88 protein-coding genes (1 of these 88 running past the window's edge) are annotated in these 115,343 nt (G+C 44.7%); 39 read left to right on the plus strand and 49 right to left on the minus strand.

Annotation, left to right across the window (positions count from 1 at the left end; genetic code table 11):
* The first annotated feature begins 277 nt into the window (after positions 1 to 277).
* Positions 278 to 832 carry an arylesterase gene (locus tag WBG78_RS28550; RefSeq protein ID WP_337329949.1) on the plus strand — a complete coding sequence of 185 codons (555 nt, stop codon included), beginning with the start codon at positions 278 to 280 and terminating at the stop codon, positions 830 to 832.
* 17 nt (positions 833 to 849) lie between these two features.
* On the opposite strand, the gene WBG78_RS28555 is transcribed toward WBG78_RS28550, so the two are convergent.
* From WBG78_RS28555 to WBG78_RS28570, 4 genes are all read right to left on the minus strand, one after another.
* On the minus strand, positions 850 to 1,242 hold the full coding sequence (locus tag WBG78_RS28555) for a hypothetical protein (RefSeq protein ID WP_337329950.1): 393 nt from the start codon (positions 1,240 to 1,242) through the stop codon (positions 850 to 852).
* A gap of 238 nt (positions 1,243 to 1,480) precedes the next feature.
* Positions 1,481 to 3,643, minus strand: a complete 2,163-nt coding sequence (locus WBG78_RS28560; protein WP_337329951.1) for an ATP-dependent helicase — start codon at positions 3,641 to 3,643, stop codon at positions 1,481 to 1,483.
* A gap of 138 nt (positions 3,644 to 3,781) precedes the next feature.
* Positions 3,782 to 4,645 (minus strand): hypothetical protein, encoded by an 864-nt coding sequence (locus tag WBG78_RS28565; RefSeq protein ID WP_337329952.1) that lies wholly within the window; start codon positions 4,643 to 4,645, stop codon positions 3,782 to 3,784.
* 5 nt (positions 4,646 to 4,650) lie between these two features.
* Positions 4,651 to 6,066, minus strand: coding sequence for an RtcB family protein (locus tag WBG78_RS28570; protein WP_337329953.1), 1,416 nt, complete (start codon positions 6,064 to 6,066; stop codon positions 4,651 to 4,653).
* 597 nt (positions 6,067 to 6,663) lie between these two features.
* Between WBG78_RS28570 and WBG78_RS28575 the strand changes: the two genes are divergently transcribed.
* A complete protein-coding gene (locus tag WBG78_RS28575; RefSeq protein WP_337329954.1) occupies positions 6,664 to 7,611 on the plus strand; it encodes a hypothetical protein in 948 nt (315 codons plus the stop codon).
* A gap of 175 nt (positions 7,612 to 7,786) precedes the next feature.
* Positions 7,787 to 8,320 carry a cytochrome P460 family protein gene (locus WBG78_RS28580; protein WP_337329955.1) on the plus strand — a complete coding sequence of 178 codons (534 nt, stop codon included), beginning with the start codon at positions 7,787 to 7,789 and terminating at the stop codon, positions 8,318 to 8,320.
* Positions 8,321 to 8,349: 29 nt separating this feature from the next.
* Here WBG78_RS28580 and msrA read toward each other — a convergent pair whose 3' ends face one another.
* Positions 8,350 to 8,838, minus strand: a complete 489-nt coding sequence (gene msrA, locus WBG78_RS28585) for a peptide-methionine (S)-S-oxide reductase MsrA (protein ID WP_337329956.1) — start codon at positions 8,836 to 8,838, stop codon at positions 8,350 to 8,352.
* Positions 8,839 to 9,060: 222 nt separating this feature from the next.
* On the opposite strand from msrA, the gene WBG78_RS28590 reads away from it, so the two are divergent.
* Complete coding sequence (locus WBG78_RS28590; protein ID WP_337329957.1) at positions 9,061 to 9,528, plus strand: DUF6934 family protein; 468 nt, start codon at positions 9,061 to 9,063, stop codon at positions 9,526 to 9,528.
* A 21-nt stretch (positions 9,529 to 9,549) separates the two neighbouring features.
* Positions 9,550 to 9,723, plus strand: coding sequence for a hypothetical protein (locus tag WBG78_RS28595; RefSeq protein WP_337329958.1), 174 nt, complete (start codon positions 9,550 to 9,552; stop codon positions 9,721 to 9,723).
* 26 nt (positions 9,724 to 9,749) lie between these two features.
* On the opposite strand, the gene WBG78_RS28600 is transcribed toward WBG78_RS28595, so the two are convergent.
* From WBG78_RS28600 to WBG78_RS28610, 3 genes are all read right to left on the minus strand, one after another.
* Positions 9,750 to 11,459: an SWIM zinc finger family protein gene (locus tag WBG78_RS28600; RefSeq protein ID WP_337329959.1), complete on the minus strand. Its 1,710-nt coding sequence runs from the start codon at positions 11,457 to 11,459 to the stop codon at positions 9,750 to 9,752.
* Positions 11,460 to 11,671: 212 nt separating this feature from the next.
* Complete coding sequence (rsgA, locus tag WBG78_RS28605; RefSeq protein ID WP_337329960.1) at positions 11,672 to 12,730, minus strand: ribosome small subunit-dependent GTPase A; 1,059 nt, start codon at positions 12,728 to 12,730, stop codon at positions 11,672 to 11,674.
* 247 nt (positions 12,731 to 12,977) lie between these two features.
* Positions 12,978 to 13,280 (minus strand): helix-turn-helix domain-containing protein, encoded by a 303-nt coding sequence (locus WBG78_RS28610; RefSeq protein WP_337329961.1) that lies wholly within the window; start codon positions 13,278 to 13,280, stop codon positions 12,978 to 12,980.
* 114 nt (positions 13,281 to 13,394) lie between these two features.
* Here WBG78_RS28610 and WBG78_RS28615 point away from each other — a divergent pair, with 114 nt between their 5' ends.
* From WBG78_RS28615 to WBG78_RS28625, 3 genes are all read left to right on the plus strand, one after another.
* On the plus strand, positions 13,395 to 15,041 hold the full coding sequence (locus tag WBG78_RS28615) for a hypothetical protein (protein WP_337329962.1): 1,647 nt from the start codon (positions 13,395 to 13,397) through the stop codon (positions 15,039 to 15,041).
* A 430-nt stretch (positions 15,042 to 15,471) separates the two neighbouring features.
* Positions 15,472 to 16,026, plus strand: coding sequence for an RNA polymerase sigma factor (locus tag WBG78_RS28620; protein ID WP_337329963.1), 555 nt, complete (start codon positions 15,472 to 15,474; stop codon positions 16,024 to 16,026).
* A complete protein-coding gene (locus WBG78_RS28625) occupies positions 16,010 to 17,410 on the plus strand; it encodes a hypothetical protein (RefSeq protein WP_337329964.1) in 1,401 nt (466 codons plus the stop codon). The genes WBG78_RS28620 and WBG78_RS28625 overlap by 17 nt, the downstream gene beginning before the upstream one ends.
* A 363-nt stretch (positions 17,411 to 17,773) precedes the next feature.
* On the opposite strand, the gene WBG78_RS28630 is transcribed toward WBG78_RS28625, so the two are convergent.
* A complete protein-coding gene (locus WBG78_RS28630; protein ID WP_337329965.1) occupies positions 17,774 to 18,937 on the minus strand; it encodes an alpha/beta hydrolase family protein in 1,164 nt (387 codons plus the stop codon).
* Positions 18,938 to 19,344: 407 nt separating this feature from the next.
* Between WBG78_RS28630 and WBG78_RS28635 the strand changes: the two genes are divergently transcribed.
* The 3 genes from WBG78_RS28635 (at position 19,345) to soxC (ending at position 25,810) form a co-directional block, all read left to right on the plus strand.
* The gene (locus WBG78_RS28635; protein WP_337329966.1) at positions 19,345 to 23,253 is read left to right on the plus strand and encodes a gliding motility-associated C-terminal domain-containing protein; all 3,909 of its coding nucleotides are present in this window, start codon (positions 19,345 to 19,347) and stop codon (positions 23,251 to 23,253) included.
* 719 nt (positions 23,254 to 23,972) lie between these two features.
* Positions 23,973 to 24,584: a c-type cytochrome gene (locus WBG78_RS28640; protein WP_337329967.1), complete on the plus strand. Its 612-nt coding sequence runs from the start codon at positions 23,973 to 23,975 to the stop codon at positions 24,582 to 24,584.
* The gene (gene soxC, locus WBG78_RS28645; protein ID WP_337329968.1) at positions 24,581 to 25,810 is read left to right on the plus strand and encodes a sulfite dehydrogenase; all 1,230 of its coding nucleotides are present in this window, start codon (positions 24,581 to 24,583) and stop codon (positions 25,808 to 25,810) included. Before WBG78_RS28640 ends, soxC begins: the two co-directional genes overlap by 4 nt.
* Positions 25,811 to 25,943: 133 nt before the next feature.
* Here soxC and WBG78_RS28650 read toward each other — a convergent pair whose 3' ends face one another.
* Entirely contained in the window at positions 25,944 to 28,400 is a 2,457-nt protein-coding gene (locus tag WBG78_RS28650) for a T9SS type A sorting domain-containing protein (RefSeq protein ID WP_337329969.1), read from the minus strand.
* A 309-nt stretch (positions 28,401 to 28,709) separates the two neighbouring features.
* On the opposite strand from WBG78_RS28650, the gene WBG78_RS28655 reads away from it, so the two are divergent.
* Complete coding sequence (locus tag WBG78_RS28655) at positions 28,710 to 29,510, plus strand: response regulator transcription factor (RefSeq protein WP_337329970.1); 801 nt, start codon at positions 28,710 to 28,712, stop codon at positions 29,508 to 29,510.
* Here WBG78_RS28655 and WBG78_RS28660 read toward each other — a convergent pair.
* Complete coding sequence (locus WBG78_RS28660; RefSeq protein WP_337329971.1) at positions 29,500 to 30,324, minus strand: alpha/beta fold hydrolase; 825 nt, start codon at positions 30,322 to 30,324, stop codon at positions 29,500 to 29,502. The two genes, WBG78_RS28655 and WBG78_RS28660, sit on opposite strands and share 11 nt — an antisense overlap.
* A 599-nt stretch (positions 30,325 to 30,923) precedes the next feature.
* Between WBG78_RS28660 and WBG78_RS28665 the strand changes: the two genes are divergently transcribed.
* Positions 30,924 to 31,955, plus strand: coding sequence for a WG repeat-containing protein (locus WBG78_RS28665; protein WP_337329972.1), 1,032 nt, complete (start codon positions 30,924 to 30,926; stop codon positions 31,953 to 31,955).
* Positions 31,956 to 32,411: 456 nt separating this feature from the next.
* Positions 32,412 to 33,977 (plus strand): tail fiber domain-containing protein, encoded by a 1,566-nt coding sequence (locus WBG78_RS28670; protein ID WP_337329973.1) that lies wholly within the window; start codon positions 32,412 to 32,414, stop codon positions 33,975 to 33,977.
* A 142-nt stretch (positions 33,978 to 34,119) separates the two neighbouring features.
* On the opposite strand, the gene WBG78_RS28675 is transcribed toward WBG78_RS28670, so the two are convergent.
* Positions 34,120 to 37,206 carry a hybrid sensor histidine kinase/response regulator transcription factor gene (locus WBG78_RS28675; RefSeq protein WP_337329974.1) on the minus strand — a complete coding sequence of 1,029 codons (3,087 nt, stop codon included), beginning with the start codon at positions 37,204 to 37,206 and terminating at the stop codon, positions 34,120 to 34,122.
* Between the two features lie 119 nt (positions 37,207 to 37,325).
* Here WBG78_RS28675 and WBG78_RS28680 point away from each other — a divergent pair, with 119 nt between their 5' ends.
* The 3 genes from WBG78_RS28680 to WBG78_RS28690 are packed head-to-tail and all read left to right on the plus strand — an operon-like array spanning position 37,326 to position 38,916.
* Positions 37,326 to 37,520, plus strand: a complete 195-nt coding sequence (locus WBG78_RS28680; protein WP_337330044.1) for a hypothetical protein — start codon at positions 37,326 to 37,328, stop codon at positions 37,518 to 37,520.
* Complete coding sequence (locus WBG78_RS28685) at positions 37,484 to 37,726, plus strand: CDGSH iron-sulfur domain-containing protein (protein ID WP_337329975.1); 243 nt, start codon at positions 37,484 to 37,486, stop codon at positions 37,724 to 37,726. The genes WBG78_RS28680 and WBG78_RS28685 overlap by 37 nt, the downstream gene beginning before the upstream one ends.
* A gap of 44 nt (positions 37,727 to 37,770) precedes the next feature.
* Positions 37,771 to 38,916: a hypothetical protein gene (locus tag WBG78_RS28690; RefSeq protein ID WP_337329976.1), complete on the plus strand. Its 1,146-nt coding sequence runs from the start codon at positions 37,771 to 37,773 to the stop codon at positions 38,914 to 38,916.
* Positions 38,917 to 39,240: 324 nt separating this feature from the next.
* Here the strand turns inward: WBG78_RS28690 and WBG78_RS28695 are convergent, their stop codons facing one another.
* Positions 39,241 to 44,031: a RecQ family ATP-dependent DNA helicase gene (locus tag WBG78_RS28695; RefSeq protein ID WP_337329977.1), complete on the minus strand. Its 4,791-nt coding sequence runs from the start codon at positions 44,029 to 44,031 to the stop codon at positions 39,241 to 39,243.
* Between the two features lie 175 nt (positions 44,032 to 44,206).
* Here WBG78_RS28695 and WBG78_RS28700 point away from each other — a divergent pair, with 175 nt between their 5' ends.
* A complete protein-coding gene (locus WBG78_RS28700) occupies positions 44,207 to 44,647 on the plus strand; it encodes a DUF3276 family protein (RefSeq protein ID WP_337329978.1) in 441 nt (146 codons plus the stop codon).
* 194 nt (positions 44,648 to 44,841) lie between these two features.
* Here WBG78_RS28700 and WBG78_RS28705 read toward each other — a convergent pair whose 3' ends face one another.
* The 3 genes from WBG78_RS28705 to WBG78_RS28715 form a co-directional block, all read right to left on the minus strand.
* Positions 44,842 to 45,855, minus strand: a complete 1,014-nt coding sequence (locus WBG78_RS28705; protein WP_337329979.1) for an NERD domain-containing protein — start codon at positions 45,853 to 45,855, stop codon at positions 44,842 to 44,844.
* A gap of 203 nt (positions 45,856 to 46,058) precedes the next feature.
* A complete protein-coding gene (locus tag WBG78_RS28710; protein ID WP_337329980.1) occupies positions 46,059 to 46,355 on the minus strand; it encodes a hypothetical protein in 297 nt (98 codons plus the stop codon).
* Positions 46,356 to 46,408: 53 nt separating this feature from the next.
* A complete protein-coding gene (locus WBG78_RS28715) occupies positions 46,409 to 47,761 on the minus strand; it encodes a DUF4041 domain-containing protein (protein WP_337329981.1) in 1,353 nt (450 codons plus the stop codon).
* A 1,199-nt stretch (positions 47,762 to 48,960) separates the two neighbouring features.
* Here WBG78_RS28715 and WBG78_RS28720 point away from each other — a divergent pair.
* Together WBG78_RS28720 and WBG78_RS28725 are read left to right on the plus strand one after the other, a co-directional pair.
* Positions 48,961 to 49,209, plus strand: a complete 249-nt coding sequence (locus WBG78_RS28720) for a hypothetical protein (RefSeq protein ID WP_337329982.1) — start codon at positions 48,961 to 48,963, stop codon at positions 49,207 to 49,209.
* A 70-nt stretch (positions 49,210 to 49,279) separates the two neighbouring features.
* Positions 49,280 to 49,720: a hypothetical protein gene (locus tag WBG78_RS28725; RefSeq protein WP_337329983.1), complete on the plus strand. Its 441-nt coding sequence runs from the start codon at positions 49,280 to 49,282 to the stop codon at positions 49,718 to 49,720.
* 151 nt (positions 49,721 to 49,871) lie between these two features.
* On the opposite strand, the gene WBG78_RS28730 is transcribed toward WBG78_RS28725, so the two are convergent.
* The 4 genes from WBG78_RS28730 to WBG78_RS28745 are packed head-to-tail and all read right to left on the minus strand — an operon-like array spanning position 49,872 to position 58,298.
* Positions 49,872 to 51,839: a DUF2075 domain-containing protein gene (locus tag WBG78_RS28730; RefSeq protein WP_337329984.1), complete on the minus strand. Its 1,968-nt coding sequence runs from the start codon at positions 51,837 to 51,839 to the stop codon at positions 49,872 to 49,874.
* Between the two features lie 24 nt (positions 51,840 to 51,863).
* Positions 51,864 to 55,229: a helicase-related protein gene (locus WBG78_RS28735; protein WP_337329985.1), complete on the minus strand. Its 3,366-nt coding sequence runs from the start codon at positions 55,227 to 55,229 to the stop codon at positions 51,864 to 51,866.
* Positions 55,229 to 57,067: a phospholipase D family protein gene (locus WBG78_RS28740; protein WP_337329986.1), complete on the minus strand. Its 1,839-nt coding sequence runs from the start codon at positions 57,065 to 57,067 to the stop codon at positions 55,229 to 55,231. The genes WBG78_RS28735 and WBG78_RS28740 overlap by 1 nt, the downstream gene beginning before the upstream one ends.
* Positions 57,068 to 57,071: 4 nt before the next feature.
* Entirely contained in the window at positions 57,072 to 58,298 is a 1,227-nt protein-coding gene (locus WBG78_RS28745) for a DUF6361 family protein (RefSeq protein WP_337329987.1), read from the minus strand.
* Between the two features lie 413 nt (positions 58,299 to 58,711).
* Between WBG78_RS28745 and WBG78_RS28750 the strand changes: the two genes are divergently transcribed.
* From WBG78_RS28750 to WBG78_RS28785, 8 genes are all read left to right on the plus strand, one after another.
* Positions 58,712 to 60,214 carry a type I restriction-modification system subunit M gene (locus WBG78_RS28750; RefSeq protein WP_337329988.1) on the plus strand — a complete coding sequence of 501 codons (1,503 nt, stop codon included), beginning with the start codon at positions 58,712 to 58,714 and terminating at the stop codon, positions 60,212 to 60,214.
* Complete coding sequence (locus tag WBG78_RS28755; RefSeq protein ID WP_337329989.1) at positions 60,211 to 60,963, plus strand: DUF4145 domain-containing protein; 753 nt, start codon at positions 60,211 to 60,213, stop codon at positions 60,961 to 60,963. Before WBG78_RS28750 ends, WBG78_RS28755 begins: the two co-directional genes overlap by 4 nt.
* A complete protein-coding gene (locus tag WBG78_RS28760) occupies positions 60,960 to 62,429 on the plus strand; it encodes a type I restriction-modification system subunit M (RefSeq protein WP_337329990.1) in 1,470 nt (489 codons plus the stop codon). Before WBG78_RS28755 ends, WBG78_RS28760 begins: the two co-directional genes overlap by 4 nt.
* Positions 62,426 to 63,616: a restriction endonuclease subunit S gene (locus tag WBG78_RS28765; RefSeq protein ID WP_337329991.1), complete on the plus strand. Its 1,191-nt coding sequence runs from the start codon at positions 62,426 to 62,428 to the stop codon at positions 63,614 to 63,616. Before WBG78_RS28760 ends, WBG78_RS28765 begins: the two co-directional genes overlap by 4 nt.
* Before the next feature lie 3 nt (positions 63,617 to 63,619).
* A complete protein-coding gene (locus tag WBG78_RS28770; protein ID WP_337329992.1) occupies positions 63,620 to 65,329 on the plus strand; it encodes an AAA family ATPase in 1,710 nt (569 codons plus the stop codon).
* Positions 65,326 to 66,240 carry a hypothetical protein gene (locus WBG78_RS28775; protein WP_337329993.1) on the plus strand — a complete coding sequence of 305 codons (915 nt, stop codon included), beginning with the start codon at positions 65,326 to 65,328 and terminating at the stop codon, positions 66,238 to 66,240. The genes WBG78_RS28770 and WBG78_RS28775 overlap by 4 nt, the downstream gene beginning before the upstream one ends.
* Before the next feature lie 8 nt (positions 66,241 to 66,248).
* Positions 66,249 to 69,218, plus strand: a complete 2,970-nt coding sequence (locus WBG78_RS28780; protein ID WP_337329994.1) for a type I restriction endonuclease subunit R — start codon at positions 66,249 to 66,251, stop codon at positions 69,216 to 69,218.
* Positions 69,219 to 69,377: 159 nt separating this feature from the next.
* On the plus strand, positions 69,378 to 71,192 hold the full coding sequence (locus tag WBG78_RS28785) for an NACHT domain-containing protein (RefSeq protein WP_337329995.1): 1,815 nt from the start codon (positions 69,378 to 69,380) through the stop codon (positions 71,190 to 71,192).
* Positions 71,193 to 71,428: 236 nt separating this feature from the next.
* Here WBG78_RS28785 and WBG78_RS28790 read toward each other — a convergent pair whose 3' ends face one another.
* On the minus strand, positions 71,429 to 72,574 hold the full coding sequence (locus WBG78_RS28790) for a hypothetical protein (RefSeq protein ID WP_337329996.1): 1,146 nt from the start codon (positions 72,572 to 72,574) through the stop codon (positions 71,429 to 71,431).
* The gene (locus WBG78_RS28795; RefSeq protein ID WP_337329997.1) at positions 72,571 to 73,113 is read right to left on the minus strand and encodes a DUF4365 domain-containing protein; all 543 of its coding nucleotides are present in this window, start codon (positions 73,111 to 73,113) and stop codon (positions 72,571 to 72,573) included. The genes WBG78_RS28790 and WBG78_RS28795 overlap by 4 nt, the downstream gene beginning before the upstream one ends.
* A 526-nt stretch (positions 73,114 to 73,639) precedes the next feature.
* Between WBG78_RS28795 and WBG78_RS28800 the strand changes: the two genes are divergently transcribed.
* A complete protein-coding gene (locus WBG78_RS28800; protein WP_337329998.1) occupies positions 73,640 to 73,888 on the plus strand; it encodes a hypothetical protein in 249 nt (82 codons plus the stop codon).
* A 31-nt stretch (positions 73,889 to 73,919) separates the two neighbouring features.
* On the opposite strand, the gene WBG78_RS28805 is transcribed toward WBG78_RS28800, so the two are convergent.
* The 3 genes from WBG78_RS28805 to WBG78_RS28815 all read right to left on the minus strand — a co-directional run bounded on the left by WBG78_RS28805 (position 73,920) and on the right by WBG78_RS28815 (position 75,565).
* Positions 73,920 to 74,102: a hypothetical protein gene (locus tag WBG78_RS28805; RefSeq protein WP_337329999.1), complete on the minus strand. Its 183-nt coding sequence runs from the start codon at positions 74,100 to 74,102 to the stop codon at positions 73,920 to 73,922.
* Complete coding sequence (locus WBG78_RS28810) at positions 74,080 to 74,439, minus strand: hypothetical protein (RefSeq protein WP_337330000.1); 360 nt, start codon at positions 74,437 to 74,439, stop codon at positions 74,080 to 74,082. The genes WBG78_RS28805 and WBG78_RS28810 overlap by 23 nt, the downstream gene beginning before the upstream one ends.
* Positions 74,440 to 74,686: 247 nt before the next feature.
* On the minus strand, positions 74,687 to 75,565 hold the full coding sequence (locus WBG78_RS28815) for a DUF6929 family protein (protein ID WP_337330001.1): 879 nt from the start codon (positions 75,563 to 75,565) through the stop codon (positions 74,687 to 74,689).
* A gap of 286 nt (positions 75,566 to 75,851) precedes the next feature.
* On the opposite strand from WBG78_RS28815, the gene WBG78_RS28820 reads away from it, so the two are divergent.
* Both WBG78_RS28820 and WBG78_RS28825 read left to right on the plus strand, forming a co-directional pair.
* Complete coding sequence (locus WBG78_RS28820; protein WP_337330002.1) at positions 75,852 to 77,231, plus strand: vanadium-dependent haloperoxidase; 1,380 nt, start codon at positions 75,852 to 75,854, stop codon at positions 77,229 to 77,231.
* A gap of 420 nt (positions 77,232 to 77,651) precedes the next feature.
* On the plus strand, positions 77,652 to 80,066 hold the full coding sequence (locus WBG78_RS28825; RefSeq protein WP_337330003.1) for a TonB-dependent receptor: 2,415 nt from the start codon (positions 77,652 to 77,654) through the stop codon (positions 80,064 to 80,066).
* A gap of 66 nt (positions 80,067 to 80,132) precedes the next feature.
* On the opposite strand, the gene WBG78_RS28830 is transcribed toward WBG78_RS28825, so the two are convergent.
* From WBG78_RS28830 to WBG78_RS28845, 4 genes are all read right to left on the minus strand, one after another.
* Positions 80,133 to 80,867 (minus strand): LytR/AlgR family response regulator transcription factor, encoded by a 735-nt coding sequence (locus WBG78_RS28830; RefSeq protein ID WP_337330004.1) that lies wholly within the window; start codon positions 80,865 to 80,867, stop codon positions 80,133 to 80,135.
* Positions 80,868 to 80,997: 130 nt separating this feature from the next.
* Positions 80,998 to 82,092, minus strand: coding sequence for a sensor histidine kinase (locus WBG78_RS28835; RefSeq protein ID WP_337330005.1), 1,095 nt, complete (start codon positions 82,090 to 82,092; stop codon positions 80,998 to 81,000).
* A 298-nt stretch (positions 82,093 to 82,390) separates the two neighbouring features.
* On the minus strand, positions 82,391 to 84,550 hold the full coding sequence (locus tag WBG78_RS28840; RefSeq protein ID WP_337330006.1) for a hypothetical protein: 2,160 nt from the start codon (positions 84,548 to 84,550) through the stop codon (positions 82,391 to 82,393).
* A 69-nt stretch (positions 84,551 to 84,619) separates the two neighbouring features.
* Positions 84,620 to 85,351, minus strand: coding sequence for a hypothetical protein (locus tag WBG78_RS28845; protein ID WP_337330007.1), 732 nt, complete (start codon positions 85,349 to 85,351; stop codon positions 84,620 to 84,622).
* Between the two features lie 291 nt (positions 85,352 to 85,642).
* On the opposite strand from WBG78_RS28845, the gene WBG78_RS28850 reads away from it, so the two are divergent.
* The 4 genes from WBG78_RS28850 (at position 85,643) to WBG78_RS28865 (ending at position 89,728) form a co-directional block, all read left to right on the plus strand.
* Entirely contained in the window at positions 85,643 to 86,329 is a 687-nt protein-coding gene (locus WBG78_RS28850; RefSeq protein ID WP_337330008.1) for a hypothetical protein, read from the plus strand.
* On the plus strand, positions 86,329 to 88,185 hold the full coding sequence (locus tag WBG78_RS28855) for a sensor histidine kinase (RefSeq protein ID WP_337330009.1): 1,857 nt from the start codon (positions 86,329 to 86,331) through the stop codon (positions 88,183 to 88,185). The genes WBG78_RS28850 and WBG78_RS28855 overlap by 1 nt, the downstream gene beginning before the upstream one ends.
* A complete protein-coding gene (locus WBG78_RS28860) occupies positions 88,182 to 88,796 on the plus strand; it encodes a response regulator transcription factor (protein ID WP_337330010.1) in 615 nt (204 codons plus the stop codon). Before WBG78_RS28855 ends, WBG78_RS28860 begins: the two co-directional genes overlap by 4 nt.
* A gap of 143 nt (positions 88,797 to 88,939) precedes the next feature.
* A complete protein-coding gene (locus WBG78_RS28865; protein WP_337330011.1) occupies positions 88,940 to 89,728 on the plus strand; it encodes a matrixin family metalloprotease in 789 nt (262 codons plus the stop codon).
* Between the two features lie 509 nt (positions 89,729 to 90,237).
* On the opposite strand, the gene WBG78_RS28870 is transcribed toward WBG78_RS28865, so the two are convergent.
* Complete coding sequence (locus WBG78_RS28870) at positions 90,238 to 90,903, minus strand: hypothetical protein (protein WP_337330012.1); 666 nt, start codon at positions 90,901 to 90,903, stop codon at positions 90,238 to 90,240.
* A gap of 240 nt (positions 90,904 to 91,143) precedes the next feature.
* Between WBG78_RS28870 and WBG78_RS28875 the strand changes: the two genes are divergently transcribed.
* From WBG78_RS28875 to WBG78_RS28885, 3 genes are all read left to right on the plus strand, one after another.
* The gene (locus tag WBG78_RS28875) at positions 91,144 to 92,046 is read left to right on the plus strand and encodes a hypothetical protein (RefSeq protein WP_337330013.1); all 903 of its coding nucleotides are present in this window, start codon (positions 91,144 to 91,146) and stop codon (positions 92,044 to 92,046) included.
* Positions 92,047 to 92,353: 307 nt separating this feature from the next.
* Positions 92,354 to 93,613 carry a paraquat-inducible protein A gene (locus WBG78_RS28880; RefSeq protein ID WP_337330014.1) on the plus strand — a complete coding sequence of 420 codons (1,260 nt, stop codon included), beginning with the start codon at positions 92,354 to 92,356 and terminating at the stop codon, positions 93,611 to 93,613.
* Between the two features lie 566 nt (positions 93,614 to 94,179).
* On the plus strand, positions 94,180 to 95,115 hold the full coding sequence (locus WBG78_RS28885) for a hypothetical protein (RefSeq protein WP_337330015.1): 936 nt from the start codon (positions 94,180 to 94,182) through the stop codon (positions 95,113 to 95,115).
* A 102-nt stretch (positions 95,116 to 95,217) separates the two neighbouring features.
* Here the strand turns inward: WBG78_RS28885 and WBG78_RS28890 are convergent, their stop codons facing one another.
* The 9 genes from WBG78_RS28890 to WBG78_RS28930 all read right to left on the minus strand — a co-directional run bounded on the left by WBG78_RS28890 (position 95,218) and on the right by WBG78_RS28930 (position 105,244).
* Positions 95,218 to 98,190, minus strand: a complete 2,973-nt coding sequence (locus tag WBG78_RS28890) for a T9SS type A sorting domain-containing protein (RefSeq protein WP_337330016.1) — start codon at positions 98,188 to 98,190, stop codon at positions 95,218 to 95,220.
* A gap of 41 nt (positions 98,191 to 98,231) precedes the next feature.
* Positions 98,232 to 99,158, minus strand: coding sequence for a hypothetical protein (locus WBG78_RS28895; protein ID WP_337330017.1), 927 nt, complete (start codon positions 99,156 to 99,158; stop codon positions 98,232 to 98,234).
* 133 nt (positions 99,159 to 99,291) lie between these two features.
* Positions 99,292 to 100,263, minus strand: coding sequence for a hypothetical protein (locus WBG78_RS28900; RefSeq protein WP_337330018.1), 972 nt, complete (start codon positions 100,261 to 100,263; stop codon positions 99,292 to 99,294).
* Between the two features lie 514 nt (positions 100,264 to 100,777).
* On the minus strand, positions 100,778 to 101,647 hold the full coding sequence (locus tag WBG78_RS28905) for a hypothetical protein (RefSeq protein WP_337330019.1): 870 nt from the start codon (positions 101,645 to 101,647) through the stop codon (positions 100,778 to 100,780).
* 49 nt (positions 101,648 to 101,696) lie between these two features.
* A complete protein-coding gene (locus WBG78_RS28910) occupies positions 101,697 to 102,224 on the minus strand; it encodes a heavy-metal-associated domain-containing protein (RefSeq protein WP_337330020.1) in 528 nt (175 codons plus the stop codon).
* Positions 102,217 to 102,624 carry a DUF4625 domain-containing protein gene (locus tag WBG78_RS28915; RefSeq protein WP_337330021.1) on the minus strand — a complete coding sequence of 136 codons (408 nt, stop codon included), beginning with the start codon at positions 102,622 to 102,624 and terminating at the stop codon, positions 102,217 to 102,219. Before WBG78_RS28915 ends, WBG78_RS28910 begins: the two co-directional genes overlap by 8 nt.
* Positions 102,621 to 103,229 (minus strand): hypothetical protein, encoded by a 609-nt coding sequence (locus WBG78_RS28920; protein ID WP_337330022.1) that lies wholly within the window; start codon positions 103,227 to 103,229, stop codon positions 102,621 to 102,623. The genes WBG78_RS28915 and WBG78_RS28920 overlap by 4 nt, the downstream gene beginning before the upstream one ends.
* Positions 103,226 to 103,864, minus strand: coding sequence for a hypothetical protein (locus tag WBG78_RS28925; RefSeq protein WP_337330023.1), 639 nt, complete (start codon positions 103,862 to 103,864; stop codon positions 103,226 to 103,228). Before WBG78_RS28925 ends, WBG78_RS28920 begins: the two co-directional genes overlap by 4 nt.
* Positions 103,865 to 105,244: a tyrosinase family protein gene (locus WBG78_RS28930; protein ID WP_337330024.1), complete on the minus strand. Its 1,380-nt coding sequence runs from the start codon at positions 105,242 to 105,244 to the stop codon at positions 103,865 to 103,867.
* Positions 105,245 to 105,956: 712 nt separating this feature from the next.
* Here WBG78_RS28930 and WBG78_RS28935 point away from each other — a divergent pair.
* Positions 105,957 to 106,811, plus strand: a complete 855-nt coding sequence (locus tag WBG78_RS28935) for a hypothetical protein (RefSeq protein WP_337330025.1) — start codon at positions 105,957 to 105,959, stop codon at positions 106,809 to 106,811.
* A gap of 243 nt (positions 106,812 to 107,054) precedes the next feature.
* Here WBG78_RS28935 and WBG78_RS28940 read toward each other — a convergent pair whose 3' ends face one another.
* From WBG78_RS28940 to WBG78_RS28985, 10 genes are all read right to left on the minus strand, one after another.
* The gene (locus WBG78_RS28940) at positions 107,055 to 107,453 is read right to left on the minus strand and encodes a hypothetical protein (protein ID WP_337330026.1); all 399 of its coding nucleotides are present in this window, start codon (positions 107,451 to 107,453) and stop codon (positions 107,055 to 107,057) included.
* A complete protein-coding gene (locus tag WBG78_RS28945) occupies positions 107,437 to 108,207 on the minus strand; it encodes a class I SAM-dependent methyltransferase (protein ID WP_337330027.1) in 771 nt (256 codons plus the stop codon). Before WBG78_RS28945 ends, WBG78_RS28940 begins: the two co-directional genes overlap by 17 nt.
* Positions 108,192 to 108,935, minus strand: a complete 744-nt coding sequence (locus tag WBG78_RS28950; protein ID WP_337330028.1) for a DUF2071 domain-containing protein — start codon at positions 108,933 to 108,935, stop codon at positions 108,192 to 108,194. The genes WBG78_RS28945 and WBG78_RS28950 overlap by 16 nt, the downstream gene beginning before the upstream one ends.
* Complete coding sequence (locus WBG78_RS28955) at positions 108,935 to 109,327, minus strand: DoxX-like family protein (RefSeq protein ID WP_337330029.1); 393 nt, start codon at positions 109,325 to 109,327, stop codon at positions 108,935 to 108,937. Before WBG78_RS28955 ends, WBG78_RS28950 begins: the two co-directional genes overlap by 1 nt.
* A 985-nt stretch (positions 109,328 to 110,312) precedes the next feature.
* Positions 110,313 to 111,740: a TlpA family protein disulfide reductase gene (locus WBG78_RS28960; protein ID WP_337330030.1), complete on the minus strand. Its 1,428-nt coding sequence runs from the start codon at positions 111,738 to 111,740 to the stop codon at positions 110,313 to 110,315.
* A gap of 76 nt (positions 111,741 to 111,816) precedes the next feature.
* On the minus strand, positions 111,817 to 112,326 hold the full coding sequence (locus tag WBG78_RS28965; protein ID WP_337330031.1) for a hypothetical protein: 510 nt from the start codon (positions 112,324 to 112,326) through the stop codon (positions 111,817 to 111,819).
* 732 nt (positions 112,327 to 113,058) lie between these two features.
* Complete coding sequence (locus WBG78_RS28970) at positions 113,059 to 113,613, minus strand: hypothetical protein (RefSeq protein WP_337330032.1); 555 nt, start codon at positions 113,611 to 113,613, stop codon at positions 113,059 to 113,061.
* Between the two features lie 254 nt (positions 113,614 to 113,867).
* The gene (locus WBG78_RS28975) at positions 113,868 to 114,254 is read right to left on the minus strand and encodes a hypothetical protein (RefSeq protein WP_337330033.1); all 387 of its coding nucleotides are present in this window, start codon (positions 114,252 to 114,254) and stop codon (positions 113,868 to 113,870) included.
* Positions 114,255 to 114,307: 53 nt separating this feature from the next.
* The gene (locus WBG78_RS28980; RefSeq protein WP_337330034.1) at positions 114,308 to 114,910 is read right to left on the minus strand and encodes a tetratricopeptide repeat protein; all 603 of its coding nucleotides are present in this window, start codon (positions 114,908 to 114,910) and stop codon (positions 114,308 to 114,310) included.
* Positions 114,911 to 114,922: 12 nt separating this feature from the next.
* Positions 114,923 to 115,343, minus strand: partial view of a tetratricopeptide repeat protein gene (locus WBG78_RS28985; RefSeq protein ID WP_337330035.1) — the 3' portion only. The gene runs 110 nt beyond the window's last position; only the last 421 of its 531 coding nucleotides appear in the window; its start codon lies off the right edge, out of view; the stop codon is at positions 114,923 to 114,925.

Here is a 115,343-nt window from a genome sequence, read left to right on the forward strand (position 1 = left end):
ACTTAAAGTTGCAACCCTTTAAACTGCCAAAAAAGAAAATATACTCTCTAAGGAAGTTGTTTTTTAACATAGAAGGGATCATCTGTCTGTAGCACCGGGATGGCATCGATATTCCGCGCGCCGCCCTATCATTAAAAAAATTGACGCGCTCCTTCGGCGCGCAACGCACGCATTCCGATCGATCGACATCCGTGCGTTCTGCGCAACGGCCCGCTTTTTTTCAACCCCCCCCGCGCCTTCGGGAATTTTATACAGCTACAATATCGTTTAGAGGCTAATGAAAAGAATTGTCTTTTTTGGCGATAGCCTCACTGCCGGATATGGCCTTCCAAAACCCGATGTTCAATCGCTGCCTGGCCTCATTCAGAAAAAAATAGACGACGCAGGCTTTAAGTATCAGGTTGTCAATGCCGGAATGAGTGGCGACACCTCCTCAGGAGGACTAAGCCGACTTGACTATTGGATTCATCAGCATGTCGACATTTTCGTGCTGGAGCTCGGCATCAACGACCTGTTCAGAGGTGCCCCTTACTCAGCTACAAAGCGCAATCTCGATCTGATACTGACGAAGGTCAAAGAACGACATCCCAACTGTAAGCTGGTTATTATGGGGATGGAGATTCCAGCTGCGATAAACTTGGCTGCGCTGAGCGGATTTAAAAACATTTATCGGGAACTCGCCGAAGCACATGCGACGGCATTTGTGCCATTTTATCTCGAGGGTGTTGCAGGAGTTAAACACCTCAATCTGCCAGATGGTTTGCATCCGTCAGCGAAGGGGTATGAAGTCATAGCTGAGAAGGTTTGGCCGACGATCAGGGCTCTGCTTTAGATAGCACGATCTGCTACTTAGCTCACAATCCCCTTCAATCCCTCGTAGATCTTCTTCATGCGTTGATATGATGCTTGATTGTTAATTGACTTATCGAAGATCAACTGCAACTCTCCACGATGGGACTTGATACGGAAGTTCGTGCCATCATCGAGTGACGCGCCGGTTTCAAGATCCCCATCTTCAAAATCAAACTGCGCTTCGGGCGACACTGTATTATTTATGTATTGATAAAATTGACTCGCCTTGTCACGCGAAAAACTCGCATTAAGGGTATAGGTTGTTTTAGTTTCGGTTACCTCAACCGTTGTGTTTCCGTTACTTACTGTAGTTGATTGAGTTCTTCCGGAATCGCATTGGGTTAACGCTACAGCTAACAGGCAGAGGAAAATCGTCGCTACTTTTTTCATCGGGTTTGGTTTGTGCCCGACTAGGGCAATAATGCTGCCATGCCGAAAAACGCCTATTCTGTGCGGATTTGTGATGATGAGTGTTCGCTTTTGTTTTGATACGTGTATCATTCTGAACAGTTCTGACAAAAGGTATCGCCAGATCCCTGCGTTTAAATGATAAGGGTAGGTAGAAGCCAGAAAAGCTCTGTATCTTCCACTACTCACACATCTGCCAATTCATCAATGAATTCACGTCCTAAACCTTAGCCCCACAATAAGGACAAAAGGAAAACAACTTGCTATCCAACTGGCTAAAGCAACTGGGACACAACGAAACCTTATCAACAACTGGCGGTAGAACCGACGTAGTCCTTACTGTGAACGACTCGGGTATTTCTTTAATGAAGCTCGACTCGCCACCTTTCTCTGTAATCAAAAACAACTTGTCCTTTGCACGCGTTATTCCGACGTAAAAGAGCCTGCGCTCTTCCTCAAGCAACTGATCATGATTGGCCTTCTTGATAACCTGAAAAATTCTATCCTCAAGCCATATGTCCGGGAAACCACCATACCCCTCAGTCAATCCAATGATGAACACAACTTTCGCCTCAAGTCCCTTTGCAGCATGAATTGTTCTGGCCCTGACGAATAGTTGCTCTTCGCGGAAGCGCTCCAGATATGGACTATACATCTTCGTTCTACGGTAGAGAAAAAGTATGTCATCTGAAGTAAATCCTTGGTCGTGCAATTCGCGTACTCGGTCCACACAGAAATTCAGGTTCGCTTCTTGATCATCACCCGCGAAGACAACTATTTTATGCTCCGATTGTTTCGATGCAAAAATTTCCTTGTCAACTTTGAATTTGTTGTTCTTGATGACTTCATTGCTGGCACCCACAATGTGCTGACTACTCCGATAATTTAGATTCAACTTTATTACCGACGCATTGATGAAATGCTTCTCGAATTCAATAATATACCCCACATTCGAACCCCTGAATCCATATATACTTTGCCAATCATCACCGACGCAAAACAACTGCGCGCTGTCCGTCAACAACATTTTAATCAACTCAACCTGTAGGTTGTTAACATCTTGAAACTCATCAACCAGGAGGTAACCGAACCTCGATCTGAATTTATCACGTATGTCCTCATGATTTCGAAAAAGCGATATAGTCCGAGAAATCAAGTCATTGAAGTCCAGATATGACTTGTCAATGCAATACGAAATGTATCTTTCTGCAAGTGGCATAGCTAGAGCATAAAATCCACGGACACGTTCGTGCTGATCACCTAACCCGCGCTCATTGATTTCAGTCACGTCAAGGTTCTCGACTTTGATCATGTCAGTGACCCGCATGACCTGTTGAACGAAGTCTTTAACTTGTTCATGATAGCGGTTAAACTGTTCTCGATAGCTAGTGGCTCTCGCAGAATGTTTTCCAGGAGCCACCCTACCCCTGACGATCATATCGAGGGCATGATTGAAAAGTGCTGTGTCCTTCGTCATGTACTCGTTCGTCTTCACCAGCAATAACTTTCCCCTCTCGAACCTTTCCTCCTTGTCGCGCATGGGATAGCTCTTGTTACTGACATGCTCGATATAAAGATTCGCGGCGGGTATGTAAAAATCAGGAGTGAAGGAAAAGTCGCTGATGTTCAGCAATGGCTCATATTCGAATTCGAGGTTGTGTCTATACAGCCAGTCCGCTATATACTGTTCCGATTTTGAGCGCACCTTGATCCCATTAAGTGTCGTGAAGAACTTGCCGTCTTTAGCTACGCGCTGGGAGTGCTTTTCGATGTGAATCTTGTCAACAACGTAGTCTAGAATGTATCTTTTAAGATTTAACAAATAGCCGGTATCGGCACAGCATTCGATCAGAAGCTTCTGAAACACCTCGAAGGCTGTCTCTGGAGCGATGTGCCTGGCAAGTTCCTCGTCATCGCTTTTCTCATCGCCGATAATGCGAAATTTGTTGTCGAATTCATTGACACCATAATTTCGCAGTACATAGTAGCAGAAACTATGGAATGTTCTAACAGTAAGATTGTCTATCCACTTATAGCGCTTCTTATATGCTTGACGCTCTCGGTCCCGTTCGGCCAATTTCAGCGCCTTATTAGAAATAGTCTCCTTGTACGATCCGGACTGATCAGCCATTTCGATCAAACGATCGAGCATTTCGTTGGCAGCATTCTTTGTAAAGGTAATTGCAAGAATATTTGAAGGACTAACGGACTGCTCTTCTATCAGATAAACAAGCTTTTGGAGCAATGTCTTTGTCTTTCCGGAGCCAGCGCCAGCGAGGACGAGTAACCGCTTGTCTGCGCTTATTACAGCCTCTCGCTGCCGTTCGTTTAATGAACTCAGGTCCGTCCGGGACGAATTAGTTTCTGAGGTGTCACTGGTCATGCCGAATAAAGATCGGGAGTTTTTCTGATAATTAGTACGCATTAACCACCGGCTCATGTACAACCACTGACGACCCCACACCTCCTGCAGGTTCGTCGAATACTTGCGTACGAACCGGCGCAAAATGCAAAGACGGAACTACTTCAAGTGCCACAGGATCGGGCGCATGTTCAGGGCACGGCGGCGTAAGTAGCTGGATTTGTCGATGAAAGAAAAACCCTCGTCATCCGAGGGTTTCTCAATTTTCATTTCTGCTCTTGCGTCTGGCCAATACTCATCAAGTATCTCCGCGAACGTCCTGTTCCTGAAAGGATCATAACTATACTTCGGCAACTCTCCCACCCGCGCATACCGACCGCGATATTTATAACCTCCCCTGACAAGTCTCAATATCGTTGGCCATAGGTGATTGCCATCAATGTACCGATCGATCTCCCCGATCCTCCGCTCCAGATCAAAGTCCTTCACCATCGTCCATCGAATGATGTTCGGCTCGATCTTCAACTGAAACCTCCACGGCTCTCTGAATACATACATCCACCTGAAGTAACTCTCCGGACGCTCATCCGTCATCACCAGATCAAAATACGACGCCTCCTGCTCCGTGAACTTCCTCTTCCTAAACGCGTCCGTCCATAGCTTCTCCACCTCCTGCGACCGAACCTCATACATCTTCCTCCCCCCACGACGACGCTTCTTCTTAAAGTCCCGCCGCGACGAATACTCCGTCGTATTGATCCGATCCAGGATACCCTGAAAAAACTTTGCCTCCTTACTCTTTGCAACATCAGCACGAAGCACAAAGTACCTCTTGTACCCACGCATCACCGGCTCATCCAAACGCTCCCATCCAAGGTCGCGACGCTGCTTCCGAAGCGCATCGATTTCGCGATACAACCGCAGCAGCGTCTTTTCACGATCCCTGCGCTTCCATCGCTCTCTGCGCCGCGACGACTTCAACCGAAAATACTCCGGCGATAATATGTCGATATCGTAATCCATAGCGATCAGTCTTTAGCCATCCTCACAACACGCGGAATGAACTTCCCCTCTACATTTACAAGCGTCGACTGGCTTCCCATCACGAGCTCGATGTCCTTGTACGCCATCGGGGACTCTTCAGCACTGCCACCGATGAGGGTGACCTTCTCGCTGTCAAGGATCTTCTTCATAGCACTCATCGTGACAGAGTTCTTCGCTTTGAGGCGCGACATCTTCCTGCCCGCACCATGCGCGGCAGAGTTTATCGACGACTCATTACCCAACCCACGAACGACATACCCCGGCGCCGTCATGCTCCCTGGGATGATTCCCAAAACATCCTTACCCGCCGGGGTAGCGCCCTTTCGATGAACGATATATTCATTCCCGTCCGACATCCGCTCCTTCCATGCGAAGTTGTGATGGTTCTCAACCTTCGACACAACGGTAGCGCCAAGCGCAGAGCACAGATTCGCATGAATGCGATCATGACACGCCTTTGCATATTCACCGGCAAGATTCATCGACAACCAGTACTCTTGTCCTTCATCACTATCAAGGTCCAACCATGCCAGATGTTTTGCTTCACGAGGAAGCTTGCATTTGTTCATGGCAATGTTCGTATAGTGCTGAGCAATGTTCGCACCCAGACTACGCGACCCAGAGTGCGACAGGATCGCCGCATAACTTCCTACGCCTAGCCCATCCGGGAGAAGACCACTGCCCTCTCCTATCTCGATGATGCCAAACTCTACGAAGTGATTGCCCGACCCCGAGCTTCCCAGCTGACGCACCGCCTTACCGTGCAGACGACGCAGCAGTTCCGTAAGTTGAAAATCCGCATGATCAAGCAATTCATGATCCTGCCTTCGTTCGAGGCCACCATCATTACCGAAGTGCGTGTGATCTTTCAATGCACGCTTTAATTCATATGCGTGATGGTCAACATAACTCCCAGGCATCTCCAGGATGCTGAGTGCCATGCGACATCCGATATCCATGCCAACACCATAAGGAATGACAGCATTCTTAGTTGCCAGCACACCTCCGATGGGTAGTCCATACCCTTGGTGAGCGTCAGGCATAAGTGCACCCCGCTCCGCGATCGGAAGACGCATCACGAGCTCCATCTGTTTGATGGCATTGAGCTCAATGTGTTTGCTTCCGAAGACGTCGAAGTGCTTGGGTTCGTCATCCAGCTCGTAAGCCTTAAAGCTTTCCGTTATAGATTTCGAAACCAGTTTGTGTGCGAGCAATCCGAGGGTATCGTGATTGAGATAGTCGTCGGGATGCGTCAGCACGTTGTTTATCAGCGATAGCTTCTCTGTGTTTGGCGTATGACCGAAGTGTCGGTTCATGATATTGAGCGACAGACTTCTGGCCACATCCGAAGGGAAGTTGATCGTCGACAGGTCTTTAATATTTAGCTTTTGTTTGCCCATAGTTATAGCACCCCTGACTTTCGATGAAAGCCGGTAAAGAGCAATGCAACGCCTATGCTATACGTTAGTTGAAAAGCATAGACGACAGCAGCTCAAAGCCTGTGCAGGGCTTTTGATTTGTTCTTAAATAAATGATTTAGAAAAAGACAAAGCAGTAGTAGCATGAAAGTATGAACGCACTATGGCGTTTTACCGGCTTACGCTGCGATTTCGCAGGACTGCTTCAGGGCGATATGGTTGATGAGGACCAACATAGTTTCCAATGTTTTAGTACATGGAATAAAATGGTGATGCAAAGATAAGATGATTTTCACCTGTAGCAATGGTCATCTATGAAATTTAAAATGACACTAAGGCAGAAGTATCATAAACTGTCTAGTTGATGTATCCAAAGAGCAATTTGATTCAACGGATTATTCTGCTCCGACTTTGGTAGTTGCACGAACTTTCCATAGCCGCCCCAAAATTTGGATAACCACACCAAACCAAGTCGTCCACATACAGCCAGTCGCGATCTCCATTGTTTAAGGTCTCTCAGCCCATGTTAAGCTGCAGTTTTATTTATATATTGAGATACGTTAGCCTTCATTCCTTCCTATGAATATTCCTCGACTTAGCTGCTCGCTCCTGTCAGCATTCATATTGTTCTCCTCCTGCGACGAAGACGCCGCCAAATACAAGGAGCCGCAACTATCCGGCTATGTCGACCGCTTCATCGAACAGGCATCACTTCATGGTCAGGATGTGTCTGCCGACAAGTGGACAGTAGAATTTGGAGAGGTGGAGGGGAATTTCTGTGGAGTAGCGGAGGATCTAAAAGTCATCATCTCTGAAGACTGCTGGAACAAAATGCCGGAAAGTGGACGTGAAGCCCTTATGTTCCATGAACTCGGCCATGCATTGCTCGGACGCTCACATAAAAATGAACGATTGCCTAACGGAGACTTCGCCAGCCTGATGACCGAAGATCCAACCATGCTCTATAGTGCTTACACGCCCCTTAAACGATTGTACTATTTCGAAGAGTTGTTCAATGAAAGCACCTCTCCGCCGGTCTGGTCGCTTCCAAAAACAAATGCCACCGTCATTTTCAAAGACACCATTAAGCTGGACAATGGATGGCAATTCAAATTGTCAGGCTCCCCCAATCATTCCCAGTCAATCAACAGTTCGGTATTCGTCTCGCCTTCATCGAGTTTGCAGATTACTTCGGCAGGCACGGGAAGTGGATATTCCTATTGGACATATTTTATCATTCCCGAAAACATCCCTGAAGGAACTCCTGTCGATGTGAGAGTGAAAATCAAGACCGAACATCTCAACGGCGATGGAGCAAATATTATCGTTCGCGGTGATGTCGCTGGCGACAACTTGCCGGCCTTTGTTTATTCGACACACGAAACAACTTCAATGGTGGGTACTGATGACTTTGTTGAATACGGTGTGAAATACCCTACTTCCCGAACAAGCTCGATAGACTCAGTTTCTTCCTCATATTATCCGGCAATAGTGAGGGGACGGTTTACTTCGATGATGTCGAAGTGATCAAATATAATTAACCAGGGCTACTTCGGGCGACAAGGACTAATAAACATCGTCTGCAGCAAACACTTCTTCGAGGGTGAAAATTGCTTATTAGTCCGTTTGAGCCGACTGAAAACTCACATATTCCGTTGCTACAGGTGCGTTAGGTTGTAAACTCACCTACGGCAGCCTGCCTATGAAATCATTTCCACTTAGTACCAAGGTATCCCTGGTATCGTTCGTGGTGCTGATGTACATTTCCATTAGCAGTTTTACTTCCGGCATTTTCACCGCGCAATCAGAATTCGATGACGTTCAGGATGTGACCGTCGCCTACCCCGAGGGTTACAGGCACTGGACGCACGTAAAGACTTATATCGTCAAACCGAAAAGTCCCTCGTTTCCTACTATCGGAGGATTTAACCATGTCTACGCAAATGACAAAGCCATGATTGGCTACAAAACCGGAAACTTTCCAAACGGTTCTATTATTGTTTCCGATGTCATCGTTGCTCTCGATGACAGCCTCAATACGCGTGAAGGTACCAGATCCAATCTTAGCGTAATGATCAAAGACACGATCAATATCCAGGACCCCGGCGGATGGCGATTTGAAACTTTTGAAAAAGACAGTAAAACAACGAGGATGCTTACACCAACGACGAGGCTAAAGTGCAACAATTGTCACAAGCGCAACCAGGATATGGTCTTTAGCGACTATCGTCAGTGAAAGCGTTGCAAATCAGGTATCACACAAACCTATAGCTTCCAGTCCGGCCTTTCAAAGTGACACGTATAGCCACCCGGATGTTTCTGCAGATAGTCCTGGTGTTCTGCTTCGGCATTCCAGAAATCCGTCTCCGGAACGACTTCCGTGACGATCTTTCCGGGCCACTTTTTGGAAGCTTCCATTTCGGCAATTAATTCGTTGGCCGTATCGCGCTGCTCATCGTTTGCATAAAAGATGGCAGATCGGTATGAGGTGCCAATATCGTTGCCCTGGCGATTGCGTGTGGTCGGATCGTGAATCTGGAAAAAATACTCCAATAGCTCCCGGTACGATATCACAGCGGGATCGAATTGTATTTCGATGCCCTCAGCATGTGTGCCGTGATTTCGATAGGTAGCATTTTTTACGTTGCCGCCTGTGTATCCTACAACCGTGGAGACGACTCCGGGCTGATGTCTGAACAGTTCTTCGACGCCCCAGAAACAGCCACCGGCCAGTATCGCTTTTTCAATGCTCATATGATCGTATAAAATTAGAACTTGGTTGACATCAGATAAACATGCATTTCAAACGAATAATTCACGGCGTATAGGACAAACAGTTGCGCCAGGAAATGGAACACATTATTAACATAGAATTGAGGTTACGGCTCCTCAGATTGCTCAAAGAAATTGTCAGGAAAGCCTAATTAAGGCAGCAACAGCCGGTTCACGCGGCAGCGCCTATTTTAGAGCTTTCATGTGAGCGCAGTGAATCATAAGCGGTACCGTTTCCAGTCAAACGAAGTTAACCTGAACTTTGAGTTCGTAAGTACCGGCCCCAAAGGACATATACTAAAGGTTGTTCGATACTCGCCACAAAATGCAAACGGCCGAACCTATTTCAATTTAGCATTTGGCGATTGGAATGAGTCTGAGAATACCATCGACGATCATTCAACAAGTAACAATCAGGACACCAGAAAAATACTTGCTACAGTCGCGGCAACGGTTTTAAAGTTCACCGAAACCTATCCAGATATGCCTGTGTTCGCTAGAGGCAGTACCGCAACCCGAACCAGACTATATCAAATGGCGATTGCTGCAAATCTCCAAGACATTCAGCCTGTTGTTGAAATCTACGGCCTCACCAGGTACGGTGAATGGAAACCCTTTCAAACGGGCACTAATTACGATGCTTTTCTGGCCTGGCGGAAAAAAGTTCGTTAAATTTGTTCATCAGAGAAAAGCATGTCTGTGCAAAAAAAACATCATCGAAAGAAAAGTCTTAAAGACGTCGTGAGTTCATCCGTAAGGGATTACGGTAATGATCCTTTTGTCTTAAAGAAGGCCAGGGAATCGAAGATGACACTTGAAAAACACGGATTTCCGAAAGCGCTGGAGAAGCGTTGGCCTAAAGCCTAAACCTGAACTATCCTACAATAGCCCAACTATGCTGCCCCAATCTTAGATAGCTCCTCGACCAGAGCGGGTCGATGCGCATACTTTTTCTTTGCCTCACGGACAAAATTCCCAATGGACTCCCCGTCAAAGGTCTTCGTCATTTTCTTGAGGATACCCGCTACATCCCGGTAATTATCTCTGGTTACGCTCCATTCAAGTTGCTTAATTAATAAGTTGAAGTACAACTCTTGCAGCGTTGTTTTGTCTTCTTCTGGGAGATGCCTTCCGAATTCCTGAAGATGAGAGATGTGCCGGGTCGCTTTTAGTGCGTCCAATAGCCTGACCGTGTCGGCCTCCTCTACACATATGGTCGCGAGCAAATGGGCGTCTGAAGTTTTTTCCAGATGCCGCAACAGCGCTGATTTTTCCTTGGGCCATTCCACATCGATCGTCGTTTTTTTAAGAATACGGTACAACCTGATATCAGCGTGCGATTTGTAAAAAAGATAGGTCGCGCACTCTTTTACACCGCGCTGGTCACCTTGAGATTTGCATATCTCCATCAACTTCTCATACCATTGCACGACAAGACCAGGCAGCTTCTTTTCCACTGCCAGTTTGATTCCTTCCCGGCACAGCTTTATCGCACTTGCAAAATTCTTATTCGACAGATAGTGCTTGAGCGCCATGTTTCGGATGCCATCGTGATGCACGTTCTGCAGAATAAAGGCTTCTGTCTCCTCTTTCGTTTTATTTTTTTCAATAAAGGCGAGCAGTACTTTGCTGGCCTTTTCTGCTGCGTAGTCAGCAAGCCACGTCTCTTTCTCTTTCTCCTGCTTCATAGCCGTTGCCATGGCTACAACTTTTCGTTCTTCGTTAGGGGTTGCGACCAGCGCTGCGAGCGTGGCGAAGTCCCAGCTGCAATCCCATCCCTGGTAATCTTTGTGCTGCGCAGACTTCACCAACCATTCAAACCATTCGGCTCGGAGCGGTTCTTCCTGTGCTGTTTCCGACACGAGGTACATAAGATGTACTGCTTGCTCAATACCTCCTCCGAGGTCGCCGTTTGAATCGTCCACATACTGGAGCGCAGGAACCAATTTCTCTAACACAGCCTGAGTAATCTGAAGCGTTCGTGCCGGATGCGTTGTGATCCCTTCTTCCGCCTGCGTCAGTAATTTCCAAACGACCTGCATGCTGCGGACTACGGCACCTCTGTCTCTGAAGCTCCTGGCACCTTTCAGGCCTTGTAAAGCTGCTGTAATAATTTCTTTGTAATCTTTCTTTGATGCGGCCGTCTTTGCTGAGAACGTGGCAACGAACTCCTTTCTTAGTTGTGGATCACGCTCAAAAGCGTGTTTCATGAATCCGGAAAGTTCTTCTTTACTGAGTTTATCAAACAGGACCTCAGCGGCAGCTAGCTTACCATTTTTCTTCGTTGTGACCGATCCATCCAACGGTTCGTCTACAGACGAGTCTGCTTCTTTATTGGCAATCACCAGGAGAAGGGCAGCCTGGTGTTTGCATAGATCTCCGTCGAAAGGGCAATCGCATTCATGGTTAATCACCTCACTGTCATCAGTTATCTCTACGGCGACGCGGTAATGATCACCTTTGCCTGCCACGGACGCTGAATATTTCGTTGACTTATTTCCCGGGACTACCCGAAGCAAAGTAATGGAACCGTTCTTAGCGTATGGACGAGCACGATCCATGATTTTCGTTGGAATGTGTTCGGTCAGGTTGTGCAAGGTCATGTGGATCCGTTGTGATCTTTCAGAAATTTTCGTACGGCAATTACTAAAAGATGGATATAGATCGCAAGTGCCTCTATGTCCAATTGAGACGGGTGAATGAGCAATCAGCAATGGCCCGCATTTTTTCTGCCTCTTTAGTAACGTTTACATTGGCTTAAGCCGTCATCACTGCCGAAGACCCCGCACCCTCGGTCTTCGGCAGACCACACTCATCAATATTTATACTTCTTACGGTGGTTGCTGGCTTCCCGCGTCATCTTGCCAAACTGCTTCTCCATTCGCTTCTTGTTTATTGCATTTACATGGAAGCGACGTTGCTCCTTTAACAATTTGATGTAGCTGTCGTACACTACAGACTCCAATGATCCATCGTCGAGAGCCTGAAGCACCGCGCAACCTTCCTCGCCCTGATGCAGGCAATCGCTATAGCGACACTTTTGCGATAGTTCGGCGATGACAGGAAAGACGTTTTCATCGGTACCCGCTTCCATCGTCACGCCAAACTCGCGCATCCCAGGTGTGTCGATGACAAGACTTCCGTTGGAGAGCATAAACAGATCACGCGTAGTGGTCGTGTGCTTACCCTTCTGCGTGCCAACGCCAAGACTACCTGTCGCCTGTACAACCGTACTATTCCAGGCGTTTAACAATGAACTTTTACCGACACCCGATGAACCAATCAATGCGTAAGTTTTTGCCTGGCCCAGCAGGTCAAAAAGTTCCGAGACACCCCGCTGGTCAAACGTGCTGCAGAAATGAACAGCCACGTTTCGATGAAGCTTTTGAATATCATTCAAATAGGGTGAAGTGTCATCAACGAGGTCGGCCTTGTTAAGTACAACTATTGTAGGAATGCTGCACGCAGCGAGTTGCACAAGGTAACGATCGAGCCGCATAAGGTTAAAATCTCGGTCAAGACCCTGGACGACCAGCGCAGCGTCGAGATTTACGGCCAGAACCTGACGTTCCGACTTTGCGCCAGGGGCTTTGCGTGAAAGTTCGGTTCGTCGGGGAAGCACATCAACGATGTAGCCTTGCACGTCGTAGGGCAAGTACCAAACCCAGTCGCCAACTTTAGGTAGTTCCTCCGGCGAGGCACCGAATAAAAGTTTCCCGGCGAGCTCGCATTCATGAAAACCTTCGCTCGTAACGAGTTCATATTTGAAACCTTTGATCGAGATGACGCGACCGATTAATGTATTGTGATCAGGACGTGAGTCCTTATAGGATTGGAAAAACGAATTCCACCCGTATTGTTCCAGTAACTGCATTTGTAAATAAATGTTTTAAAGATCGCGGTAACACGCACAGGTGCCGCGATCAAGGTGATACCATGAAATTTAATTTGTAATCAATTGTCAGGCGGAGCAAGGAAGTGCCCGCCTACGCTACAATTCCCTTGGAGGGATTCTGACAATATGGTATAACCGACATTTTCATATGACGTGCCGAAGGTAGGAAAAAAGACAGGATAGTTAATCGTAACCAACCTGGTTTGTGCGCATCTACAGAGCCGAACTATTGCATTTCGCTCTCTACGCCTACCGTTCTGGACTGCCCCGGCGACAAACTAAATTTGTCCTTGAATACTCTATTGAAATGAGATGGATTTTTAAACCCGCTCTCATAGCACACATCATTCACATTCATATCCGTGCTAACGAGTAGTGACCGCGCATAGTCCAAACGTTTATCATTTATCCAACGCGCTGGCGACTCCTGGTACGCTGATTTGAAATCGCGTTTAAAGGCCGACAGACTGCGCCCGCAAAGTCGGGCAAACTCTTCCAGTTGAAGATCATATTGAAAGTTTTTCAACATGACGTCATCAAGTGCCGCTTTTCCAGTTTGGTTCCCAACTGGTCCATCCTAAAAGCTTTTTTTGATCATGCAGCGATTCCATTGGCCCTCCTGTCTTACCTTTCAAAACCGCCTATGGAAACTGCCCAAAACCTGACCAATGCAAAAGCATACGTTTTCAAGTGGCAAACACTCCTCCCCCTGCTATTGTTCATGTCGTGTGATTCGTTCAAAGAAGATCAACTTATCGAAGGAGGAATTCAAACGGTGAACGATTATTACACGGTGCCCACCTTAGCCGTGGTAATTGATTTGAGGGGGCTCATATCAACCACTTTTGAGACTACCACAGTTTCGATTGCGCAACGACCACTGAAGGGGCAGATTTCGCAATTGGATTTCAAGACTTTCACTTATAGACCGTTTGACAGTTTCACAGAGGGCGTAGATCAATTTATTGTCACACAGGTTGCCGCCGGGCGTGAGATTGCAAAGCATATCGTAAAGGTCCATGTTGTTTCCCCGGAAAACCTGCCGTGCACAACAATCGCTGTGGAGGACAGGCGCGAGATTGAGAAGGGTAAGCAAGTTATTATTCCAGTAATGGACAACGACAAGTTTTGCAATGAACCTTCCAACTATACTGTTTCAATTGATTTACAACCGCAGAAGGGAACAGCAACACTTGTGGATAACACCATTGTTTATATGGCTGGACCTGACTTTTCCGCCTATGATCGCCTCACCTACAGATTAGCGTCGACATCCGGCGAGACGCTCGGTCTCGTTACCCTGGTATTACCTGGCGCAAGTGCTCCAGACGAATTGCCCATTGATGCCGTTCCAATCGACAACAACGACCAGAATCTTTATGCCATAGAATTTCTTACTGAGATGACTGGTTTTAAAGCCGGCCCGGGAATTTTTAAAACCACCGATGGCGGTCAAAGCTGGCGACAAGTCTTAAGGGAAGTTGCCGGAGCTAATCGATCTTTTGTTGATGTTCAATTCATCAATGATATGGAAGGATTTGCAATCTATACCGGGAAGGCGTGTTATGACGGTGGTTGTGCCAATGGCCTGGCTTATACGCAGGATGGTGGTGAAACATGGACGGGACTGCCTATGAAAAATCAAATTCATCTCACAGACATGCATTTTTTTACGCGTACATCCGGCGTCATTGCCGGTTCTACTGATGAATGGTGGGGAGACAACCAAATTTTCAACACTACTGACGGTGGTAAGACGTGGAATAGCGTACTCCTGCAGGACCAGGATTGGTTTTATTGGATGGATATGAAGCTTGGTTTTGCTGATGGCCAGTCCGGCTATGCGGTACAGCAGGATATCATTTTTGAAACCAATGATTCGGGCCATACCTGGACGAACCGGATCGACTACGGCGGAGCGGCATTCATGGGATACACCACGTTTAACCGTGATACGTTAATTGCTTCCACCCGAATCGACACAGGATCGGAACTGCATCGCTACGTGAACGAACAGCGTGAAAGACGCGTCGCCACCTTGCCAGGTTATATTACACGACTGGCATTTTCCCCGAGCAAAAGGACAGGTCTTGGCATTGGGGTAGAATACTCCGAAGGGGTTGAAGGCCACCTGATGTTCTATCGCTCGCAGGACCGTGGCAACACCTGGAAGGTTACCCAACGGAGCTGGGTGCCGGTAGATGTGTATTGTGGTATCGACATAGCCGCACCAACCGACCATGTTGCTTATATGCTGTACAACAATGTTATCTATAAACAGACATTCTGAACATCACACCGGGATGAATTCTCAGCATATGGTCGGCCCCACCCCAGTCCTATCGGACAAAAAGGTTTAACAAATTTCTCATAGATATCCACTGAAAGGCACCAAACAATTATCTTATGTTATATGGTGGTGACACAACCGTAAGATTCAGGCTGGTGAATGACCAAATAACCAATTGCAAGCTTGCTTTGACAGGAAAGCCCGGATAAATCCAACATTGAATGCAGCGTTCCTGGGTCAAATCAGGTCATACAAAAAGGAGAGACGCGAGGGCCGTTTCATCTTCAGCGTGCTGTTGTCAGCGTCCCTCCTCAAACGACAATTTGAAGACAGTCAGAAGGTGAGGCGTGTGCGACGGAGAATTAGAGACTCCTTCAAGGTATTATATCAAAACGCTTAATCACTCTTCCATTGCAATAATCTCCGTTGAATGTCAGAAACCGATGAATTGATTATTCGATGCATGTGCAAGGATGTTCGGGCACAGCGGCAGTTATACGATCTATATAAGGCTCGGGTGATGGGACTATGCCGCCGCTATACTAACAGCATTGAGGAGGCGGAAGACGTATACCAGGAGACATTTGTGAAAGTGTTTCAGTCCCTGCAGCAGCTTCACGACAATAAACAGCTGGAGCAATGGATTAAGCGTATTGCAATCAATACGGCTGTGAACTACTATCATCGACACAAGCGCAATGTGCACGCCGACGAAAACATGGGTCGGAACCATTGCAATAATGACTACACGCTGATCCTATCTCAGTTTTCGGATGAACTGTTGATAAGTCTTATTATGGAATTGCCAGATGGCTATCGAATTATATTCAACCTCCACGAGATAGAAGGATTCAACCATAAAGAGATCGGTGAAATGCTGGGTATTTCAGAAAGCACTTGCAGATCGCAATTGAACAGGGCCAGACAGGTTTTACAACACAAACTGAAAGGACTGGGGATTTTGAAGTATGAAGATTATGGATGACATGATGAACGATGATTTGAAAAGGTTACAAAACTACTCAGTGACTCCGGATGAACGCTTATGGGCATCCATATTGGCCAATGTGGAGCTAGAGAATAGGAATGCACGGCTCAAACGCAGAGTGAGGAAGGGATGGATGCTGTTGGCAGTGATCGCGCTTTTGGGAGGGTTTTATCATCTTATCGATTCCGACCTGACCACAACGACACTGTCGCATAAAGGCGCTGAAGAAGGAAGCGTCGCATCCACTCCACAGGATAAAAACCAGAAAAAAGGCAAGGAGGTAATTACGGGTGGCCATGCAGAAAATGAAATGGATGCTCCATCTCAACAAGCCATTTCCAACGCTGACGCGGCGCAATATGAAGAGGTCACCTCGGCCAATGAAAGACGTAAAGATCTCACCCAAAACACTGACGCCAGGAACTTGACAGCGTCCCAAATACGTAACGCAACAAGAGATCAACAAATACCGGTGAACCCTGGTAAGGAAATCTCCTATGTTACCGGGCATCACCAGGCGTCGCCGCTAACCTTACCAGAAAAGTCGTCGGAACCTTTAAGCGAAAACGAGTCGCCAGGCGTGGCTACGATTGGTGATGTCTCAGGCCAAATGAGTGTGCATCGGGATTCATTAGCAGTAGAAAAGATCAACGATGTTACTACCACTTTAAGAGGCAAGTCTGTGGATAATAGCAGAGATCAATCTGGCGTCATCATACAACAAAGTAAAAGTCGCTCTTTCCGCTTGTACTTCACCGTCATGCCCACTCTCGGGTATCAGCGGATCGAGGCCAACCAGCACGACAATCTGATTGTGGAGAGCATTCACAAAGTGGCGGCATTTTCTTCGGAGCGTCTGGGTGTTCGGGCGGAGGCAGGACTCGAAATTCCCGTGCATCCGAAGTTTAATGTTTTTGGCGGATTGGTCTATTATCAACGCGAGCAAACCGTAGACTATGTGCAGAAGCAGGTGGAGTACGTGCAAGTGACGACAGGCACTAATGGCGAGATCATCACGCAACCGAAATTCGTCTATCTGGAAAAGTCGTTCGAATACCAGGTAAAGAATCTCGGTTTTCAGCTCGGCATAAACTATCAGCTTAGAAGCAATCGCCTTCTCCACACGATGGGCACGGGACTGGAGTTCCACGTGGCGCTCAACAGGAAGCATCAACCAACACCTGACTTCACAAACAACCCCTCAGTATACGTGTTCTATAATCTATACTATCGCCTGCAATATCCAGCCGACACAAAATTACGCGCCGTTTTCCAACCAACGCTCAACTACTCCTTCTATATCAATAAGGTGATGAATACTCCTTTCTATGTCAAACCCTATGGATTGGGGCTGAATTTGGGCGCCACGTATCACTTTTAAAGGCAATTGCGAACGGGCAGGTCGCGTTCGCGAAAATTTGATCCATGGACTTTGATGCTGTTGACCAGTTGGCCGACCTTCGGTTACTACTGCGCACGCCGGTCATTATCAGCAACCCTGGACACTCATTGGTTTTACATCAACGAGCGCATATTCGCCATCAGCCGCTGGTAGTCCGGGATCTCGTCACAAGCCAGGGAGTTTGTGCGTAGCACGTCCCATACGTCACTCCACCACAAGCACTTTTCCGAAAGTGAAAAATGTTGATTAATCCGCTTGAGCCCGCTGACTGCTCACATATCCGTTTCTTTAGGTGCGCCCTTTAGTTTGGCAGATCACCTATCGCAGGCGATTGGTGCGGCTCTACAGCCCCAGATATTTTATAACGGCGTCGTCCCCCTGAAGTGCATTCGCCGGCATTTTTACCTCGTTGTCAAAAACATAAAGCTCAGGTTTCGTCAGTATGGTAACGAAATCCTCCTGGTATCCATTTTTCGAAGCAACAGACTTATCATCCAGTTGCAGATACCGGTTAAAGAATTTGTAGACTGCCGTTCGTTTTGAATATCCATAGTCGTGGCCTTCGTTTGCGAAATGCGCATTGGAAACATGATCATTTGCCTGATATGCGGCATACACTTTCTGAATATAAGGATACTCCACATCCGGTGTGTTCTTCGTCCAATCGGCGCCGTCTGAAACAATCAGTAACGGCTTCGGTGCAAACAGTGCGGCGATCTCGACGTTGTTGGTCTGAAACCCCGACCGCTTATGAATCGGCATTCCACTTTCGCAGACACATCCTCCAAAGAAATGTGCTGATACCTGAACAACCGGAGCAGCTGCTTTAATGCGATTGTCTACGGCAGACAAAATAAAAGTCTGTGTCCCACCTCCTGAGTATCCTGTCATCCCGATTCTGTCCGGATCTACGTCTGACAACGACAGTAAGTATTCCAATACACGTCCGCTGTTAAATGTCTGAAGCACCAGGGCGATCGGCATCTTATGAGTTACCTGCATACATTCTCCTGTGCCGACCATATCATAAGTAAAGACGATGGCGCCCATGCGAGCGAACATGGCGCATCGTTTTTGGGTTTCTTCCGAAAAACGTTTATCAACTCCATGGCCGTGCGGCGTTAGGATGGCTGCATATTTCTTTTGCTTCTTAGCCGGGCGATAAATGTTTCCTGTGATGTAAAACCCGGGGAAGCTTTCGATAGCGATGTTTTCAACGCTATAACCATCCATCTCACGGCGGTGTGTAATAATTGGATTGAAGTCACCGGATACTTTTGGCATTGAAGTCAGCTTCATGCCTTCGATAATACCGCTACGTATTTGAGCGGCGCGTGTCTCCCATGAATTCTTATCGTTCCATTGACGCGCGAAACGGCTCATCATTACTTTAGCTTCGTCTTCGGACCAGTATTTACCCATGCACAACGTGGTATCCTGTGCATAACTCTGGGGCAGCATGACAAGCAATAACACAGCAGTAGTTAAAATCATTTTGCATTTCATAGCTGCAGTTTTTTGGATGATAGAAGTGATCAAATTAAAAGAATAAACAGACTATAGACCGATGATATCTTAAATATTTATGAAGGCGAACCTGCATTTGATCCGATCGGGATCACATATCAATAGCAACAGAGATCGGATCCGATATTCGCGCGCCGCGTGCTCATCATTGTTGAAATGCGTACGATTTCGGCGCGCAACGCACGCAATCAATTCGATCGACGTTCGTGAATTATATGTTAAGACCGTGATTCCGCATTCACAGCTTCATGGACACACGTGATAGACTCCAAACTCCCGTCCGGACCCATTAAAGCGCCTAAAATGAGACGTAAGAAACTCCGAAATCAAACAGAATTCCGTTCGAATTTTAATGCTATTATGCATCCTGGTTTCATAGAACTGTTATGCGTATTCTCTTCTGGTTGTCCCTCCTGGCCTCCCTCGCGGCCCACGGACAATGTCTCACCGATTTCTCAAAACTCACTCCGGAATCCGCACCCGACTATTCCCTTGACTTCGGCCGCTCCATCTCGATGTATGGCGACTACCTGGCTGTTGGCGTGCCCAATAGCGACAGCGTTGGACGCATAACGGGCTTGGTACACATTTATAAAAAGCAGGGAACACAATGGATAAAGCACTCGTCTATTGTTCCTGCGGTTCCCATCGACGCCATCCAGTTCGGCTGGTCCGTGAAGATGAGCCAGGACTACCTGTTCGTAGGCGCCTATGGCCAGGGCGGATCAGTATACGTCTACAAAAAGAATGGCACGGATTGGACGACTCCCGTGCAACTGGCGATTTGGAAGGTACCCGATGGACAACGTTTCGGCACGAGCGCAAACAATCCTATAGGCATTACCGATGACCAAAATACTGTGGTGATCACTGACATCTGGCACCTGGACAGTTCGTTTCCTAATGGAAGCAGCGGGGCCATGTATCTGTATCATAAGAATGCGGGTAACGAATGGAGCAACTCTTCCTCCCGAACATTGATACCTCCACCCGAAGCAGACGTCGATGATTTTGGAGATGGAGGCGTTCAGTTCCAGGGCTCGCGTATGGCGACTTTCGTACGATTTGCACCCACCGCCAACGGACAAATTTATGTGTACAAAGACAATAGCGGTACATTCAGCAACTATCAACTGGAAGCTAAGCTCGCTGCCGGCGATCTCCATTATTCGTATGGATTTGGCAACGACAATTTCGCCTTCACTGAAGACGGAATTTTTACGCTTGCTTCTGTCGACGTTGAAACGGCCAATCCTAAATGGGAAGTAGTGTTCTTTGAACAACCTCAAACCGGCCCATGGCCCGACCGTTACCTGACTTGCCATTTCGATCCAAATACAAGTACTGATAAAAGCTATTGGATTCCCAATGTGTTCGCAGCGGTTGGGAATGACTTGTTCCTTACCTCCCGCGATGAAGATGGCACAGGATTTCTAACACGGCTACGGAAGGGTGCAGGCGGATGGTGTAATCCGGTCTACGAAACGATTGAAGAAAATCTGCCTAACCCTGGCACCGCTCAAAGATTCGGAACGGTGATCGCGGCCAATCAAAATCTCGATGTTGTCGTGGGTTACGTGGCACCACCGAATGTCGGCATCACGCAGGTGGCATTGAAAACTTATACACGATCGGGTAGCACATGGCAAACCGGTTATCTGTATGCTGCTAAGAAGAGCACAGCCGCTCACTATTACGGAACGAAAATTTTGGGACAGGGAGATAACCTTTTTGTTACAGCTCCATACGACGGAACGGTAAAGGCAAATGCAGGTGCCGTATATGTTTATACGAAGAGCGGTGGCGCATGGACAAAAACGGCAAAGATCTTGCCGCCAGCCGGTGGTCGTTACGATGATGTATTCGGCTCGAATATGGCGATCAGCGGAGACTATCTGGCCGTCGCTGCTGCTGGTCATTCACCGGCCGGAAAATTCTTTGTCTACAGGAAGGGAACGGATTGGAGTAATCCCTCATTGGTTCAGGAAATTGTTCTGGCGAACGACGGCCTGATCGTTTACACGTCGGGAGACAATATCGCGATGAGCAAAGACTGGCTCGTGATGCCGTACATGGATAGCGGTAGCTCGGGAGGTATGGCTGAATGTCATATTTTTTTGGCACTCTATAAGTTCGATGGAACCGAATTTAAATTCCATCAATCGATGTGCCTTCAGGGTACAGACTTCTTTGCCAGGAGCTCAACTGTCCCCGTGAGTATTGAGGGCAATCTGATTGTTGCCGGTACAAAAATCCTCGAGCTGAATGAGGAAGGAAACTGGGAAGTAAAATGCGTACTGTCCCAAACCGATTCTGAGCCGATCCAGATTTCATCGGATTTTAAATCTTGGGTCTCTAACGGTGACAAGTTTGGGTATTCGAACTACATATCGAACGGTACGATTTTTATTTCGGCGCCCACCAGGGATTACAATGGTACCTGGGATGTCGGAGCGGTGTACGTATACACTAAACTGCCAAACGAAGAATGGACATCGCGTACGGAGTCCGCAAAAATAATTCCCAACACAAAGGAGGAAAGCGGATTGTTCGGCTACTCGATGGCAGCCTTTCAGAATACATTAATTGTAGGATCACCGATAAACGACCAGTATAAATCAGGTCAGGTAATCAATAAGCCGGGACTTGCATCAGTCTTTCAAGCCAAAGACTATCATTGGACGAATACCCAATGGATCGCCGACTTTACCGGCGACTCTTTCATTAAAGACTACTTCGGCATGGCTGTCCATATTGATGAAACGGATTTCTTTATGGGTGCACCTGTTGAAGATCTTGAAACCGGAAAGATCTCGGGTTCGGTATATGTTGTTCCTACACCTCCTATCGTAAAACTGGTTCCACCTGTTTGCGCTACGAATGAAACGGTGGAACTATTGGGATATCCATTTGAAGGCACATGGTCCGGTCCAGGAATTACAGATCCACAGGGCTTATTTGATCCCTCTTCTGTTGGACCCGGCAAATACATCTTAACTTATCGAACCCCAAACTGTGCCAACGCAGGACTACTGGAGATTCACGTAGCTGATGACCCGTTAACGGTCTTTGCAGATGGAACTGACCATTTCGTTTGTGCCAACGCTAACCCTATTGCTGTTCTGCTACAAGTCGAGCCTAAAGCAAATGTTTCTTATGAATGGTACTACCGCGAAACCAGCAACGGTGTGTTTAAATCTCTGGATGTTCTCTCCTCCGAACTGACGGCAACAAAACGAGGCGAGTATCAGGTAAATGCTAACAACGGGATTTGCTCAGCATTCTCTCCTGTTATAAACGTGCGCAATGAGCAGATCGAGTTAACCCTCGACACAGTAGCCACAAGTTGTAACAACTCAGGCACCTCTATCGCCCTCAAAGCAACACCGGCAGGTGGTGCATGGAGCGGGACAGGTGTTACCAGCAATAGTTTCAGTCCACGCCAATCGCCTGGCGAATACCTGCTGACTTATAAGTACAATTCGCCCCTTGGCTGTCAATACAACAAGACGACATTGGCTAAAGTTATCGCGCCGTATAAGCCAGCGCTGTCAACATCCGGAAACATATGTCTTACGGGCGAAGCAACGGTGTCTCTGACTAACGCGCCTCCTGACTTAGCGACGATCACCTGGTTGAAAAAAGAACCCACCGAAACTGAATATGGGATTGCTCAAAATGGCGGGAACGCTGTTACCATTCAAAGCAATGGCGTCGTAAAAGTTGTCGCGCAAACAACGTATTGCCTGCCGGAAGAAAAATCTATTGTCATCAACGATTCGTTCAAAGCGAACGTCTCCCCGTCAGCAGCGGAGTTGGAATTTTGTCCGAGCGGTGAGGAAAAACTAATCGTGCAAAGTGAAGCACCCGGAATTTCAGTGACGTGGAAATATTATGAACAGTCAATATCAGACGTCATCGCATTAAGCAGTTCAGACGCGGAGTTGAAACCTGAAAAGACAGGGTACTATTATGCTTCGTTGCAGCTTGGTAAATGCCTTTTGGAAACTACTCCTCAACATGTGTTGATTTTACCGGCCGATACTTTATTTGTTCCTAACGTGTTTACTCCAAATGGTGACGGCAAGAATGAGGTGTTCAAAATGATCACGAACGACCCATCAGCATCGTTTGAAGTATTTAACCGTTATGGCGAATCTGTTTATGCGGATCCTGCTAACACGGGATGGAACGGCGGGGATGCGCCTGCCGGTGTTTATTTCTACTATGGGATAAATGCCAACTGCCACAGTGATCCGAGGACGATTAAAGGTACGGTTCACTTGATACGTTAACAGTTGTCAGAGTCAGAGCTTCGCAGCTGACTCACAGCCTTACCGTTCAAACGACGCAAGTTTGTGATGGAAGTCGAAACCATTATGTGTTGTAGTTCATCCGATTAGTCCCAGGGCGGGATCGACATTTCCCGAACTTGTATCTCTCCTATTCGAAATCCGGAAATTGCGCTAATAACATAGGTGGCACACGTGTTGTACTTTATGAGGATGAGTTTTTAATCCCTGTCCCTTGTTAGCGTTAAAACTCCGTCGCAAGATCACCGCAAGCGCATTCCGGCAATACGCAGTACATCGTGTATTTAATTTCGCCTACTGGACAATTCACCTCATCAAGCAAATCACCAACACTTAGATTACATCGCTGTTATAGTTTCGTCTGATACGTTGTGTTCATCATTTTCTAAAAGCGGGGAAGGTGGCGTACGGCATCAAACCGCGGACTGAGTTTCAAATCAAAATGCGATAAATTCCCTGGAATGGTGAGCAGCCATTCGAGTTTATCCATGGCGAGATCGTACTCGCCACGTCACTAAGCACTAATGACATCTTGTGAATTTTCTGAATCAACTCCTCAATGAAACAAGGGCTGATCTTTGTTCACCATCTGGCAAGCATCAGTAAACTTGCGTATTCCGCCGGTGGCATCTTAGAAATTTCCAACCCTTTACACAGCAATTACAATTGCTATCCGTAACTTAAGTCAAAGGTTAGCCACTATGCATGCATCAGGATTCAGTGTCTGTTTCTTTATCGCACTTGTCGGTTTCTCCTGCGCCAAAAACGAACCTCCAGACATTGAATTGACCAAACCTTCAAACACTGTATTAAAAGCGGAACATCAATGGCCTGTCTCATTCGGGTTCGGAAGAACAGCAACAAAAAAAGAAATTGATTCACTGAATATCGAGGTCGGTCCGGACGGAATCGGACTTCCTCCTGGATCAGGCACGGTGAACGAAGGCCGAATAATATACGCAGCCAAGTGCGCCGCCTGTCACGGTAAAAATGGAAAGGAAGGTCCTGAAGATATTTTGGTTGCTCCTTATGGCGCCAGCAATCCATTCAAATATGGCGAAGCAGTTGGCATTGGTAATTACTGGCCCTACGCGACCACCCTGTATGACTATATAAATCGAGCGATGCCCTTCAATGCACCAGGCTCTCTCACATCCGCTGAAGTATATCACTTAACGGCCTTCTTATTGTATCGAAACCGACTCATAGACTCAACGTTTATAGTTCGCGCGGACAATCTCTCATCAATCCAGATGCCCGCGAGAAAACTCTTTGTTAACGATGACAGGCAAGGGGGACCTGGAATCCGATGAGCTCTAAAATAAATATCAGCAGACGAAAGCTGCTTGGCGGTGCTGCCACCGCAGCGGTGGTTCTTGCGCAAACAACCTTTGGAAAAATTCAAAAGGCTGTACCCGTTAGCGAACTGGGAAATCCAACCAAGATCCCCGGCAAGCTAGTAGGAACGATAGGCACCCGTTCTCCATTTGAAACACCAACAAAAGTTACCGGATCATCACTGTCACTTACGCCATTGCAGGATTTGTACGGAAGCATCACCCCATCAGATCTTCATTACGAGCGACACCATGCTGGCGTTCCTACTATTGATCCCGCGAAATACGAATTGCTTATCCACGGCATGGTTGAAAAACCGATGATCTTCAACCTACGCGACTTGAAGCGACTGCCCTCTGTATCTCGCACGATGTTTCTCGAATGCTGCGGAAATTTCCTCGTCTTTGGTTTTAAAAAACCAGCCACGACTCCTCAGGAAGTTTATGGCATGACCAGTCAAAGCGAATGGACGGGCGTAATGTTATCAACGTTACTTCGCGAGGTCGGCGTCGACTCCAAAGCGAAATGGTTTCTTGCTGAAGGCTCCGATGCCGCCGTGATGTCGAGAAGCATTCCACTGAGCAAAGGACTTGATGACGCGATGATTGTGTATGCTCAAAACGGAGAAGCGATAAGACCTGAACAGGGCTATCCCGCAAGGTTACTTCTTCCAGGATGGGAAGGGAACACATCGGTAAAGTGGATCAGAAGGATCGAACTTTCTGATCGCCCCTTCATGACACGTGAAGAGACGGCAAAGTATTCTGATATCTTGAAGGGTGGAAAGATCAGGCAATTCAGTTTTGAGATGGAAGCTAAGTCGATCATTACCTTTCCCGCTTATCCGGCGAAAGTGGAAAAGGGATGGATTGAAATAAGGGGCATCGCCTGGAGTGGCCGCGGGAAAATTGTCAGAGTAGAAGTCAGCACCGACGTCGGAAAATCGTGGTACCCCGCTGAACTACAAACACCGATTCTCGACAAGGCTCACACGACGTTCCGCTACCTGTGGAATTGGAATGGACAAACAACCGAGATCATGAGTCGCGCCATAGACGAAACCGGTTACATCCAGCCATTCTTTAAAGATTTGGTTGATGTGCGCGGTGACGTAACTGGTTATCATTTCAACCCGATCACTAAATGGGTTGTTCACAATAATGGTGATGTGTTTATTAATGAGGACGCGAAAGGGTGGTGATCTGTAATAGTCAAATTAGATCTTTACATCTTATCCGCGCCTACAACAATATTAAAACTTTTGCCATCTTTTCAGCAATCACACCGCGTTATTTGAGTATCCTGATTACACGTCCTTCTGCAACTTCAGGTAACTAATCTCTTATTATGGACGCCGTGTATACCTTCCCACCATCAATTACCCTCACAATATAACGACCCCTCGCAAAATGCTGAATAGCCAACTCCACCTCCAAATGATCTTCACTCACCCCCATTTTTCCAGCATAGATCGAGCGTCCAAAAAGGTCCATAACCTGAACGTTAGCGTTGTCCGACAGCACCAAATAATGAATTTTGACCGTGCTATTTGTAGGTACCGGAAAAACCTTGAGCCTCTTTTCGCTCTCGAGCTCTTCGAGGCCGGTCACTTCCTCGGGTGTCGGCTGTACGGTAATAGCATTCAGACTGGTCGACCAAACACCACCTACTGCGTGAATGAATAATCTATCTTTAAAAACGGCTGCATCGTTAATTGCAGTGTAGTTGTTACATGGTGGCGAATAGGCCTTTTCGATCTCCACATAGTAGGGCTCCTCAAACCATTGATTATTGCATTGACGATCTATTTTTCCTCCTGGAAATCCGTCCTTAAGGCTCTGAACGATTTCGCCTGTACGGGAATAGAAGTATCCATTGTTACCGATAAAGCCAATAGGCGTCGACAAGAATGGACCCAGTATACTAGGGGCAGGTTGATACACAAACTCTTCAGATTCTAACACCCGCTCTGTTAGTCCGCCAGTCTTTCCCATATCATTGCTATAAAATGTGTTGATGCCACCTCGATATTCATTTGTCCCTCTGATCCAGTTCCGATAAACTTGCGCCAAAAAATTCCGCCCTCGTATTGCCAACGACAATAAGCATTCGTCCTCATAGTCTTTTGGATCATAGTTTGGGTCGTCTATGTTATCGAAGTATGTTGCAAGATCGACAACAAGTTGCCATGTTTTTCCCAGGTCGATCGATTCAATGATCCTCGTGCAACTGTAGGCTATTAGCCTGTTGTCTTCGGTTACCATAACGCGCTTCACATCATTAAATTCACCAAAGGTCAGCGTACTCCATTGTTGTTCGCTGTCATCTTTGATATAAAACTTGCTTCTCGATTGTAACAAGACTTTCGGTTTCATGCGTACGACATCGTAAATGGTATCATCGGGCAGAGGAATTATCCGCCAGCTTTCACCGTTGTCGCCGGAATCATACAATCCCTTTTGATCAAATATATCCTCACTGTCCGCGTTGATAAAGTAAAGGTCACTTCCACTAACAACCAATGATTTACCGAAGAGTTCTCCAATTTTAGTATCCTTGGGAAATTCCAGGATGCCGTTCCAGGTTTCGCCGTCACTTGTCCTGTAAATTTTATTATTGAGTGAGGCATATAAGTAGTCGTCACTGGAAGCAAGCATATCACAGCCGTACAGCTTGCCTGTGAGGTTGGTCCAGGTGTTCAAGTCGGTCGAACGCAATATGCCATAGACATCGGTGGAAAAGGGACCTGTCAAAAAGGAGTTTCCATCCGATGCCATATTTCTATCGAAGTCAAAAAAGTCCAGGACGGTCTGATTGACCAGATACCTATCACCTCCTGAAAGCAGGCGTGATCGCTCCCAGGTAAGACCAGAATCGAACGAAACGTATGTTGCAAAACTAACATCCGCGCCAACCGGCAGAGCAGTTTGCGCAACCACAGTATCACCTCGCACAACGAGGTGATAGATTCCTTTTAATGGCGCTTTTCCCCAGATAGGATTCGTATCCACGTTAACGCTAGCCAAAGGCGACCAGGAGACTCCACCATCGGTAGATCGGAATCCATCGGTTATCAGAATACCTTTGGTCACAGCTATAGTCCGGATAGATCTGGTAGTAGGAATACCAGTTGCTGCTTTCCATTGTCTCCCTGCATCTGCTGACACATAAAGACCCATTTTCGTGGCTGCAAACAAGACCTTGTTCAAGCTGGCCATTTGAAAAACGTCAGCATGGGAGGGAATGCCTTCACTGACGTGCGTCCAAGTCGTACCATCGTCTCGGGTGAAATGGATACCGTGTGAAGATGCAAGGAAGATGGTGTCTCCATATACAAGAAAGTCATTCATCTCTATTCCATCAGAACTGGTTGGGAAATCCGTTGGCAACTCTTTCCACAAATTTCCTTTATCCGTTGAACGCAAGATGACGCCGTTCCTACCCTGGTCACCCGCCAGAATAACATTATCACGAATTGCAAAACATTTAAACAATCCCCGTGGCTCAACCTCGCCGAGGTGCCGTAGCCATTCGATGTTCGGAATGGTCCAGGTATTTCCTCGATCTCTTGATATGTAAAACGGTGCCCTGTCGACCGTACCCGGTCCAGCAGCGATGACAAAGTCCGTGGTATATTCAATGGTATGAACATCGGCCATGTTTTCTTGATCAACAACCGGTCCACTCATGAATTTCCACTGCTGCGCGAACAACTGCGGCATAGCAAGAATCATCGCGATCATATTCAAGATGACTACCGTGATAACCTTACACTCGGGGCATTTAATCATATGGCGCTGAGTAAATAGCGTAATGGTGCTAATTCCTTGTAGGCAACAGGTAGGATCTGGGACACAACCCTGCGGCGAATTATAAACTTAGCGCTCCGGCACCCGCCTGTAAATAGTCATTAATGACTATTTACAGGATGCCAACATACAACATCCCTACCGGGTCGGAGTTCAAACACTAATATTGCCATCGATGGGAGCTTTAACGCTCATGCGTAAGCCTCTTCACAACAACCTCTCCTTTGCCAATTGGTGAATAATGCGGTATCTTAGCTATGGTCGTTCAACACATTACCCACACCACCCGTTATGAAGGCCGATCTGTCCTACTCAGAGTTTTTAGGAACCGTGCACAATACATCAATCGACGACGTCGACGAGCTGTTGACCAATGGTTCAACGATTGGCGCACGCATCAATAACTTCCTGCAGCACACCATGCCAGCGTGCTATATCCTCGACTACACGAGAAAGAAATATATCTATGCATCTCCCAGGATGAAGGACCTCATCGAACATCCGATATCTCACTTTCTTGACGGGGGCGTGGAGTTCGCTTTCAAACTATGGCACAAGCAGGACCTCAAAGTATTCGATGAGAAAATCTTTCCCGCCAACCTTGACTTCCTGAAGGCGACACCGCCGGCTGAATATTCGTCCTATTTGTTCCAATGCAACTATCGTGGCAAACGTAAATCTGGCGAATATCGGCATGTAATGCAGGAATCATTTTTTATTAAAGCAACAAGCACAGGGCTCCCATTAGCAAGCATTGGTTTTCTTTATGACGTGTCATCTTTTGTGACAGGTAACAAGCTTAATCATAGGATCGTCCGTTTGGATAAGGATGAAAAATCTGGTGCGCATCCATCTGTTGTGCAGAACAACACTTTCATTTCAGGCAGCGAAGAAATCACGCTAACGAAGCGTGAGATTGAAATATTGAAATGCGTCTGTGATGATCTGAGTAGCGAAGAGATCGCCCAGAAGTTGTTTATCAGCAAGCACACAGTCGACAATCATCGAAGAAATCTGTTGGAGAAAACCAATTGCAAGACTTCCGTGGGTCTTGTGAGGTTTGCGCTTGAAAACGGCTTTCTTAAATACTGAAGACGTCCTGGCAATATTGCCGGATCAACTCGTCAAAGAGCAACGGCTGGTCTATGTTCACCAGGTGGCCGACGTCAGTGAACTTATGTATTCCACCACCCCAGTAAGGAAGTTCGACCTGGTCAAGCACATCGGGTGGTATGCTTTGATCATCACAGCCATACACAACGAGCGGCTGCTTGCCCCATTTCCTTACTAAGTCAAGTTCATCCGAGTACTTACCTTCACCAATACTTTTGGGAAACTCAGCACGAAACTGTGGTCGCGTCTTACAGTGATCTTCAATCAGCATATCCACAAGACTTGAATTGTTCTGCCTTATCAGCGTGCTGTAATAGCGCTGTATGCTAGACAACGCAGGAGAAGGTTGAAACAATACTTCTGCTACGACGCCGTCTCTAACCACGCGCGCAACGGGTACTTCTTTTCCTACAAGGCCAGTTGAGATCAAGGCAATACCTGTAGGCTGACAACCCAATCTCAGCATCTCTGCTATTACATTTCCCCCCAGGCTCAATCCAACAAGACAATATGATACTTTACCTACAACAGCATTGACGAACTTCACCATGATGGAAGCCATATTGATCACACTATAGTCGCCCGACGCTATTGCTGACGATTGCCCATGACCGGGAAGATCAGGCGTAATGATGCGGTAGTCACTCAAGGTCTTGCTGTCAATTTGGGGTGTCCAAACCCGGCTTGAGTTACTATTCCCATGGATGAATACCAGGCTATCACTCTTGTGAGAATTGAAGTCCTTGTAGGCAATAGTGGTGTTGTCGGAAAATCTATAGAAGTGGGAACTCATAACGTTCTGGCACCCGTAGGCCTCAACGGATCTAAATTGTCTTGAAGAACTATACAATTAAGTAAAAGGCTTCGATCACTGTCAACGTTACTGCTACCACGGTTTCGCTTTTCAGACACAATCGAGAGGTGTATTGAAAAATAAGAAATATTCCAGAATAAGTGATCCTCACTCAGGATGAGTTGTCAACTTGATGCGCACTTCTTAGCCGAGGCTAGTTCTTTCTGGCAGTGTGGGGGAACGACGATGACAACTATACTGCAACTACACTAGCGACACCCAACCTCCTTTACGGTATTGCCATACTTGCGTGAGTGCAATGTCTTACGATAAAATAGTCATCAATGACTATTTACGCGCGTCACTCTGCTCGCTAAGTTTATGAGCTGTCGCCAAGTGCTATTCCAAATGCAGCTGGCGGAGTGCAACCCGTGACATTGCATCACCTTACAATAGAAGTCAACCCCAGCTTGCATTGTATTAACCTATCTATCTATATGAGAGCTCTCGCCCTGTCAATCCTCGTCTGTTTGTCATTCAATTTGTTTTCTCAAAATAGCCCTGTTTCGCCGTCGGCGGTTAAGATTGACTGTGACGACATGAAGCCCTTTCAACAGGGGCTTTCTGTTGTTAGGAAAGGTCGTTCCTGGGGAATTATTGACGCAAAGGGCAACTTCCTGGTCCCCTATGGTAAATACAAAAGCATCTCCGATGAAGGCTTCATTAATGGATACTGCGCGGTCTCGGCCGACGTTGACAAAACTGGGTATATAGACAGATCGGGAAAATTGGTAATCCCATGTGAATACAGTCTCTGTGAACCATTCGATGATCAAGGTTACGCATACGTTGAAACAAAAAGTTATCGGGGTGATTCATATATGATTAAGGCAAACGGCGAAAAGATAAAACTCCCACCGGACGTAAAGCCGGGTATACAACAACATGGGATTTATGATCGTTCCGGAAAACTAATCGAGAAGGTCGATAACGTGACTATCGGTAAACTTTCTGACGGATTGATACGTGTGCAAAGAATAGTCGAACATGGCGAGTTCAAGTACGGGTACCTTGATAGAAATGGTAAAGTTGTAATCCCTTTTCAGTTTAGTTATCAACCAGGGGATTTTTCGGACGGCCTCGCAATCGTGTATCCAAAAGATAACACCAATTTCGACTATGCCTATATAGACAAAACTGGAAAAGTTGTTCTGGAAATTAAAAAAGGAAGTCTTCAGCAATTTTCCGGATCGAGAGAAAGTCGATATTACAATTTTTCTAATGGTGTCGCATTGTCTCGGTATAACGTGAACGGGAACCAGGCAACCTTGTTATTCAAGGATGGAAGTGTCAAGGGATTCAACGATATTCTAAAACATCCTAAAGCAGCAACCGCTACCTTTGCTTCCATGGAAAATGGTTATATCCTTTTCATTATTGCCAACTCCCTCGGATTAGCTGACAAAAACGGAACTGTCATTATAGAACCTAAGTTTAGGTCGCTAACGTTCTTCGATCCTGTGTCAAATCTTGCACAAGCATCCTATGAATCATCAGGAGTGTCCGTGACTGGATTTGTTGACATCAAAGGGACGTTCGTAATAGTGAAAGGATCATCATCGACCTTTTAACAATCCTTAAGTTTTTCGGAAATTCGAAGGTGCTCATATCAACGCTGTGGTTACGATGACGGTGAAACTGTTGCGTAACGAGGCACTGCCACCAGTACCGTAGCAGCAGTCCTCTATGAAATTCATGGATGGCAAGCCAGCTCCATGCTGCGTACCGTTGTCCGTCTGCTGCAAACAGCTGATCTCTCCGAAGCTTAACCAACTTCCGCAACAACACAGTTGATGGGATTCTTCCTGACAGGCTAACGCATATCCTACCAACCTGCCATCCCACTCCCTGTAACCAGCGACATATCGCTGAAAATTCACCACCCCATCACCTGCATGTTACGCCCAGCACATCAATTGGGACAAATCCAACAACCCAAACACACCTGAGGCGATAGTTTTATGGGTTACCAACACACGCGTGTATCATTCATCTAAAAAACATTCGTTCACTTAAATCCTCTCGTTATGAAATGGACATCTGCACTACTCTTAGCGACATTGACTGTCAGCGCGAACCTTGTCGCACAGCCCACGCGATACGGAACAAACGCAGGGTTTTGGGGCATCAAGGGCAGCTACTTCGGCGAGTCTGCCGGCCAGACCGCTACCCTAACCAGTTCTGAGAATTCCTTTTTCGGTGCCTTCAGCGGACGACTAACCACTGGAAATCAGAATACCGGCCTCGGTGCGAACACTCTTTTTTCTAACACCACCGGAGGCGCCAATGCGGCAACAGGGTTCGAATCGCTCTACGATAACACCACCGGATCATTCAACACCGCCAATGGATATCTTTCGATGCACTCCAACACAACGGGTAAGGACAATGCTGCCCTCGGGGCGTCCAGCCTTTACAGCAATACCTCAGGGATAGAAAACACTGCCATTGGAAGCTTCGCGCTCTCTGTTAATAAGACAGGAAACAACAATACTGCAACGGGTAACAAGGCGCTCAATTCCAATACCGCCAGCAACAACACCGCTAACGGTTCGCTCGCGTTGCAGTTTAACACCTCGGGCGACGGCAATACCGCGGTAGGCTTCGGCTCGTTAAACGCCAACATCACAGGTTCAAATAATACGGCCGTCGGTCTTTCCGCTGCCTTCGCTAATTCCAGGGGCCAATTTAATACAGCAATTGGTCGCCGGACGCTCGCCAATAATTCTACAGGAAGCTACAATACAGCTTTAGGCAATTCCGCCGGCCCGGACAAGGACACGTACGAGAACACTACTTCACTTGGTAACGGGGCAATAACAACATTTTCCAATTCGGTGAGGATAGGAAACTCCTCAGTCACCAGCATTGGCGGTGCCGTGGGATGGTCTGTGGTATCCGACGGTCGCTTTAAGGTGAACGTCAAAGAAGACGTATCAGGACTTGACTTCATTAATCAGTTGCGGCCTGTTAGCTATGAACTTGACAGGGCAGCACTGCGGAGATTCTTAAATGTCCCTGACGACGGTTCCCAGTTGACTAACGTGAAGGCCGCGCCTTCAAGGCAAACCGGTTTCATCGCACAGGAGGTAGAACAGTTGGTAAAAAAATCAGGGTACGTATTTAGCGGAGTCGAATCACCACAAAACGAGAATGATCATTATAGCATTCGTTACGACGACTTTGTTGTGCCCCTTGTCAAGGCAGTACAGGAGTTGACATCTAAGATGAACGAACAGCAACAGATTCTGGAGGAACAGACACTCGAGATCAGCGCATTGAAAGAAAAGCTCGGTGCTTACAATGGAACTTCAGGAGATGCCAGTGAACTAAAGGCTACGCTTTTTCAGAATACACCCAATCCATTTTCATTGGATACAGAGATCAAAATGGCGCTGCCGGAAACCACCAGGCAAGCCGAGTTGATCGTCTACAACATGGAAGGCAAACAACTTAAGACTTTTCAAGTTACACAACGGGGTAACTCATCCATTAAGCTCTCGGCAGGTGAATTCAGCGCCGGGATGTACCTATATGCTTTAATCGTCGATGGAAAAGTTGTGGATACGAAACGTCTTATCCTGACGAAGTAGTTCACAAAAGTCTGAGAACTGAACCGTTCATCGCTGTGCAACTGATCGGCTATGGGCGGTTCATTTCAGGCTTGAATGACCAGGACTGAAGCGGATACGTTCCATTGGGGAGTCATCTGCTCATACATGCATTGGCGCATCGTCACACTAAAACGTCCGAACTCCGGTGAACAAACTCCGACGGCGTCATCCCTTTATGGTCTTTAAAGCATTTGCTGAAATGTGAAACGTTGGTGAATCCACAATCATACGCCACCTGACCTATCTGCGCGTTTTTGATTACCAGCAATTGACACGCTTTTTCCAAACGGAAATGCCTGATGAATTCTCCGGTGGACTGATCCGTTAACGCTTTCAGTTTACGGTGCAATTGCATCCGACTGAGACCAATCTCGCGATTGAATTCTTCGACACCAAAATCAGGATCTGAATACCTTCGTTCCAGGATAGCCATGATGTTTTTCAGGAATTCACCATCGACAGAAGTGACCACTACATCCTGTGGCTGCAACGTTATCTGCTGACGGTACAGCTCACGCAACTTGCGCCGTTGCTCCACCAGGTTGTGAACACGCAATTGCAATTCTAAAGCGTCGAATGGCTTGACCAGATAATCATCCGCGCCGCGCTGAAGCCCGTCGAGCTTGCTGTCCTGCCCTGCCTTGGCGGTAAGCATAACGACGGGTATATGACTCGTTGCAGACGTACTTTTCAATTTCTCGCAGAGGGCTGTGCCATCCATGCGCGGCATCATAACGTCGGTGACCACTATATCAGGGATCACCGATAATGCTTTCTCCCATGCGATCACTCCATCCTCTGCTTCCAATACCCTGTAGTTGGACGTCAGTATCTTCCTGATGAATGAGCGCATATCCTGATTGTCCTCCGCGATAAGCGCGAGCGGCAACTCCAAAGCAGATGAACCTGTTCCCGCTGTTGCAACGTCATCGGATGCAACGTCATGGTTTGCTACGCCATCGGCAAAATACTCTGGTGAATCTGCAAGTTCTGATGAATCTCCAATTTCTTCAGAAGACGTCTTATCCATGTTGACACCGAACGCCGGAGTAACAATCTCCTCTGACTTGTACTGATGCCGGTCTACCGGAATCGTCAGCTTAAATTCACTACCCTTTCCGGTTTCACTGGTCACAGTCAGGGTGCCATGATGCACTTCCGCCAATTCTTTTGCGAGCGACAAACCAATGCCTGTCCCCTCGCCTGTACGCGTCGACGAGTCATCAACCTGATAAAATCGGTCGAAGACATACTTGATGTGGTCTGCCGATATACCAATGCCATTGTCGCGTACACACAGCGTTAGTGCATTGGAGTAGCTTGCCTCTATGGAGATAGTGCCACCATCGGAAGTAAACTTAAACGCATTGGAGATCAGATTGAAGACAATTTTTTCCAGCTTGTCGCGATCAACAAAACCTTTAGTCACGCCCTCATCTATGGTAACTGTATAATGAATACCGCGTTGGTCCGCCTGCGATTGGAACGCCGAGTACAACGTCATCACCGTACTCCTGAGATCGGTTTCCGCCACCTGCAGTTTCATCTTTCCCGCCTCTATCCTGGACAAATCGAGAAGCTGGTTGATGAGTGCGTGAAGCCGGGTCGCGTTTCTATGCATCATACTCAGTTCATCCCGCCCTATAGTCGTATCGGGCTGTGAAAGTAACTTCTGCAGGGGCGTCAATATCAGTGTAAGGGGCGTACGGAATTCATGTGAGATGTTGGCAAAGAACCTCGACTTTGCTGTATCCAGTTGCTTCAGCTTATCTGCGGTGCGTTGCTTGATGAGGTATCGGTTATACAGCACACCGATCAACAGGATCGACAGAAGTGAAACGCCAATCAGGTATATTCTCTGCGTACGCTGTTTGTCAAGTTGCAGCGTCTTGATCTCATTCTCGGCATGGAGGGCATTGATCTCGCTCTGTTTCTTTTCATTCTGATATTTCGCTTCCAGTTCATTGGACGCCTCCTGGTTTCGAAGCGCGGCAATGCTGTCTTTCAGATTCGCATACAGCACATAGTTGTCGTGAGCCAGCCGATAGTTCTTCTGTTCGTGGTACAATTCACTTTTATACTGGTAGCCATCCATCACCAGTGATAGAAGATTTTTTCTTCGCGCGAAGAGCATCGCAGAATCAAAATACATAACAGCCATATTCGGCCTGCGGATATTCCAGTAAGCCATCGCTTGTGCACTGAAATCGTAGGCCATTCCCATCGAGTCTGCAATGCTTCGCTGAATGATTAGCGCGCTGACATAATACTTCAGCGCATCATCGAATTTCTTCAATTCAAAGTAGATATTTCCGATGTTAGTGCTGGTCTCTGCGACATCTCTTCGTTCCCCCATTTTCTCGTATACTGCAAGCGCGGCATCATAGGTCTTCAAGGCTTCTTCAAACTTCCCTTGCTTGCGATAGATTCTTCCCATCAGTCGGCGGGCATACGCAATGGACGATTGTTTGGGGATTCTTTCTGCGATCACAAGGCATTGATGGGCATACCCCAACGCCTTGTCATAATGGCCAAGGAGGTATTGGATATTCCCGATGTTCGATAGGCTTTGCGTAAGACCTTCATCATTGTGATACTCTTCAAAGATGGTCGAGGCGTGAATGTAGTTCGCGGATGCCTCCTCGAAATTGTTCTCCTCTTTGAACACATTTCCAAGCATATTATAAACGAAGCTTTGCTTGACTTCATCATCTTTACCCAGATCAAGTGCAAGGCTTTTGTTTAGGATAGCGCGGGCCGAATCAAGTTTTTGCTGCCTTACATAAACGATGCTCAGTTGCAGGTACGAATCAGCAAGCAACGAAGTATAGTTGTTTGCTTCACAGAGGTCGATGCCTTTTCGTAAAGTCGTAAGCGCAGGATCGTAGTTACTTGTTCGCGTGTACAGTGACCCGAGGTGAAGAAGCCCTTCTGCAATCACTTTGGTGTTGCCGTTTTTCTCTGCAAGGGTGAGGGCCTGTTGGCTGTAGACAATGCCTTTGTCGTGATCTGATTCATCGGCAATGGCTTTCAGGATGCGAATCTTATCCGCATCTGAAGATGCAGACTTCAGGGTACTATTGAGGCTGTCTAACAGGTGCGTTGTATGCTGCGCATGGGCCACCGCGCAAAACACGATGACGCATGAGGCGACTAAATGTAAGCGCCTTTGATTGAAACGTCCAGATGACGGAAGTAAAACGTTCATCTATTGACGAGTTAGTAGGGATTGCAGATAACTACACTAGGAACTTCTTAATCTTTGAATCAGGGTGCAGTCGCACCCGCTACCGATCAGGAGAGACAATTTAACATAAATATGCAACATTGGAACGGGTGTCTTATGGATCGCTGTTCTTTCGAAGTCTGCGCCATGTTGACACGGCTATCAATCGCGCAGCATTGTATGGTCGTAACGATGATGTGTTCGGATCGAACATGGCAATCCCATCGCAGCAAAGAATTTACAACCAGGATTGTTATCTTTGCGTGAATACAAATCATGGCAGCGACAAAAACTGATCATCAACAACAAAGGCTCTGTTAAAGTAGAAGGCAACTTTGAAATTGTGGACAAAGACGGAAATGTATACGGCCTGCAGGGTAGAACGATTGTTTCACTTTGCCGCTGTGGTCGGTCCGCAAACAAACGTTTTTGTGATGGCTCTCACAAGGAACATTTGGGACATGAGGCCAAAGTGTTTGATTTGCCTCCGAAGAAGGCGTAATGAACAATATGAGAACTCCTGTTTTGCTCTTGATCTTTTGCTGGATGGCTTCATCGTGTGGAAAGAAACAACCATATGCAGTCGTTGAAGTGGATCAACCTGTGTTTGTGGAGAACACGGCATTTAAATCATTTGAAGACCTCAACTCACCAAAATTTGATTCGTTGAGGGTGAAGTATCAACTGGACACCGTATTTCACGGTGAACAGGATGAATTTGAACGAATGCTGCTACTCCGTGATTGGATCAGGACAGTAGTCAACATCGGCGACTTTGAAGACAACTATCCGGGTGATGGTTATGCCGACAGAATTATTGACGCCGGATTAAAAGGCCAGGGATTTCATTGTGGTCACTATATGATCATTCAGAATGCAGTCATGAATTCATACGGTTACCTTACACGCTGTTTGGGTGCAGGACCCGGTGTGAAAGGTGGTCCCGATGGACATCATGGGATCAATGAGATCTGGAGTAACAAATTTCATAAGTGGTTCCTGTCAGATGCGAAGTACAATCATCATTTCGAAAAGGATGGAATTCCATTATCGGCGTTGGAGATACGCGACGAGTATTTGAAGAATAAAGCCGCGGATGTGGTATTGGTCAAAGGAAAAAACCGGACGCCGATTTCAACGGATGGTGTGGCCGACAAGGGCGGTAAGATCAATCAGGTAACAAAGGAACGTTTTGCTCAGACCTATACGTGGATTGAATGGGAGGCCGGAAACAATCGCTTTACCGGATGGCCCGAACCTGGCGAGGATATCGATCACCTCAACATGTACGCCGATGATTATTTCAAGACCCATACGTGGATCTGGGATAACAAACCGCACTGGGCATACAAAACGGAATTTATGGTTCCAGTTACCGATCGAAGTGCCTTCGAATGGACACCCAATACTGTAAAAGCTGACGTTAAGATTAACGGCGAGAAAGCACTGGTGAAGTTGCAATCAACTACGCCGAACCTGAAATCATATCAAATGAAAATCTCTTCGCAAGACGAATGGACGGATGTGAACGACTCTCTTGAAATACAGCTTCACCATGACCGGAATGAATGGTTATTCCGGACGATCAATCTGGTGGGCGTTACAGGAACGCCTTCGAAGATTGTCGTAGCAAGAGAGCGATTTAATTTCAATCCTATTTCCCGTCGATTCTGCAGCTTTCATATCCCGTAAAGCGTCCAGGGATTTTGCATTTGATCCGCCGACGGCGGATCGCACATCGTTAGTACTAATTCCGAACGATATTCCGCGCGCCACGCATTTGGTGCCCACCACGTCGACGACCTGTATTGATCGATCAAAACCCCCAAAGGTCAAGTCGTCATCTCACACCCTCAATCCGCAATTGAATCTACCATTATGCTCTTTATACTTCTTCAGATTTATTCCGACTCGCTCCTTTTCCTTGGTCGACCTAAACCTCTTATTCATCGCTCTGAAAAATCCCATTGCCTCCGGTAAAAGTTATACGGATCTTAAAATTGTCTTGACGCCAAACTATCTCTTAAACAACACTTCCGGCAAAATAACTTTGCACTCTGCATCCGTCCCTTCCTTCTTCCAGTAAACAATAAAATTTACACATGCTTCCGTTAGCCGGAATCCCTTTTGCTCAAGTTCCGCAATTCTTGTCTTAAATTTTTGAGAGAACTTTAAAACGTACGCTCCTTGCATATCACAGCACCCATCTTGCCGGACCTCCAACGCCGTTCCACTTAACAGGGTCGTGTACAAACTCTGTCTTTCAATATAGTAGTCCAGCCAAACGTCGGCGAGCAACAGTTGCAGCCTAAACTCCGCGGGCCGTCCGTACTCAATGTTTTCTTCACGCTTCATTAATCCTGGGCACACAATTCCGTCAAATTCAGTTCCATTGGTGTGAATGCTAAGAAGATGTTTTGCGCGAGTGATAGCGACATAAAGCGGCCTCAACTCCTCATCCGTCGTCGACTGCGCTCCGTTGAGCATTAAGTACACCCGGTCAAATTCCCTTCCCTTCGATTTATGTATCGTCGATACCAGTATTTCCTCGCCATTGTCAAAATAAAAATCCTCGAGCCTTGACTCCCGTATGAATACCTCCAGGTCTGACTTGAACTTCTTACTGCCCGCGCTCGACTCAAACTCTGCGATAATTCGTTTGATAATTCCCAGTTTGTTACTGGCCTTGAGCTTTGTCAGCGTACGTGCCTTGGCCGTTTTCCAGGCGTCGTTGCTGATGATTGGCGCATCCGCCATTTGCAGCTGATCCAGGAAATACCTCACCTCATAAAGATTGTACAGGTTGAATCCCTCGTTGCTCTGCACAAGTCTGGCATTAATCCCCTGTTTCATCAACTGTTCCACCACCACCGACGCTTCCTCATTCCTTCTCGTCAATACGCAGGCAGTTCCGGACTTCTCGCTAACAACAATATCCCTTACCAATGGCTCGTAAAGGTAGGCAGCCCTATGCTTCGTTAGCCTCACAATACCTTCTTCCGTTCGCATAGAACTGATGGCCGTCGACTTTAAACGGTTCCCGATTTTCTTAAGAAACTGATTACTGAACTCAACCAGGAGCCCGATACTCCGATAATTTTGCGTTAACTCGTATACCCTCCCGCCGTTGTCCACAATAAGCCGCCTCATGTATTGTGAATCTGCTCCCCTGAACGCAAAAATATTCTGATCGTCATCACCTACTGCTATTACGCGCATATCATCATTCTGCGCGATAATAGCACGGAGAAGTTCGAATTCGTCGTTATCGATGTCCTGTGCTTCATCTATGACGAGTACTGTTTTCGTGATGCGGCTTCTCTCCACCTCGCCGTTTTGAATTCTTACTATCGCTTCCTTGATAATGTTGTCAGACTTTTCCAGCGAGCCAACTCGCCCCAGCAGGTCAAAGCAATATGAATGAAAGGTCTTAATTTCAATATAGTGAGCAACCGTACCTATCAGGTCAAACAGTTTCTTCTTAAACTCCGAGACGGCAGCCCTCGAAAAAGCAATCATCAGCATCTGGTCTGTCTTCACATCCTCCAGCAACGCTAACGACGCCAGTTTATGAACCAATACCCTTGTCTTTCCGCTGCCAGGACCGGCAGCGACGAGGATGTACTGTGACTGTGCGTCATTAATTATTTCGAGCTGCTTAGACGACAGGGTTCCAAACAGCTGCTCGAACTTCTTCGGTGTAATATTACGCTTTATCTCCTTTTGACGGTTCCCCGGAAAATATCTATTGAGGAAGACGTTAAAATCAAGTTGAAAATAATCGCCAACATATTGCAGCGCTCTTGGCTTATCACGCACCATCTGTTTTGCATATTCACCAACTATGTGTATTTGTTCCACTCGGCTTTCATAAAAGCGACTCAATTTCTGATAGTCAGCGATTTTGTATTGGATCTTGTTATTTTGTTCGAGTCTTTCAATTCTCAGACTATTGTAGGTAACCAGAAATCCGCCTTCAATAGAAACCGCTTCGATCCTGGATAGAAAAAATAGAGCGTCTTCAACTTCGTCTATTGTTACCGTGCTATTGAACAACGAAGCGTTGCGTTCAAATTCAACCTTCACCTGATGAACCGAGAATTCCACGAGGTGCTCACCTTCCAAAGTTTCCTTCGCGGCCTGAACAGGAACTTTTCCATACAGATACATAACGATGAATCTTGCAAGTTCATGTCGCTTCTCAAGCTTGTCCATCAGGACTTCTCTGGATTCCAAACACATCACACTCATCGTGTTTTTGGAATAATCCTGAAACTGCCTCTTTATCCAATTCTTGATTGCCCAAAAATTAACAATCGTCTTTATGTGTTGTGGGGTTACCCCTTTGCACCCCTGAGCCTCCAGGTGCTCATTGATATCCTTAATGTTGAAATCAACCTCCACGATAGTCAGGATCTCCAACAAACGCCTTTCAATTTGTCCCAGCGATTCCAGGATTGATAGGGATTTATTGCTCGCTTCTCCCCTTCTAATATAAGCTGTTAGGTCGTTTTGATCAGCCAAGATATTCTCCTCTCGGAGGAGGGTTATAATACCGATTACCTCTTCCTTCTTAATCCCTAAATGATCTGAGATGTAGTCGACTCTCGCCTCGGCAACTTCATCCATGACCTCTTTTCTTCTCTTGCTCGAAATCAGTTTCTTAATGATGCGGGTTGCCTGTATCTTCTGCCGATCGTCCATGCGCTTCGACACATTGATTTTTGCAATAGCATCTGCAGCCGATTCGGACAATATACTGGTTGCAAAAACACGCGGAAGATTCTGTCCACGCTTTACATATTTTGCTTCCTCCAGTGCGGCAATTGCAGTGGTGACCCTTGTTTCGATTTGGTCAACATTGCTATCCCAGCCAGCTCTCCTTGCAATTTCCAAAGACGAGTTTGATAGTGATGTTCTGGAGCCTGACATTTCCTTAACTGCTTTCCAAACCTGCTGAATCTCCTTTAGACTCAGCTTCGTCTGATTCAATAAAATGAAATGTTTGCCAAGGTCATCTTCGTTGAACAGAACATAACAGACCGCAGAAATGTTTTCGTCTCTGCCTGCCCGCCCAGCTTCTTGCACGTAATTTTCAATGGAATCGGATATTTCATAGTGAATAACCATTCCGATGTCCTTCTTATCAACGCCCATACCAAAGGCCGACGTTGCTACTATCACCTGTACCTTTCCGTTGATGAAGGCATCCTGATTGGCAGCCTTTTCTTTGATGTCCAGCTTGCCGTGATAGGCTCTTGCATTTACGCCATCCTTGCTTAGCTTCTCGGCAAGGTCCTCCGCTCTACGCGTACGCGACACATACACAATCGTCGGACAATCCTTATCGACAATTAGATTTCTGAGTGTACTGTATTTCTCGTCATCATTAAACTGCTCCAAGACCGTGTAAGAAAGATTGTTCCGGGATGCTGTAGATGTGAATAGCTCGAGTTCAAGGCCGTTCTTTTTCAGAAAGTATTCCTGGATATCCTCTATCACTTTCTGCCTGGCAGTCGCCGTAAAGCACGACACTGGTATTCGTTCCGAAAGCTGCTTTTTCTGTTCAATTTCCCGTATGAAGTCCCCGATATACAAGTAGTCAACGCGAAAGTCTTGACCCCACGCTGAAAAACAGTGCGCCTCATCAATAACAAATCGGGCAATCTTTCTCCCTAACAGCAGATTTGTTACCGACGGCGATCGCAAGGATTCCGGTGAGATGTATAGTAATGACGCCTGGCCATCGGCCACACGTTCGAAAGATTTTGCGCGCTCGATCGGATCAAGCAAACCATTTATGGTGACGGCTTCAGTTATACTATGTCGTTCCAAATTATCGACCTGGTCTTTCATCAGTGACTGCAAAGGAGAGATAATAATGGTCAATGCCTTCGCCGTTTCACCCGCAATCAATGCCGGTATTTGAAAGGTGATCGACTTTCCTCCGCCTGTCGGAAATACGGTAAGAATTGATCGCCCAGACAGGGCAGCCTTCACTGCCTGCTCCTGCAGCGGCTGACCATCGTAAGATCGAAATTGATCGTAGCCAAATAGACGTTTTAAATTGACATGTGCATCTAACTTTTCGTTACAATAAGCGCATCCATCCGGGCAAGGCTTGCTTCTGAGTAACTTCATAACCTGGTCTACCGCAGGAAAGTTTTTCAGAATCCAACGAGGCGCAATGGAATAGCGGTCGTCGATGAGGATGAGACTGAGACAATAGGCAAGTTCAATGCGATAGTTCAATATAAGACTCTCCAATTCCGCATTGGCGCAGATCTTGTCACCGGCAACTTCACGAATGATATCAGAGCCCATTCGTGTGTCATTTGTTGAGAATCCAATGAACGAAAAGAACGCAGCGAATTCGGCGGTCTGTCCGAGCAAAGAATAATACAAATGCTTAACCTCCTTCGCCAGCAAGTCAAAAGCCTGCACTTCGGCATAGAATAATTCTTCAGCCTTTTTAGCATCGTTGAGTGAATTATTCGGTCCCTCCGGATTAATCTTGTCATCCTTGACAAGAGCGTGATACGGCGTTTTGGGAAAAAGTAATGGCGACAGGTAAAGAGTATCAATTGCCGGACGTAGATGTCCTGTCGGATAGTTCTTTGTTATGAAGGGCACATCGTGAGCGATTATGTTATGACCGCAAAAGAACTCGACACCATGAAGAAAATCGAAGAAGGAAGAAAGCGATGCTCCACGAAAGGATCTGCGGTCGTCCGTAACACAGCCGATCTCGAGAATCCGTTTTGATTTTACATCTACTTCTGTATCAATAAATGCAATGGAGGGCATGCCTATCGTCACGGTGTTGTGGATAAGGTATAAAAACGTTCGCTGTCGACAAAATGAGATTTTCCCGTCTAGGCGAAGCATAGTTCTCTCGGCTGGAATTTCTATCAAATTTCATTTTCAGTACGTTACAATTGGGAGTCTGCTTGCTATGTTTACGGTGCTTAAGAAAACTAGCATGATCAACGGTGATATCTTCCGCAAACAATTTCACTCCGGTAGCGACTCTTTCATAGTGAGTGTCCGAAAGGCCAACGACGGTTCTCTATACATGGAGATTTCAGTTGACAAAAGGACAGGACCAGACAACACGCAACAACGTATTGTGATATTTCAAGAAGATATTGACAAGTTTGATGATGCAGTGAGTGAAGCAATCAATAAGATTAAGGGGGCCATTAATCCAAACAAGGCCTACACTCTAGAAGATAAGAGGAAGGAAAATAGGAATGCATATCAACCTTGGACTGAGCAGGACGACAATCAACTCACAACACTCTTCTGTCAAGGAAAAACGATTCAGGAACTTTCAAACATTTTTGGCCGTAATGCAGGAGCCATTCGTTCTCGTATCGAGAAATTAGAATTAAGGGATAAGTATGGTGCCAAGGAGGGCTAGCAAGCATTATTTATATTCAAAAGGCGTAGCCGCACAAACTATTTCCCCTGACGCCGATTCTTCTTATCAAATTCTCGCTGCTACGAGCACTCCGTCGTATTAAACCGAAGTTTAGGAGCACTTATCATGTAGGACTGAAACAATGATGCGTGTCGGAGTACGCGCCGAAGAATGTCCGCCAAGGAGTGATGTACTTAGTCAAATATGCGATGCATTCCTTTCATCGCCATTATGTTCTCACTGTGCCTGATCCTATTCTCAATGATCCCACCATTTGTCACTGCTTGACTCAAGATGCGAATAATCTCATCTTCGTTGGTATAATGAACTGGCGGATTCTCTGTCAAAATAGTCGCCATTACATCCAAAACTCTTCGCGATTTTACCAGGAACGTTCCATCGGGAATAAAATCAACTTGCCTGAATACGGAATTGCCGTAAAAGACGACAACTGAATGAAATGGAATATTATTGAATTGAAACAACTGCTTTCTCAACTCAGCGATATGCCTACTGTTCTGCTTTATGGGATTATAGAACTGATACTTTTGCTTGCCATAGGCCAATACCTGGGTCCATCTGGATTGATCGCCGCTTCCAAAAATCCAACCACTGTAATTCTTCACTTCAAATGCAATTATCCCAACCTCAGTAACAACTACCAAGTCGACCTGAGAAAAGACACCTTTGGTCTTTTCTACATACAAGTCATGAAAAATGAATTTCGCGGGTATGCCCCATTTTAGAAGTTTCAGAACCAGATCCCTTTCGGTTCCAGTTCCTCTATCCGATTCTGTGACTGTAGCTAGTAGCCTATTGTCACGCAGCTTCGCGTAAATGATGAAAATAACATAGCCTGCCAGACACAAATAGGCTGCCGTGAGAAGGTAGGACACTTTTCTCTGTTTCGTATCTAACTCCGATATCTGTTGTGTATCAAGTGAGGTAGGAGATGTCTTTCTCTTGAATTGCAGGTATTTTGAATACACATAGCCGCTCTTTCCTGAATACCTGACCTGATACCAACTTCCCCAACTTGACAAGAACTCAACCTCGTCGCCTTCCTTCAAGGTAAAGGAAACAGGGTATTGTTTACCCGGTCCTAGTCTTACATTTAGCTCTGTTGTTACTGTATAAATATCAGCCGCGAAGGACACCAAAGGTCCTAATGACAACAGTAACGCGAATAGAATTTGCTTGTATCTCACTATCTTAATCAGATAGACTCTCCACCGAATAAGCGCTGCAGCTCTCCCGCACAGCGTCAATTAAATGACTCCAATAAATTCACATTTGACTGATCGAGTTAGTTCGCAGATACTAACTGCTAACCTTCAAAATCGCCTTATAACATATGTACATGACCAGGGCTTCTAATTCAGCAAGAGTTGATCCTTAAATTCAAAATAACTCAAACTGCTGCTCCAGGGATTCTGGTGATGGTTATTTCGTGCTCGCTAACTGGCCCAATGATACCTGCCTCAAGCATATGCGTTACCTCCCGCAACTCCTCGTATCCGCCAAAGTAACTGGCAATCTCTCGCACGTCCTTATAAATTTGATCTAAGGGCGAAGGGTTGAGAACTTGCTGCACTTCCGAAATCTTAGATACAGGGACGCGCATGACAATGGTTCGCTCGCCCTTTCTACGTCCAGCCTCTTTGCTCTTGCCTCCTTGCGCGTTTCTTGATTTTGAAATTGTATTCATGTATCTGTTAGTTAAATCTTTCCGATAATTCAGGTCCACAAGTATTTAAAGCGCTATTCCAGCGAAACAGGAAATTTACTTTGAGCTGTTGGTTGGCTTAGCAAGGCCTCTAGTTCCCGGATCATTGATACGGTTTCCCTATACTCTCTTGCCTCAGCAACTTTTGTGAATTGGATTTGTGAGTTTGAATGTTGATTTACGAATGTCTGAATTTCATCTAATGAAATTTTAAAGAATTCCTTCTTATGGTTGACCCTGTTCATTCGCCGATCACTGAATTTACTATGTAACTCGCTCTCCAATTGCGGAGCGTTATCCGAATAAATAATCGCATGTACATCAAACTCAAAAGGAACTGAAGCGTCACCCAGTTCTTTCACTCTATCAAGGGGATCTAATCTTCTCGTCATTCCGATCTTATAAATATCATCGCCGAAAGACCCTACATTTGAGATGATATAAATATGACCAACTTTAGTTAATTGAGCTTGTGCAATGGCCCGCTCCTTTTTCTGATTTGCTTCATCCAGTTGTTGTTGAAGCTGCTTGATTTGTTCATTGAGGATCATGGCCTGCGAATCATTGGCCTTTTTCAACTCTTCTGTTGCCTTAGCCAACGCTCTCATCGACCGACGCTCCTCGTCTTCAGCATCTTTTTGGGCGCGCTCCAATTCCCGCTGCGCTTTTTCTTCATCACGCATTTGTTCTCTAATTCTTCTTTGCTCTTCCCTCTCTTCCTCGAGCTTCTTTTCATACTCGTGCGTAAGCATCAACTCGTCGAGTTTTAGATTGAGTAGAGTGTGGCTGATAAGGACCTTAGAAATCCCGCCCAGCTTATTGATGCTTTCGAAAGATTTGCACATACGATCTTTGAATTTTGTCGCATTGTTCCAGGCTACTTTTGCGATCAACGCATCGCATTCGCCATTAAAGGCGAACAGCATCAGTTTCTTGTACTGATTCGTCATCTTCTTACCTTCCGCCTTGCTTCCTCCCACTGGCCACTCGGTCTCGCAAATTGCCGCCTGATCGTTCTTAATTAAAGCACTTTGCTTCGCCCGATTGGCGAGTATTTCCTCCTTGAATTTCTCAGATGTATCAAATGAAAAATGAGGAGCGTATAAACCAAACGAGCCGATTTCCAATGTGTCTTTGTACAGTTCAATTTCAGCCTCAAGCGATTTGTGGACAACCAAACCATCCTTGTACTTCTTGATCAGTTCGCGCAGCTGACTTTCTGTTTCAACTACTTGGCGCTTCCGCCCTTCAAGCAGCCTCTCCTTGTCCAGAACATCTTTGAACTCATGTTCGTATCTGGCAACTTTTAAAAGCGCCTGCTTTAAAAGCGCTTCCTTTTGCTCGAGGAGTACCTTGGTCTGTTCCACTTGAACCTTAGTCTTTTCCATTTGGACCTTGGTCTCTTCAATTTGGAGCTCCTTCTCGCGCAATAACCTCTTCGTCTTGAAACAAAACATATATTAATCTTTATTACTTAAATAACCGTCAATAGTCTCTTTATAGGTACACGACATTTGTTAATACATCAGCGAAACCTCAGGTTACCACGTTAAGCAATGCCGCGACAGCCATTGTCACAGCATGTAGGATGGAACAACGTCCCCTGCTGACCAACAACAATTCTGAGAGAGGTTTTAATATTTTAGTGAGGCCGATGCCCGATCAAAATTCCTGAAAACAAACAGCCATCGGAACGGACGCGCCGGGTACTGCTGCTTTTCGAATCCAAGTGTGGCAACGTGAACGCAGGAAGGTCAATCAATGCCCATTCGATATATCAAATAGCCTTGCCTTTCTGGCCATTTCATCCTGTGACATGTCTCGCATCTTGACAGTTTGTTCTTGCAGCTTGCAAAGCTTGTCCATCAACTCTACGTGTTTTTGCAGCAACAGATTTTGTTCTTTTTGATTGCTTACAATGGCGTCTATCTTCCAATACCAAAGTGCTATTGATCTCAACAGAAAGAACAGTCCAACGGCGCCAATAACAAAAAATAAGACCACGGCATTTTCTGGGCCCGTTGACAAAAAAGCAAAAATTATCATATCTCGATTTTAACGTTTCTAGTGTATAGATGTGATCGTTTTTCTCCTGAGTGATAGTTGCTCATTCTAAAAAGCTAGTAGCCCATCTAGTGATATAAGGTGTGTTGCATTCCAACGATTGCCAAAAAATGTCCGTTTCGTAACCACGGTAAACAAAAAAGCCCATCCGCACGAAACGTAGTCGTGCACAGATGGGCTTCTCATACAAAGTTAGAAAAAGACGGAATACGTCCAGATTTGATGCTCGGGACGCGGGTCAACATCGCGTAACAACCGACGAAAGACGCAAGCACTTTTTTTACATCGCGCGAACAGGTTGCCCATTCGCGCCCTCAAAATGGCATCGATAGACCTGCTATCGGTATTTTCACGGAGCGTAAGAAAACGTTTGATGATCCATAAATTCTTTTCCTATTGTTTTCAGGTATAGCCATCGTGATAGGTTGTCTTGGGATGTTTGCGCTCACGGCTTTCGCGGCAGAGCAGCAAACTTAGAAAGTTGGAATACGCAAGGTGATGGGCGCTACCGCGCAACAATATCATGTTCTTGTTGTCGTCGGAGTTCTACGGCCTCATCTTCTATGGATTTATTGCGGCCGCTCCGCTGGCATGTTATGGTATTGATTGGTACCTGCAGCAGTATGCGTACAAGGCGGCGGTGAGTTTTTTCATCTACCCTATTGCGTTAATGGTCGCGCTTATGCTGGATTCGTTCACCACCGCCTATCAGATGTTGTGTTTACTAAGTGTATATACTGAAAACATTATCAGCGTTACTACCGACATGTAATTATTTCGTAGATACTGCGCAAATATAATCTATTTGACTTGTTTACTTTTGCGCAAAATGTTGCAAGTATATGCCATGCACGGGAATAAATAGCGTAACGTACTCAACCTATTTCATCCTCCTTTTTCTTGCCGTCGCTTGCACGCCGGTCAAAGTTATCGACCCTGATTATCACAAAGTAATTGAAGTAAACACGAACCGCCAAGGAAAGAAACTAATAGTCAGGGCTGAATTTCCAGGGTGCCATGAATACGTGTCACTCGCCATCTTCTTAAATAGCGATTCACCTGGAATTGAGTCAATATACTATGCGATTACTGAGTGTGACGTGACCACCAAAGAAATTTCGTTCGCCCGTTCAGGTGAAAAGCTATTAGTTGGTCTTACTCACTTGAATCTGCAAAGGGACCTCGATAAAGGAGAGCCGTACAAAATCACTATTGAGGACGCAGGCGAGATTACAACCATCAACGCGAGGTTTCCCTTTCCCAATTTTTATACTGTAAAGTAACATGAGCATCGTTCACAGGAGGCGATGCTGCCGGCGATGGCGGCACACTGAACACCGCTAGTACAAGCCATTAAACAAACGTGAAAATTCACGACGAAACCCAACCGAGCATCAAGTCGGAATTATTTTCACACAAACCCTTTGCGCGGGTCTAAACTATTGTAAGACCACATTTCGACAAATACTCGAAGGTCGAATCATATAAAGATTTAGGCCGCGTCCAGTCTGAGTTGTCCATGTCTGGCACATAAATAATCATTCCCTGCCTTGCCCTTGTTAACAAAACGCGATAAGAATTTAACAAATATCTTTTAGCAGATTCCTGGTTGATCTTTTGCCATGTAGATCCTCTAAAACTTTGAAAGTTCCAGCCGTTGGTGTAGTATAGATTAACGTCCCAAGCAATGCAAGCGAAGTCAATCTCCAACCCCTGAATATCAAATTCAGTTGCAACATCTTCCAAAAAGTACGAAGAACGAACATCTTCCTTGCCGTTTAAAAACCAATCGGCTGGCGAAATTTCGTTTCTTACATCTATGCCGTCGGCTCTCAATCTGCGTCCGCCAGAACTTGCAACAATACCGATTCTTTCTGTGCCCTTTGCACATTTCCTCAGCCACGTTCTCGCCTTCGCAATGTCTCGTGTGAGGCAAATGGGGTAGTCATGCTTTATTGAATTAAACACTTCTGTCGCTATTGAGTAGTCATCCTCCAAAATACTTTCAACTAGCAGGGCAACTTTTTCGCTTCTGAATGAACGAACTGACACAGCCAAATGCAAATCCATTTCTCTTCGTCCACATCCTGCAAGCCACCTCAGTAGATCTTCATCGTTCAAATATGTAGCCTTCTCATTTAGAATTTTGTCGGAATAAAAAACCACCCAATCTGGGTATCTCTGCTTAAGCGACACCAACCACTCCGAAACGCCAGCTTCACCCGTGTTTATTTCTTGTCCACCGCCAATTAAACAAACAATTGTACACCAATCCTCGTGGCGATTCATCACACTAATCAAATACTCTGGTTCAGACATTTCAAAATCATCGATCCCTTTCTTGGTTCTCATGAACTTGGAAACTTGTTCCTTCTGCCATGCCCTCTGTGCTTCGTCAAAGACTACCACTTTTTCAATCGGCGCTTTATCGGTCTTCAAATTGTCGTCGCGGAAGTGATGTATGTTCTGAATGAATGAATTTGCTTCTCTCTCAGCATTTGCCCGAACTAACTTTTGTCCCTGTGCCTTTGCCATTTCGACGGAGTCGCGGGTCAAAGCTTCCCTGAGAACCTCAACTAACGGCCCGTTTCCCGAAAGAAACACGGAGTGTTCATCCTCGTCAGCTTTTAGGCGCTCATTTACAATGTTCAAACCTGCTAACGTCTTCCCAGCGCCTGGGACACCAGTAAGAAAACAAATACACTTCCGCTTGTCCGATTTTGCACTGGTAATTATTCTGGTGACTGTTGCGGCTGTTCGTGATAAGTTGATTGCGCCTGAGTCGCTGCGTGAAATTTCGTTAACATTATGTCCCTTGTAAAGGGCTTGCGCAGCCTCAATGATCGTCGGTGTGGGCTTATACGTACTGGCTTCCCAACCAGAAATATCGATGGCTTCGGTCGGTAGTAGAGTGGCAAGAAGCTCTTTGATGTTGTCCTCAAAGTTCTCCGCATTGCAACGGACACATTTTTCTAGATTTCCCGCATTTCTTAAGTCATTAATCACCGTTGGCGCTCGGGTTGCTACCAAAACTGGCACAATAGTTTTGTTGTGACTACCTTCGTGAAAGTTAAGTAGATCGAGACAATAATCTATTGTTTGATCCTCAGCAGCTCTTGTATACTGATCCTCGCCAACTTTGAACTCGACAACGAAAATTATGTTGTTAGCAATTAGAATGTTATCAACTCGCTTTCCCATTCGGGGGATTGAAAATTCAAAGTAGATATTACCTCGAATGTCTCTCATCCATGATTTCAGCAATTCAATTTGCTTCAACCATGCACGCTTTTGAAGTTCTTCAAGCTCATGCTGGTGACTTTGCGCTAGCTGTCCAAATATTGCTGCCGGGTCTGCTTCTATGAAATTATTTATCGTGCTTTGATAATAGCTTCTATTCATCTCTTGCTATCCATTTTATTCCACCTAAAAGCAGATGGGGCTCAGGTTGATTGTCAATCTATTCAAGTTCCTAAGATCCTCTTCACTAAATCCCTCCGCATGAAATGCATCGACCAGTTCGGCTTGTCGCGGTTGCCCAAATGTTAGTCTATAATAGGTCAGTATTTTGAGCATATTATTAAACTTTTCAACGTCCCTGCTGAAAGGATACAAAGGAACAAATCTTTCAATTTTTATATCGCTTATTGACTCCGTATGCCAGAATGGCACAAGGTCACATTGAATTGGTGCGTTCGCCTTCTCCTCGGAAGCAAGCGAAAATATTTGGTCCCAGATCGTTTGTCCGTGAGCCAAAGGTTTAAGGCCACTCTTATACTTGTCCGCTAGGTTAAGCCGAATGACAAGACCCTGATACCTATGAATCCTTCCTTCTCGCTGTTCGAAGTCAATCGGATTTGAGGGCAGATTCCAGTGAAAAATCTTCTTGCAGTACAAATGAAAGTCTAGTCCCTCCTGTCCTATCGATGTACTTGCCAAAACAAATGGGCGAAAGGGTGAATTAAACGCCTGTCTGATATTGATTTGTCTGCCAGCACCCGCCGCAGAGCCAATTTTTTGATTACCAAAATCAACGGCATAATGAGACCGCATCGTTCTTCTTTTGCGATCTTCGCTGGAAAGGTTCTCGATGAACAGCTTCAAATCATCAACTTCAACTGAGGCAGTTCGCACAGAAAGAATAGATGAGATGAAATCACTCATCTCAGCGATTGACTGTAAGTTCTCACCATTGGCCAACAAGTAGACATACTCGTCAAGCATAGCCTGAATATTTCCAGCGATAGAATACTCCAAAACTTTTTTCCAATAATCACTAGCCTCCGTATGTAAACGTACTATTGCAATGCTCTCAGGCTTATTAAACATCGTTATAAAAGCAGACGACACATTGAAAGCAGCATCCAGACTTTCCAATGATTTTGGGTTCATTCGAAGCGCACTTCTTAAAAAACAAACGGCTGGCGAGCCTAGGGTCAACTCCACCAAATGTTCGGCGACCGTGTCCAATTGTTCAGCTGTTAGCGGAGGCAGGTTGTTTATCAATTGGCTCTTAAAAATTCCTGCTGCAAATGAAAAGTGTATTGCCTTGCCTGTTGTCTCATCGCTGTCTGGAACAAAACTTTCAGCATCAATTGCCAACTCGGATGTTGGTATGCCTCTGTTAAACCATTCTTTGATTAATTCATCATTGAAGTCTAATAACAATGGGGCGACCCAAAGCCATTTTTTCCAATCACCTTTTCCCGCTCCATACTTATTCAGGTCCCGATTCCTAAATTCATCAATAATACTTATCTTAATTTTATCTTTGATTTTCGGCAATGTGTTCTGCTCCGTCACATTACTCGCAGGATCATAGAGTTGAACGAGAAAGGGAGAAGGGTATGACAAAATGAAGTTATTCATTTGCGACGGTTCCCGGGCTTCCTTATCAACCTTGAATGTGAATTGCGGACGGGGCGATCTTCGCTTTGAGAAGTACTCCCTTTTGTCTTCTATCGCCTCCTTTTCTGAAATAGATTTTGGATTTCCAATACTGAGACGCTCCGCCTCATACGATACCAGTGAAGCAACCATCCTGGGCACCATTTTCCACGAAGAAAATATCAACGTTTTTGAAAATCCCCAGCTCTCGCGAAATGCTCCTTCAAATTCGTAATAAGGAATGGACGGTGGTATCCACAAATACTTCCAGCCGTTATTTAAAACCGTTTCCTTAAGCAAAAGTCGAAGCTTTGCGTTGGGAGGATGCTTTCCATGTTCTGGAGCAAGCGGCTTATAAAATTTGATATTCTCAAGATTGACCCAGCCATGTTTTGTTTTACGAAGGAGGCGCTGTAGTTCCTGATCTTCACCCGCGAGTTTTCTCAACTTCTCCTTATGCTGATAGCTATCGAGGAATGACAAAGGGTAAGGACTTGATTTTACATATTCTAGTGGAACAGACAATGACGCGCTGTACTTTTCATTTAAATAATTTGTCACCCTATCCATGGCAATAAAATCTTGGATATCCTCAATCTGCAATGTGACAGGCTCCTTACTTACGTGTTTAATAAGCGCATTTCTATCCTTTGATACGAGCAATTTCTCCGTTCTTACAATTCCAGCACGGTATAGTTTTTCCAGGCCGGATTTTACTTCTATTGCACGTTCGAGTTGTTCTTTCAAGGAATTTGGATGACGCATCAGTAAGAACAGTTCACGCCGATCTTGTTCGTACTTCTTCCAAAATTCCTCGGACTTGCCACCCATAAGGAATTTTAGCACCGTCTTAAATTCATGGTAATGAACCTCACCATTCAACTCATCAAAGTCATGGGTATATGGTTTGAATGGCGTAGCCGAAAGCATCAGTATCTTGGAATGCTCGAATGAGAAAATCTCTCGAGCAATCTCGATAGCAGGACTTAGCTCGTCCTCTTCATTAACACCTTCCTCCAGAATCCGTTTATATCGCTGAAATTCGTCAAGAATAAAGATATCGGCCTGAAGAAATTCAAGACACACCTTTGACAATATAAACCTCAGGGAGCTTATTAACTCTCGAGCAAAGTTGTAATTGTAATAATTGTTACTGCGGATGCCAAGCTGACATAAGTTTTTGATCAACGTCCAATGCTTCACGGGATAGTTTATTCCAGCAGCTTGAAAACACTTCGGTAGCTCTGCAGGGTCGATAGTTTCGTCTAATGCCTTCCTAAACTCACTATAAACCTTCGGTCTTATCTTTCTGAGAAAGTCGTTTTTACTCTTTTCAAATTGCTCTGCGATCCAAATTTTGATTTCCCAGGTTTCGTCCTTTATTAGGCGGTTACCTTTTAATATCCACTTTAGACTGTTTAGGTGGTCAGCAATATCTTTATAGCTATAAAGCAAGCGGTACAACAACACGCGCTCATCAGACTTCCCCGTATTGCTTTTAGCATCAAAGGATGTTGCAGGCGTAAAGGCCTTTATTCTGAACGGAAAGTTTCTTTCTTCTCCTGAGGTGATGTACGCCAGGCCTGTCAGCCGGTCATCCTCTTCAGAGTAGTCAATTGCTTTATGATTGCCAGTAAAATTGAGCTTGCTCAAATTCTGTCTCGCTAATGTCTGATTGGAACAGACGTATACAACATTAAAAGTCGGCTTTTTAGCGCCAGGACGGAACAGATCAAAAGCCTTGGCGATTATTCCTTTTGCTACAATGGTCTTTCCAAGTCCAACCTCATCCGCAATCAGCATCTTGTTGCGGTCTCCATTATACAGTTGCGAAAAAACGTACTCTACTGTTTTGAGTTGAAAATCTTTTAGGCCCAAAAGTGTTTGTTCGATTTTGTCTTTCATTACTTTTCCTTTTCAATAAAGGTTTGAAAAACGGCCCATAAACTTTCAAATTCAGGAGTTACAATAGGCTTATCGTCCGGGGTGGTTTCCGACTTCAAGCGAGTGATGAGATTGTCAATTGACCTAAGCTTCTCAGGTTGACGGCTTGCTGCCATTAAAAGCTTTTCAAATACTGGCATTCCTTCGAAACCCCAACTCTCGTGCTCATTCACACCCATCTCGCCACGCGGATCAGCATTTGATACAATAAGACCGGTTTCTTCGCCAGTTAATAGAAACGCCAGGTACTTTAAGAATTTCTCGCGACTATCGATGATAGATGTGAAGATGCGATGTAGTCTGCTCTCGGGTAATTCGATTTCCATTTTGAGCAGAAAGCAGCTTTGTGAAAGGTCCTTGTAGAAGATCTCAAATTGAACAAACGGACTTAACAATGTCTCAACATAGTTTGTAAAACTATCAATTGTATTAACTATGCCCGCCATGACCAATACTCCAGCTTTTTGTTGCTCAGGCAGGGGTTTTATCTTGATCGTATAAGTATCAGCCCAGGTTATCTTTCTGGCATCAATCTCAATTACAAGGTTATACGCTTGCCCACTTTCAATCTTATTAGCTTTACCTGAAATTTTGAGTCGAGAGAGGTCATACTTTATTTTTCGGATTTCTAGATCGATACGCTTTTGCACCTCGCCATCTATCCTTGCGGAAAGTTCGTACGGTGTAAATAGTGCAAACCCATTTGCCTTCGACGAATCAGTTAGAGAGTTTACAATATCCCGTGGCTTGACGCCTGACAACTTATTTGTGAAAAGTTCAACCATGAACTCTACATTACGCCCCTGCGCTGGATCGGTGCAGTTGGCCGAACCAAGAAACCATGTAACCTCATCGTTTACTTTGCCAATAAATAGTTTGGCGTGAAGATTCTGGCTCATACTTACTTCACCTTCTTCGGCAAGCTCTGGCATATGCTCAGCCTCCTCGACAAACTTCGAAAATTGCCAGACGTCAAGATCCGATAACAACGCTTCAGGCAAACAATCCAATTCCTGTTTAGTGCTAAACAGATATGGTGTCTTACCACTTGCTTCTTTCAGCTTTTGAATCGTATTAGTATCCAGAAACGGCGAAATAACAAGCAGCTCATCCCATGCATTTTTTTTTGATGTTAGTGGGTTAACGTATGACTTTCCGGTTTCACTGTTTGGCACTCCCACGGGTAGGAAACGAAACCCGTCAAACTTTTCTGGAAAGTCGAACTTTACTGTAGACAGTTCTTGAATGAACTTTGGTTCTATCGCACGTTGTCCATGTTCACTCAAGTAGGTTAAGAAGTGAATGAGCGGTTTATTTTTTGGTTGGTCTTTTTCAGTAACAATCCCTTCGGCAGAAAAGGCCACATCCCAATCTCGAGCGAAGGTAAGATTGCGGCTGGTCACTAGAATGCGGTATAACGGTCGTCTATCTTTGCTTTCATACCGTACAACCCAAACCTTTGGATGAAATGAGCTAACGTGATTAGGCATGGTGATGGCCTCTATACCCTTTTCCCAATAGGCCAATAGATAGTGGTATTTAACCGGTACTTTCAGTTGGCTGTTGTGGTAATACACGGTAATTTTTTCCGCGGCCTTGGTGATGGCTTCAAGCATATCATAGCGAATCTCAATTGGTTTGCTCTCCAGCGTCTGCGCGTAAAACAATGCCACCGGGAGCACCATCAAAGCCTCCAATTCCAAGCAATAGGTAGTGCCAATAGCTCGATTTAACTCGTAGCCCGGGGGAGGAACGAGTTGTTCACCATAATCGATTCTGTTGTTTTGGGGATGCAGCATCTTACTAGCGTTTCAATCCCGCTCTAATGTCATTAATTATTGTCCGCGCCTGATTAAAACGATAGTCAAAAGTCCTGAGCCCAATCCATTCGTCAGCCTTTACATCTTCAGTCTTACCCCATTGCAGTCTTGCTTTGCTTCCTTTCACAAGAGCCTCTTGACGGAGAATGAGGGTATCTCTCACTTTCAAGTCATTGCAATTATGCTGTACTAGGTTCCACCAGTTGGTCACAAATGTCTTAGTAGTTTCGCGCGTAGAAAAAGAGTATTGAAAAACCTCCTGGGGGTTGAATCCTTCATAGTTCAACATTGAAGTCGAAAGTTCGTCAACCCACGCCTTCCATTCTTTGTCCCAATGCGTGTTGGAGAATATCTTCTTTTGCAATTGACAGTTGTATGCGAGATGGACGCCATACATCAGTTGAGAAAAGTCATGTGCAAGCACAAGTGTGTTGTAAAGATCGTCCCTTAGTCGAAGTTCTCCCGCGGCATTCACAAAGTCCATAAAATCTCTCGATGCGGTGAAAATCTCCCACAGCTTGTTGTTATTGAGTAATTCGGCTATCAGTAAGTTTTTTGCTTTTGATGAAATTCTGTCAGCAAAAAGCTCAGCTTCGTCGCGTTCCAAATCCAGGTAGAGATCTTTCTGCCAGTTCTCTTTAATGGGAATCTTAATACGGAACTCGTTCTCAAATTCTGCGTCATGGTCATCTCTTGGATTATCATCTCCGGAAGGCGCATCGGCCAGCAATGATTCTATGGATGGGTTCGTTACTTGTTTCAAGTAGGCCTCGGCAGCCAACCCGCGTGTGTCAATAAACTGATACATAGATAAACCGTTCCAATAGATTGCGGACGGTCTACGAGCAATTTTATGTGGTCGTCTTTTGGTAATACCGATTACGCCGTTGCGCTCTTCGTAATTATACCGTGCTGCCAGCTCCCACATCACTTCATACTCTTGTTGCTCCAGAAATTTTGACGCACTCTTCCCCCTCCGTTGTGCAGGCTTTAATTGCTGATAATCATATAGTATGTAGGGAATGATGAAAAAGTAACGGGCCCGGGTTTGGACGGTACTAATTCCGGGGAATAATTTATTTGCTAGACCATCTCGAAGTGTGCCAAGGCCGAGTTCATCTACCATACCCTCAGTCTTAAGTAGATCCAATACCGCTCCGACACGATTACGGTGGTCTTTTGAAAAATCAATCCAGCCAATAGAAGCCATTATACTAGAATCAACAATAGTAGGCAGATTTTATTCTAAGCCTTCGTTCGCTCATGAGGCGGCGGGGTTTTGCACATCTGCTTTCAAGGATCAAGCAAAAGAATGCCTAAAGCGAACGAGGGTTCCAGCAAAATTTAAAGTTCAAGCCCAACTTATTCCACCTAAATATAGCAGTTGTAATCGACTTCTGGCGTAGGAACAATATGCGCATTAATGACCCTATCTCTATGTGTCACACGGCAGTTATTGAACTCAGAGAGATCTCTAATATCCGGACGCCTTGGCCATTGGTCACACTTCCTTTTTAAAATCGCAGAAATTTTCAGAGATTACACCTTAGAGCCCATTCTGTGCCGCCAAAAGCGGTCATGAATGGGCATTTTTTCATTTTGAACGCCCCAATAAACTGTTTAGTGAAAAAACCAATCGAAGGAAGCAGACTAGCCCTATCTCAGCTTGAGCAATACCTTTCCAAAGCCGCCTGGATTCTAAAGGGCCCAGTCGATGCCTCTGATTTTAAAGCATATATTTTTCCATTGCTGTTCTTCAAGAGAATCTCAGACGTTTACGAGGAAGAATTCTTAGAGGCATTGGAGGACTCTGGCGGTGACACAGATTATGCCCTATTGCCCGAACTTCACCGATTTGTGATACCGGATAATTGTCATTGGCAAGACGTCCGTGAGAAGACAACAAACATTGGAAGCGCTCTTGAAAAAGCCTTTCGCGGGATCGAAAAAGCCAATCAGCAATTTCTTTATGGAATTTTTGGAGATGCGCAGTGGAGCAATAAGAACAAGCTGTCTGACCGCCTTCTCACTGACTTAATCGAACACTTCTCTCAGTATGACCTAGCAAATTCTGCTGTCGATGCCGATATATTGGGCCAAGCCTACGAATATCTGATCAAGCATTTTGCTGACTTAACAAATAAGAAAGCAGGAGAATTCTATACGCCTAGATCTGTCGTTCATTTGATAGGAATGATTGTCGATCCCAAAGAAGGTGAAAGCATTTATGATCCAGCCTGTGGAACGGGAGGAATGCTCATCGAGTGTATTGAGCATGTACGAGAGAAGAAAAAGGACTTCCGAACCCTTAAACTTTACGGGCAAGAAAAAAACCTGACTTCGTCTTCTATCGCTCGCATGAACATGTTCCTGCATGGCGTGGAAGATTTCCAGATTGCCCGACAAGACACACTTCGAAACCCTGCTTTCTTTCAGGCCGATGAGTTGATGACGTTTGATTGTGTGATCGCTAATCCACCCTTCTCATTGAAAGAATGGGGCGCAGAAAACTGGACTAACGATCCCTTTGGAAGAAACATTGCGGGTGTGCCGCCTGCAGGTAATGGTGATATGGCCTGGGTGCAACACATGATCAAATCGATGAGATCTAGGACAGGTCGAATGGCTGTTGTTCTTCCACACGGTGCCCTATTCAGGAAAGGTGCAGAAGGCAAGATTAGGCAAACACTGATTGAAAAAGACCTGCTGGAAGCAGTTATTGGATTGGGGCCAAGTATCTTTTACGGTACTCAGCTGGCGGCATGCGTTCTGGTTTTCAGGGCTTCGAAAGCGAAGACAACGAAAGATCAGATCCTGTTCATTGATGCTTCCGATGAAATCAGAATAGGACGAGCGCAGAATTTTCTTGAGCCTGAGCATGTCAACAGAATTTTCAAGTGGTACAGCAACTTTAAGGACGTTGGCGGAAAAGTGAAGCTTGCCTCCAGAGCAATAATAGAACAAAATGACTTCAACTTAAATATTCCGCTATATGTAGAAAAAGTAATTGACGATAAGTTACCATCGGTTGAAGAGGCCTTGAATGATTTGAAACAAGCCTGGAACAAAAGCGTGGAAGCGGAAGACAAATTTAAGAAGATCTTAGCTAATTTTTTAGCATCATGAGTTTCGACAAAGAACTGTGGGTTAGAGATAGTTTCTCTTCAAAGTATAAAATGCCCAATTGGATATGTCCACATTGCTCAAAAGGCATTCTCCAAAAAGACAACGAATCGATAAGTACATACAACTCCGTTGAAACGAATAACGCAGCTCAGATTTCCTACAATTCTGACGAGCTGGCAAAATTCAATTTCTCGGGTTATTTGAAATGCAATGGATGCAATGAACGTGTTGTCATAAGTGGCTATGGAATATATTTTGATGAAAGGTTAACTACTCAAGTCTTAGCAGTCTACAGAGGTAAAAGAATTCCTGTTTATTATCCCACTCATTTCCAGCCCGAGTTAAAGCTCTTTAGATTACCAAACGCATTAAGTACACAAGTATACTCATTGGTTAAAAAGAGCTTTGGCCACCTTTGGTACGATTTGGATGCTTGTGCTAATAAGATCCGACAGGCGCTTGAGAGTCTCGTGATAGAAAATAACGCAACCGGCGACAAGCTTGATCATCAAATAAGATCATTAACAACTACCCTTGGCAACCAGGTAACGGAAACCATGTTGGCACTTAAGCATATTGGAAATGATGGAAGTCACAAGGGAAGACCGTTTGAACGAAGCGAGATTCTAGATGCATACTGTCTTTTAGAAGATTTGCTTAATATGCTCTACCCGGACACACGTGAGCAAGACCGAAGGGCAAAGATAGTTCAGACAATAAACTCAATTCGAGGCATGAAGAAAGCATGACACAACAAGAACTGGAAAAATACCTCTGGGGCGCTGCTACAGCATTAAGGGGAACCATTGATGCCGGTGACTACAAGCAGTACATCTTTCCGTTGCTTTTCTTGAAACGCATCTGCGATGTATACGATGAAGAATTTGAAAAGGCATTAAAGGACAGTGACGGCGATCTAGAATATGCCGCCTTTGCTGAGAACCACCATTTTCAAATACCGAAAGGTGCGCACTGGAATGATGTGCGCACCAAAACCAAAAATGTTGGGCAGGGATTGCAAAATGCGATGCGTGCCATTGAAAAAGCAAACCCAGATACGCTCTACGGAATTTTTGGAGACGCCAACTGGACCAACAAAGACCGCCTGAGTGATGAAACATTGATTAACCTCGTTGAGCATTACTCGAAACACAAGCTGAGCATTGCCAATGTACCGGATGATAAACTGGGAAATGCCTACGAATATCTCATCAAGCAATTTGCAGATGACAGTGGTCACACGGCAGCGGAGTTTTACACCAACCGCACGGTGGTGAAGTTGATGACCATGATCATGAATCCTCAACCAGGTGAAAGTGTTTATGACCCTACCTGTGGCAGTGGTGGCCTGTTGCTCAATTGTGCATTGCACCTAAAGGACGAGGGCAAGGAATACAGAACCCTAAAATTATATGGACAGGAAATAAACCTGATCACAAGCGCCATTGCCCGCATGAATATGTTCATGCACGGCATCGAAGAGTTCAGTATTGTGCGCGGTGATACACTCGCCAACCCGGCTTTCCTGCAAAACGATGAGCTGAAAACGTTCAATGTTATTCTCGCTAACCCGCCTTATTCGATCAAAGCATGGGACCGTAAGGTATTTGAAAGTGATCCCTGGGGACGAAACCTCTGGGGTACACCACCACAAGGTTGTGCGGATTATGCTTTTCAGCAACATATACAAAAGAGTCTTGATCCTTTAAATGGTCGGTCAATCTCGCTGTGGCCGCACGGTATTCTATTCCGTGACAGTGAGGCGGAGATGCGCAGGGCGATGATTGAAAATGATGTGGTTGACTGTGTTATTGGTTTGGGCCCTAATATGTTTTACAACTCTCCGATGGAGGCATGTCTGTTGATTACGAAAAACAATAAGGAGAAAAAGAAGAAAGGGAAGATATTATTCATTAATGCCGTACGTGAGGTTCGACAAGAGAAAAGTATCGCCTATTTGGATAGGGTGCACATTGATAAGATATTCTCTGCTTACAAATCTTATAAAGAGATCAATGAGTTTAGTAAGGTTGTTGATGCAAAGTCGGTGTTGGACAATGATGGTAAGCTTGCAATCAACCTATATGTTCGGAAAAAGACAGAAGAGACCAATTCAAATACAACATTTTTGGATACCTATGAAAATTGGCAGCAAAGTTCCGAACACCTAAGAGATTCGATGAAGGCTCTATTTGAAACACTGGAAATGAAATGATGACTGATACAGTGATAACGGATTTAGCAATAGATAAATCGAAGTGGAAACCCGTTCAACTTGGTGACGTGGTGGACGAATCGCGGGAAGTTGTTCGTGATCCGGTGAAAGAGGGAATTGAACGAGTCGTTGGTCTTGAACACATTGATTCAGAAAGTATTCACTTGAGAAGGTGGGATACACTGGCGCAAAGCACAACGTTCACAAAGAAGTTCACTAAGGGACAGGTACTATTTGGTAGAAGACGCGCTTATTTGAAGAAAGCCGCACTGTCTACATTTGACGGGATTTGCTCTGGGGATATAACCGTGCTTCAGGCTAAACGAGATTTGATGCCAGAGTTGTTGCCCTTTCTCATTAACAATGATAAGTTCTTTGATTATGCCGTAAAGAATTCGGCAGGATCATTGTCACCTCGGGCAAAATTCAAGGACTTAGCGAACTACGAACTCCTCCTTCCCCCCAAAGACCAGCAAGCCCGCCTGGCTGAATTACTTTGGGCTGCGGACCAAACTATAGAAGCTCTTAATATACAATGGTCAAAAATAAATCGCGTATTTGAATCTGTTATAGCAGAGCTGTGTTTCAATTTACATGACTTTAAAACATTTCGGTTAGCGCAATTGATACATAAGTTGGAAAGTGGAGTTAGTGTCAACTCGGAAGACGCAGATGTCTCCGACCGTGATATTGGCATTTTGAAAACTAGTTCCGTTTCGTACGGCAGATTTCAGCCAGCCGAAGCGAAGAAAGTCAGAAAGGACGAGCTGGCAAGATTAAAGACACCAGTAAAAGGTAATTCCATCATTATAAGTCGGATGAACACTTCCGAACTTGTTGGAGCCAACGCATACGTGGATAGAGATTTCGATCATTTATATCTTCCGGATAGACTTTGGCAAACAGTGATCACAACAGACTTGGTCAATGTCAAATATCTCTCGTACATTCTATCTTCAAGGAAGTACAGGAGAATGATTTCTGACTTGTGTTCAGGAACAAGTAATAGCATGAAAAACATTTCCCAAAAGGACTTCCTGAATCTCGAAATAAATTTACCTGCGCGGAGATTACAAAATGAAGCGGTAAAGAAAATTGAAGTAACAGAAGAGTTGCTCACTGCCAACAAGAATCACGTTGCTTTCTCAAAAGAACTTCAAAACTCTTTAATCAATCAGATTTTTTAGAAGATGGCAGAGCAAGATATCCAAATCATTCATGAGACGGTTCTTTCGTTCTTCCTTGAAAAAAGAAAGACCATGCCTGAGCTCCTATTTACATTAAGGCGAAGTAACAGATTCAATCGACTTGAAGCTGGATATTGGTTTTATGGCAATGAGAATTACTTGGCTGTTTCATTTTGGTCAGGATCTGATTGGAAAAACAAGACCCCAAACATTATATTCACAATCACAGCTGACGGCAACTCCTATCTAGAGTTTGTCGCCTCAGATTCACAAAAGAAAAAGTTTTTCTTCTTTGAAGAAATTCCTGCATGGGTTAAAGAATTAAAGAAGGGCACAAAGGGCTTATCAAAAGCTTATAGGAGTTTTCAAAATGACTATTTGCGCTCTCTGGAAAATTTTCTGGAGAATGATAAAACACAAATTGATAAGGCTATTGAGTCCACTGCGTCTCGCTATTTTGACGATTCGGATCAGACTTTTAATAGGATAGGCTTTATTAGCCAAGATGATTTTGAGCTTAGGTTAAAAACGGTTGAGAGATATCGAATAGAGTTCCGTGGCGTGGCACCCGTGCGAGTCCCCAATTCACTTAGAACGATTAACGTCAAAAATCTTCCACCGATAAAAAATCTGGTTATTAAGGATATTCCTGATAATGTGAAGTGGCTGATCTTTACCGGACTAAATGGAAAGGGAAAGTCATCAATTTTAAAGTCCATCGCCATTGGACTTTGCCTCAATTCTGATAATGCGAAGAAAATAACCGATGCCCAGGAGTTTGAAATCACAATCTCTGTCAATAACAGGGGGCAAGTCATGACCAGCAAAGTGGACTCAAATTCGCCCTATAGCTCAGAACTTCTATTCATAGATGGATTAGCAGCATATGGCTCATCCAGGCAAATGATAAATACAAAACGTTATGAGTCAAGGGAAGTGGAGTATTCAAGACGCTCAGGTATGACGTATAGCCTTTTCAATAATGATGCACTTCTTTTAGATTTGGAAACTCAGCTCAGAAGTATTGAAAACGATGCTGACATTTTCCCACTCGGAAATGCCAAGGAGCGCATCCGACAAATTGTAGATACGCTTCCCGAAATTATTCCATCTCTTTTAGACATTAAGCTACCAGAGAAGACTAGTGATAGAAAGCAAACAGAATATATTGAAGAGGATGAACTTGGTAATGAACTTCCAAAAGTAACTTTTGAAGAGTTAGCCTCTGGAACAAAAAGTCTTGTGGCAATGATCGGTGATATGATGTCACGCTTATTTGCTCAACAGCCTGAGGTGTCTGACCCGTCTGATTTGAAGGGTATCGTAATTATTGATGAAGTGGACATTCATCTACATCCCAAACTGCAAAAAAGGTTACCTGAGCTACTCGATGGCATTTTTTCAAAGGTACAGTTCATTGTCTCAACTCATAGCCCAATTCCATTATTAGGTGTTCCTCCAAATAGTAAGATATATAGAGTAGATAGAACACTTGAGCGCGGTGTGTTTGTAGATGAAGTTAAAGTCGATTTGAAGAATCTTCTTCCCAATGCACTACTTACCTCGCCAGTTTTTGGAATGGATGAGTTAAGGCCAAGCTCTAACAAACTCATAAAGGACGTCATCACTGCAGAACACTATGATGAACAGGCCTTTTTCGACCTCGTTAAGAAAAAAAGTCAGGAGTTTTTAAAGAAGTTTAAAGAACTATGAGAAAGGTTAGCAAAGACTTTGCGCTTCGACCTGCATCACTTGAACACGATGACGACCATAATAATCGCTTAAGGCGGATATGTAAGCGATCAGTCATATACAAAATGCGAATTTCAAAAACCGCTTACAAGAAGAATGACACAAAGACTGCACTCAATGCTTTGTATCACAATAAATGCGCCTATTGTGAAATAAAAATTATTGAATTTCAGATTGAGCACTATAGACCTAAGGGCTCCGTCAGAGAGGATGGTACACATAGTGGATATTTCTGGTTGTCGTACGAGTGGTCAAATCTATTGCCTATCTGTGGAGGTTGTAATGAGCCGCCAAGCAAAGGAACCAAGTTTCCAATTCTTGGCGGTAGGGTCTATTTACCTAAGATTACAAAAAGAAAATATGAATTTTCGGAGCATGTTCATTCATCAATGGTGCTGACAAATGAACAACCTCTTCTAATTAGTCCTGAGGAAGCTGCGTATGATCCTATTAATTATTTCAAATTCAATAGTGTTGGCGAAATCGAGCCCATGGCTGCAGTCGGAACAACCGAGTATTTAAGAGCGCGCCAGACAATTGATGATATAAGGCTAAATCGACAAGATTTGCAGCTGATTAAAAGGCAAACTTTTATTGATGATTTGATTAAAGAGCTCGGTCGAATTGAAACTATTTATACGAGAAACTTAACTGCTCATAACGCAGTCGTTGCAGGGGATAATCTTAAATGGTCGCTCGAGGACGTGTTGTCTATACTCAGAGACAAACGTGACCCAACACATGAAATGAGTTTCTTCTGGAGTTTTCTATACGACAATTTTGCAAGACTCATAATAAGCCGATCTATACTTGTACCAAACCGACCTATCTTCAATTTGATATTTAACAACTTTAAAATCCATAACCCCTAGCAACAGCAATGGGCTTCAATGAACTCAATAGCGTAGAATACTACATCGTTCACCAGTTGAGCGGTGTCAACCTGAATTCCGGGAATTGGGAGGAAGAGAAGGTACCCTATTCTTATCAATGGCAATACAAGCCAGCCGATAGAATCAAGCGTGGCATCAACGAAGTTATCGAAGAGGAGGAATTACGTAAAGCGCTGATCAGAATCAACCCATCGATTCAGGAACAGCAAGAACGCGCAGATGAAGTCATTTATAAACTAAGGGCTATTCTCATTTCTGTAGCTCAAACCGGTTTGGTGCGCGCGAATGAAGAGTTTCACAAATGGATGACAGGCGAAAAGACCATGCCGTTCGGTGAGAACAATCACCATGTACCGATTTACTTAATTGATTTTGAGCGGCCGGAAAATAACACCTACGTCATCACCAACCAGTTCCGCATTCACAACCGCGAAACAAAGATTCCCGACATTGCGCTGCTGATCAATGGAATTCCGGTTGTGCTGGGGGAAGCAAAAACACCAATACGTCCTTCCATATCCTGGCTCGACGGTGCTCATGAAATAAGAGACATATATGAGGATGCAGTGCCACAGCTTTTTGTTCCTAATGTCTTTTCATTTGCCACCGAGGGTAAGGAGCTTTTTTACGGGAGCGTTCGATCTCCTCTGGAACACTGGGCACCGTGGCGCCTAACGGATGAAGATGATACCCTCGCCAAAGCCATTGGTTTGGGAGAAGTTGGTAAAGAACTAAGTGATCTCCTTCATCCCAAAAGGGTTTTGGATATACTTCAGAACTTCACACTATTCACCAGTAACAAGCGTAAGCAACGCATCAAGATCATTTGTCGCTTTCAGCAATATGAAGGTGCCAACATGATCGTTGATCGCGTGAAAGAAGGTAGAATAAAAAAGGGCTTGATCTGGCATTTCCAGGGATCAGGTAAATCTCTGCTGATGGTATATGCTGCGCAAAAACTACGCAAGCTACAGGAGTTGAAAAGTCCTACGGTAATAATCCTCGTAGACCGGACTGATCTTGACACGCAAATCACAGGTACTTTCAATGCAGCCGAAGTATCTAATGTGGTAGCCACGGATAGCATCAGTGAACTTCATGATCTATTGGAAAAGGATACCCGGAAAATTATCATTACAACAATTCACAAATTCCGTGATGCCAAGCCAGACATGAACACACGCGGAAATATTATAGTGATGGTAGACGAAGCTCATCGCACGCAGGAAGGTGATCTTGGAAGGCAAATGCGTGCCGCGTTACCGAATGCGTTCTTATTCGGTTTAACAGGAACGCCTATCAATAAGGCAGACAAAAATACATTCTGGGCTTTTGGATCTGATGAGGACGATGGTGGCTATATGTCTCGCTATACCTTCCAGCAGTCCATTCGCGATAAAGCCACATTGCCATTACACTTTGAACCACGCCTTGTTGATATACATGTCGACAAAGAAACCATCGACAAGTTATTCAAAGAATTATCAGAGGACGCAGGGCTCTCCGATGAGCAAGCCGATGCGCTAAGCCGAAGAGCTGCAAAGATGGCTGCATTCCTTAAATCTCCCGAACGTGTCCAGACCATCGTAAAAGACATTGAAAGTCATTTTCAAGAAAATGTGGAGCCACATGGATTCAAGGCCATGATTGTAACACCGGATCGTTATGCGTGTATTCAATATAAAGAAGAACTCGATAAATTATTGGGCGAAGAAGCGAGCAAAGTGGTAATCTCAACCACTGCGAATGATGGCTTTGACTTTAAGCAAAAGTGGGCGTTAGATAAAGACCAGCTAGAAAAAGTAGTTGAGCAATACAACGACAAAATATCACCGTTAAAGTTCCTGATCGTTACCGCGAAACTATTAACCGGTTTCGATGCCCCCATCCTTCAAACCATGTACCTCGATAAGTCTTTGAAGGATCATACGTTGTTACAAGCAATATGCCGTACCAACCGCCTTTATCCAAGCAAAACATTCGGACGCATCGTTGACTACTTTGGAATATTCGATGATGCCGCTGAAGCGCTTCAGTTTGATGATGCTGGTGTAACCAAGGTAATAACGAATTTAAAGGAACTCTCGATTGAGCTACCTCTTGCCGTGGCTGATTGTTTAAAACACTTCGAAGGTATCGACAGAACCATTGAAGGATTTGAAGGGCTAGAAGCCGCCCAGAACCGAATTAACACAGACGAAAGGCGGGACGCCTTTGCTAAGGACTACACATTCCTGTCAAAGCTGTGGGAGTCATTATCGCCCGATAGAATTCTAGATACGTTTCTGCAGGATTACCGATGGTTAACTGGTGTGTATCAGTCCGTTCGTCCTCCAGTTGACAACGTGGGCAAACTCTTATGGCACGCACTTGGCCCACAAACAACAAAACTCATTCACGAAAACATTAAAGTGCAAGGCATTCACGACAACCTCGAAGAATTCGTTCTTGATGCTGATGTGATCGACGACATCTTCAACAACCCCAATGACAAGAAGATCAAGAAACTTGAGAAAGAACTAGTCAAGCGTTTCAAGAAACGCACTGGTGATCCGGTATTCAAAGCCCTTGGAGAGCGTCTTGAAGATTTGCGCAATCGGGCTGAGCTTGGTCTACTCTCGAGCATTGATTTTGTTAAAGAGTTATGTAAACTAGCAAAGGACGTTGTACAAGCGGAGAAAGACGCCTTGACTCGTTCAGAACAAAAGTCTGCAAAAGCTGCCCTTACAGAAATATTCCTTGAAGCCAAGACGGAACAAACTCCATCAGTTGTTGAGCGAATTGTCAACGATATAGATGAAATTGTTAAAATTGTTCGCTTTCCTGGGTGGCAAAGCACTGTATCGGGCGAACGTGAAGTGCAGCAGTCCCTTCGGAAAACCTTGCTAAAGTATAAACTACATAAGGACCAGCACCTTTTTGAAAGAGCCTACGGATATATCAAAGAATACTATTAATCATGGTAGCAAAAAGGGTTTGAGTTCGGAATAGCTACCACAAACCAACTCCGATGCTTTCAGGATGGCAAAAAAAACATCAACATTTCAAAAAGCACTCAATCGCAAATACAACGAATCAGCAGTTGACATACCGGCATGCGATGCATGCGCTACACTATGATAAAGGAATTGCTAATAAAAGAGGGCGCAAAAACTATACTTGCATTGGCCCTTAACCAGGTGAAAAAAATTGGCTCAAAACTAATATCGTCTGGAAACGATATTGAAGTTGCGCTGTTTAATCACGTAACCGAAGTAAAAAACTGGGCTGGAGAAATAACTTTCAAGGACCTTAGAGCGGCCAAAAACATTCAAGAAATTTATATTGATTTAGACTTCTACCTGTTCCCAAGGCGAAATCGTATTACTGAAAACGAAGAAATCGGTCAAATTCCGATAAGAAACATCTTCCAGCATGCACCAAAACACGTTGCGATATTGGGACAACCGGGCGCAGGCAAGACCACGTCGATGAAGCATTTTTGCCGTTCGGTTTTACTCGATGAAACATTTTACCCAGCTGAGTTTCATTTTCCGATTTTAATTAAGTTGAGAGATGTTAACAGTAATCCAAGAAACGCGGATACGAAGGCAATTTTGATCGATGATTTTTTTTCAATATTAGGGTTGAACATTGCTGACAGCGATAGGCTAAATTCAGATGCTATCCATCAGATTAAGGAAAGGCTAGTAGTTGACACCTTTAACCGCATTCCCTGTCTCATTATAATCGAAGGATTTGATGAAGTCGTATTCAAAAAAGACCGAAATACTATTATAGGAGAACTCGGAAAACTCGCCAATCAAATTGAAAAATCACGGATAATTGTCACATCAAGAACTGCTGATTATGCGTATAGCCTTGAAAACATATCTCCATACGAAATTTGCCCATTGACCGACTCGCAAATTAGTCTTTTCGCATTGAAATGGTTGCGGGATGACGATCGAGCAAACCGGTTCTTGGAGGCCGTGCGTAAATCTCCATTCCACGACACCACCATCCGTCCACTAACCATCGCTCACTTGTGCGCCATTTACGAGCGCGTCGGAAAGATTCCAGACAAGCCCAAAACAGTATATAAAAAAATAATTACCCTACTACTTGAAGAGTGGGACGAGCAACGAAACATAAAAAGAGTATCACAATACTCTTCTTTCGAGGTTGATAGGAAGCTTGAATTTCTATCAGCCCTTGCTTATCATCTCACAGTCAAAACACAACAGACAACTTTCACAAAAATTGATCTTGAAAACATTTATAAAAAGATATGCCATGATTTTGACCTGTCTGTTACTGAGGAGCGGAGTGTTGCCAATGAAATTGAATCGCACACCGGCCTATTTATTGAATCGACGTATGAGACATATGAATTTGCCCACAAGTCATTGCAAGAGTATCTAACTGCCGATTACATTGTTAAACTACCCTCCATTCCAATACAGAAGGCTTTGATTGAAAGGTTGCCGAACGAAATGGCAATAGCAATTGCGATCTCCTCGAATCCAAGTGAATATTTTTCCGAGTTCATTGCATCCATTTTGGATATCAAGTTCTCATTTCACTTTATTAGGTCTTTCATTAATAGAGTGTTGTTGGAAAAACCTGAGTTCAATAGGAACTCAAAAGTTGGTTTTATGGCTATCTGCCTGTACTCAAAGTACGTATTTTCCAATTTCCAAAAATCACAATTGAGCTTATTCGTAATTGATGACCTCGTAAAAGAATTCGAAACTTTCATCAATACAATTTACAAGCGGAATGCAAGTGACGAAATACTAAAGTTGTATAGTGTCGTAAAAATTGTTGATTCCACCTCAAGTTCAAAAATACTTGAATTGAGTCGAAAAGGAATAAGCACGAGATGGGGCATAATGCTACCAGATACACTTTATTGTAGACAAAACTTTATCTATTTCACTAGCAACTAGGCAACAAATTACTTAAGCACGCCGCAAACCCTCGCGTCGGCATTGTGTCAACTCATTGGATGAGCACTTTCGTAGACCACATTAGATGAATCCTGAACTCATCACACCGAATTAGTTGCGGAGTGAGAACCTTACGATTGCGTAAGGAAAAGGCAACTAATCTATAAACCTCAAAAATCACTTTTAATTAGCTCCCCGACGGTGACACGGAATTGCCGAATCTAGCGGCATGGCAGCTAAGGCAATAGAAGTTCAAAAAGAGAAATGTCAACAAGGTTTCGAGGCTGGTTTCCTGATAGCAACTTTCCCTTTACCCTAATGTATGAGTTGGGGGTCATATGAGATTCATCTGCCTTTACGTAGTCGTCAGGCCCAAGCATTACGCGAGATCGAATTACCTCGTCATCGCGATAGATGTTTAGTGTAACGGAGCCCGCTCGGCGACCGTCATTCCCAATGTCGCCGAGAAGGTCCTCAACGGTCGCCATAAAGGTCTCATCTTCATTCTGTTCTTCGATCGCCTTTAGCTCTCTACGTACTTCGTCAATTCGACCAAAGTAATCTTTTTGGATTTTTATTGTATTTAAAAGATTATTATTGACAGTTGAATAAGTGCTCGCCAATTTGAAATTCACGAAGAGGTCAAAGTCATCGTGCTCCTCCTGAAACTGTGTAATAGCTTTGCAAATGTTACTTGAAAGAACAGGGGTTGGGTCACGTTTTTGCTCATCAATTAGCGTGATCAAATTATCGCGCTGAATTGCTGTTACAAGCTTGGACAAACCTTCATGTATAGCCAACGTCGTTTGACGAACAAATGGAATTTGTTCGTCATATAATACGCCAGGAATCTCAACTGCACGGATTGGAGAAGACACTTTTATTACGAAACTACCTTTCTCTGTATGCCTGAATTTTGTCTTCTCAATTAACTGCTGTGCTTCTGATCGGTTGAGCCTTGGATGGTGAACTTGTGGCTTTAAAACTGTGCAAGCGCCTGAAAGTAAGGTTTCCCTTGCTCCGTTGAGGGCAGACACAGCATATGATAGAGGAATATAAGCTTCTTCATTTCGTAAATCAACTATGCGAAAACCTATTACATCCTCGTTCAATTCCGCCAAAGCGGACAACAAGAAATTAACAGGTTTACCTTGGATCTCGGACAGTTTTTGCAGAACGATGTCGACAGCATCGAAATAATCCGGTGCTTCGGAATTAACTGGAAAAACGAGTTGACGCTGTGCCAAACCCTGATTTTCCAGCACATACAGGCCTCTGTCCAACCCAGCAACGTTTTGAATCCATCCTAAATGTTTTGCAAAATCACGTAGGTCCGTTGGCCCAATTTTTTTTAGTTCATTGTGAGTCAAGCTATTGTTCATGGAGCCACATAGTCTAAAGTTTCACCTGCACTAATCTTACTGAATAAATCCATCACATTCACAGAATTAAACACCTGCACTTTCGGGACATACACTGTCTGTCCACTTTCGTTCGTACTTGCAGGAGCTCCCCTTAGGCTAACCCAATACGCGCATTTTTTCAATAATAATTCATTTTCGCTAATATTGAGCCAATCTGGATGACTAGGAGGCAAAAATAAAACAACTAGCAGGCGATGCACTGCAATTGAATTCTGTCGAAGGTCATCATACTGCTTTTTCCCGCTAACGAAGAATGAAAAATGGGTCAGAGTTTGTGCTGGTTCCACAGAAGTGGCCTTCAGTTGGATTTTTACATCCACCTCTTTTAAAATGCCTCCACTTGAGAACGGTCCCCAACTTGTCACCGTCGCATCGATTCCGTTCGCGTCTAGAGTACGCGGAGCCATCTGACAACCGGCCCTGGCATGTGACGCGACAGCGTGAAGATACGCGTAACTCAATTCACTTTGAATATCATTTAAAGTTAACGGATGCATTCTTTTTTGAGATTGTTAATTTGAATATACTAAAAGTAAAAGATTAGGAGATTATAGTAGCTCTCTTCGTTATACCCTGCGTGACATTCGTTCTTAGCAGCATCATTTGGGATTAACGGGGATCTCGTACAATACCGTGTGGTTGTAAATTCTTATGTCTAGTCCTTGGAAAATATTCTAACCATGCTTATTGACTACGCTCAACAGGGTATGGAAAGGGTTGCGAATTCACAATACACTTAGCCGCTTAAGAGATTGCAGATCACAAACCATCTCACTTTACCTGGTCTTCAATGCGCGGAGATAGAATCCTACTCCCCTCAATCCGCCACCGAATCAATAAAATACCTCCGCTCATGGAGCTAGGACCTCACATCTGAATTCGTGGCTTAGTTAATGTTAACCCTACTCTAATGAAACGAGTAATCATTATAGGTTCTTCCGCTGCTTTACCCTTTTATCGTTCCAGAAAGCGGAGGAAAAAGAAAAGAAGGCTCTAACAAACGCCGAAAAAATTGCTCGCGACGTGCAGATAGAGCTTGGGGCTTTCGATGAAGTGTATTCTGATAATGATTCACTCGCAATTATGTACTCCTATCGTGATGAAGCCAATAAAATGCAAAGGGTAAATGGCGTTATTGACAAGAACTTGAATATAGTAGGAGAAGAAGTGACTCCGAAGAACTTCCTCAATCCTTCCTATGATTATAAATGGCAAAATCCGACTGAAACGGTCACAATGACGGGTGCTACAACGGCTCCAGCTCCTATATAAGCATTTGGATTCTCACCTCGTAGGCTAACACCTACTCCAAATCCTCAAACCCAAAACTCACCGCCTCCCCTGCCTCCACTCCATTATTGTCGCACTTCCAAAAATACTTCGCCAGTATCCTATCCCCATTCAACTTCGATTCCTTCATCTTCTCCATACCGATTGCCTCATTCTTCAATTTCTTGCCATCGTCATCCTGTCTCACCAATATCACTCTTCCTCCGATAGGTTGAAACGCAGGCGACACGGCTGAATAAACACCCTGTAATACCCCTGCGCCATGTCGCTTTCCGATCCTGTAAACATGAAAACAGCATCGTCCGGTCCTCCGACGTCATCTGAACAAACATGACCCCTCCCTGCAGCGTGAGCTCTCCCCTAAATGTAACACCGACATCCTGAAGCTCAATCCACACCTTGCCGGCGCTTTCATAAATCTGTGCGGGTAATCGCAGCAGTGTGGGCTTGGAAAGATCCGCGCAAACATAGCCAAAGTAGCTGCCGATCATACTCAACGCCTGCACCTGTGGCGTGACAACCTTCAGACTCAATTCCAGCTCCCGGAAAGACTTATACTTGAGGAACTTTGCAATCGAATTGCCAATGGAAGTTTCTCACCGCCTCGAGGCAATCTGCACAGCCAATAAAAGCCCCTCCGAACTTGCCTCAATCCGCGACACCGCCTTCCAACGCGTCAACAATCACACTCCTTCCAGGTGCTTCGACCTTCCTCACCTTCGTAACAGTGGCCACTCCCGCAGCTAAATCGCCACAACGCCGCGCGTTCCCAGTGCACCACTACGGCACAACCACCTTCACTTTAAACAACATCGTTTGACCCCGATCATTATCGGAAATGAGATGAACCACATACGCATCTCCATCCCGCGACTCCACACACAATCCCTCGATTTTCTGATTGCTCAACTCCTGACCCGCACGCGAAAGATCAATCAAACCGTCCAGCGCCAACGTATTTAGCTTCATCTTCGATGACACATTCTTAATCCACCCCAAATAGCTATTTCCGATGCTCCCGTCATCAAACGCATTGCTGGTGTTCTCGCTCGAGAGTGTGAGCAGCAACACATCATTTGACGATACATACTGAAGCCCGGAAACGCCAATGAAATTCTTAATCGTAGATGGAATAGTAATCGGGCGCACGCTGATCGCAGCCGTTCGCTGATTTTTCCAGAACGCATTAGAAGAAATGATGAGATGATTATGGGGATTTGAATTGTTTCCTCTGTTTGCCAAAACAAAATCATCGCCGATCAAAGTCACACCTTCAATATTGATCTCGCTGATGCCGGAGGCTTTGATCCGGTTGATGAAATCTCCCGTATTGTGCGTGCTCCTGGATGCCGGGTCTCGCAGGGGAATGATAGCGACCTGTTCTCTTTTAGTGGTAGAGCTCGAGCCCAGAATCAAAAGGGTATCGCTGTTGAGTAAGGTAGACGCCTCGTAGTCCGACTTTTCATGCTTGGGTATTCTCTTGGATGAATTGTCGAACAGATGAATAGAGTCCCGTTGATTGTATTGAAGATCAAGTACCAAAATATGCGTAGCGTCGTCTCCAACAAGGTAAAGCTGTTCCGCAATGAAGTTCACTGACGAACCGGATGGAAAATCCGCGAGCAGCAATAGTCGCAATAGTTGAACGGTTGGGTTCATCGTACAATATTCAGGATCAAGGTCGTCAATAAAACTAATCCGTCACACACCGGATAGCAAATCCCATCTTCCGATTGTTTGGCTCGCCGTGCAGCTGTCCACCACAAATCCCGTCTCCGTTCCATAGGTTGTGCCCGCACTTTTGCTGGCATAGGCTCGCACAATTTCCCCATTCCCTCCTTTTCGTTCGTCTGCCAAAACCACGCATTCATCGTTGTGAAAAATCCCATTGCCTTTACTAAAAAATCAGCGCCTCCTAATACCCCACCTTCACTCAAAAAACACTATGAAAACACCTTTCAAAATTATCGTTGCACTCGCAGCCATGCTCGCTGCTAGTGCCTGCGAACCCGACGGCTCGGGACCAAATGGAGAATCACCCGGAGAGCTCGCGCTTAAAAAACTTCACTACCAGGCCATCATCAAATCTTATCGACCTGACATTGTTCTCAAGTGGGATGAGGCCCTGGGCACAGCGGTCGACAATAAAATGGGTCAATCTGCCCAGGCAAGACTTTATGCTATGGTCACCGTCGCGATCCACGATGCCTTAAACAATATCATTCCCCAATATGAAACGTACGCGCTGGCCTTCACGCACGCGCAGGCAAATGAAATTTCTAAGAGCAACATATCCCAAATTGCCGATGCGGCCGTTTCCCAATCTGCACATGATGTATTGGTAGCATTGTTCCCTGCGTCAACGACGAACGCCGACAACCTTCTGGCTACCTGCCTTTCTGCGATTGAAGATTCACAGTTGAAGGAAAAAGGCATTGCCCTCGGAAAAGAAGCTGCTTCCGCTGTGTTGCTAAAGCGAAAGAATGATCCGCTGTTCGGATTCGTCACCTGGTCGCACGGAACAGAGCCTGGCATGCATCAGGCAAACTACTCGCCGTATTCGGTTGCCAGACCTCCCGTCTGGCCCGCGAATGCCACGCACATTCCACTGTCGGGTTTTGCCCCTTTCTCAATTGCATCCGACGATCAGTTCAGACCAAACGCACCTTACGTTATCAATTCGTCGCAGTATACAAACGACTACAACGAAGTGAAAAAATTGGGTTGTACTGTTTGTCCGGACAGAACACCGGAGCAAACTGAGATCGGTGCCTTCTGGAAAGAGAATCCTTCCGGACTCATGAACAGACTTGCACGTGCCCTATCCATTGACAAAAAGTTGAATGGCTGGGAGGCAGCAAGGTTGCAGGCACTGATCCACATAGCGCAGTTTGATGCAAACCTTACTTCGTTTGAGGCTAAATATTTTTACAAATACTGGCTACCGGTAACAGCCATACGGGCAGGCAACTCCGACGGAAATGATAGCACAGCAGGAGACGCAACATGGACTCCGAAGTTTGATCCACCGCCAACACCCGATCATGTATCCACGCCTGCCGCGGCCCTGGGTTCAAGCGGTGAAATTTTGAAACGTTTCTTCGGAAAAGACAACATACCGTTTACCCTTACAAATCCATTCGATACTCCGGGGTTGGTGAGAAGTTATACGAGCTTCTCAGTGGCGATGCACGAAGCTGCCTTGTCAAGGATTTACATCGGCTCTCATTTTCGAAACTCATGCGTGGAAGGAGAGAAACAAGGGAAGAAGGTTGCGAGATACGTTTTTGAAAAGAGCCTGAGAGAAAGATTGCTCCCATTCTAATGCAGACATAACGATTGTGCATACTTAACGATTGTCATCATCTAATCCGGCCGGCAAGTCTGGCCGGATTTTTTTCCTGGCCCTTGTAATGAATGAGAGTGCGTACGTTTTCCGTTGGTCGACCTTCAATCGTCTTTCGTCGACGCTCACCAGCTCTTTGTAAGGCGCACGTAAAGTGAGGCATATTCAAACCTACATTAATAGTGCATCAGGAAGTTGTCGTCACACAGCATCTGTGATTCAGGTAACAGGTCGCCGGAGGAGCGATAGAAAATATTGTATGCCCCGACGGGTTCAGGCAAGCGCTGCGTGTTTTCGACCAAACGTCTTAACACAATTGAACTCAAAGTTTAGTAAATTAACTAGCCCCGGATGTGAGAGAGTAGAAGTACACGTTAGCTCAATTTGATACCTCTGCCTATGAAACCGCTTAGCTTTTTATTTGTTTTGATTTCGCTTGAAATATGTCATGGCGAAACCGGTTTAAAGGGCCGCGTCCTGGATGAACAGGGGCTTCCCCTTCCCTATGCAAGCGTGCTCGTAAAACCGTTGAACAAAGGAACAAGCACCAACCTCGACGGCTATTTTTTTGTTAAACTGGAGAATGGATCATATACCGTTCATATTTCCTCAATCGGATATCAAACTTTAACCCTCAACTTTTCCATCGGACCTGAGTTGACTGACATGGGTGAAATTCATTTGATTTCTGCTCCCCGGATTATGGATGAGTTCGTTGTGTCGGGTTCAAGAATACCAGAAAAAATAACGGAAGCGCCCGCTGCAATTGACTTGATTGATGGCCGTCAGTTTGAAAAGTTTACTGGCAGCCCGGACGAATTGTTCGCCTTACAAAAGGGAGTGGACTTTACCAGAATAGGCAACTTCATGGCGAGCATGAATGTCAGGGGTTTCAATAACGCATTTAATCAGAAGATGCTTTTGTTGGATGACAACCGGATAGCAAATGTTCGCATCCGCACTCCGGTAGGCCCCATGAGTCCCTATGTCAAAGAAGATATCGAACGCGTCGAACTGGTACTGGGTCCGTCCTCAGCACTCTATGGTCCCAATTGTTTGAATGGCCTGTTCAATACCATTTCCAAATCTCCATTTGATCGTCCCGGAACCGATGTTGTTGTTGGCGCGGGATCAAATGAATTATTGAACGTGAGGCTGAGACACGCCCGGAAGTTGAGCAGCAAGTGGGCATACAAAGTTACGTTCGAGTATCTCTCCGGCGTCGAAGAAGAGGACTACACAGATTCTGTTTACATTCTAACAGGCACACCACCCACAGTATTACGGGGCTACCCCGAAGTAGGACTGGACAGAGATCTCTTGTTCCTCAAAGGACTTGCAGGCGTGTATTATAAACCAACAGAGAAGAGCGAATTGGGTATCAACTACACGTTCACAAGAAACAATAGTATCAGCGTTGGAAACAGGAACAACCTGGTCGATTGGTACAACGCAAGCCTTCAGGCTACGTATAAATCTCCCCACTGGTTCGTGCAATTCTATAAGACCTGGATTAACCTGGGCACTTCCACTAACACAGTGATACGAACAACTAACTATTATCAGTTGCTTAAGAGTCAGACGCCAGACGAAGCATTCAACAATTCACTGAACGCTCCATATGCTGCCACTTTCGAAGACGACACATACCGGTTGAATGGCGAAATTCAGTACAACAATAACTGGGGCAACTGGAGTGTTACCGCCGGAAGCCAGTATCAAAGAGAAGTGGCAGCATCAGCTAACACGCTGTACATTGGCGAACCAGTTCGATCCAATATGTTAGGCGTGTACGGGCAGGTGATGTATACGATCGCAGAAACAGGACTTAAACTACTGGCGACAGCAAGAGGTGATGATCATAGCCTGTTTGGTTTCAATTTCGTACCCAAAGCCGGCATCACCTATACCCGAAACGAAAGTACCTGGCGTTTAACGTATGGAGAAGGTTCCGCTAATCCGACTTTGATCAACAGCTATATTAAGTTACCGGTAGCAACCGGCACTACGCTCGGTAACAGTGAAGGATTTACAAGGTCCGACGGTTCAAAAGTAGCTCCCATCAAACCTGAAACGCTTCAAACGCTTGAAGTCGGGTATAAAAACATTTTCTACAAGCGAAAACTTTTCGTGGATATCGACGCTTATTATAACTGGGCATCGAACCTGATTAGTCCGGTCGTCAGCATTACAACTATCGGAGGCCCGGCGATCACACACAGGGGCGATCAGCCAATCGAAGATTTCGTTCCACCGAAAACGCCCATTTCCAGCTACATCAATTATGGACGCGCAAACACGTACGGACTTGATATCGGGTTAAACTATTATTTGACCGACCACTATAGCCTCACGTTAAACTACTCCTTCTTTGAATACATCATCGATCGATCGGACGCAAACAACGATGCGAATAAGGATGGCATAGTGAACAGCCAGGATATAGCACCCAATACACCGGAGAACAAGATTAGCGCTGCTTTCAATGTAAAGCACAATAAGTTCTATGGAAGTCTCTTCGCACGCTGGATTCAGAAATACGACTTCTTCTCAGGACGTAGCGTAGCTGCGTCAACCAATCCTGAGGAAACTTACTTCTTGTCACCGGTAGTGGAAGGGCAACGCGTAGGTAGGTCCTGGAACTATGGACCGCTGGGTGGTTTTTACCTTAGCTTTAATGGGAATTATCAAATTACCCGCAGGCTGAACTTTGGGTTGTATGTCAATAATATTCTGGGCCAGGGCAACTACGAGTTTGTCGCCGCTCCCGCGACCGAAACCACTTTCGGTGCAGAGATCAAAGTGTCTTTCTGATTTTGACAGCCACCCTCATTCCTCAAGCGAAAATTAGCCTGATGGGTCCGACATCAATCCAAAATATTATCTTTCCTCAACGCCGCCGGGCAGGTGGAGATCATCCGGCACCAGTTTCCTGAATTCCGCCGTATAACTTTTTCCAATAGGCAATTCGATCTTACCGATTTCAACATCCTTCTTCGTGAAAGCCGTTATTTTTTTGGCTGATACGATGAAGGAACGATGAATGCGAAAGAACAAATTTCGCGGCAACATGTTTTCCACATGATTAAGGGTCTGCTTGATACGAAGCTCCGGTTCATGATCGCGATGGATTACCACATAATCCTTAAAGCTCTCGGCGTATTGTATCTCATCAAGGAAAACCTTCACCATTTTTCGATCAGATCGAAAATAAACAAATCCGGAGGTGGAATTTTCCTGAGCGACTTCCAGGTTGGCACTTGTAATATGACTGAATTTATTTACTGCTTTTAAAAAGCGTTCAAATGAAATAGGCTTCAACAAATAATCAATAGCATCCAGATCAAATGCTTCAATGGCAAAATCTTTATAGGCTGTGGTAAATATGGATTTGGGTCTGTGTGAAAGTGTCCTTACAAAGTCAGTTCCGATCAGTTTTGGCATGTGGATATCCAGGAACATTAAATCCACTTTTTGACTGCTCAAAACGTCCATGGCCTCGAAAGCATTCTTGCATGTCCTGACGACCTCGAGTTGCGATACAGCACGAATATAATTTTCAAGAATCTTAACGGCCGGCGGCTCATCGTCAACAATTATACATTTGCACCGCATAGTGGGTTATTTTATCATAATCGTATAGCCCAGCTTAAGTTAATCGCATATCCGTTGCGTTACTCAATCGCGCCGTTCGTACTTTACTCAATCGCACCGCTCATGCTTTACTTAGGCGAATAGCTCGTGGCTACTTAATCGCATAGTTGATGGCGTTACTTAATTCAGGCTTTGGCTCCTCCTGTACTTTCAGTTCGTCGAGCGGTAAAACAAGATTTACCACAAATACTTCTTCCATCCTCACCGTCTCGAACTGATACTTGTCTTTATACAGCAACTCGAGTCGCTGCTTCACATTGCCCAGCCCGATGCCTGCATGTTTCAAATTATCCGCCCCAACAGTGGGATCAATGCTGTTAAGTAGTTTGAAAGTCATCAGCCCATTCTCCACACATAAATTAAAACTGATCCAGCATTGATCGATTTGCTTACTAGTCCCATGCTTAAAAGCATTTTCCAGGAAAGGCAGTAACAATAGCGGAGCAATCTGGTATCGTTCGATGTCGCCGGTAACGGTGATCGACATTTCGAGCCTGTCGCCATATCGCAATTGCTCGAGGGATATGTAATCTTTCAATAATTCGATCTCCTTCGATAAAGGTATATTAGAAGCATTGCTTTCATAAATCATAAAGCGAAGCAGGGCCGACAATTTCAGAACAATCTCCGGCGACTTTGGCGAAAACTCCAGGGTATGAGAATACAGATTGTTAAGCGTATTGAACAAAAAGTGCGGATGAAGTTGCGCCTTCAATAACTTTAACTCTGCAATAGTCCTTTGTTGTTCCGCTTCCCGGGTGCGCTTACGTTGCAGATACCAATACTTGAGCAGTTTAACTGACGCTGCAATTCCCCCAACATGAATAAAGGGCAGAACATTTCTCCCTCCCGAAATAGACACTCCCGCATATCTGGCTTGCGCACTGATCGAAATCTGCGTTAGCGAAGCATACGTAGCACAAACCAGCACGAGTCCTACGAAGCCGAAGAAGAAATGCCAGAGTTTGTTTTGCAACAGATATTTTGGAACAAGAAAATAGAGTAAGGTATAGGCCATGATCATATGACCTGGTAAAAAAAGCAACGCATTAATAAAGGCCACCTTTGGACCCCTTGTTGTAAAACCAAATCCCCAGGCAAAATAGAAAACGATCACCGCCCAGAACAGAACGTGCAATCCAATTCTCGGCGCAGGCCTCGACCAGTTAAATTCCTTTAGTACCATAAAAGTAAAAGCTCCTTGGAGTGCTACTTGAATATCGCGAAAATACTGGTGGATTACGAACAGGCCGACGACATTATTAGCAGCAAATTGCATTCAGATCCTGGAGGGATCATCGCTGTAGAAAGAAATGTATTTGATCCCGGAGGGATCCTCTGTCTGTAGCACCGATTGTCGATCGATATCGAGCAAAATGATCAGCTCGTCTCACACTTCATGCCGGGGACTAGGCCTGAAAAGACCGTCCCCGAACATGAATGTGAAAAGATCAGCCAACATTTTATCTCTTCAATGAGGGCTTTCACGTTTGCCCAACACGAATATTACCTTCTATATAATGGTACAACGGACTCGCTATGTCATCAATAATATTTCCTGCAGCATCGTTCCCGCATTTTGCAAACCATGTATCTACAATATTGGATTGCTGCTCTAAGTTAAAATCGCCAAACGGCTTATGAGTATCTGCGCCAAAATTGTATGGGTCTCCGCCACCTGCCTCACAGATTTTGCTCGCTAATGCGCTCGCCATCAGAGAAACATCCCAATTAGTATTTTCAATTTGCCAGGCATGAGTAAGCTCATGAATGAATACTTGTCCCTTTTCTATTATATCTCCGCTTTGAGTAACCCAACCAACATGGTAATTGATTGGGTCTCGAAAGCCGTCCTCACCCATATTGACTGTAATTTTCCCGTCAAACCTTGGCATAGTAAATGGCCTGTTATTTCCCCCGATGGTGTCTGTCAGCACTATCTTGCTCTTGGAAGGTAGTGTTCCCTTAAACACATTTGAATTAGCAAAGTTGTATTCATAATCGGTCAACTCCCTTTCATGTTCTCCCAAGGCGACTATTCCTTCTGCCGCTATCGCATACAACGTACCCCACGGACCTGCAAACCATAAAATACTTCCAATTACTCTGGCACCTCCTACAAATCCCGCCCCCGTAGCAACTGATCCAAGTTCAACACCTACAAAAATTATTAAGCCGGTTATTGGGTTAACCAAAACTGCTCCTCCAATCCATCGTATCGCAAAGTTTGCAATGTCTTCAAGTGTTCCGGAGATACTGCCCTCGTTAGCATGGTAAACATCCATCTTAATGTTCTTAATCAAAGCGTCAAAGGTAGCGGCGACGTTTGGGTTGAACGAGGTCTCATCCCAGTCAAAATCACGCCTGGCAGAATCTCCAAATGGATTTAGTTCAGATTCTGTTCCTTCTACACTTCCTGACTTCTGCATTACTAAAACTATAGGACTATCGCCGTGTACTATTGTTCTGATATTAAAATCATAATCCTCAAAGCCACTATCATGTACGTGTCCTTTAAAACGAACATTACCGTCTCGGTTAATGGACACTTCAACCCACCCACCAAATGCATCAATACCACCGGTTACAATATTTTGACGTAATACTACTTTTGAATTCTCATACCAATAGGCATCTTGAATACTGCTGTTTCGTCCAATAAACCAAAGTTCCATGCTGTTGGCAATTCTTGAAACAGATGATATGGCACCATCGACAGATGCACTTCCGGGAGGTGCCAGTTCATATCTTTGCCAGTTACCGCCTTCATACCAGAAAGCATCTTGCACAGAGCCGTTAGGTCCTATCCAAAACACTTCCATGCTGCTGGGTATTCTGGATACAACGGAAATGCTGCCGTTCGTTGATGCACTGCCACCAGGTGCCAATTCAAATCTTTGCCAGTTGCCCCCTTCATACCAAAAAGCATCCTGCACAGATCCGTTATGACCTATCCAAAATACTTCCATGCTGTTTGGTATTCTGGATACAACGGAAATGCTACCGCTGGTAGATGCACTGCCACCAGGTGCCAGTTCAAATCTTTGCCAGTTGCTGCCTTCATACCAAAAAGCATCTTGCACAGACCCGTTTGGACCTATCCAAAATACTTCCATACTGTTGGGTACTCTGGATACAACGGAAATGCTGCCGTTGGTTGATGCACTTCCGGCAGGTGCCAATTCAAATCTTTGCCAGTTGCTTCCTTCATACCAGAAAGCATCTTGCACAGAGCCGTTTTGCCCTATCCAGAATACTTCCATGCTGTTGGGTACTCTGGATACAACGGAAATGCTGCCATTGGTTGATGCACTGCCTGCCGGAGCTAATTCAAACCTTTGCCAGTTGCCTCCTTCATACCAAAAAGCATCTTGCACGGAGCCGTTTTGCCCTATCCAAAATACTTCCATGCTGTTTGGTATTCTGGATACAACGGAAATGCTGCCATTGGTTGATGCACTGCCTGCCGGAGCTAATTCATAATTAGCCCAGTTACCACCTTCATACCAATAAGCTCCATGAACTGAACCATTCTTGTTTATCCAAAATACTTCCATACTATTTTGGATCCGCGACACACAAGCTACACAACCATTGGTTGATACTAAGTCTGAAAACAACTGAAATTGATTGAATGCTGACATATTCTTAAAGTCTAAATGAATGTTCTATGAAATAGGGGATGCTACAATAGGGAAGTTGCCTTCCGCAGACTACTTCTTCAGTAGTTCGCCCAAACGTTGCTTGAATTCGGCCGCACGAATTTCTTTATGTTGATACCTCGCGTATAATGCTTGGATCTGGAGACATTTCTCTTTCCATTTCTCTTCTTCCCATTTAGCGAAGCCAACATCTATTAGCTTCTCGCGGAGTGCATCAACAGTGTCGTCAAAGATTTTCTGCCCTTCTTTAATCAATAGATTCTTTATCGATACAACCTTTATAAGGATGATCATCACAACAAAACAAATTCCACCAGCAATAGAAGTGATGTACAAAGTCCTGATGGTACCATTCTCCTCTTGCGAGACAATGGTGCATTCTTTATAAGATTGCGTCATCTTATCCAGATTGGCCTGGATACTTTTAACATTTGAGTTTCCATTACCGGTTGCTTTAATAATATCCTGCGAGCATGCCAACAATTTTAAGTCGGCCGCGAAAAGTGCATTCTGTAAGAAGTCAAACCTGTTTATATAGTTTTGACTGCGACTCGCAATTTGATTTCGAATGTTCACAGTTTTGAGAAAGTCCTGCTCGTTACATTTGTTGTTCGACGCTATCTCACTCAAGGTTCGAGCGTCGGTTCGCGCCTGTACCGCAGGAGTTACTTGCCTTAACGCAGGTGACTGCCCCATGAAGAACACAACCAAAAAGCAAAGTATTACGCTATAAATGCGATCCGTCTTTTCGAAAGCGAAACTTTGATGTGCTTTGGTTTTCATTTCTACAGGGGGTAAACATCGGTAATCGGCTTACCGAACTATCCAGCATCGCGAACCACTGATCAAACTTATCACCACAAACTCGACAAGGAAATCCCCATCCATGGGTAAATTCTAATCGTTGTGAAAAAAGTACTTATAGAAAGTGCTTACCCGCTGTTTAGACATTAGGCATGTTGGGCCCTCTTACTTTTGAATTTTCTTCTTGTTATATTAGATAAATACCCACAAGTAGGGATGTTCCGTGATACCGTCGACGGGTAAATTTGACTTTAACAAACCCTCAATCACATGGAAAAAACTGCAGCAAAACCCAAACCCGCCGCCTTGAATGGTAATGGAGTCGAATCCAACGAAGATGACAACTACATCGTCTCCGTTGACTTAGACTACGATGGAAAGCCAGGTCAGAAAGTCCGTCACTTCCTTTATGGCTCACAGGTTTATGACACGATGTTTGGCGTCTATGGAATCTTTGAAGGAAAGAAAACGGATAGTGCCTTCGTCATCGAAAAAATAACACTGGAGTTGGTGAATTACAAAGGATTGATCAACGTCGGATTTACTGACGACCGTCTGACGTTTGGCAAAGCCCCAAAAAAGATTTCACCCCAGACATTCGAAGAGAACAGTCTCTATTTCTTTGTCCAGGGTACTAGTTTGACGACAACCAAACGCCTCGAGCTGGACAGTCCAATCAAAATCGCCAAGGGCCAACGGCTGCCTATTGCATTGAAGCGGATGCTCTGTCCGCTGCCAGAGAGTGTTGCACCTGCTGCAAGAGGAGAGGGTAAGAAAACCCCGCATGGTCAAATATTCGATTCTGAATTCTATTATCGCAACGGCGTGGACTTAGCGGAACAAGATCCTAGGCCAGGTCAATTCAATCCCAATAAGCCGGCTACAGAGGTCAGCGGTGGCGAGACGGACATGCCATCGCTTCGATGCCATCAAAGCAACATCAATCTCTTCTATTGATGCTTAAATGGACCACATTAATAATTTGTTTTTCATATAGAATAGTCTTCGCGTTCGATGAAGACAACCGAAGACTATTCTTTTCCTCTCTTAATAACCTCGACTTCAAAGCAGCAAATCACCATGCGTCGTTAGAAGCGGATAGCGCCGCCCGTTATGAAATGCACCGACTTGCCACACTGCTTTTTTATGAAGGTCGAACCGAAAAATTACTCCCTGACATTTCGACCCTTGATAGCAACGACAAAATGGTCGACGTTTTTAGGGCACTCAACAACGGCTACACAAGCCTCTTTTTTGATAAAGTAAAAGGCGCTTCTTTCAAAAGCTTTTATGATGCCTATCAACAGGCCAGGCAATTAAATTACCCATGGCTCATCAAGGCATGCCTCGCCGCACTGATGAAATATTATAATGTTGAAATCGCACAATACAGCGAAGCCCATTTGCCTTACCTCAAACATTATGAGTCACTTCAGGCGGATTCAACCGACCGTATCTGGGTGACTCTATATTATATGATCTTCTACACCAAGTCACTGGATAGTCTCAATGAAGACTATTTCGCGAAGGCAAGAATGTTAGACAAATTTGAACGTCGTCTTTCACCTGGAGATCCGCTATTAGCACCAATATATTATGAACAGGGGTTGAGGTTCGAAATTGAAAACAACCCCGAACGTGCTGCCGGTTACTATAAAAAAACACTTGACCCTGTATTCGACTATCCATTTCTAAAATACCAGCGATTCTTTGCCAGCCTCAAAATTATGAAGATGGAAACTCTTCGGGGAAATTTCCCGACGGCACGCATCTACTTACAAAAGGCACGCATGGAAGCAAACCGCGTAGACACGATGCGGTCTAATTATCATCTCAACCGTTATGCTGCAGTTTACTACCGGACACAGAATATGAATGATAGCGCATTCATTTCACTAAGCAAGGCATATGATGAGGACTTTCTTTTGGACTTTCGCAGAAACTCAATGGAGATTAATCGATTGACTGTCGAGTTGGAAACCCGCGAAAAGGAAAACGCTATTCTAAGACTGCGTGCCAGCCAGGCCTGGTTGACGCTTGCACTAACAAGCGTTGCTTTGCTTTTAATTGGAGCATATTTCGCATATGCCAACCAGGCCGCAAAGAACAAGATGCATGCATCTGAAAAGAAGATCCAGGCGATGAAGCTCGAAAAGTTGCTTAAAGATCATGAGCTTTTCGGCATAAACTCAATGATCGAAGGGCAGGAAAGAGAACGACAGCGCATTGCCAACGACTTGCACGATAACCTGGGAGGCCTGCTCGCTGCAATTAATTTGCAATTCGCAACGTTGAAGATGCGCATTGGTTCGCTGGGTGCTGATGAAAACATGTTGTATGAAAAAACAAATCAACTCATTCAGGAAGCTTATCAGCAAGTTCGCAGCATGGCTCATGCAAAGAACGCCGGTGTTAACGCACAGGAAGGCCTTCTTCCAGCGGTCAAATATTTTGCATCCAAAGTTTCGATCTTAAACAAATTGAGTATAGACGTTGAGGAACATGGCATGGAGGGACGATTGGAAAACTCATTCGAAATCACGATATTCAGAATCATTCAGGAATTAGTTACCAATGTCATTAAGCATGCGCACGCAACCGAGGTGACCATCCATTTGACACAATACGAAGACAAGTTGAATCTTATGGTAGAAGATAATGGTCTCGGGTTCGACGCTTCAGCGCAGAAGTCCAACGGAACAATGGGACTTTATTCCATTCAAAAGCGAATTGAAAATCTGGGAGGAACGGTCACCATCGACTCAATACTCCAAAGTGGAACAACTGTTATACTGGACATCCCATTAACATGATTCGCCTGGTCATCGCCGAAGACCACAATGCACTCATCGATGGAATAAAGTTATTCCTCGAGCATGAGAAGGATATTCAATTTGTTGGATACGCCAACAACGGACATGAGCTGTGCGACCTGGTTAGGCTTAAGCAACCCAACGTTGTCGTTACGGATATTCGCATGCCAGTCATGGACGGAATTACAGCAACACCTCTCCTTCTGAAGATCGATCCATCAATAAAGATCATCGCGTTCACTATGTTCGATCAGGACGACGCGGTGCAACAGATGTTGAATGCCGGCGCCAAAGGTTACATCCTGAAGAACTCCAACCTCACTGAGCTCATTGCCGCCGTGCGCGCAGTAAGCCGGGGCGAACAGTATTACGATTCCAATATTGTCATCCCGACCACCACAACATCGAAAGGCAAAGGGCTACTTTCAAGGAGGCAAATTGAAATATTAAAGTTGGTGGCACTAGGTAAAACCAATCAGGAAATTGCTGATCAGTTGTTCATCGGAAAGACTACGGTAGAAACTCACAGGAAAAACATGATCCGCATTCTCAATCTGAAAGGCGCGGGTGAATTGCTTCGATACGCGATCGAGAGCAAATACAAGTTCTGACATTAGTGATCAACAATTCTCACTCGACAAGAGAAAATACCTGCTAATGGGTATTACGGGAAGTTGTTTGTAGCAATAAATTCATATGCGTTTCCGAACAAACGCATAGCTTCGATCTCAATCCCCCATTAAACGCTATTAATATGATAAAGGCCCCCTCAATCCCGAAACAAAAATCAGCCTCACCCGAAAACAATTCGCATGCATTCGAACTCCGCCCACCCGGCGAGGCAGATCCTCTCGAAGAAAAACGTACTCACGTTTATGGCAAATGCGTTGTCTGCGACACCGAACCGAGAGGGCATCGAACACATCGTGACGCGTCGCCGGTAGAATTGGTGCTAAACCATTCAGAAGGGTTTATACCACTATGGGCTAAAGGCATGACACTCCATTGGCGCTTTCAGGATCGCTCGCTGATGCAATTGAGCAATCCCAACAAGGCTAAAGGAGAAATTCGTGAATTACTCAGTGAGGCGATTTTAGCCTGGGGACGTCCGACTCCAATCAATTTTAAAGAGGAGGACGACGTTTGGGATTTTGAGATTGTCGTACGAACGGTCAACGAGACCAGAAATGCAGGATCTCTGTTGGCGAGTTCGTTTTTTCCTGACAGTGGTCGTCATAAGTTTATCATTTACCCGGATTGGTTTGGATTGAGCCGCGAAGAGCAGGTCGACACCCTTATTCACGAACTCGGACATGTGTTCGGTCTTCGGCATTTCTTCGCCAACATTGAAGACGACCAGGCTGCCTTCTTTGGGACGCAACGAAAATTCACAATAATGACTTACGGTCCAAACAGCACCTTAACAAAGGCTGACAAAACTGATTTGCGTCGATTGTATGAGGAGGTATGGAACGGCACGCTGACGAGCATCAACGGTACGCCTATTCGCTTGATGAAGCCTTTCAATACGTTGGGTACTTAGGAATTCAGATCCAACCTATCAACATGAGCGGCAAATTTTCGAACGCAAACGCAGTTATATTAGGAGAAGAATCATAATTACATCCACAGGTACTTACGAATACGGCCGGCTCGAGACAGAATGGAGAAATCCGTACCAGAATCAGCTGGGCGTACAGAATACTTAAGGGATACCATCTCAACCGATGTTATGACAAAGAGAAAATTAACCTCTGCGTTGCCTTTGCTTTCTTGACACTAATATTATCCCAACTATCAGCGTAGGCAACCACAACATAAACGATACTTCTCCAAGGTCACTTATTACTGGATTGAGTCTTGGGCCATGGTAGCCATAAAGGGACCCACCAAAAAGAAGCATTACACTTCCAAGAATAATTAACCCGTTGCCTACTTTTCGATTCGTCCTCATTGAACCAAAATTTTGCTAAATGTGATGTTGCTTGACAGACCTGTCGCCTAGCTGGCTACTGTTTTGAATTAAACCCGAATGTCGTCAGCAGAACGCGCTTATCTCAATTCCTCCTCAATCTTCCTCTTCAACCGCATAGCCACTGCCAGCGATCCCTCATAACGGTAAAAACCCTCTTGCTGCTGAACGCTTACCAGAGCAAGCAGATTCTCCGTTTGAATATCCTTTGCAATGCCCTTGCTCACCAGCCTGCCTGCCCGGTTAAAATTCAGGTGAGGAGTAAAGAACGTCTTGAAGTAGGTCAGCTGTTCAGCATAGCGTGACTCAAATTTTAACAAAGACGAATAAAGACGATAATGCTCAACGGCAAGGTCCCGGATGCTATCCGTCCTCAGGATGCCGATGCCATCAGTCGTCGTTATGGTCACGTAGGTGTTATTGTGTCCCTCAAAAGTTTTAGGGCGAAGCATCGACAGCACGATATACCCTAGCGAATCGGAAATATCCTCATCCTTACTTAAGCGCATGAGTGAACGATTGATCATCTGACGATGACGGTTGAGGTCCTTCATATTGTCCTGATATTCCTGGATGTCCCTGTCGAGATCGATCATCATTCCCCGCAGATAGGACTCTTCGCGTGAAGCCCGGTCGCTGCTCTCTTTCCATCGATCCACCTGGAATGCGATGGTGATACCCAGAATAACAACGGCAACGTCAAGTAACTTATCAAGAACGGTGGCGCGGGCGATGATCTTCGACATAGGCTGGTGCTGTTTGATGAATGTACAAAAATGTAAGGAAATCGCTTCACTGCATTGGCTCCACCCATTTCACTATGATGTGACCACCTGCCCAATCGAAGTTATTTTGTTTGCTTATCTTTTGCCATCACCTGGACTTTTCGTCAAGAAAGCTCAACACTTCATCCAGAATGGTGTCTTTCGCGGCCCGGTATACGTTATTAAGATAGGCATGTAGTACCACATTAACCCTGAAGCGCCATGAAAACGCTCGTCTTCTTTACCGCACTGATCGCCTACATGCTGAGCGGTCATACACACCTGAGCAGCGACACCATTACCCTTGTTGCGAGCACACCAGCAGATGCCGAACTCAGAAAGATGTTAGCGCTCGATACTGTTGAGCATATCGATTTCATTCGCTGGAACATCGAGCTTACTTCCAAAAATTCATTTAACATATCCTTGCGCTATGGTGTCAGTCAAAACGGAACACCTGGATTCGTTGGCGGCGGAAAAACAGCAACCTTTACCGGTACCTATAGCGTTGTGTCACAACCCTTCGGACGTAATTCCAAAACTGTATACAAGCTTACGGGCGGTGGCAGACCCGTCGTCGCTCTCGTAAAACTGAACGACAATACCTTTCACATACTCGACTTGTCCAATTCTCTGATGAGAGGCAATGCGGCATGGAGCTATACGCTCTCACGCAAGGATCCGGTTCCAAACGACGATACTAAAGTCAGCGGTCTTGTCGATGCAGCAACGATTTTAGATGAGAAGTCTCCCACCGTTGCTTATGTAGGCAGAACACCGAGCGCCGCACTGCAGAAAGATCACAGTTGGCCTAACGTGGCAAACACCCCGAAGTTCAAATGGAAGATCGTCCTGAAGCGCAGTCCAAATGGATCACCCGCGGGTTACACCATGCGCCGCGTGAATGATCGTGGCAACGATACGAAAGGCAAGTGGGAAATCATCCAACGTAACGATGCAGTGTATTACAAACTCGAACCGGATGAAGCGACCGGGCCGCTGATGCTACTGGTTGCCGACAAAAACGTTGTCTACTTTGTCGATGACAACCAAAGGATCTATGTCGGCAACGGCGATTTCAGCTATGCGATCAATCGGTCGGTAACAGATAGTAATAAAGAGTAACTGGCTTCCGGATTACTTAAGCCATCAGAATACTTTAGTTTTATCAGATCTGGAACAGCAATTGGCTCACCCCGTGAGACCGTGAAAATGCTGAGGATGAATCATCCTAAAACTCCCTGGACTACAACAATGCACCTCGCCGCACCTGGGGCTCTCTCCAAATCCAAATTTTACGGATGCGTGTAGACTCTTCGGTAGCCAACGTTTGCTTTCACCTCACACCAAGCTGCTCGTGATACAATAGCTCGCAGCGTCTCTTGGACATTCTAAATAAACAACCAACTTTACCATCGCCAAAACGATGAGAATGAAGCCAATTCAACTCCTTCTTTGCACCTGCTTATTTGCCGTCCTCGGCTTTCTTGCCTACCAGCTACATCACGTCGAAAATCAGCGAAAACAAATCAAGGAAGATTCTGTCGAACTCTCCAAAATAAAATACGGACTCTTCAGCGTCGACGAATGGAAGCGCATACTGGCAACGGTCATATCAAAGAAAATTGAAGAGTTTGATTTCAAAGACACAAACAAGGATGAAATGCGAAAGCAAATTTCTGCATTCCTCTATAAGCAAATTGCAGCATTCGAACAACGGTTTAACAGAGAATCGTCGAAAAGCTTCATGGGCCTTGTCAGAAGTGGCATTGCCTCTATAACCGGCACCTTTGGAGAATTGAAGAATCAGGTGCCGCAATTTACTGAGTCGATCATCCAATTCATGGAAGACCCGAGAAACAGAAAAGCCATCACTTCCTATGTCGTCGATAAACTAAACGACTACACCTCAAAAACGTTCGCCGAAATTGACTACACTACTTATAATGCCATTCTGAAGAAATACGCCTTCGACGACAAGGATACAGCAATCAGGGAATTGACGCTGAGAAATGCGGAGATCAGGGACAAAAGCATGATCCTCACGATAGGGCTGCTGGCCGTCGCCTTATTCATTGTAGCGCTAAGTTGTTTTGCCAGAAATATAATCGTTGTACCGTATTCAGTTGCCATTGCTGCCTGTGCAATTCTCCTTTTTACCGGACTTAGCCTTCCCATGATCGAAATAGATGCAAGGATCGCCGAAATGAGTTTTTCTCTTCTGGGAGAACAGGTCCGGTTTACCGACCAGGTACTGTATTACAAAAGCAAAAGTATTCTCGAAGTGGTGAGCATGATGTTCACGCAGGGAAGATTTGATTTGATCTTTATTGGTGCGCTGGTACTGTTATTCAGCGTCCTGTTCCCGACAGCAAAGCTATTGTCAACAATGGCATATAATTACTCCGAGAAAATCAGAACGAACAAAGTGATTATGTTTTTAGTATTCAAAACAGGCAAATGGTCAATGGCAGATGTTATGGTCGTGGCCATATTCATGTCGTACATCGGCTTCTCAGGCATCATTACTGAACAGCTCCGCCAGATCGAAGGAATCGCCCTCAACATTGACATTCTGACAACGAACAGATCCAGCTTGCAGGAGGGCTTCTATGCGTTTACTGGTTTCTCCATTCTGAGCATCCTGATATCGGCCAATATCCAGAATTCTTTGAATGTTAAAGAAAGTTGAGCTCATCGCAATTGAATGAGTGACCGGGTTGTTTTCATTACCCCCATAATCCGGGGTATCCGTTTAAAAGCAACTTTTTTTTATACTTAAGGTCCAGAATCGCTTTGTTGTTTGCATAATAATTAAATACTTTAGAAGCACACTTATTGCATTGGCGTATTACGCCTGTATGCAGTGACTGCTGAAGAGTCCTCGTTCGTTTTTGTTAGAAATGTTGTCAGAAGTACCGTAACGAGAGAAACATTAAACGTATCACAGCTCCATGAATTTGTGCGTGTCAACTTTATGCGCAGCGCGCCGCAGTTAACTTGAAAGGTCTGCTCATTCACCGCACTTTCAAATTCTAGCACGCATTGGCGATGTGATCCAATAAACGCGTAACCAAATTTCACAATAACAAGAGGCGTTCCCGAAGCATGTCCGGAGAAATTTCCAGCTAGGGATCTGCATATCATTGATTAGGACAGCGACAGGAACGCAACCTTCACCAATTCATTTCGAACAAATAGGACATAAAACGTACCTCCATCAAAAAGCGATACAACACAAACTCAATTGACCAAACTATGAAAGCAATTATTAAAACTTTTGCCTGTGCCGTTTGTCTGTGCGTCATCTCAGTCAGTACGACAAATGCCCAATGGCAAGGCACCACTCCGGTATACTATCTTTCCGGAAACGTCGGTGTAGGTACCAGTTCGCCACTATCCAAACTTGAAGTACGAAGCGGAACACTACGGCTTTCTGATCTTGACATTCGTTATCTTGAATTAACGCAAGATGGAAACGGGCAGGCATACGGGCGAGGTTTTTCCAACTCGTATGCTGGTGCGCGACAATTTAAGCTTACGGGCTTTTCCCACACTCCAAACAATCAAGGAAGCGCACAAAAGGATCTCATCCATTTTGATGGATACAATATGTTATTATTGAAAGATAATGGAGGTTCAGTTGGGATTGGCACAAGTCAGCCAAATGCACTTCTCGACGTTTACACCGGGACGCCTGCGGTTGGATCTTTTAACAGCCAGCGCTGGAGTACGGTCAATTCCGCCTACTATCTGACTCTTAGAACCGTATACACTACAACATATGGACTAAACTACAGTTTCATCCAAACATATAATGGCACAGATTACAAGGCCCTTTCCATTTTCCAGGGAAATGTCGGCATAGGTACAGAGCAACCAGATGCACTTTTAACAGTGAAGGGAAAAATCCATGCGAAAGAAGTGTTAATTGATGTCATGCCCAACGTACCCGACTACGTATTTGAACCAGACTACAAGCTTATGAACCTGAGCGAGCTGGCAACGTATTTGAAACAAAACAAGCATTTACCTGAAGTGCCTTCAGCAACTGAAATGGTCAAAACAGGAATGGACGTAGAGCAAATGAATATGACTTTATTGAAGAAGGTTGAAGAGTTAACACTTTACATCCTGCAACAAGAGCAAAAGATTAAGTCTATTGAGGAACGTCTTAAAGAAACCAATCGATAAGACAAGAAAGACTCCCACCTCATACTTCCTTAAATTTGTCACGATTAATTCTATTTAATCGTGACAAATTTTTGGATGGCTCTCACTCGAGATAGTTGGCCGTTACTTAAGTATTACAATTTTTTGAACTTCCTTCCGGAAACCTTTTTCTACAACAAGTAAGTACACGCCGCGTGGCATTGACGATATATCAAAAGTTTCTGAATAGTTACCGGCAGTCTTTGCAGAGCTACCATTTGACAACGTCTTTATAAACCTCCCATTGATGTCATCAATATAAATGTGGACGTCAGATTCGGTGTCATTTCTGAAGCTAACTACTAATTCATTAGATGATGGATTGGGGTATACCGACAAAGTGCTTGAGGATGTTTCGGACATGGCACGAGGCTTACTTTCTTGCCCCTCTTTCTTATCAACCTGAAAAACTCTGGATGCAGTCCGGTTTTTGACCGACGCGTAAACGGTATATTGACCCGGTTCTAAATTCATTGCATTAAAACGCTTTGTGCCGGAGGCTAACTGAAAGTTTTCACCCACTACTGTCCAGGAATAAGGAACATCGTTGTCATCTTCGTAGTTGACTACATCGAACGTCGCCCGGTTTTCGGTCTGGGAAATTTGTATGAGCGGAAGCGGGCCCATAGGCTCATAGGTACTTTCTTCGCCTCCCAACTCATTTGCAATTCGAAGTCCTGTTGGAGTAACGGTACAACTGTTGGAGGGAATTATGCGGGCCAAGAAAGTAGACCCGGATGACGCCTGAAAACCAGGAAGCAGCCTTATCTGCTGCCCTGCGGTGAAAGAAACTTTAGAGCCAGAAGCAATCACAAAATTATTTTGGTTGACGATCTTACTTCCAAAGCTCGTCGGATGAACGTTCATACCACTATGCAATAAAACAGATGCCTTATAGTCGCGATTTCGACCACCGTCAACAGTTTTATCCTGCAGGTACATGTTCTCAGGCATTATTTCGTAAGTTTCAATATCATCAAAATTTGTGACAGCCACATTTACGTGATGATAGTTGCTACCGGAAGCCCAAATATCATCGAAGGGAGTTTGGTTTGCGGCTATTAGGTTTGCCTTCCCTCGAAGTAAGCTAGGTGGATTCTCATTAAAATAAAATAATCCATTTGTGCCGTCTATAAGAGAAGTATTCAGATCAATTGCGCTTACGCTAGGAACAAATGTGAACCGATCCTGATCAGTGCTTCCCCCTTTAGCAGATGACGAACTTCCGGGTGCAATGTCCCATGGCTTCTGATCAAAAGTGCCCGTACCTTTGCGATCGGTCGTCGCAGGTCCGAAGACGCAAGGGATTGCTGTCGACGGCTTGATTAGAATATGCGACACCATTTGTGTTGTACTAACAGGAGATACCCACGCATCGATATCCCAATTCATCACACAGCAATTGCAATCTTCATGCTTACTAACGTATTTTTCTCCAATACTCAGTAATCCGTCGCCATTTTCGGTAATTTGTTGTCGTCCGGTGTTACTACCATTTATCAGTGCTACATTACGTGAACGTGACGGATAGCCAGTGGTGTTTAGAAAGTTCTGAAAAGCGACGTAATCCGGATTAGCACCACTCATATGATCGCGATGTCGAATGAGCATTTGCCTACTCGCTGGTGAATTATTCGCGTCTACAAGATCAGCAAGCTTGTCTTCATCCAAGTCAAAAATTTCTGTTATCGTGGACAGCGACGCGCTTACATCAATTAATACAGAGAGAACCTCAATAAAAGTGATACTATTGGCATCCGACGCGAGTTCCTGAATACCTAGAGGAATATTTGCTCCTTTGTGTGGTGAGTCATATGATACGTAGAGCCCGACCTTATGGTCGACGTTGCTGGCTTCAAGTTGCGCGAGCGCAACCCTGGCGACAAGACCACCCATACTTTCGCCAATCAAGATGTTCTCAAAATTGCCGGTCTTCAACGTATTAATGTCCGCAAGCAGAGCCTTCACAGCTTGTGCGTTGTCCTGAATCAGGCCATGATTGTTGGCAAACTTGAAAATAGCAACATCGTAACCGAAAGCTCTCATATTCGTTATAAATCCCGCTTCGTTGTAATCATTGAATATGTCGGATATTGGCCGATCATATAAAGGATCAAACCCTTCCACGATAATAATAGGACGATCCAACACATTGTCACAACCGTAGTACACTTCATAGCCGCCACCCGATACTCCTCGTGACGATAAACCTGCATCTGTAGTAACATTCCCTGTTAAATCAGGTTTCTCTTGTGTTGATCCCTTAACGGTTATCTGGCTGTACGACAAAAACTCTCCGTTAGAAAATACCAACTTCATGCGTAGGCTATGCTCTCCCGAATTACCGTATGTAACACGAATAACCTGCTTCACAAATGAAAGTTGCCTATAACCACTGCCGTCACCGAAATCGATCTGGAGTCCTCTTACTCTGTCTTTTGCATTACTGAAATAAAGCGCAGGATCAATTGCGAAATTTACCGTTGTGCCCCGCGATACACTTTTTAAATTGGAAATGGCAAAAACTTTGACCTTCTCATAAGGTGCGGATATCTTTAGCTTTCGGCTGTTTCCATCATAATACTGCGGTATCAGTTCAGGGTCTAAGTACTCACCATCAACATTGATAATCCCGATAGGGATGACTTCGTCTTTAGCATACATGGACAATGTTTTCGTCAGTTCTGGAAATATTGTTGCCTTACCCTTTAATACCTCTGACCTCTGTAAGGATTTATATAATCGCTTCCAGTTAGTAGCACTTCCGACAACAAATGAGGACACGTCGGTACTATCTAATGCATACTCCCTTAAGCTTCCAGGTGAATCAAAACCTTTATTGAATAGAAATCCGGTTTTTGAATGTTGTGGATCAAACATGGAATAATATGCATCCAAATTGGCAGTTGGATTTTGCGCGTATCCTCGCACCGTTAGCACAAGCACTATAACTGACAGTAGGATTGCTTTGCCTGCATTATATTGACCATTGAAAATTTGATTAGTATATTTTTTATTCATGTGATCTGCATCTTTAGTATCATTCTGCTTTAACATATCAACTGGCAATTTTATCTCTGTTACTTCGTTCCCCGTACTCATTGTCGGGAACGCAGTTCCTTCTTCAGACTTTCAATTTCTTGTTGCTGTTTAGCATTTTCGTTTTTGAGATCAATTAAATAAAGTGTCAGCTCCTCCACCTTCTCTAGCAGCCTATTATTCATCTCTCCAACATTCCACCCACGCTCTTTTAGCTCTTTTGCTGAAGGAACATTTGGCAAATGCTTATTCTCGTCGACGTATTTTGACACCTCTGACAAGTCCATAAGCTCATATTCTGGCGCGAATACATAGTCTGCCGGCACGTCTACAACCACTTGGATTTCCTCTGCCTTTATTTTTCCGTTAACGGTAAGCCGGGAGTCTACCGTTGCCGTTCCGATACCAACATTTCCGCTGGTGGTGGCGTATATAGCCATTGATCCATTAGGCCTAATTGAAATATCCTTCTTGCCCCAGAAATAGGTATTACCAACGTCGTTATGCATCGCCAACGCTCCATTGCCATTAGAAAAAACAAAGTCATTACCGCTGAAACCAGATGGGTTATTTCCTATCTGCACAACATTCACAGGAGCAGTTGAGCCAATACCGACATATCCAGTATAGTCAATAGTCATTTTAGCATCACTTAACCCGGCAGAGGCGGTGGTTGAAGCAGCGTTATTTAGAAAGTGAATCTTACCTCTCGCAGCATTGTCAACTCGTTCAAACACAAGTGCTGACTTTCGGTAAGCAGTACTGTTGTACTCAGAGTATCCAAAATGCAATCCACTCCATTGCCCTACAGCTACGGATGCTCCAACCGATGCAAAATCATTTACGGCGGTCTTGACATCCAATTGTTTCTGTGGAGTTGACGTGCCCAAACCTAAGTTTCCACTCGTTGGATAGGGAGACGAATTTTGCGCAATAACAGATAAAGTAATAGAGTTAACTATCACTAGCAGAACGATGATTTTCATGGGATTAATTGATTAGTTAAATAACGACCTTGTTACAATACATTCAACGACTATGATACTTCGCAACGGCTGATGGCAGTCAAAGCCAAAAGAATCACTTATGGCACTTCCCTGGCGTATCATATGGACCGAATTACCTACCGGTGTTATCCAGCCTACTCTTCAATTCAATGATTTCTTTTTCTTGCCTGATCAAATGCAAGGTGAGTTCTTCAACCTTTTTCAGCAGAATCAGATTCATCTCGCCAAGGTGCAATCCATCGGCTTCAATTTCTTTGGCGCTGGGAACCTCAGGCAAATGCTTATTTTGGTTTACGTATTGTTCAATCTGCCGCAATTCCATTAGCTTGTAATCCTTCTCGAACACGTAGTCGGGTATAGCTGGTGGAAAGCCATTCATTACATCTACCAGTACTTCTCTTGTATGTATTTTACCGCTTACGGTAAGCGCTGCATCCGGAGCAACGTTTGCTGTTCCAATACCAACTCTGCCACCAAACGGGTTCAAAAGTATACTTCCTGTTCCATAGGCAAACGCAGGATCATCATGTCCGGATTGCAAATAGACATTTCTCGAGTTTTGCTCACTGGAAACGGACACATAAAACGCGCTATTCCCATTCATTAACTTCAAACTATGGTTATTGGCATAACTGGACGCATTTGACGCAAGGGCATTCAATGGTGTGCTGTAAGGACCATCTGCGCGAATTGTCCCGGTGACATGCAATTTGGTTAACGGATTATCCTGATTAATGCCGACGTTACCATTTGGGTGAATGAACATGCGATTAGTCCATTGGGTGGCGCCTGGCCCCGGGGTGGTCCAATTAGTTTTCGTACCAAACAATATCCCAGGAACATGGTAATTAGGAGGAACGGCGCCCATAATGCCAGCGGTCTTGTCCCCATTCTCCTGGGAAAGAATGATACCCCCTATACTGGTAACCGTTGCTGGCATGTTTATAAATGGCGTGGACGTGTGAATCTTAAAATAGGTTTTCCCGTTCGCATCGAACGTTGTGCTTGTCCCTGATTGTGCCTTAACACTCTTAGCAATGCCCATAGCCATGCATAGCATTACAGCTGTTGTAAAAAGTCTCATAAGTGAATTGGTTTATGATAGATTGAAGATGATTTTACTTTCCAACGGAACCCACAATTATTGCATTACAGACAACTTCCCCGTTGATGAGGTCAAAGCAGTGTTGGGGGTAGGCCACCTTCTATCTTGATAACGGCTCTGATTACAACGGGTCGGCTAGCGTACAACAAAAGCAAATGTATCCAGGGTATGGATGTCTGACAAACTCACTAACACTTTTATTCCCTAAGAAATATTACACCAAAACAACCACCCCGGTTTATTGGGGAATAGATTGAAATTCAACCCAAAAAACCGGAGCATCCATGGTAAAACGTGGCAAATCGAAGTTATTTCATACGTCCATATTCAACCTCAAACAAACACGTCCGTCTCTTTCAGAAATAGATGCCATCACTAGAACACAAGATCCGCAGACAGTTTCTTGTTACTGAAGAAGGTCAAACAAGTACATTCCATCTTCATCTAGGGAGGTCACAGTCAAATCTCAATCAACCACGGCATTTTGTAATTATTAGAACAGGTAGAAATACCTTTGAATTCCAACGCTGAAAATAGAATACTTAACTATTCCGTCCGTGACGACTAACGGAATCTCAGCATTCAAATCGAAGCGCCATTTCGACGATACAATGAATTGAATGCCCGGATATGCCCTCAAATAATAACCCTCCTTCAAATAGGGAAATTGTTCGGTGTTAATTAAGTAATTGTCCTGGACCAACGTTGCCGCACCATATATTCTGGTTCCCAATTCAAAGTAGGCATTCACATTTATGTCTTTATAGCTTGTGTATTCCCTGGGATAACACAAGTATCCAAATGACAGGTTAATATCGAACGAATTGGCCGGCTGAAAGGACAGTTCCCCGTTTCCTGTTGCCCGGGTAGATTGGAAAAAGTGCCGAAAACAACCTGACGCACTAACTGCAAAGTTATTTTTAAGTTTCGTTGCAATAAAACCAATGCCCATGCCAGACTGGTCACCTGATAAATTGGGGAACGCATCCAGATGAGCAGCCTTGTTGACCGCAACTTCATTGGTGAGCGCTACACGAAAATGTTCCTTTTTCGAATCGATACTCAGCAGCCGCCATTTAGTGTAAATCAGGAAGCCCTCGAGGCGGTACGGAAAAATAGCTTGGCTACTACTATGATTGTGATATTTATTATAGTAGTCATTAAGGCTGCCTTTAACCTTGTCGACGTGGAGGTTCGACGCACTGCAAGTAAGGTATAGTGAAAAGTTAGAGGAGACTCCTATCATCGCGCGGAGATAATCGCGATGATTAATAGAACTGTATCCTGTGTGAATGTGGGAGCCGAGCCTCAAGCCAATAGCTCCTTTCGGAATCGTGCTGGCCGCCTCACTGAACGGAAACAACTCTTGCGAATATGACCAATTAAGGACAAAAAAAAAGATAACGACCAGCCTAAAGGACAACAAAATAGTACGAGCCGTTAATTACATTTTGCGATTCGAATTTCTTCAACTTGTCCGCATACTGCTTGTAAAGGTTTGATTGCGTAAAAGTCCGATCGAGAAAAGTCACATTGATGATAGCATCCTGGTCAACTTCCTTAGGCTCATTCAAAATTAGATACATATTATCCTCGTATATAAATTTCGCGCCATCAAACGACTTCCTACCCTGCCAAATGAAACTTGCACTGAGGTCGCGAACTGAAAACCCGGCATCTCTCACACTCTTTATTAATTTTCGCATTTCGACACCGCTAGCGTCAGAGAATTCAACCACGGCAACAGTAGTGTTCAAATCGATAATCACATCTTTTACAAACGGCAATTTTCTTATCGACTTCTCCACGCTTAGCGAACACATAGAGCAAGTGAGGCCGTCTACACCGATGGTGGCACTTTTGAATTGTGCAACAACGCCAGAATAGCTTACCAAAATCGCCACAGTCGTCAATACAACGTTCTTTAATGGCCTATTCATGATAGACATAAAATGTGCGGCGTGTCTGCTCGTAGTTTTCAGCATAGTCTGTTGCGTCCATATAGATATCATAATTCTTATTCAATTCGCTATTGGCTATCCAGAATGTATCGAGCTCGAAGGTCCTTTCTTCAATACGGAACTGATAAACAAATACGGTATCACGAGGTGATTCAATAAACTGATCGTGTATATGCACGGAGCCAGTCCTAAGCAAGTGATCATCAGAAAATGAAGCACGTATGAAAATAGTATCACCTGGTTTATAGAAATGCTCCTCCAAAGGAGTAACTACTCGTATCGAGGGAGCTTCTACATCGTCCACGTATTCGCTATCCTCAGAAGAACACAACGTTAGCGCAGGCAACATTAGTACAAGTATTAAAGCTCTCACCTTCACTTAACATAGAATTTTAAGAGCGACTTTTCGAATGCATTACTGCTCGCGTAATAGGCAATTGATCTGACAACTCCTACTCCTTTAGCATGCCACGTTTCACCCACAATTACATACTGTTCATTATAGAATACCCGGCTCTTCTTGCTGATCACTACGCCAGCCGGCTTCTTTTGTATCGCAATTACATGAGCAGCGACAAATTTCCCCGCCGGCACAGTAACATTCTCGGTTTCGCCACACATCAGTACAATGGTATCACCTGTTCGCATTAATGTATCGCCAAGAACCCTCGGGGAGAATTGAACCTCTCCTCTAAGATTTGTCAAAAAACCTGACGAATCGCGCTTCCACTCAGAAAGTCCATACATGTTTTCCAAGTGATAAAATCGACTTCCCCTCACTACCGTATCCTCCCTTATGAACACGCTGTCAATCGTTATATTAGTTCCGACTTTCGAATCAATTTGTTTTACTGCTGACTCATAAACCCAATAATTACCAACTTGTAATTGTATCGCACTGGACCAACTTTCAATTGCGGTTTGCTGGCCATTTGTGTCAAGGCTCAAAATCAGCAGAGCAATCAGCATGGCAGAAAATTTCATCTGGCGTTGTATTTTTTCAGGTTCAATTCAAATCCTGACACGTTTCCAAAATACAGCACGGATTTCACCACACCAATATTTCGCGCATACCATACTCTCTTAGCAACAGAAAACTCTTTATTATAATAGCTGGGATTACTAGAATCAACATCGCTATGGTGTCCTGGAGAATTGCGTCTCAACAAAACGAAACTTACAGTATTAAATACGCCCGCCGGAACCGTGATCTCAACTTCCTCTTTTTCCATCAAACCGTAAAACCCCAGGTTTGGATCCCTGTATAGTGTATCGGAAAAATTGGTGCCCGAAAATTCTATATTTCCACGCTGGTCAACAATTGTCCCTGACATCTCTCTCTTAAGTTCCTTTCGGCCAAACAGGTTTTTGATAATAAAATAAACGGCCTGGTCGATGATTGTGTCCTTCTCGACAAAAACACTATCATCGAGTTGATTAATCTTGATTCCAGAAAACAAATCAGTACTTGTCGCCTGATAAATCCAGAAATTTCCATTCCTTAATTGTATAGCACTCGTGTAGTTGAGTCGTGGTGATGGATCATCACTACATCCCCCTATTAATACCGTCAAAAGCACTAAAGGGAGTATTATACAAATATGCTTCCTCCAACTCATCTATCTGGAAATGACCTTTCTCATATATGTTTGGCCATCACTCATCCGCAGAAAAATAAGGTAGAGAGCTGCTGGTTTATCACTCAAATCGACTTTAAAGAACTTATCATTCTGCACTGTGGATACATCAATGATTTTATTCCCAAGCATATCACGTACGAAGTACTGATAATGTATATCGTTATTTGTCAGAAGGCTTACTTCAAAAATTCCGCCCGTCGAAGGATTAGGTGCAACGGAGAAAAAATCGTCAGTCACTGGCTCCTCTTTTGTCGCTGCCGGCTCGGCCGCGATCGGCATCGCTGATTTTGCAGTGTTAAATACACTTGAAGGGGACGACACTGGATCAATGCGCGCACTAAACTGGGAACCCGCGCTCGCGGTAAAGCCAGGTTTCAATGATATAGACCCTCCAGACAACATGTTGCAAATGGTGCCGCTCGGCACAGTAAAACTTGACGTAGAAGCTACCGTAAAAATGCCTGTGTAACGATAATTTTCCGTTCCACTTACGGTATAGCTATTGAGTTTCACCTCGCCGTTTTCGGCGTACCATACTTTCAACGATCGACTGTCTACGGTACCCGACCTCGCTATTTGTGGACTGCCTGGCACGGTATTAATCAACACCGACTGATTCTCGATGGAACTGCTTCCGTTTTTGTTATGCCAATCCTGCCAAATTTTATCCACGTAACCATGATGCTGATAAAAAACCGGATCGCGAGGCGAAGTAGTAATATTCGCCATAGTTCCTTGCGTAGTTCCAGTTTGCCCCCCGACAAATACATGGGCAGTTCCGTGATAGGTGGATTCAAGTGCCGGCCAAAAGCGGGTGCTTTGCTGGGAATTATAGTCCGTGCCGAACGATGTTAAATTGTCAACCAAATTACTTATTCCTGAGGAAGTGGGTTGGGCACTCGATTGTCCAAAGTAACGTGTAAATGTTCCTTCGGGAATCGGCAGTCCAAACAGACCCATATTATTTGACCCGCTGCTGAATAATGTCGACGTTGAGGACCAGTCGCCTGGCGTGTTCCACGCCCAATAGGGAATTGCAATATTACTAGCCCCTGCCACTCCGCTATTTTTCAATTCGATTTCGAAGTAGTATAAAAACATCCGGTGCCAGGTGAGAAAATCGGCATTGAAATGCCGAACATAAGCGCTGTTGCCATGCGTGGCAACATACGTCTCTATCATGTTAGTGGTGGTGCCCGGCGCCATCTTAGTATATAGTGCCCGAACAGCACTGACGTAAACTCCCTTCTCAGCGGCTGTCAATTCTCTCCAGTTCTTTCTAATCACCTGAGCAGAGACCAGGTTCATAGAAAACAATACCAAAAATACAGCAAGGTAACATGGTAGAATTCTTCTCATATAATTGATTTTGACTTAAGCTTTATTATTGCTACAACGATTTTACAATGGCAAAAAAGGGCTGCTTACTCTTGCAAATAATATTCAACTGTTATTCAAACAACTCTATAATCCAAACAACTTACGCCACTTAGACAGTCGGCGATATAAAGAAAGTGATTTGTCTTTCCCATCTCAAATAAAACAATGAAAATATTAACCAAATTAACTAGCATCCCCAATTTTCCGGGGGAGTGCTTGGTCATCACCTATACGAATTAGAACAAATGATCGAAAACATATCTACCATCTTTTGATACAATCTCCATATATAACCATCCGTCCAATTGCTCATCCAGGCTGAGTCACTCCGAGGTGAATTGAAGTTTCATGTGTTCACCATGTATTATCTAAGCATCTTTTAAATTGAATTTTCGACCCAACGTGGCCGCTACTTCAATATTAGTAATGCATCCCCGGAAAATCGGGGGTAGGTGCTTCATGTAATTTTTTGAACACAAAAAAAATCGATTGTTCCTTACAAAGAACCGCAGTTCACTAATACATTTGTTGACGACACTACCAGCACCGTTGTAAGGCAAAAACGTTGGACTCTCTGTAACAACTAGATTTAATCTAAAACAATTTGAATTTCACAGTTACCTGAACGGCACGGTATCGTCATCGCGAAAAATTCCAAACTTCCTTTCAACACGAAACTATTATGCAAAAAATGACAAAACCATTTAGGCTCTCTGCAGTGCTTCTAATGTTGGTAACACAAGCATATTCACAAACGTCAATTAACTCTTCCTCTGGAAACTACGTCTATGTGTACAATGCGGGCTTAGCAACGAACGCTCCGTCTGGGTCTGTTGAGCTAAGACTTAATACCACATCTGACGGATGGGGGGCGAAGCTTTCTACGTACAAGGAGACCAGCAACACTGCAGGATTAGCATTCTTTACGCAATTTGGTTGGACCACCCCCGTTGAAAGGATGAGAATTACATCTACTGGCAATGTTGGAATCGGCACTTCATTCACTTCTTCCACACTGTCAATCCGGAATACTCAACTCGCAGATGATGCTGCATCCGGCATGGTCGATCTTTCATTTCGAACAACGTCCGGAGAATGGGGTACTAAGATTGCTGCATTTAAAGAGTCTTCCAACACTGCTGGCATGTCATTTTATACCCAGTATGGCTGGACCGCCCCTTTTGAACGAATGAGAATTACTTCTACCGGCAACCTTTTGATAGGTAAGACATCACAACTCAATAGTTCGTATAAGGTTGACGTCGCTGGTTCGATTAGGTCGAATGAAATTGTCGTTAATGTAACGGGCGCTGACTTTGTGTTCGACCCGAGTTATAATCTTCCATCTTTGGATGAGGTTGAAAAATTCATTCAGACAAATAGACATTTGCCAGACATCGAATCCGCAGAAGAAATGCAAACGAACGGAATTGCAGTCGGAAAAACGGAGGTGAAATTGCTGCAAAAGATCGAAGAACTCACCCTCCATCTCATTCGCCAGGAGAAGGAAATTAAAGAGTTGAAAGCCAAACTTAAAGAGAACTAGTTAGCTGATGACTTTGCCAAATATTCGGTGATCACAAAGACTGGTCGTATTATGTGGAGACATCGAAAGCAAACGCATATCGTTTTCTAACGATCGTCATTCACAATCATACGTATACTCTACAACCACGTCCTGTATTGTCGGATATCCACGCCCATTATACCGGTACGTGTGCGTGACAACATCCCTGACCGTTGGCGATAAATCATGTTTGATCCACGATAGTTAATGAGTTGGTATTATCTACGATCCCAGGTACCCAACCAAAAACACCCCACTGATGTAAAGCCACAACACCGAGAACACTATATGCATGGCTGTTTCAAATGTCTTCCCACGCCAAACTTTTGGGGAATACACGAAGAATTGAAACACCAATCTCACTACCCAGAATACAAATAGTCCGAAGGTGATCACTTTACCAAACGGATCATGTAGAAGCTCACGTGTATAGCCGAGACACAACAAACCCATGAGTAACACAACGAATGCAATGAAGAACGTGTGAACGTATAGAATCTGTTTCGTAATCAGTGACAGGGAGCTTAACTCCTGTCCCCACTTAAAATACCCGGGAATGACGACGTGCATCAGCGACAACGTAATCAAGAGCGCACCCACAATCTTAATGTGTAGTTCCATCAGCTTTCGTTAGAATAAATACATGAATAAAGGGTGTAATGTTGAACCGACTATCAACGCACAGTCCGGCCTGCTTAAAGTTCCTGGTCCACTCTTTTTCAGACAAGAAATGGAGAAAGCCAATATTGTAAGCAAGGAAATTAACAACGTCGCGAAGATGTTCGACAACAACAACTTTTCCATCGTGACGTAATGCCCGGACTTGCTCCTGCAGGAATCTGGTTCGCTCATCCGGATTCCTCACTTCATGCAATGCAAAAATATTGAATAGGAGACTCACACTTTCGTCTGGCAGCGGCAATTGGGATGTTAGTATCTTCACGGTTCCATCATATGGAGGATACGCTTTGCGTGCACGCTCAATCGAAACTTCCGTGTGTTTCGAAGGATCGTAGAAATCGAAGACTCTTAGTTGAGCAGATGGGAAGTTCTTTGTCAATATCCAACTGGTTTCGTCAAAGCCGGCGTGAACGTTTACGATCGTTTGAATTTCGTTTTTACCAAATCGATGTAACCAGTCAAATTCGTATAGGCCTGAACGGTCATACACATAGTACGATACAAGCAATGAGACGCATGTCGATGTAATGATGCAAAACGCCAGCACGGCCAAAAACCAAAACATTATATCGCCCGCCCACACACTTGCCATCAATATGAGCAGTACGGATATACCTGCTATTACATAAAAGTGCCAGTTAAATCGGATAATATTAATCACCCCCTGATAAGGTGTTCTCACTGCTGTTTCCATCTGTCTCTTCTTCCTTTCTTCCAATAGTAGGGGATATTGCTGATGACAAATGCGTTTGCCAGCACGGCACCGTTCAGTTGCAGACTGTCAACAAAGCCGACTTTACTCTCAACTACTTGTACGGGTTTTGGAGTCCAATCCTCCCGCACGCCTTCAATGATCAGAACCTCTTGCTTGTCGCTATCATAGGTAAATGTGAACGGAAGCGGTCCGGCAAACCGTCTTGCTTCTTTCCAGTCGTTAAAGGGTGAGTTCAGGGGAAGGGCAATTTCATCGTCTGTCTCCTCGACCCTCACAGATAGTTTTGATTCGGTCGACACTACTTCTATCTGCCTGGCAGTTCTGGTGAATTTGATATCAGTCCTTTGGTAATTGTAGTGAGTGAATAGGTTTCCGAGAAAAGCCATCCTTGCTTTGTCGGTCTCTGATCGGATGATATATAAACCTCGCAATCGCTTACCGTAGCTGGTATGGTACTGAACAAATATCCTGTACCCAGTGAGCACGAAGTCGTTGCCAAGAAATTCAGGAAAGCCCTTTGGCCGCAGATACCTGGTTTTAACCATGGCTACTGCAATGAAACCCCAGGTATCTTTAAAGGTATCTAACGACAAGCACTCGGGAATAAATTTTAGAAGTTCTTCTTTCGGAACAGCGTAGGTGAGCACAAGCGAAGTATCAAAATAACTTTCGACAGCAAATGGATGATCTTTTAAGAAACTTAGCATCAGGCAACTTCATTGAGGACCCCGCGCTTGCGAAAGACGAACTCATTAACATAAATCAGTACTATAAAAATAGAAGCAAAAACAATATTCATTCTTCCAAACAAAAGGAGATCAGGGGCAAGAACAAACTCTATGATATTCATAATACCTACAATCGCCATTTGAAATACAGCGCATAATCGACTTTTAATTCGGCTCAATATCCAGACAACCATCAGTATCTCTGCCACTCCAATGGCTTTAGTAAAAATCCAGGCGTCTTCTTCGCCAAGTATTCTGGCAACAATCTCCTGATGTCGTGGAACAAGGCTTAAAACCTTGCAGAAAAATCCGTTAACAAACCAAACTAACGCGATAATGGCAGTTGCAAGAATGTGGGGTATTCGATTCACCTGTTGATTATAGATAAATTTGACCAGTCAGGCAAATGGTCATTCTTGAAAGCCGAATTCACAATACTAATAAGTTGATTCTCTTATTCTTGCTCCCTGTAATTTGAAATTCCCATACTCTGGACCAGGCGCGCTAATATGTTTTAAAGGTCCTTTCACTCCTGCACACTTTAATATCTTTTGCTGAGCACCGCTCTTGCCATCAGGCAGATCTCATAACTCATCTGCAGGAAAAGTGGGGGCGCAAAAGCTAAATCTACTTCACAGAACATGACATCCGGGACGAAAAAATATTTTGAAACGCAACTGGACCAGTGATGATTACCGTTCTTAACGACACATGCGGCAATAATATTCAGTTGGTACAGATGCTGTGAGCTTTACGGAAAACGTGGCATCATGGTTATTCAATTAACATAGCATCAACAAACTTTCCCCGCTACGGTAAGTACTGCATCGGGATCAACAGTTCCTGCACCATAACGCCTAGTTATAGTTCAAAAAGTAGATGCCCAACAAAATCGGGCCAATTGTAAGAACCAAAACAAATAACAGATTAAACCAGGAAAGAATATTTTTTCTGTCATCGTATCTATTAATAATAACTGACGATCGTTTTTTATAGAATCGATAAACGATAACCATGAAAACTATCACGAATGGCAAATAATAATATTTGCCATGATCCTTACCGAATACATTGGCCAATAAATTAGTATCCGCAAAAAACAGCACGGCATTGTGACAAAGAAAAAGGTGAAAGAATATCACTACTGTTATCAGATTTATGGCCGAGTCTTTCGGATCGGTGTCCTTCGTGCGCGAGAACAGCTTGTAATAAGTAAAAAAAATGAAATCGTACATGCTCATTAATCAAAAATGCTTTCGGTAATACTTCCCTGAATACATTTGATGATATTCCGATCGAGACAAGAGGTTACCGATTTTATAATTGTCTTGCCCCTTTAGTGAGATAGTGCTATCGTCAGTCCTGTTTATGCTTGATTAATGCCGACAATTCGCTTCCGATTTCCGACGGTCCTTTCGCAGAGGGTGCAATCAGATTCCAATTTTGATCAATCAGAATATATCTCGGTATATTATTTATCCCATAGGCGTCTTTGAAAGCCTTGCTATCAGCTTGATTCGCACGAATTTGCAGGCCAACGGGTTTTCTCTCACGAATAATCCGGCGCCAGGCAACATCACTGTCATCGATGTTCAGACCAATTATTTGCAATTCATCTGGATTATACATTTTCGCAAGCTTAGCCAGATTCTCAAATTGCGCAATACACGGCGCACACCAGCTTGCCCAAACATCGATGTAAACAATCTTTGCGGTAATGGTCTTCAAATCAAAGGGCGTGTTTTGAAGATCTGAAGCAACCAGAGAAGGGGCCTTTTTTCCACTGCTTTGACCTCCCATGCGTAGTTTGATAATGGAGTTGAATCGCGACTGTGGAAAATTCAAATCATAGACCTTTGCCAATTCCCTCGCGCTATCGGACGCGTGTACAAACCTAACCATGTTATAAAGGAAAATCGCCATGAAAAGCTCTCTTGATTGCGGCCTTTGCCGTAACTCGCGTTCGCAGGATCGGAAAGCTGCCGAAAAAAAATCCTGGCGCTCCAGATCGTTTGTGGGAAATTTAGTCTGAAGGGAACCCTTGTAATTGAAGTAATTAATCACTGCACTTATGTATCCGTCCGATACAATTGCGCTGTCAGAAAGAAATCGCCATTGGTCCCAGATTGGCAAATCAAATGATGTTTGCTCTTTAACACCATTGCTTTCACGGACTGCATTGTACATTGACTTGTAGTACCTGAACAGATAGGACGTCTGGCCCTCCAGGAACTCGCGTTGCAGACCGCTCAGCTGAGCGTTGACCGCATTTCGCTGCGAACGCTCCGATTGTGCTATGCTGTCGAGCAAATGATCAAACCGCGAAGGGGATGTTTGAGTGGCCAACAGCTGAATTTCCGGATTCACGATCGAAAGATGCGATGCAAACAAATAATTGTTGAACATGGATCCAGATCCACTGAACACAACCTTACCTGGTTTGAATACCGACATACGACCGGTGTATGACCATGGTTCATTGATTTCCAAATACATCGAATCATTTGGTGACATCCAAATCTGCATAGGCAATACCGTGCCGATATACATCTTTACAGCGTGAGCTTCATTTATAGAAAACGCGACTTTGAAATATCCGTGTGGATCGACCTTTGTCTTTGCCAGCACAACCGGTCGATTCTCTAGTGCGTTATTTCTGGTAAGAAATGTAACCTCGACAACGCTCGAGTCAGCGATTCGCCCCTCCAGAACAACATTGTCCTGCGCGATTACTTTTGCGGATAACAGTGACAACACAACAAACTTCATAAACAACACGCGCATCTGAACTCAATTAGATATGTACAACATTACGGACCAATAACAGGGAAACGAACAACATCCACATATCTCGCCTGTTTTATTCCGTGAAAATACTAACGCTATCTGGTTTTAAACTGAGCGATCGAAACCTATAGATTTCATTAACCTCGTACTGGGGCTTGTTGTTTATGGAAGAGTCATCTCCGATTCTCAGAAAAATATGAATAGTGCTGTCGTTTAATACTCTGCCTTTAAGTAGTTGTGTAGTGTAGAGAAGACCAGTTCCAGGCAGCCACCTTTCTATTTCAATCTCGTTTCCATTCACTTGAAAAACTCCCCATGCATAACGAACATCGAATTCTTTAGGAAATGCTCCCCCGACTTGCTTATCCAAACCTTTCATGTCTAAAGTATCGACACCACTGGAAAACCCTCTGAAGACGCCATTTGATGAAAGAAAGAATGCATTAAACCGGCCGTTCGATCTTTCATAGTAGTATCCATTCAATCTCAAAGTGCCAGGCGCTAAGTTCGACCTTTCTAATGTAAGATGCTCAAATGAAGTGCATGCACAGAATATGAACGTAAGCAACACAAGAAACCTCATAGCAAGTCCGAAATTGGGTATGGTTTTGAAAGCGTCTTACCAACCAAACATCAATGATAGTCTGATAAATGCTGCGACAATCAATACAACAGCTATAACCCCTAAGGCCATTTGAAAGTGCACCGTACAACTTCTGTTCTCGCCTGGCCAAACGATTATTAGAAACAATATCCTTAAAAGCCACCGGCGATCTTCCTGCAATAGATGCACGCATAGCATAGTAGCTCCAGTTGAAACACGTGCCAATGAACTCAAAGACTACAAGACGGAAAGTCCAACCAAAAACAATTTCCAATAGTGATTCCATACACGCAGCTCATTGCTTCAATGTGAATAAATTCAAATCAGTAATCAAATTCAAAAAATACTCTCTTGAATGGCTTAGACATCGTTTCAGATCTACTCATGTCGTGACGGAATTTTTCGAACAAGAAATGTTTGCGTGCGTTGGATGACCTCGATTGAATGCAGCCAACTATTCGAGATCAAAAGAATACCTAATGTCTAACGTGTGCTTACGTCCAACAGCAAGTCTCGCAGCCTCTAGAAGATTCCTTTTCAAATCAACGATGGTCTCCACTTGCGTTCCTATGAAGTCGCGACCTATGTTGGCATACGCACTGAACCCTTATCTTCCTGCATGATAGTCGCCTTGATTGTTTGCTTCATTTCTCCCTCAGAATTAAATTTTACAACGCTTCGAGTGGCGTCATGGTTGCTCATTAGACCACCTCATTTATAAACCGGCATAAACACCAGCCCCCTAAACCTCTCCCGTTTAAGCAATCGATATGTTTCCAGGCCAACGATAATAAGGGCAGTCATCGTATTATTCCTGCCGATTACCATATCAGTCCTGTAAAAACCGTCTTCAAGTGGCTCATCAATGCAAGACAAATGAAGGGGCTTCATAGCTATCACAGAGTCAAATCTATTGCACCCGGAACATTTTTGTCCGTACTCGACCTCAGCTCTGTTGAGATCAAATCGCACCACCGTTGAAACAATGAGTTGAAAGAAATCCTTTTCACGTTCAAAGTCTTTGAATACGAGCCCTCTGTAGTTGCGTCGCAGGCAGAATTCCTTAAACCTCAAGCTCACAACATTTCCAACATCGTTCGCATGTGAAAGGTCGAACGACTTCCTCTTCAGCTTAAAGGATGGGTTATGAAAATCACTGTCAAGCAATCGAGCACATTGTTTACACTTGGGGTAAACGATATCCTCTGTTAACATGTCGGCATCATTGTCCTGCCCTTGCAAATAATATCCAACAACTTCGCTCATTTGATGGACGGCACGATTTGAATGTAAAACACCTGCATGTGAAACTAATTTAAGATAATACAGAAATTCCTAAAGCCAAATAGACCTACGGCATTTTGTAATTTGTGAATGACGTATGCCCCAGGATTCAAACACGTCATTTGTTTAATTTACGTCGCGGTTTGTTGTAGCACAGTTACGCGGAGACGAGGTTATGGGAACCCTCTTCTCCTGCGCAACCTGGCTACTGCAGCGTAACCTATGTCTGCTTTCAACTAACTTCTATCAACATTCTTCATAAAATCAACTTCACCCGTCTTCGTGTTCACATCCAATCGCTTACAAACCCTCCAGCTCTTGCTGTCCTCCATCGGCCTGTTAGTCTTCAATGACAGCCCTTTGATTTCGAAGCTTATCTCAACAGACAGGTACTGATAACCAGGAACCATCTGCTCCACGCAAGCTTGCGTTGCTGTGTCGCCATAAATCTTATCGAGCCAGTCAAAACAAATCTTGAGCACTTCGCTTTCGGTAAGTAAAGGTTTCGTCCCTTTCTTTCTGGGGTTAACCTGTGACTCATTGGTGTTAATAACTTGTACAGATTGCTCAGCATTCCATTCAGGCAGCTCAATAACCTGACTGTTCTTCATGTTTTTTTTCATTGTTCAAAGTTTAACGTAACATTTAAAATCAAGTTCTCTACTCTTCCAATTAATTAACCCCCGTTCCTCTCTATCTCCCTGTCCAAAAAACTTCCATCCATCATACTCTCCGCTCCTTCCTCCAAATCCAGCCGGTACGCATCCCGCCAGTATCTTGCCTGCGACATATAACCTAAATCCGAATTCGTCAGACTAAGCATATACTTCGCATCTGCTATCTTCCGTGTTCCCCACGAATAATACTCACGACAGCAAATACACTTGCCTTGCGCCATCTGGCTCGCGCCGTTGGTGATCAATGTTTCCCATATTTCCAACGCATCAGCATGCTGACCACGCATTCGAAGGATGGCTGCTAACAACCACTGCGCTGCTGCACATTCATATTGCACGCGCATGGCGGCAGTGATGTACTTCAATGCTTTCTCGTTGCATTCCTTCTCATAATACGCATGGGCTACTTGTACAAGGATCCAATGATCATGCGGATCATCTTCAAGCAAAAACTCAAGTCCATCGATAATACCATCCCAGCATGCGCATGACTCATAACAACGTACCATCTCGCGAAGAGCATTGTCTTCAAGTTTTACCTCGCCTCTGCCCGCCATCAGGATTTGCAGTAGGCGCTTTTTATTATACTTTAACCTGGCCATAGCGATACCTACTTAGTCTTCAAACATTTCCTCAACATCTTCCTCGGAAAACAGACTCGTAACTCCCTCCGACAAATCGCGCAGGTAGCTGTTCCGATAGCGCTCTGACAGCGAATGGTAACCTTGCTCTTTGTAGGTCTCCGCAATCTTTATTTTGGAGTCGGCAACGAGAGTACGCGCCATCGTCGGGTAGTGACAACAAACGCAGTCAACACCGTAATCGATCTTGTCTGGCCGCGAGTTGGCAAGGCCCTCCCAGATTAGCATCGCACCTTCAGTCTGTCCTCGTAACTTGAGAATGTTGGCCATAAGGAACAATCCTATTGGACACTCTAGCCTCACATGAAGTCCAACACTGATGTAATCAAAAGCCCGATCGAAATCGTACTTCTGATAATAAGCGATTCCGGTCTTTACATTGTACCAATGATTT

This window comes from Chryseolinea sp. T2, from assembly GCF_037203685.1.
Lineage (GTDB): Bacteria > Bacteroidota > Bacteroidia > Cytophagales > Cyclobacteriaceae > Chryseolinea.

Bases quoted from the DNA above. Each gene is read 5' to 3' on its own strand.
- WBG78_RS28610 (WP_337329961.1), bottom strand. From the start codon at position 13,280: ATGTTGAAAAACTTTCAATATGATCTTCAACTGGAAGAGTTTGCCCGA.
- rsgA (WP_337329960.1), bottom strand. From the start codon at position 12,730: ATGCAGTTACTGGAACAATACGGGTGGAATTCGTTTTTCCAATCCTAT.
- WBG78_RS28890 (WP_337330016.1), bottom strand. From the start codon at position 98,190: ATGTTAAAGCAGAATGATACTAAAGATGCAGATCACATGAATAAAAAA.
- WBG78_RS28600 (WP_337329959.1), bottom strand. From the start codon at position 11,459: ATGACCTTGCACAACCTGACCGAACACATTCCAACGAAAATCATGGAT.
- WBG78_RS28725 (WP_337329983.1), top strand. From the start codon at position 49,280: ATGCCATGCACGGGAATAAATAGCGTAACGTACTCAACCTATTTCATC.
- WBG78_RS28850 (WP_337330008.1), top strand. From the start codon at position 85,643: ATGGAAAAAACTGCAGCAAAACCCAAACCCGCCGCCTTGAATGGTAAT.
- WBG78_RS28830 (WP_337330004.1), bottom strand. From the start codon at position 80,867: ATGCGGTGCAAATGTATAATTGTTGACGATGAGCCGCCGGCCGTTAAG.
- WBG78_RS28560 (WP_337329951.1), bottom strand. From the start codon at position 3,643: ATGACCAGTGACACCTCAGAAACTAATTCGTCCCGGACGGACCTGAGT.
- WBG78_RS28720 (WP_337329982.1), top strand. From the start codon at position 48,961: ATGTTCTTGTTGTCGTCGGAGTTCTACGGCCTCATCTTCTATGGATTT.
- WBG78_RS28870 (WP_337330012.1), bottom strand. From the start codon at position 90,903: ATGTCGAAGATCATCGCCCGCGCCACCGTTCTTGATAAGTTACTTGAC.
- WBG78_RS28760 (WP_337329990.1), top strand. From the start codon at position 60,960: ATGACACAACAAGAACTGGAAAAATACCTCTGGGGCGCTGCTACAGCA.
- WBG78_RS28695 (WP_337329977.1), bottom strand. From the start codon at position 44,031: ATGCCCTCCATTGCATTTATTGATACAGAAGTAGATGTAAAATCAAAA.
- WBG78_RS28675 (WP_337329974.1), bottom strand. From the start codon at position 37,206: ATGAACGTTTTACTTCCGTCATCTGGACGTTTCAATCAAAGGCGCTTA.
- WBG78_RS28935 (WP_337330025.1), top strand. From the start codon at position 105,957: ATGACAAAACCATTTAGGCTCTCTGCAGTGCTTCTAATGTTGGTAACA.
- WBG78_RS28940 (WP_337330026.1), bottom strand. From the start codon at position 107,453: ATGGAACTACACATTAAGATTGTGGGTGCGCTCTTGATTACGTTGTCG.
- WBG78_RS28580 (WP_337329955.1), top strand. From the start codon at position 7,787: ATGAAATCATTTCCACTTAGTACCAAGGTATCCCTGGTATCGTTCGTG.
- WBG78_RS28880 (WP_337330014.1), top strand. From the start codon at position 92,354: ATGAAGCCAATTCAACTCCTTCTTTGCACCTGCTTATTTGCCGTCCTC.
- WBG78_RS28865 (WP_337330011.1), top strand. From the start codon at position 88,940: ATGATAAAGGCCCCCTCAATCCCGAAACAAAAATCAGCCTCACCCGAA.
- WBG78_RS28970 (WP_337330032.1), bottom strand. From the start codon at position 113,613: ATGAGCGAAGTTGTTGGATATTATTTGCAAGGGCAGGACAATGATGCC.
- WBG78_RS28775 (WP_337329993.1), top strand. From the start codon at position 65,326: ATGAGAAAGGTTAGCAAAGACTTTGCGCTTCGACCTGCATCACTTGAA.
- WBG78_RS28780 (WP_337329994.1), top strand. From the start codon at position 66,249: ATGGGCTTCAATGAACTCAATAGCGTAGAATACTACATCGTTCACCAG.
- WBG78_RS28700 (WP_337329978.1), top strand. From the start codon at position 44,207: ATGATCAACGGTGATATCTTCCGCAAACAATTTCACTCCGGTAGCGAC.
- WBG78_RS28670 (WP_337329973.1), top strand. From the start codon at position 32,412: ATGAAATGGACATCTGCACTACTCTTAGCGACATTGACTGTCAGCGCG.
- WBG78_RS28660 (WP_337329971.1), bottom strand. From the start codon at position 30,324: ATGAGTTCCCACTTCTATAGATTTTCCGACAACACCACTATTGCCTAC.
- WBG78_RS28795 (WP_337329997.1), bottom strand. From the start codon at position 73,113: ATGCATCCGTTAACTTTAAATGATATTCAAAGTGAATTGAGTTACGCG.
- WBG78_RS28755 (WP_337329989.1), top strand. From the start codon at position 60,211: ATGAGTTTCGACAAAGAACTGTGGGTTAGAGATAGTTTCTCTTCAAAG.
- WBG78_RS28840 (WP_337330006.1), bottom strand. From the start codon at position 84,550: ATGTCAGCATTCAATCAATTTCAGTTGTTTTCAGACTTAGTATCAACC.
- WBG78_RS28925 (WP_337330023.1), bottom strand. From the start codon at position 103,864: ATGAGTTGGAGGAAGCATATTTGTATAATACTCCCTTTAGTGCTTTTG.
- WBG78_RS28710 (WP_337329980.1), bottom strand. From the start codon at position 46,355: ATGAATACAATTTCAAAATCAAGAAACGCGCAAGGAGGCAAGAGCAAA.
- WBG78_RS28730 (WP_337329984.1), bottom strand. From the start codon at position 51,839: ATGAATAGAAGCTATTATCAAAGCACGATAAATAATTTCATAGAAGCA.
- WBG78_RS28815 (WP_337330001.1), bottom strand. From the start codon at position 75,565: ATGAACCCAACCGTTCAACTATTGCGACTATTGCTGCTCGCGGATTTT.
- WBG78_RS28640 (WP_337329967.1), top strand. From the start codon at position 23,973: ATGCATGCATCAGGATTCAGTGTCTGTTTCTTTATCGCACTTGTCGGT.
- WBG78_RS28635 (WP_337329966.1), top strand. From the start codon at position 19,345: ATGCGTATTCTCTTCTGGTTGTCCCTCCTGGCCTCCCTCGCGGCCCAC.
- WBG78_RS28885 (WP_337330015.1), top strand. From the start codon at position 94,180: ATGAAAGCAATTATTAAAACTTTTGCCTGTGCCGTTTGTCTGTGCGTC.
- WBG78_RS28745 (WP_337329987.1), bottom strand. From the start codon at position 58,298: ATGGCTTCTATTGGCTGGATTGATTTTTCAAAAGACCACCGTAATCGT.
- WBG78_RS28735 (WP_337329985.1), bottom strand. From the start codon at position 55,229: ATGAAAGACAAAATCGAACAAACACTTTTGGGCCTAAAAGATTTTCAA.
- WBG78_RS28945 (WP_337330027.1), bottom strand. From the start codon at position 108,207: ATGGAAACAGCAGTGAGAACACCTTATCAGGGGGTGATTAATATTATC.
- WBG78_RS28785 (WP_337329995.1), top strand. From the start codon at position 69,378: ATGATAAAGGAATTGCTAATAAAAGAGGGCGCAAAAACTATACTTGCA.
- WBG78_RS28895 (WP_337330017.1), bottom strand. From the start codon at position 99,158: ATGAAAATCATCGTTCTGCTAGTGATAGTTAACTCTATTACTTTATCT.
- WBG78_RS28875 (WP_337330013.1), top strand. From the start codon at position 91,144: ATGAAAACGCTCGTCTTCTTTACCGCACTGATCGCCTACATGCTGAGC.
- WBG78_RS28825 (WP_337330003.1), top strand. From the start codon at position 77,652: ATGAAACCGCTTAGCTTTTTATTTGTTTTGATTTCGCTTGAAATATGT.
- WBG78_RS28565 (WP_337329952.1), bottom strand. From the start codon at position 4,645: ATGGATTACGATATCGACATATTATCGCCGGAGTATTTTCGGTTGAAG.
- WBG78_RS28715 (WP_337329981.1), bottom strand. From the start codon at position 47,761: ATGGAAAAGACTAAGGTTCAAGTGGAACAGACCAAGGTACTCCTCGAG.
- WBG78_RS28770 (WP_337329992.1), top strand. From the start codon at position 63,620: ATGGCAGAGCAAGATATCCAAATCATTCATGAGACGGTTCTTTCGTTC.
- WBG78_RS28765 (WP_337329991.1), top strand. From the start codon at position 62,426: ATGATGACTGATACAGTGATAACGGATTTAGCAATAGATAAATCGAAG.
- WBG78_RS28950 (WP_337330028.1), bottom strand. From the start codon at position 108,935: ATGCTAAGTTTCTTAAAAGATCATCCATTTGCTGTCGAAAGTTATTTT.
- WBG78_RS28740 (WP_337329986.1), bottom strand. From the start codon at position 57,067: ATGCTGCATCCCCAAAACAACAGAATCGATTATGGTGAACAACTCGTT.
- WBG78_RS28595 (WP_337329958.1), top strand. From the start codon at position 9,550: ATGTCTGTGCAAAAAAAACATCATCGAAAGAAAAGTCTTAAAGACGTC.
- WBG78_RS28975 (WP_337330033.1), bottom strand. From the start codon at position 114,254: ATGAAAAAAAACATGAAGAACAGTCAGGTTATTGAGCTGCCTGAATGG.
- WBG78_RS28655 (WP_337329970.1), top strand. From the start codon at position 28,710: ATGAAGGCCGATCTGTCCTACTCAGAGTTTTTAGGAACCGTGCACAAT.
- soxC (WP_337329968.1), top strand. From the start codon at position 24,581: ATGAGCTCTAAAATAAATATCAGCAGACGAAAGCTGCTTGGCGGTGCT.
- WBG78_RS28965 (WP_337330031.1), bottom strand. From the start codon at position 112,326: ATGAGGTTTCTTGTGTTGCTTACGTTCATATTCTGTGCATGCACTTCA.
- WBG78_RS28550 (WP_337329949.1), top strand. From the start codon at position 278: ATGAAAAGAATTGTCTTTTTTGGCGATAGCCTCACTGCCGGATATGGC.
- WBG78_RS28930 (WP_337330024.1), bottom strand. From the start codon at position 105,244: ATGAGAAGAATTCTACCATGTTACCTTGCTGTATTTTTGGTATTGTTT.
- WBG78_RS28690 (WP_337329976.1), top strand. From the start codon at position 37,771: ATGGCTTCATCGTGTGGAAAGAAACAACCATATGCAGTCGTTGAAGTG.
- WBG78_RS28920 (WP_337330022.1), bottom strand. From the start codon at position 103,229: ATGAAATTTTCTGCCATGCTGATTGCTCTGCTGATTTTGAGCCTTGAC.
- WBG78_RS28900 (WP_337330018.1), bottom strand. From the start codon at position 100,263: ATGAGACTTTTTACAACAGCTGTAATGCTATGCATGGCTATGGGCATT.
- WBG78_RS28555 (WP_337329950.1), bottom strand. From the start codon at position 1,242: ATGAAAAAAGTAGCGACGATTTTCCTCTGCCTGTTAGCTGTAGCGTTA.
- WBG78_RS28575 (WP_337329954.1), top strand. From the start codon at position 6,664: ATGAATATTCCTCGACTTAGCTGCTCGCTCCTGTCAGCATTCATATTG.
- WBG78_RS28570 (WP_337329953.1), bottom strand. From the start codon at position 6,066: ATGGGCAAACAAAAGCTAAATATTAAAGACCTGTCGACGATCAACTTC.
- WBG78_RS28960 (WP_337330030.1), bottom strand. From the start codon at position 111,740: ATGCGCGTGTTGTTTATGAAGTTTGTTGTGTTGTCACTGTTATCCGCA.
- WBG78_RS28860 (WP_337330010.1), top strand. From the start codon at position 88,182: ATGATTCGCCTGGTCATCGCCGAAGACCACAATGCACTCATCGATGGA.
- WBG78_RS28835 (WP_337330005.1), bottom strand. From the start codon at position 82,092: ATGGTACTAAAGGAATTTAACTGGTCGAGGCCTGCGCCGAGAATTGGA.
- WBG78_RS28665 (WP_337329972.1), top strand. From the start codon at position 30,924: ATGAAGCCCTTTCAACAGGGGCTTTCTGTTGTTAGGAAAGGTCGTTCC.
- msrA (WP_337329956.1), bottom strand. From the start codon at position 8,838: ATGAGCATTGAAAAAGCGATACTGGCCGGTGGCTGTTTCTGGGGCGTC.
- WBG78_RS28615 (WP_337329962.1), top strand. From the start codon at position 13,395: ATGGAAACTGCCCAAAACCTGACCAATGCAAAAGCATACGTTTTCAAG.
- WBG78_RS28625 (WP_337329964.1), top strand. From the start codon at position 16,010: ATGAAGATTATGGATGACATGATGAACGATGATTTGAAAAGGTTACAA.
- WBG78_RS28820 (WP_337330002.1), top strand. From the start codon at position 75,852: ATGAAAACACCTTTCAAAATTATCGTTGCACTCGCAGCCATGCTCGCT.
- WBG78_RS28650 (WP_337329969.1), bottom strand. From the start codon at position 28,400: ATGATTAAATGCCCCGAGTGTAAGGTTATCACGGTAGTCATCTTGAAT.
- WBG78_RS28845 (WP_337330007.1), bottom strand. From the start codon at position 85,351: ATGAAAACCAAAGCACATCAAAGTTTCGCTTTCGAAAAGACGGATCGC.
- WBG78_RS28855 (WP_337330009.1), top strand. From the start codon at position 86,329: ATGCTTAAATGGACCACATTAATAATTTGTTTTTCATATAGAATAGTC.
- WBG78_RS28910 (WP_337330020.1), bottom strand. From the start codon at position 102,224: ATGAATAGGCCATTAAAGAACGTTGTATTGACGACTGTGGCGATTTTG.
- WBG78_RS28620 (WP_337329963.1), top strand. From the start codon at position 15,472: ATGTCAGAAACCGATGAATTGATTATTCGATGCATGTGCAAGGATGTT.
- WBG78_RS28790 (WP_337329996.1), bottom strand. From the start codon at position 72,574: ATGAACAATAGCTTGACTCACAATGAACTAAAAAAAATTGGGCCAACG.
- WBG78_RS28980 (WP_337330034.1), bottom strand. From the start codon at position 114,910: ATGGCCAGGTTAAAGTATAATAAAAAGCGCCTACTGCAAATCCTGATG.
- WBG78_RS28630 (WP_337329965.1), bottom strand. From the start codon at position 18,937: ATGAAATGCAAAATGATTTTAACTACTGCTGTGTTATTGCTTGTCATG.